At 68.9% G+C, this 112,344-nt stretch carries 119 protein-coding genes and 1 pseudogene (1 of these 120 only partly in view); 53 read left to right on the plus strand and 67 right to left on the minus strand.

Going from position 1 to position 112,344, the window contains the following annotated elements; all coding sequences use genetic code 11:
• Positions 1–32 precede the first annotated feature (32 nt).
• The 5 genes from K8O92_05860 to K8O92_05880 all read right to left on the minus strand — a co-directional run bounded on the left by K8O92_05860 (position 33) and on the right by K8O92_05880 (position 4,650).
• Positions 33–770, minus strand: a complete 738-nt coding sequence (locus K8O92_05860; protein ID UAK33483.1) for a phosphoglyceromutase — start codon at positions 768–770, stop codon at positions 33–35.
• 72 nt (positions 771–842) lie between these two features.
• Positions 843–1,733: an ROK family protein gene (locus K8O92_05865; protein ID UAK33484.1), complete on the minus strand. Its 891-nt coding sequence runs from the start codon at positions 1,731–1,733 to the stop codon at positions 843–845.
• A 72-nt stretch (positions 1,734–1,805) separates the two neighbouring features.
• Positions 1,806–2,300: a YbjN domain-containing protein gene (locus K8O92_05870; protein ID UAK35466.1), complete on the minus strand. Its 495-nt coding sequence runs from the start codon at positions 2,298–2,300 to the stop codon at positions 1,806–1,808.
• 5 nt (positions 2,301–2,305) lie between these two features.
• A complete protein-coding gene (gene mshA / locus K8O92_05875) occupies positions 2,306–3,751 on the minus strand; it encodes a D-inositol-3-phosphate glycosyltransferase (GenBank protein ID UAK33485.1) in 1,446 nt (481 codons plus the stop codon).
• A 77-nt stretch (positions 3,752–3,828) separates the two neighbouring features.
• The gene (locus tag K8O92_05880) at positions 3,829–4,650 is read right to left on the minus strand and encodes an alpha/beta hydrolase (GenBank protein UAK33486.1); all 822 of its coding nucleotides are present in this window, start codon (positions 4,648–4,650) and stop codon (positions 3,829–3,831) included.
• A gap of 72 nt (positions 4,651–4,722) precedes the next feature.
• On the opposite strand from K8O92_05880, the gene K8O92_05885 reads away from it, so the two are divergent.
• Together K8O92_05885 and mscL are read left to right on the plus strand one after the other, a co-directional pair.
• The gene (locus K8O92_05885) at positions 4,723–5,457 is read left to right on the plus strand and encodes an SDR family NAD(P)-dependent oxidoreductase (GenBank protein UAK33487.1); all 735 of its coding nucleotides are present in this window, start codon (positions 4,723–4,725) and stop codon (positions 5,455–5,457) included.
• Positions 5,458–5,589: 132 nt separating this feature from the next.
• Entirely contained in the window at positions 5,590–6,033 is a 444-nt protein-coding gene (gene mscL, locus K8O92_05890) for a large conductance mechanosensitive channel protein MscL (protein ID UAK33488.1), read from the plus strand.
• A 6-nt stretch (positions 6,034–6,039) separates the two neighbouring features.
• On the opposite strand, the gene K8O92_05895 is transcribed toward mscL, so the two are convergent.
• Both K8O92_05895 and K8O92_05900 read right to left on the minus strand, forming a co-directional pair.
• Positions 6,040–7,263 (minus strand): L,D-transpeptidase family protein, encoded by a 1,224-nt coding sequence (locus tag K8O92_05895; GenBank protein ID UAK35467.1) that lies wholly within the window; start codon positions 7,261–7,263, stop codon positions 6,040–6,042.
• Positions 7,264–7,346: 83 nt separating this feature from the next.
• Positions 7,347–8,426: a UDP-N-acetylmuramate dehydrogenase gene (locus K8O92_05900; protein UAK35468.1), complete on the minus strand. Its 1,080-nt coding sequence runs from the start codon at positions 8,424–8,426 to the stop codon at positions 7,347–7,349.
• Positions 8,427–8,552: 126 nt separating this feature from the next.
• Between K8O92_05900 and K8O92_05905 the strand changes: the two genes are divergently transcribed.
• The 3 genes from K8O92_05905 to K8O92_05915 all read left to right on the plus strand — a co-directional run bounded on the left by K8O92_05905 (position 8,553) and on the right by K8O92_05915 (position 10,457).
• Positions 8,553–9,038 carry a DUF2505 domain-containing protein gene (locus K8O92_05905; protein UAK33489.1) on the plus strand — a complete coding sequence of 162 codons (486 nt, stop codon included), beginning with the start codon at positions 8,553–8,555 and terminating at the stop codon, positions 9,036–9,038.
• Between the two features lie 121 nt (positions 9,039–9,159).
• Positions 9,160–9,681, plus strand: a complete 522-nt coding sequence (locus K8O92_05910) for a DUF2505 domain-containing protein (protein UAK33490.1) — start codon at positions 9,160–9,162, stop codon at positions 9,679–9,681.
• Positions 9,678–10,457, plus strand: coding sequence for a class I SAM-dependent methyltransferase (locus K8O92_05915; protein UAK35469.1), 780 nt, complete (start codon positions 9,678–9,680; stop codon positions 10,455–10,457). Before K8O92_05910 ends, K8O92_05915 begins: the two co-directional genes overlap by 4 nt.
• 30 nt (positions 10,458–10,487) lie before the next feature.
• Here the strand turns inward: K8O92_05915 and K8O92_05920 are convergent, their stop codons facing one another.
• The gene (locus K8O92_05920; GenBank protein ID UAK33491.1) at positions 10,488–11,096 is read right to left on the minus strand and encodes a hypothetical protein; all 609 of its coding nucleotides are present in this window, start codon (positions 11,094–11,096) and stop codon (positions 10,488–10,490) included.
• A 99-nt stretch (positions 11,097–11,195) separates the two neighbouring features.
• Here K8O92_05920 and K8O92_05925 point away from each other — a divergent pair, with 99 nt between their 5' ends.
• Positions 11,196–11,918, plus strand: coding sequence for a DUF2993 domain-containing protein (locus K8O92_05925; protein UAK33492.1), 723 nt, complete (start codon positions 11,196–11,198; stop codon positions 11,916–11,918).
• Positions 11,919–11,991: 73 nt separating this feature from the next.
• On the opposite strand, the gene deoC is transcribed toward K8O92_05925, so the two are convergent.
• A complete protein-coding gene (deoC, locus tag K8O92_05930) occupies positions 11,992–12,660 on the minus strand; it encodes a deoxyribose-phosphate aldolase (GenBank protein ID UAK33493.1) in 669 nt (222 codons plus the stop codon).
• A 156-nt stretch (positions 12,661–12,816) separates the two neighbouring features.
• On the opposite strand from deoC, the gene K8O92_05935 reads away from it, so the two are divergent.
• Positions 12,817–13,377, plus strand: coding sequence for an N-acetyltransferase (locus K8O92_05935; protein UAK33494.1), 561 nt, complete (start codon positions 12,817–12,819; stop codon positions 13,375–13,377).
• A gap of 426 nt (positions 13,378–13,803) precedes the next feature.
• Entirely contained in the window at positions 13,804–14,694 is an 891-nt protein-coding gene (purU, locus tag K8O92_05940) for a formyltetrahydrofolate deformylase (protein UAK33495.1), read from the plus strand.
• A 27-nt stretch (positions 14,695–14,721) separates the two neighbouring features.
• On the opposite strand, the gene K8O92_05945 is transcribed toward purU, so the two are convergent.
• From K8O92_05945 to K8O92_05965, 5 genes are all read right to left on the minus strand, one after another.
• Positions 14,722–15,765: an alpha/beta hydrolase gene (locus K8O92_05945; protein ID UAK33496.1), complete on the minus strand. Its 1,044-nt coding sequence runs from the start codon at positions 15,763–15,765 to the stop codon at positions 14,722–14,724.
• 92 nt (positions 15,766–15,857) lie between these two features.
• Positions 15,858–16,166, minus strand: coding sequence for a DUF2516 family protein (locus tag K8O92_05950; protein UAK33497.1), 309 nt, complete (start codon positions 16,164–16,166; stop codon positions 15,858–15,860).
• Positions 16,167–16,230: 64 nt separating this feature from the next.
• Entirely contained in the window at positions 16,231–16,917 is a 687-nt protein-coding gene (locus tag K8O92_05955; protein UAK33498.1) for a heparin-binding hemagglutinin, read from the minus strand.
• Positions 16,914–17,315 (minus strand): helix-turn-helix domain-containing protein, encoded by a 402-nt coding sequence (locus K8O92_05960; GenBank protein UAK35470.1) that lies wholly within the window; start codon positions 17,313–17,315, stop codon positions 16,914–16,916. The genes K8O92_05955 and K8O92_05960 overlap by 4 nt, the downstream gene beginning before the upstream one ends.
• Positions 17,316–17,525: 210 nt before the next feature.
• Positions 17,526–18,860, minus strand: a complete 1,335-nt coding sequence (locus K8O92_05965; protein ID UAK33499.1) for a DUF445 family protein — start codon at positions 18,858–18,860, stop codon at positions 17,526–17,528.
• 218 nt (positions 18,861–19,078) lie between these two features.
• Between K8O92_05965 and K8O92_05970 the strand changes: the two genes are divergently transcribed.
• From K8O92_05970 to K8O92_05985, 4 genes are all read left to right on the plus strand, one after another.
• Positions 19,079–19,762: a TetR/AcrR family transcriptional regulator gene (locus K8O92_05970; GenBank protein UAK33500.1), complete on the plus strand. Its 684-nt coding sequence runs from the start codon at positions 19,079–19,081 to the stop codon at positions 19,760–19,762.
• A 222-nt stretch (positions 19,763–19,984) separates the two neighbouring features.
• The gene (locus K8O92_05975) at positions 19,985–21,403 is read left to right on the plus strand and encodes an AarF/ABC1/UbiB kinase family protein (GenBank protein UAK33501.1); all 1,419 of its coding nucleotides are present in this window, start codon (positions 19,985–19,987) and stop codon (positions 21,401–21,403) included.
• 33 nt (positions 21,404–21,436) lie between these two features.
• The gene (locus K8O92_05980) at positions 21,437–22,687 is read left to right on the plus strand and encodes a saccharopine dehydrogenase NADP-binding domain-containing protein (GenBank protein UAK33502.1); all 1,251 of its coding nucleotides are present in this window, start codon (positions 21,437–21,439) and stop codon (positions 22,685–22,687) included.
• A 12-nt stretch (positions 22,688–22,699) separates the two neighbouring features.
• On the plus strand, positions 22,700–23,332 hold the full coding sequence (locus K8O92_05985; protein ID UAK33503.1) for a methyltransferase domain-containing protein: 633 nt from the start codon (positions 22,700–22,702) through the stop codon (positions 23,330–23,332).
• Here the strand turns inward: K8O92_05985 and K8O92_05990 are convergent.
• The gene (locus tag K8O92_05990; protein ID UAK35471.1) at positions 23,329–23,916 is read right to left on the minus strand and encodes a TetR/AcrR family transcriptional regulator; all 588 of its coding nucleotides are present in this window, start codon (positions 23,914–23,916) and stop codon (positions 23,329–23,331) included. The genes K8O92_05985 and K8O92_05990 overlap by 4 nt on opposite strands.
• 99 nt (positions 23,917–24,015) lie before the next feature.
• Here K8O92_05990 and K8O92_05995 point away from each other — a divergent pair, with 99 nt between their 5' ends.
• A complete protein-coding gene (locus K8O92_05995) occupies positions 24,016–24,447 on the plus strand; it encodes a tautomerase family protein (GenBank protein ID UAK33504.1) in 432 nt (143 codons plus the stop codon).
• 85 nt (positions 24,448–24,532) lie between these two features.
• Here the strand turns inward: K8O92_05995 and K8O92_06000 are convergent, their stop codons facing one another.
• On the minus strand, positions 24,533–24,724 hold the full coding sequence (locus K8O92_06000; GenBank protein UAK33505.1) for a hypothetical protein: 192 nt from the start codon (positions 24,722–24,724) through the stop codon (positions 24,533–24,535).
• A gap of 62 nt (positions 24,725–24,786) precedes the next feature.
• Positions 24,787–25,530 carry a GntR family transcriptional regulator gene (locus K8O92_06005; GenBank protein UAK33506.1) on the minus strand — a complete coding sequence of 248 codons (744 nt, stop codon included), beginning with the start codon at positions 25,528–25,530 and terminating at the stop codon, positions 24,787–24,789.
• 182 nt (positions 25,531–25,712) lie between these two features.
• Between K8O92_06005 and K8O92_06010 the strand changes: the two genes are divergently transcribed.
• From K8O92_06010 to K8O92_06025, 4 genes and pseudogenes are all read left to right on the plus strand, one after another.
• Complete coding sequence (locus K8O92_06010; GenBank protein UAK33507.1) at positions 25,713–26,105, plus strand: hypothetical protein; 393 nt, start codon at positions 25,713–25,715, stop codon at positions 26,103–26,105.
• 41 nt (positions 26,106–26,146) lie between these two features.
• Positions 26,147–26,731, plus strand: a pseudogene (locus tag K8O92_06015) (hypothetical protein).
• A 77-nt stretch (positions 26,732–26,808) separates the two neighbouring features.
• Complete coding sequence (locus K8O92_06020; protein ID UAK33508.1) at positions 26,809–27,534, plus strand: ESX secretion-associated protein EspG; 726 nt, start codon at positions 26,809–26,811, stop codon at positions 27,532–27,534.
• 32 nt (positions 27,535–27,566) lie between these two features.
• Positions 27,567–28,415 carry a polyphosphate kinase 2 family protein gene (locus tag K8O92_06025; GenBank protein ID UAK33509.1) on the plus strand — a complete coding sequence of 283 codons (849 nt, stop codon included), beginning with the start codon at positions 27,567–27,569 and terminating at the stop codon, positions 28,413–28,415.
• Between the two features lie 258 nt (positions 28,416–28,673).
• Here the strand turns inward: K8O92_06025 and K8O92_06030 are convergent, their stop codons facing one another.
• Both K8O92_06030 and K8O92_06035 read right to left on the minus strand, forming a co-directional pair.
• Positions 28,674–29,537, minus strand: coding sequence for an LLM class flavin-dependent oxidoreductase (locus K8O92_06030; GenBank protein ID UAK33510.1), 864 nt, complete (start codon positions 29,535–29,537; stop codon positions 28,674–28,676).
• Positions 29,538–29,608: 71 nt separating this feature from the next.
• The gene (locus K8O92_06035; GenBank protein ID UAK33511.1) at positions 29,609–30,946 is read right to left on the minus strand and encodes a carboxylesterase family protein; all 1,338 of its coding nucleotides are present in this window, start codon (positions 30,944–30,946) and stop codon (positions 29,609–29,611) included.
• 94 nt (positions 30,947–31,040) lie between these two features.
• Between K8O92_06035 and K8O92_06040 the strand changes: the two genes are divergently transcribed.
• The 3 genes from K8O92_06040 (at position 31,041) to K8O92_06050 (ending at position 33,141) form a co-directional block, all read left to right on the plus strand.
• Positions 31,041–31,616, plus strand: coding sequence for a TetR/AcrR family transcriptional regulator C-terminal ligand-binding domain-containing protein (locus tag K8O92_06040; GenBank protein ID UAK33512.1), 576 nt, complete (start codon positions 31,041–31,043; stop codon positions 31,614–31,616).
• A gap of 182 nt (positions 31,617–31,798) precedes the next feature.
• Complete coding sequence (locus K8O92_06045; GenBank protein ID UAK33513.1) at positions 31,799–32,578, plus strand: DsbA family protein; 780 nt, start codon at positions 31,799–31,801, stop codon at positions 32,576–32,578.
• Positions 32,575–33,141, plus strand: coding sequence for a vitamin K epoxide reductase family protein (locus tag K8O92_06050; protein UAK33514.1), 567 nt, complete (start codon positions 32,575–32,577; stop codon positions 33,139–33,141). Before K8O92_06045 ends, K8O92_06050 begins: the two co-directional genes overlap by 4 nt.
• Positions 33,142–33,150: 9 nt before the next feature.
• Here the strand turns inward: K8O92_06050 and K8O92_06055 are convergent, their stop codons facing one another.
• Positions 33,151–34,266, minus strand: a complete 1,116-nt coding sequence (locus K8O92_06055) for a S1C family serine protease (GenBank protein ID UAK33515.1) — start codon at positions 34,264–34,266, stop codon at positions 33,151–33,153.
• A gap of 161 nt (positions 34,267–34,427) precedes the next feature.
• On the opposite strand from K8O92_06055, the gene K8O92_06060 reads away from it, so the two are divergent.
• Positions 34,428–35,480 carry an NAD(P)-dependent alcohol dehydrogenase gene (locus tag K8O92_06060; protein ID UAK33516.1) on the plus strand — a complete coding sequence of 351 codons (1,053 nt, stop codon included), beginning with the start codon at positions 34,428–34,430 and terminating at the stop codon, positions 35,478–35,480.
• A gap of 129 nt (positions 35,481–35,609) precedes the next feature.
• Complete coding sequence (locus K8O92_06065) at positions 35,610–36,749, plus strand: AI-2E family transporter (protein UAK35472.1); 1,140 nt, start codon at positions 35,610–35,612, stop codon at positions 36,747–36,749.
• 13 nt (positions 36,750–36,762) lie between these two features.
• On the opposite strand, the gene K8O92_06070 is transcribed toward K8O92_06065, so the two are convergent.
• Complete coding sequence (locus tag K8O92_06070; GenBank protein ID UAK33517.1) at positions 36,763–38,055, minus strand: hypothetical protein; 1,293 nt, start codon at positions 38,053–38,055, stop codon at positions 36,763–36,765.
• Positions 38,056–38,174: 119 nt separating this feature from the next.
• On the opposite strand from K8O92_06070, the gene K8O92_06075 reads away from it, so the two are divergent.
• Complete coding sequence (locus tag K8O92_06075; GenBank protein UAK33518.1) at positions 38,175–38,741, plus strand: TetR/AcrR family transcriptional regulator; 567 nt, start codon at positions 38,175–38,177, stop codon at positions 38,739–38,741.
• Between the two features lie 139 nt (positions 38,742–38,880).
• Positions 38,881–40,215, plus strand: coding sequence for a tetratricopeptide repeat protein (locus K8O92_06080; GenBank protein ID UAK33519.1), 1,335 nt, complete (start codon positions 38,881–38,883; stop codon positions 40,213–40,215).
• Here K8O92_06080 and K8O92_06085 read toward each other — a convergent pair.
• From K8O92_06085 to uraD, 14 genes are all read right to left on the minus strand, one after another.
• Positions 40,187–40,771, minus strand: a complete 585-nt coding sequence (locus K8O92_06085; GenBank protein ID UAK33520.1) for a TetR/AcrR family transcriptional regulator — start codon at positions 40,769–40,771, stop codon at positions 40,187–40,189. The two genes, K8O92_06080 and K8O92_06085, sit on opposite strands and share 29 nt — an antisense overlap.
• Entirely contained in the window at positions 40,771–41,193 is a 423-nt protein-coding gene (locus K8O92_06090; protein UAK33521.1) for a VOC family protein, read from the minus strand. Before K8O92_06090 ends, K8O92_06085 begins: the two co-directional genes overlap by 1 nt.
• Before the next feature lie 106 nt (positions 41,194–41,299).
• The gene (gene metE / locus K8O92_06095; GenBank protein UAK33522.1) at positions 41,300–43,606 is read right to left on the minus strand and encodes a 5-methyltetrahydropteroyltriglutamate--homocysteine S-methyltransferase; all 2,307 of its coding nucleotides are present in this window, start codon (positions 43,604–43,606) and stop codon (positions 41,300–41,302) included.
• Between the two features lie 225 nt (positions 43,607–43,831).
• The gene (locus K8O92_06100; GenBank protein ID UAK33523.1) at positions 43,832–44,701 is read right to left on the minus strand and encodes a 3-hydroxybutyryl-CoA dehydrogenase; all 870 of its coding nucleotides are present in this window, start codon (positions 44,699–44,701) and stop codon (positions 43,832–43,834) included.
• A gap of 216 nt (positions 44,702–44,917) precedes the next feature.
• The gene (gene aceA, locus K8O92_06105) at positions 44,918–46,207 is read right to left on the minus strand and encodes an isocitrate lyase (GenBank protein ID UAK33524.1); all 1,290 of its coding nucleotides are present in this window, start codon (positions 46,205–46,207) and stop codon (positions 44,918–44,920) included.
• Between the two features lie 385 nt (positions 46,208–46,592).
• Complete coding sequence (gene puuE / locus K8O92_06110) at positions 46,593–47,510, minus strand: allantoinase PuuE (GenBank protein ID UAK33525.1); 918 nt, start codon at positions 47,508–47,510, stop codon at positions 46,593–46,595.
• A 154-nt stretch (positions 47,511–47,664) separates the two neighbouring features.
• Positions 47,665–48,642, minus strand: coding sequence for an allantoicase (gene alc / locus K8O92_06115; GenBank protein UAK35473.1), 978 nt, complete (start codon positions 48,640–48,642; stop codon positions 47,665–47,667).
• A 44-nt stretch (positions 48,643–48,686) separates the two neighbouring features.
• Positions 48,687–49,862 (minus strand): aldolase, encoded by a 1,176-nt coding sequence (locus K8O92_06120; protein UAK35475.1) that lies wholly within the window; start codon positions 49,860–49,862, stop codon positions 48,687–48,689.
• A gap of 35 nt (positions 49,863–49,897) precedes the next feature.
• Entirely contained in the window at positions 49,898–52,705 is a 2,808-nt protein-coding gene (locus K8O92_06125) for a molybdopterin-dependent oxidoreductase (protein UAK35474.1), read from the minus strand.
• A complete protein-coding gene (locus K8O92_06130; GenBank protein UAK33526.1) occupies positions 52,705–53,547 on the minus strand; it encodes an FAD binding domain-containing protein in 843 nt (280 codons plus the stop codon). Before K8O92_06130 ends, K8O92_06125 begins: the two co-directional genes overlap by 1 nt.
• Before the next feature lie 267 nt (positions 53,548–53,814).
• Positions 53,815–55,176: an 8-oxoguanine deaminase gene (locus K8O92_06135; GenBank protein UAK33527.1), complete on the minus strand. Its 1,362-nt coding sequence runs from the start codon at positions 55,174–55,176 to the stop codon at positions 53,815–53,817.
• Complete coding sequence (gene pucL, locus K8O92_06140; protein ID UAK33528.1) at positions 55,164–56,069, minus strand: urate oxidase; 906 nt, start codon at positions 56,067–56,069, stop codon at positions 55,164–55,166. Before pucL ends, K8O92_06135 begins: the two co-directional genes overlap by 13 nt.
• A gap of 7 nt (positions 56,070–56,076) precedes the next feature.
• Positions 56,077–56,394: a hydroxyisourate hydrolase gene (uraH, locus tag K8O92_06145; protein ID UAK33529.1), complete on the minus strand. Its 318-nt coding sequence runs from the start codon at positions 56,392–56,394 to the stop codon at positions 56,077–56,079.
• Positions 56,391–56,894, minus strand: a complete 504-nt coding sequence (gene uraD, locus K8O92_06150; protein UAK33530.1) for a 2-oxo-4-hydroxy-4-carboxy-5-ureidoimidazoline decarboxylase — start codon at positions 56,892–56,894, stop codon at positions 56,391–56,393. The genes uraH and uraD overlap by 4 nt, the downstream gene beginning before the upstream one ends.
• Positions 56,895–57,030: 136 nt before the next feature.
• Here uraD and K8O92_06155 point away from each other — a divergent pair, with 136 nt between their 5' ends.
• Positions 57,031–57,627 carry a nucleotidyltransferase family protein gene (locus K8O92_06155; protein UAK33531.1) on the plus strand — a complete coding sequence of 199 codons (597 nt, stop codon included), beginning with the start codon at positions 57,031–57,033 and terminating at the stop codon, positions 57,625–57,627.
• A gap of 13 nt (positions 57,628–57,640) precedes the next feature.
• Positions 57,641–58,678 carry an XdhC family protein gene (locus tag K8O92_06160; protein UAK33532.1) on the plus strand — a complete coding sequence of 346 codons (1,038 nt, stop codon included), beginning with the start codon at positions 57,641–57,643 and terminating at the stop codon, positions 58,676–58,678.
• Here the strand turns inward: K8O92_06160 and K8O92_06165 are convergent, their stop codons facing one another.
• The 4 genes from K8O92_06165 to K8O92_06180 all read right to left on the minus strand — a co-directional run bounded on the left by K8O92_06165 (position 58,679) and on the right by K8O92_06180 (position 62,251).
• Positions 58,679–59,767 carry an ABC transporter substrate-binding protein gene (locus K8O92_06165; protein ID UAK33533.1) on the minus strand — a complete coding sequence of 363 codons (1,089 nt, stop codon included), beginning with the start codon at positions 59,765–59,767 and terminating at the stop codon, positions 58,679–58,681. It lies immediately after the preceding gene.
• A 90-nt stretch (positions 59,768–59,857) separates the two neighbouring features.
• A complete protein-coding gene (locus tag K8O92_06170; GenBank protein UAK33534.1) occupies positions 59,858–60,655 on the minus strand; it encodes an ABC transporter permease subunit in 798 nt (265 codons plus the stop codon).
• A gap of 49 nt (positions 60,656–60,704) precedes the next feature.
• On the minus strand, positions 60,705–61,451 hold the full coding sequence (locus K8O92_06175) for an ABC transporter permease subunit (GenBank protein UAK33535.1): 747 nt from the start codon (positions 61,449–61,451) through the stop codon (positions 60,705–60,707).
• A complete protein-coding gene (locus tag K8O92_06180) occupies positions 61,448–62,251 on the minus strand; it encodes an ABC transporter ATP-binding protein (protein UAK33536.1) in 804 nt (267 codons plus the stop codon). The genes K8O92_06175 and K8O92_06180 overlap by 4 nt, the downstream gene beginning before the upstream one ends.
• A 155-nt stretch (positions 62,252–62,406) precedes the next feature.
• On the opposite strand from K8O92_06180, the gene pnuC reads away from it, so the two are divergent.
• Positions 62,407–63,096 (plus strand): nicotinamide riboside transporter PnuC, encoded by a 690-nt coding sequence (gene pnuC / locus K8O92_06185; GenBank protein UAK33537.1) that lies wholly within the window; start codon positions 62,407–62,409, stop codon positions 63,094–63,096.
• A gap of 35 nt (positions 63,097–63,131) precedes the next feature.
• Here pnuC and K8O92_06190 read toward each other — a convergent pair whose 3' ends face one another.
• From K8O92_06190 to K8O92_06210, 5 genes are all read right to left on the minus strand, one after another.
• A complete protein-coding gene (locus K8O92_06190) occupies positions 63,132–63,923 on the minus strand; it encodes a DeoR/GlpR family DNA-binding transcription regulator (GenBank protein ID UAK33538.1) in 792 nt (263 codons plus the stop codon).
• Between the two features lie 117 nt (positions 63,924–64,040).
• Entirely contained in the window at positions 64,041–64,784 is a 744-nt protein-coding gene (locus tag K8O92_06195; GenBank protein ID UAK33539.1) for a TetR/AcrR family transcriptional regulator, read from the minus strand.
• A 111-nt stretch (positions 64,785–64,895) separates the two neighbouring features.
• Positions 64,896–65,789, minus strand: coding sequence for a carbohydrate ABC transporter permease (locus K8O92_06200; GenBank protein ID UAK33540.1), 894 nt, complete (start codon positions 65,787–65,789; stop codon positions 64,896–64,898).
• The gene (locus K8O92_06205) at positions 65,786–66,667 is read right to left on the minus strand and encodes a sugar ABC transporter permease (protein ID UAK33541.1); all 882 of its coding nucleotides are present in this window, start codon (positions 66,665–66,667) and stop codon (positions 65,786–65,788) included. Before K8O92_06205 ends, K8O92_06200 begins: the two co-directional genes overlap by 4 nt.
• Position 66,668: 1 nt before the next feature.
• A complete protein-coding gene (locus K8O92_06210; GenBank protein ID UAK35476.1) occupies positions 66,669–67,898 on the minus strand; it encodes an extracellular solute-binding protein in 1,230 nt (409 codons plus the stop codon).
• A gap of 181 nt (positions 67,899–68,079) precedes the next feature.
• Here K8O92_06210 and K8O92_06215 point away from each other — a divergent pair, with 181 nt between their 5' ends.
• The 6 genes from K8O92_06215 (at position 68,080) to K8O92_06240 (ending at position 73,539) form a co-directional block, all read left to right on the plus strand.
• The gene (locus tag K8O92_06215) at positions 68,080–68,991 is read left to right on the plus strand and encodes a sugar isomerase (GenBank protein ID UAK33542.1); all 912 of its coding nucleotides are present in this window, start codon (positions 68,080–68,082) and stop codon (positions 68,989–68,991) included.
• A gap of 82 nt (positions 68,992–69,073) precedes the next feature.
• Complete coding sequence (locus K8O92_06220; protein UAK33543.1) at positions 69,074–70,147, plus strand: ROK family protein; 1,074 nt, start codon at positions 69,074–69,076, stop codon at positions 70,145–70,147.
• Entirely contained in the window at positions 70,144–71,301 is a 1,158-nt protein-coding gene (locus tag K8O92_06225; protein UAK33544.1) for an amidohydrolase family protein, read from the plus strand. The genes K8O92_06220 and K8O92_06225 overlap by 4 nt, the downstream gene beginning before the upstream one ends.
• A 14-nt stretch (positions 71,302–71,315) precedes the next feature.
• Positions 71,316–72,251 carry a hexose kinase gene (locus K8O92_06230; GenBank protein UAK35477.1) on the plus strand — a complete coding sequence of 312 codons (936 nt, stop codon included), beginning with the start codon at positions 71,316–71,318 and terminating at the stop codon, positions 72,249–72,251.
• 52 nt (positions 72,252–72,303) lie between these two features.
• Positions 72,304–73,128, plus strand: coding sequence for a class II fructose-bisphosphate aldolase (locus tag K8O92_06235; protein ID UAK33545.1), 825 nt, complete (start codon positions 72,304–72,306; stop codon positions 73,126–73,128).
• 48 nt (positions 73,129–73,176) lie between these two features.
• Positions 73,177–73,539 (plus strand): VOC family protein, encoded by a 363-nt coding sequence (locus K8O92_06240; protein UAK33546.1) that lies wholly within the window; start codon positions 73,177–73,179, stop codon positions 73,537–73,539.
• Positions 73,540–73,798: 259 nt separating this feature from the next.
• On the opposite strand, the gene K8O92_06245 is transcribed toward K8O92_06240, so the two are convergent.
• Entirely contained in the window at positions 73,799–73,990 is a 192-nt protein-coding gene (locus K8O92_06245; GenBank protein ID UAK35478.1) for a DUF397 domain-containing protein, read from the minus strand.
• A gap of 31 nt (positions 73,991–74,021) precedes the next feature.
• Entirely contained in the window at positions 74,022–74,882 is an 861-nt protein-coding gene (locus K8O92_06250) for a DUF5753 domain-containing protein (GenBank protein ID UAK33547.1), read from the minus strand.
• 188 nt (positions 74,883–75,070) lie between these two features.
• Between K8O92_06250 and K8O92_06255 the strand changes: the two genes are divergently transcribed.
• Positions 75,071–75,364, plus strand: coding sequence for a hypothetical protein (locus K8O92_06255; GenBank protein ID UAK33548.1), 294 nt, complete (start codon positions 75,071–75,073; stop codon positions 75,362–75,364).
• A 57-nt stretch (positions 75,365–75,421) separates the two neighbouring features.
• A complete protein-coding gene (locus K8O92_06260; GenBank protein ID UAK33549.1) occupies positions 75,422–75,862 on the plus strand; it encodes a DUF4254 domain-containing protein in 441 nt (146 codons plus the stop codon).
• 1 nt (position 75,863) lies between these two features.
• On the opposite strand, the gene K8O92_06265 is transcribed toward K8O92_06260, so the two are convergent.
• From K8O92_06265 to K8O92_06290, 6 genes are all read right to left on the minus strand, one after another.
• A complete protein-coding gene (locus K8O92_06265) occupies positions 75,864–76,154 on the minus strand; it encodes a DUF3349 domain-containing protein (GenBank protein UAK33550.1) in 291 nt (96 codons plus the stop codon).
• A 14-nt stretch (positions 76,155–76,168) separates the two neighbouring features.
• The gene (locus tag K8O92_06270) at positions 76,169–76,504 is read right to left on the minus strand and encodes a DUF3349 domain-containing protein (protein ID UAK33551.1); all 336 of its coding nucleotides are present in this window, start codon (positions 76,502–76,504) and stop codon (positions 76,169–76,171) included.
• 11 nt (positions 76,505–76,515) lie between these two features.
• Complete coding sequence (locus tag K8O92_06275; protein UAK33552.1) at positions 76,516–76,800, minus strand: hypothetical protein; 285 nt, start codon at positions 76,798–76,800, stop codon at positions 76,516–76,518.
• Between the two features lie 10 nt (positions 76,801–76,810).
• Positions 76,811–78,019: an inorganic phosphate transporter gene (locus K8O92_06280; protein ID UAK33553.1), complete on the minus strand. Its 1,209-nt coding sequence runs from the start codon at positions 78,017–78,019 to the stop codon at positions 76,811–76,813.
• Between the two features lie 89 nt (positions 78,020–78,108).
• On the minus strand, positions 78,109–79,356 hold the full coding sequence (locus K8O92_06285) for a lipase family protein (protein ID UAK33554.1): 1,248 nt from the start codon (positions 79,354–79,356) through the stop codon (positions 78,109–78,111).
• 164 nt (positions 79,357–79,520) lie between these two features.
• Positions 79,521–81,032 (minus strand): ATP-dependent DNA ligase, encoded by a 1,512-nt coding sequence (locus K8O92_06290; GenBank protein ID UAK33555.1) that lies wholly within the window; start codon positions 81,030–81,032, stop codon positions 79,521–79,523.
• Between the two features lie 94 nt (positions 81,033–81,126).
• Between K8O92_06290 and ramB the strand changes: the two genes are divergently transcribed.
• A complete protein-coding gene (gene ramB / locus K8O92_06295; protein ID UAK33556.1) occupies positions 81,127–82,533 on the plus strand; it encodes an acetate metabolism transcriptional regulator RamB in 1,407 nt (468 codons plus the stop codon).
• A 63-nt stretch (positions 82,534–82,596) separates the two neighbouring features.
• On the opposite strand, the gene K8O92_06300 is transcribed toward ramB, so the two are convergent.
• Positions 82,597–83,823, minus strand: coding sequence for an MFS transporter (locus K8O92_06300; protein UAK33557.1), 1,227 nt, complete (start codon positions 83,821–83,823; stop codon positions 82,597–82,599).
• 86 nt (positions 83,824–83,909) lie between these two features.
• On the opposite strand from K8O92_06300, the gene K8O92_06305 reads away from it, so the two are divergent.
• Positions 83,910–84,743 (plus strand): TetR family transcriptional regulator, encoded by an 834-nt coding sequence (locus K8O92_06305; protein ID UAK35479.1) that lies wholly within the window; start codon positions 83,910–83,912, stop codon positions 84,741–84,743.
• A gap of 3 nt (positions 84,744–84,746) precedes the next feature.
• Here K8O92_06305 and K8O92_06310 read toward each other — a convergent pair whose 3' ends face one another.
• On the minus strand, positions 84,747–86,576 hold the full coding sequence (locus K8O92_06310) for an acyl-CoA dehydrogenase (GenBank protein ID UAK33558.1): 1,830 nt from the start codon (positions 86,574–86,576) through the stop codon (positions 84,747–84,749).
• A 371-nt stretch (positions 86,577–86,947) separates the two neighbouring features.
• Here K8O92_06310 and urtA point away from each other — a divergent pair, with 371 nt between their 5' ends.
• From urtA to K8O92_06340, 6 genes are all read left to right on the plus strand, one after another.
• Positions 86,948–88,222, plus strand: coding sequence for an urea ABC transporter substrate-binding protein (gene urtA / locus K8O92_06315; protein ID UAK33559.1), 1,275 nt, complete (start codon positions 86,948–86,950; stop codon positions 88,220–88,222).
• A 308-nt stretch (positions 88,223–88,530) separates the two neighbouring features.
• Positions 88,531–89,415, plus strand: coding sequence for an urea ABC transporter permease subunit UrtB (urtB, locus tag K8O92_06320; GenBank protein ID UAK33560.1), 885 nt, complete (start codon positions 88,531–88,533; stop codon positions 89,413–89,415).
• The gene (gene urtC / locus K8O92_06325) at positions 89,412–90,554 is read left to right on the plus strand and encodes an urea ABC transporter permease subunit UrtC (GenBank protein UAK33561.1); all 1,143 of its coding nucleotides are present in this window, start codon (positions 89,412–89,414) and stop codon (positions 90,552–90,554) included. Before urtB ends, urtC begins: the two co-directional genes overlap by 4 nt.
• Complete coding sequence (gene urtD / locus K8O92_06330) at positions 90,551–91,405, plus strand: urea ABC transporter ATP-binding protein UrtD (GenBank protein ID UAK33562.1); 855 nt, start codon at positions 90,551–90,553, stop codon at positions 91,403–91,405. The genes urtC and urtD overlap by 4 nt, the downstream gene beginning before the upstream one ends.
• Positions 91,398–92,090 carry an urea ABC transporter ATP-binding subunit UrtE gene (gene urtE, locus K8O92_06335; GenBank protein UAK33563.1) on the plus strand — a complete coding sequence of 231 codons (693 nt, stop codon included), beginning with the start codon at positions 91,398–91,400 and terminating at the stop codon, positions 92,088–92,090. Before urtD ends, urtE begins: the two co-directional genes overlap by 8 nt.
• 8 nt (positions 92,091–92,098) lie before the next feature.
• Positions 92,099–92,800 carry a GntR family transcriptional regulator gene (locus K8O92_06340; GenBank protein ID UAK33564.1) on the plus strand — a complete coding sequence of 234 codons (702 nt, stop codon included), beginning with the start codon at positions 92,099–92,101 and terminating at the stop codon, positions 92,798–92,800.
• A gap of 4 nt (positions 92,801–92,804) precedes the next feature.
• On the opposite strand, the gene K8O92_06345 is transcribed toward K8O92_06340, so the two are convergent.
• The gene (locus K8O92_06345; GenBank protein ID UAK35480.1) at positions 92,805–93,677 is read right to left on the minus strand and encodes an NERD domain-containing protein; all 873 of its coding nucleotides are present in this window, start codon (positions 93,675–93,677) and stop codon (positions 92,805–92,807) included.
• Between the two features lie 227 nt (positions 93,678–93,904).
• Here K8O92_06345 and K8O92_06350 point away from each other — a divergent pair, with 227 nt between their 5' ends.
• A complete protein-coding gene (locus tag K8O92_06350) occupies positions 93,905–94,438 on the plus strand; it encodes a carboxymuconolactone decarboxylase family protein (GenBank protein ID UAK35481.1) in 534 nt (177 codons plus the stop codon).
• Here the strand turns inward: K8O92_06350 and K8O92_06355 are convergent.
• A complete protein-coding gene (locus tag K8O92_06355) occupies positions 94,435–95,178 on the minus strand; it encodes a TetR/AcrR family transcriptional regulator C-terminal domain-containing protein (protein UAK35482.1) in 744 nt (247 codons plus the stop codon). The genes K8O92_06350 and K8O92_06355 overlap by 4 nt on opposite strands.
• Positions 95,179–95,350: 172 nt before the next feature.
• Between K8O92_06355 and K8O92_06360 the strand changes: the two genes are divergently transcribed.
• The gene (locus K8O92_06360) at positions 95,351–95,728 is read left to right on the plus strand and encodes a VOC family protein (protein UAK33565.1); all 378 of its coding nucleotides are present in this window, start codon (positions 95,351–95,353) and stop codon (positions 95,726–95,728) included.
• Between the two features lie 51 nt (positions 95,729–95,779).
• Here the strand turns inward: K8O92_06360 and K8O92_06365 are convergent, their stop codons facing one another.
• The gene (locus K8O92_06365) at positions 95,780–96,631 is read right to left on the minus strand and encodes an SDR family oxidoreductase (GenBank protein ID UAK33566.1); all 852 of its coding nucleotides are present in this window, start codon (positions 96,629–96,631) and stop codon (positions 95,780–95,782) included.
• A gap of 96 nt (positions 96,632–96,727) precedes the next feature.
• Here K8O92_06365 and K8O92_06370 point away from each other — a divergent pair, with 96 nt between their 5' ends.
• The 3 genes from K8O92_06370 (at position 96,728) to K8O92_06380 (ending at position 98,366) form a co-directional block, all read left to right on the plus strand.
• The gene (locus tag K8O92_06370; protein UAK33567.1) at positions 96,728–97,126 is read left to right on the plus strand and encodes a helix-turn-helix transcriptional regulator; all 399 of its coding nucleotides are present in this window, start codon (positions 96,728–96,730) and stop codon (positions 97,124–97,126) included.
• Between the two features lie 46 nt (positions 97,127–97,172).
• On the plus strand, positions 97,173–97,589 hold the full coding sequence (locus K8O92_06375) for a PPOX class F420-dependent oxidoreductase (GenBank protein UAK33568.1): 417 nt from the start codon (positions 97,173–97,175) through the stop codon (positions 97,587–97,589).
• 492 nt (positions 97,590–98,081) lie between these two features.
• Positions 98,082–98,366 carry a hypothetical protein gene (locus K8O92_06380; GenBank protein ID UAK33569.1) on the plus strand — a complete coding sequence of 95 codons (285 nt, stop codon included), beginning with the start codon at positions 98,082–98,084 and terminating at the stop codon, positions 98,364–98,366.
• A 57-nt stretch (positions 98,367–98,423) separates the two neighbouring features.
• Here K8O92_06380 and K8O92_06385 read toward each other — a convergent pair whose 3' ends face one another.
• A complete protein-coding gene (locus K8O92_06385) occupies positions 98,424–99,125 on the minus strand; it encodes a polysaccharide deacetylase family protein (protein UAK33570.1) in 702 nt (233 codons plus the stop codon).
• Positions 99,126–99,250: 125 nt separating this feature from the next.
• Positions 99,251–100,654, minus strand: coding sequence for a dihydrolipoyl dehydrogenase (lpdA, locus tag K8O92_06390; GenBank protein UAK33571.1), 1,404 nt, complete (start codon positions 100,652–100,654; stop codon positions 99,251–99,253).
• A gap of 152 nt (positions 100,655–100,806) precedes the next feature.
• On the opposite strand from lpdA, the gene K8O92_06395 reads away from it, so the two are divergent.
• Together K8O92_06395 and K8O92_06400 are read left to right on the plus strand one after the other, a co-directional pair.
• Complete coding sequence (locus K8O92_06395; GenBank protein ID UAK35483.1) at positions 100,807–101,853, plus strand: AraC family transcriptional regulator; 1,047 nt, start codon at positions 100,807–100,809, stop codon at positions 101,851–101,853.
• A 162-nt stretch (positions 101,854–102,015) separates the two neighbouring features.
• A complete protein-coding gene (locus tag K8O92_06400) occupies positions 102,016–103,023 on the plus strand; it encodes an NADP-dependent oxidoreductase (protein ID UAK33572.1) in 1,008 nt (335 codons plus the stop codon).
• A gap of 82 nt (positions 103,024–103,105) precedes the next feature.
• Here the strand turns inward: K8O92_06400 and K8O92_06405 are convergent, their stop codons facing one another.
• The 4 genes from K8O92_06405 to K8O92_06420 form a co-directional block, all read right to left on the minus strand.
• Entirely contained in the window at positions 103,106–103,321 is a 216-nt protein-coding gene (locus K8O92_06405; GenBank protein UAK33573.1) for a hypothetical protein, read from the minus strand.
• Between the two features lie 327 nt (positions 103,322–103,648).
• Positions 103,649–104,023: a hypothetical protein gene (locus tag K8O92_06410; GenBank protein ID UAK33574.1), complete on the minus strand. Its 375-nt coding sequence runs from the start codon at positions 104,021–104,023 to the stop codon at positions 103,649–103,651.
• Positions 104,024–104,100: 77 nt separating this feature from the next.
• Positions 104,101–104,475: a hypothetical protein gene (locus K8O92_06415; GenBank protein ID UAK33575.1), complete on the minus strand. Its 375-nt coding sequence runs from the start codon at positions 104,473–104,475 to the stop codon at positions 104,101–104,103.
• 315 nt (positions 104,476–104,790) lie between these two features.
• On the minus strand, positions 104,791–105,765 hold the full coding sequence (locus K8O92_06420; GenBank protein ID UAK35484.1) for a dipeptidase: 975 nt from the start codon (positions 105,763–105,765) through the stop codon (positions 104,791–104,793).
• 237 nt (positions 105,766–106,002) lie between these two features.
• Here K8O92_06420 and K8O92_06425 point away from each other — a divergent pair, with 237 nt between their 5' ends.
• Together K8O92_06425 and K8O92_06430 are read left to right on the plus strand one after the other, a co-directional pair.
• Positions 106,003–106,545 carry a hypothetical protein gene (locus K8O92_06425; GenBank protein ID UAK35485.1) on the plus strand — a complete coding sequence of 181 codons (543 nt, stop codon included), beginning with the start codon at positions 106,003–106,005 and terminating at the stop codon, positions 106,543–106,545.
• A 34-nt stretch (positions 106,546–106,579) separates the two neighbouring features.
• Positions 106,580–108,637 carry a prolyl oligopeptidase family serine peptidase gene (locus K8O92_06430; GenBank protein UAK33576.1) on the plus strand — a complete coding sequence of 686 codons (2,058 nt, stop codon included), beginning with the start codon at positions 106,580–106,582 and terminating at the stop codon, positions 108,635–108,637.
• Between the two features lie 103 nt (positions 108,638–108,740).
• Here the strand turns inward: K8O92_06430 and K8O92_06435 are convergent, their stop codons facing one another.
• The 4 genes from K8O92_06435 to K8O92_06450 form a co-directional block, all read right to left on the minus strand.
• Positions 108,741–109,598, minus strand: coding sequence for an alpha/beta fold hydrolase (locus tag K8O92_06435; GenBank protein ID UAK33577.1), 858 nt, complete (start codon positions 109,596–109,598; stop codon positions 108,741–108,743).
• A gap of 48 nt (positions 109,599–109,646) precedes the next feature.
• On the minus strand, positions 109,647–110,252 hold the full coding sequence (locus K8O92_06440; GenBank protein UAK33578.1) for a TetR/AcrR family transcriptional regulator: 606 nt from the start codon (positions 110,250–110,252) through the stop codon (positions 109,647–109,649).
• A gap of 351 nt (positions 110,253–110,603) precedes the next feature.
• Positions 110,604–111,410 carry an HAD-IIA family hydrolase gene (locus tag K8O92_06445; GenBank protein ID UAK33579.1) on the minus strand — a complete coding sequence of 269 codons (807 nt, stop codon included), beginning with the start codon at positions 111,408–111,410 and terminating at the stop codon, positions 110,604–110,606.
• A 47-nt stretch (positions 111,411–111,457) separates the two neighbouring features.
• Entirely contained in the window at positions 111,458–111,901 is a 444-nt protein-coding gene (locus K8O92_06450; protein UAK35486.1) for a MarR family transcriptional regulator, read from the minus strand.
• Between the two features lie 132 nt (positions 111,902–112,033).
• Here K8O92_06450 and K8O92_06455 point away from each other — a divergent pair, with 132 nt between their 5' ends.
• Positions 112,034–112,344, plus strand: partial view of an SMP-30/gluconolactonase/LRE family protein gene (locus tag K8O92_06455; protein UAK33580.1) — the start only. The gene runs 688 nt beyond the window's last position; 311 of the gene's 999 nt are visible here — the first part of the coding sequence; the start codon lies at positions 112,034–112,036; its stop codon lies off the right edge, out of view.

Raw genomic sequence — 112,344 nt, forward strand, 5'->3', positions numbered from 1 at the left:
CAGCGCGTTCGCGTGGTCGCTGTGGTGCGCGGTTATTTGCCGCCCTGGCCTGCGACGGCGGCGGCGCCCGCGGCGGCCGCCTCCGGGTCGAGGTACTCGCGCGGACGCACCGGGCGCAGGTCCTCGTCGAGGTGGTAGACCAGCGGGATGCCGGTGGGGATGTTCAGGCCTGCGATCTCCTCGTCGGAGATCTGGTCGAGATGCTTCACCAGGGCGCGCAACGAGTTGCCGTGCGCGGCGATCAGCACCGTCTTGCCGGACAGCACGTCCTTGGAGATCACCGACTCCCAGTAGGGCACCATCCGGTTCACCACGTCGAGCAGGCACTCGGTCTTGGGGACCTCCACGCCCGCGTAGCGCGGATCACCCTCCTGGCTGTACTCGTTGGCCGGATCGATCGGCGGCGGCGGCGTGTCGTAGCTGCGGCGCCACAGCATGAACTGCTCGTCGCCGTACTTCTCCCGGATCTGCGCCTTGTTCTTACCCTGGAGTTCACCGTAGTGCCGCTCGTTGAGCCGCCAGTCCCGGATCACCGGAACCCAGTGGCGGTCGGCGGCGTCCAGCGCGATGTTCGCGGTGGAGATCGCCCGGCGCAGCAGCGAGGTGTAGACGACGTCCGGCAGGATGCCGTGCTCGGCCATCAGCTCTCCGGCACGCTTGCCCTCGGCGATGCCCTTGTCGGTCAGATGCACATCCACCCAGCCGGTGAACAGGTTCAGGGCGTTCCATTCGCTTTCGCCGTGGCGCAGCAGCACGAGGGAGTACGTCATGCCGTCATCCTCCCATGCGCGCTCGACCGGGTCGCATCGGTTCCCGCCACGGCCGTCGCGGAAAGCGCGGCGTCAGACCGGTTCGTTCGCGGCGAGCACGGCCGCGCCCGCCAGCGTGGCGCCTGCGGTGATCTGCGACAGCTCCACGCGCAGCTCACGCAGGAATCTCAGCCCGGCGTGCTCGTCCACCGCGGTGCGCAGCGGATCCCACAGCGGCGCACCGGATTGCGCGAAGCCGCCGCCGACCACCACGCGGTCGATGTCCAGCAGGGCGGCGGCCGAGGCAATCGCCGCGCCGAGCGCGGTGCCCGCCCGGTGCAGCGCGGCGACGGCGATCGCGTCGCCCGCGTGCGCGGCCTCGGCCAGTTGCGCTCCCGTGGCCCCGGGCCAACCCTGCTCCCGCGCCCAGCGCACCGAGGACATGCCGCTCGCCACCGCCTCGACGCAACCGCGACCGCCGCAGCCGCACGGCGTGTCCCAACCCGGCACGACGATGTGCCCGACGTGCCCGGCATTGCCGGTGCGCCCGAGCAGCACCTTGCCGTCCGAGACGATCCCGCCGCCGATCCCCGACGACACCGTCATGGCCAGCGCGTCGGCCACCCCGCGCAACGCACCGAGGCGGTGTTCGGCCAGCGCCAGACAGGCGCCGTCGATGGCGAAGCGAATCGCGGCGGCGGGAAACAGCTCCTGTACGGCGGCGACGACCGGGAAGCCCGCTTTCCACTCCGGGATGTTCAACGGGCCGGTGATACCGGCGCGCACGTCCACCGGCCCGGCGGCGCCGATGCCGACGGCGCTGATCCGTTGCGTCCCCGCCACCTCGAGCAGCAGTCCGCGACAGGTGTCCCACACGCCCGCGTCCGGCACGTCGACCCTGCGCACGTCACATACCTCGGCACCGCGGCGCACCACCCCGGCCGCGAACTTCGTCGCGCCGATGTCCAGAGCGAGAATCGCCAACGCCGTGTCCCTTCGCCGATCCGAGCCACCTGCGATTGTCACCCGGGGCGCCGGGCTGGATCCGGCGATCGGTCAGGGCTGGTCGGCGGAATCGACCAGATGCTCGAAGGCGCGCAGATTCTGCAACGACTCTCCGCGCGAAACGCGCCACTTCCATTCCCGCCGGATGGATTCGGCGAAGCCGAGTTCCAGCAGCACGTTGAAGTCGGCGTCGACCGCCTCGAGGATCTGCCCGAACACCCGGTCCAGCTCGTCGGACGTGACAGCGTGTGCCGAGAGGCGGCCCACCAGGTAGATGTCGCCGACCCGGTCGAGGGTGTAGGCGACGGCGTAGAGCCTGCGGTTGCGGCGCAGCAGGAATTTGTAGACGCCTTCGAAGTTCTCGTCCGGCTTGCGGCAGACGAACGATTCGACGCGGACCCCGTGCTTGCCCACCGTGAGCATCACCGTGGTCTTGAGCTTGCGCTCACCGGGCAGGACGACGACGAAGGTCTCCTCACCCGGCCTGGTGTACTCGATCTCCCTGTCGCGCAGCGTCTCCTCGATGAGCTGCGCGGTCGACTGGATCTCGTTCACCGGCGTACTCCCATCCGGCGCCGCCACAGCGCCCGCGATCTGGCCTGGCTGCTCTCGCCGAGGAGGGCCGCCGTCCGTTCTCCGGTCAGGTTGGTGCGGTCGGCGGCGACGCGGTCGTACGCGTCTTCGCGCACCGCGCTGTGCGCCAGGCCGCGCCCGCCGAGCACCACCCGGTCCTCGCGGAAACCCGCCAGGGCGGCGGCGTAGCTGGCCAGCAGCCCGTCGGCGGTGTGCGCCCAGGAGAAATTGGCGGCGTGCGTGACGGCTCGCTCGCTCATCCGGCGCAGCTCGCCGGGGTCGTTCAGCAGGTGACGCAGCGCATTCGCCCAGTCGGCGGTGCGGTGCCCCGGGACGAGCAGGCCCGACTCGGCGTGCCGTACCGCCGTGCCGAGGCCGCCGACGTCGGCGGCCAGCACCGGGGTGCCGCTGGCCTGCGCCTCGATCGCGACCAAGCCGAAGGACTCGTTGTAACTCGGCACCGCGACCAGGTCGGCGGCGCGATAGACCAGCACCAGCCGCTCGGGCGGCTGCGGCGGCAGGAAGCTGACCCGCTCGGCGATGCCCAATTCGGCTGCCAGCTCGATCAGCGCGTGGGGCCGCTCCAGTCCGGTGCCGGAGGGACCGCCGACGATCAGCACGCGCAGCGCGCGCTCCGGATCGGCGCGCAACACCTCCGCCGCCGCGCGCACCAGCACATCGGGCGCTTTCAGCGGCTGGATCCGGCCGACGAACGCGACGATCTGCTCGTCGGCGGCCAACCCCAGCGCGGCGCGGGCGGCGGCCTTGTCACCCGGGCGGTAGCGGGTCAGATCGGCGCCCGGCGGCACGACGTCGATGCGCTCGGGGTCGGCGCCGTAGAGCTCGACGAGCTGGCGCGCCTCCTCGGCCGTATTGGCGACGAGCCGATCGGATTCGGCGATCACCTGCTTCTCACCGATCTCGCGGGTCGCCGGTTCGGGGCAGTCGCCATCGGCGAGCGCGGCGTTCTTCACCGCCGCCAACGTGTGCGCGGTGTGTACCAGCGGCACCCGCCACCGATCCCTGGCCAGCCAGCCGACCTGGCCGGACAGCCAGTAGTGCGAGTGCACCAGGTCGTAATGGCCGGGCAGATGCCGGGCCTCCTGACGCAGCACTTCCGCGGTGAAAGGACACAGCTGGGTGGGCAGATCGTGTTTGTCCAGTCCCTCGAACGGACCCGCCACCACGTTGCGCACCAGCACGCCGGGCGCCGCCTCTTGGACGGGCGGGACGTTCGAGGAGGTGGCCCGAGTGAAGATCTCCACTTCGGTGCCGCGCCGGGCCAGCTCGACGGCCGTTTGCAGGACATAGACGTTCATGCCGCCCGCGTCACCGGTGCCCGGCTGAGCGAGTGGTGAGGTGTGCACCGATAACACGGCGATACGGTTCGGCCGTAGGTCCAGGCGCTGACTCACACTATCCATAGTGCACGTTGCGTTCCCCGGCCCAGACACGCTATCCGCGGCAAGTGAGAGCTATCACAGGGCGGACATGACACCGATCACAGGCTCTCGGCGAACGCGCTCACCTCGGTGACGAACCGGACACGATCCTCGATGAACAGGCCGTGCTGGGCGCCTTCCCAGAACGACACCCGCGCGTCCGGGGCGGTGTCCGCGATGTAGCGGCCGTTCTCGATCGGCACGACCTGGTCGGCCGTACCGTGCAGGACCAGCACCGGAACGTCCAGCCCGCGCAGGGTCCCGGTGTTGTCGACGGTCCGGTAGAACAGCGCTTTGCGCACCGCGGGCGGGGTGGCGAGGCTGGCTCCGAACAGGCGCTGCGCGTCCGGCCCCTTGTCCGCGCCTGGACCGGTGTTGGCGTTGCCGAACGCACCGAACGCGCGCACGGCCCGCCCCGCGCTCTCCTCGAAGACGCCCGGTATCGCCTCCCGCATCCGGTCGCCGGTCGCCGCGCCCGGCACGCCGGGACCGATGTTCGCCATCGAGCCGGTGTAGACCACACCCGCGACGGCGTCCGTGCCGTAGACGGTCAGGTAATCGGACAGCACGATTCCGCCGTAGGACCAGCCGAGCAGCACCGCACCGGAGTCGATGCCCTCGGCCGACAGCACCGCCGCGACGTCGGCCGCCCAGTTCTTCGGATCGTCGTATCCCGCCGCGGGCGCGTCGGAGTAACCGTGGCCGCGCAGGTCGACGGCGATCACCCGGAAGCGCGCGGCCAGATCGTCGGCGGCCGCGCCCCAGCAGCGCAGATTCGCCGACCAGCCGTGCAGCAGCACCAGCGGGCGGGCAGACGCCGGACCGCTCACCCGGTAGACGATGTTCGTTCCGTCCGCGCTCACCACGTCCCGAATAGGCATGCCCTTCAGGCTAGCCGCGCGCCCGGTGACCGCTCGGGCCCGGCAAACCTCGCGCACCTAGGATCTACCGGCATGAGCACTCGCACCGCCGTCGTCACCGGAGCCAGCTCGGGCATCGGAGAGGCCACCGCCCGGGAGCTGGCGAAGCAGGGCTGTCATGTCTACCTCGGCGCGCGAAGGCTCGATCGGCTGCGCCGCCTCGCCGACGAGATCGGCGGCACCGCGCTGGAACTCGACGTCACGTCCGACGAGTCGGTGCGATCGTTCACCGAGGCGGTCGAGCGCGTCGACGTGCTGGTCAACAACGCGGGCGGGGCCAAGGGCTTGGCGCCGGTGGCCGAGGCCGACCTGGACGACTGGCGGTGGATGTGGGAGACCAACGTGCTCGGCACGCTGCGCGTCACCAAAGCCCTGCTGCCCAAGCTGATCGCCTCCGGCGACGGTTTGATCGTCACCGTCACGTCGGTGGCCGCGTTCACCGCCTACGACAACGGCTCCGGCTACACCTCCGCCAAGCACGCGCAGGCCGTGCTGCACCGCACCCTGCGCGGCGAGTTGCTCGGGCAGCCGGTGCGGCTGACCGAAATCGCGCCCGGGGCAGTGGAAACCGAGTTCTCGCTGGTGCGCTTCGGCGGCGACGCCGAGCGGGCGGCCAAGGTGTACGAAGGCATCGACCCGCTGGTCGCCCAGGACATCGCGGAGGTCATCGGCTTCGTCGCGTCCCGGCCCGCGCACGTCAACCTGGATCAGATCGTCATCAAGCCGCGCGACCAGGCGGACGCGGGCCGGTTCGCCCGTCGCACCTGACGTTTTCATAGCCGAAGCGAATCACTCGATATACGTGGCTGGCCCGGCCGCGAATTGGCCAGACTTCGCCGATCGGCCCGAGCCGTTAGCATCCCAGACGCCACAAGACATCGGATGGGAGTGGTTCGGCTCATGTTCAAGGGCTTCAAAGAGTTCCTGATGCGGGGGAACGTCATCGACCTCGCGGTCGCCGTCGTGATGGGCACCGCGTTCACCGCCGTGGTGACCTCGGTGACGAAAGGCCTCATCAATCCGCTGCTCGCGGTCTTCGGTAGCACCCATGAATTGGGCCTCGGCGTGCAGTTGATCGGCTCCAAACCCGCCACTTTCATCGCGTTCGGCCCGATCATCACGGCGGTCATCGATTTCATCATGGTCGCCGGGGTGCTGTATTTCGCGCTGATGCTGCCGATGAAGACCATCAAGAACCGCTTCGGCACCACCAAGGCCGCCGAGCCAACCGAGACCGAGCTGCTGATCGAGATCCGCGACCTGCTCGCCGAGCGGCACGACGCGGTTCGCGCCCAACGCGCCGCCGATCGCGAAGTCGAAGAGCAGGACGCGAACGCCCGCTAGCTCTGGTCAGCGGGCGCCGGCGGGCTGCGGAGGCACGGGCGTCGCCGAGACCACGGCCGAGGGGGCGCCCCGCAACGCCGACATGGTCTTCCAGGTGTTCCAGTCGATGGTCCAGTCGTAGAGGTCGCCGTCCGCGGCCGAGAGCGGGATCGCGGTTCCGGTCACCTCGACCGGGTCGCCGTACAGGGCCGTGGGGAAATAGGCCTGGGCATCGGCGGGCGACAGATTGATGCACCCGTTGGTGACATTCGCCGAACCCTGCGCCGACAGCGATTCCGGGTTGGCGTGGATGAATTCGCCGTTGTTCGAGATGCGTACCGCCCAGCGTTCGCGGACATTGGTGTAGTACGGCGGATTCGACATCATGAAGTCCTCGTATTTCTCGGTGACCACGTGGATGCCGGAGCGGGTGACATTGCGCGGCTCGTTGCCCTCGCCATAGCTGACCGCGAAATCGAACAACGTTCGCCCGTCACGGATCACCTGCATGCGGTGACTCGGGGCGTTCGCCTTGACGATCTGGCTGCGGCCGATGCGAAAATCCGAGGTCAGATCGGAGTAGCCGTAATTGCCGCCGCCCAGGTCGAGTCCGTAGAGCCGAGCCGAGACATGCACGCTCGTGCCCGGCGTCCAGTACTTCTCGGGACGCCAGTGCAGCCGCGAGCCGCCGTCGTCCGGGAACCAGGCCCACGCGCCCTCGGTGGGCGGGTCGGTGGTGACCGTGAGCGCCCGCTCCACCGCCGCCTTGTTCACGACGGAGGACTTGAATTGCAGGATGATCGGCGCCGCGATGCCGACTTCCTGGTTGTCACCGATGTTCAGGGTCGCGGGGACGGTGTTCGCGGGCGCGAGCGTGCGGAAGGATCCGTCGATCGGGATCGGCTTGCCGTCGGTCCCGACTGCGGTGCCCGACCAGGTGTAGGTGGCGTCGTAGCCGAGCGGCTCGGTGATGGTGTAGCCGCGCCGGTCGGGTGAGAGTTCGCCGCGGACCTGCTTGCCCGCGGCATTGGTCAGCGCGACCTGATCGATCGTGCCGTCGCTGATCGTCACCGACACCGGAGCGGTCGGATTGACGTTCGTGGCGTCGTCGGCAGGGGTCAACGTCACCTCGGCGATCGGACCGGAGCCGGTGCCCGGCCCGCCCGAGTCGCGGTCTGCCGTGCAGCCTGCCGCGAAGGCGACGACCACCAGCAGGACGGCCGACACCACGGCAACCGATCGGCGGATCATCGGGCGGTGGTTCACCGCATCGAATCTACGCGCGGCGCGCGGTCGGATCCGTCGCCGCAGCGTGTGGTGTCCACCTCAGCCGATCACAACGTGACGCCGACGGTGACCGGTTCCGGTTCCAGACGGATTCCGAAGCGCTCGGCGACGCCGTCGCGCACCGTCCTGGCCAGCGCGACCAGATCGGCCGCACTGGCCGCGCCCCGATTCGTCAGTGCCAGGGTGTGTTTGGTCGACAGCCGGGCGGGCGCCCCGGCGCCGGGGAAGCCCTTGGCGAAACCCGCCCGCTCGATCAGCCAGCCCGCGGAGAATTTGACCCCCTCCGGCGCGGGGTAGGTCGGAATCGTGACCTCGCCCACGTGAGCGGCGATCGCGGCGCGTACCTGCGCCACCCGCTCCGGCGCGACCACCGGGTTGGTGAAGAACGAACCCGCGCTCCAGGTGTCGTGATCGGCCGGATCGAGCACCATGCCCTTGCCCGCGCGCAGCCGCAGTACCGCGTCCCTGACCTGTCCCGCGGGCCGGGACTCGCCGGGCTCGGCGCCCAGCGCCGAGGCCAGTTCGCCGTAGCGCAGCGGCACACTGGAACCGTCGGCGCGCAGCGCGAAGTCGACCGCGAGCACGACGGCGTCGTCGCGGTGCTTGAGCACGCTGGTGCGGTAGCCGAACCCGAGTTCGCCGGGCTCCACCCAGCGGATCTCCCCGGTGGCGCGGTCCAGCAGGCGCACCCTGCGCAGCAGATTCGCCACCTCCGCGCCGTAGGCGCCCACGTTCTGCACCGGCGTCGCACCCGCCGAGCCGGGGATGCCGGACAGGCACTCCAGTCCCCCGAGACCGGCGCCGACCGTCGCGCGCACCACGTCGTCCCAGTTCGCGCCCGCCTCGGCGACCACGCCGCCGTCGCCGAGTTCGACGCCCGTGGTGGCGACCCGGACCACCACACCGTCGAAGCCGTCGTCGCCGACGAGCAGATTGGAACCTCCCGCCAGCAGCAATACCGGGACACCGGCCGTGTCGAGGGCCCGCACCGTGGCGACCAAGGCTTCGGTAGTCGCACATTCCGCGACCAGTGCCGGCCCGCCCACCCGCAGCGTGGTCAGCTCTGCCAGCCGCACGTCGGGGCGCAGCCGCGCACCGGTACCCGCGAGGAGATGCGAGGGCACCATTCGTGAAGTTCGCACGCCACACGGTAGCGTGCGCGCTCACGGCTACACGCCGGCGTATTCGGCCCGCGAGCAGATCGGATGCCACCATTCGTCTCGCTCGCGCCCCACACGGTAGCGTGTGGTGCCATGGCTACACCGCTGGCGTACACGGCCCGCTACTCTTGCCCGCCCGCCGCCGTGCGCGCCGCGTTCGCGAACGACCAGTACTGGAAGGATCGCATCGCGGCGGTCGGTGGCCCCGACGCCCGGCTGGAGTCGGTCACCGTCAGCGGTGAGCAGGTGCGCATCGAGATGGTGCAAGCCATCGCCGCCGAGAAGCTGCCCGCCGCGGTCACCGCGGTGCGCCCCGGCGATCTGATCATTCCGCGCGTCGAGGACTGGACCGGCGAGCACGCCTCCTTCGAGGCACGCGTCGAGGGCGCGCCCGCCGAGGTCCGCGGCACCATCACGCTGGCCGCCGACGGCTCCGGCGCCGTCGCTACGGTCGAGGGCACCATCGAGGTCAAGATCCCGCTGTTCGGCGGCAAGATCGAGAAGGCGATCCAGGAGCACCTCACCGAGCTGCTGAAGAACGAGGCGGAGTTCACCGCCGACTGGCTCGCCGCGCACTGATCCGAGCCGGGAGCACGGGCACTGTTCGACGTCACATCGTGTGGCGCCCGCGTTCGTGTCACCTCCGCACTCCACCCGCCCGGCGAGGTCGGCCCCGCCGGACCCAGTAACGTGTGAGCCCATGGCACGCCGATTGGACTACTCCGCCCGATACCCGCTGCACACCACAAAAGAGCTGTACGCGGCGCTGTCGAACCGCGATTACTGGGAAGCGCGGATGGAAGAGATGCGGAAGTACTCGCCCGGCAACCAGGTGGTCCGGCTGGAAGCCGGCGACGGCGGGATCGACATCGAACTGCATCACATCCTGCCCCGGGAGATGCTGCCGGAGATCGCCCAGACGGTCATACGCAAAGACATGGTGATCACCCGCAAGGAGACCTACAGCCCCTACGGCGCGGAGGAGATCACCGGTAAGTACTCGGCGTCCATCCCGGCGGGGCCGGGCAGCCTCGGCGGCACCATTCGCCTCTTCCCCACCGAGACCGGCTGCACGATGCGCTTCTCCTCGGAGGCGAAGGTGTTCATCCCCATGGTCGGGCCGCGCCTGGAGCAGCTGATGCTGGTGAACCTGGTCGATCTGTTCCGCGGCGAGGCCGAGTTCACAGTCCAGTGGTTGGAAGAGCAGCACCCCACCCGCTGACCAAACCGGTCGGCACCATCACCCGTGGCACCACCGCCGTCAACCGTCTCCGCCGCAGCGATCGCTGGCTGATCAACGACGAGTTCGTCGCAGACCGGCTGGCAGGCGCTCCCGATCCGCTGGTGGTCGACCTGGGGTACGGCGCGAGCCCGTGGACCACGTTCGAGCTGGCCGCACGGCTGCGCACGGTCCGCGCCGACGTGCGGGTGGTCGGGCTGGAGATCGACCCGCAGCGCGTGGTGCCCGGCCGCGACGGCGTCACCTTCGCCCGCGGCGGGTTCGAACTGGCCGGGCTGCGCCCCGTCCTGGTACGCGCCTTCAACGTCCTGCGGCAGTATCCGGAAGCGGCGGTTCCCGAGGCGTGGTCCACCGTCCTGGCCGGGCTCGCGCCGGACGGCCTGCTCGTCGACGGCACTTGCGACGAACTGGGCAGACGCTGCGCATGGGTCCTGCTCGACCGGGACGGACCGCGCTCGCTCACGCTGGCCTGGGACCCATTCACCGTCGAACGCCCTTCGGACCTGGCCGAACGCTTGCCGAAGGCGTTGATCCACCGCAACGTTCCCGGTGAGCCCATCCACGCGCTGCTCGCTGCCGCGGACCGCGCGTGGGCACGTGCCGCGCCGATGGCGCCTTTCGGTCCGCGCGTCCGGTGGCGGGCGGCGGCGCAGGCGCTACGCGAGGAAGGCTTCCCGATCCGGCACTACCGCCGCCGTCTGCGCGACAACGTGCTATCGGTGCCGTGGTCGGCGGTCGGGCCGCTGGCTACCAGCTGATCGGGCACTTCCGAACCCGCACAAGTTTCGTCACGCTACGGCCAGCGCCCGGTACAGCCGTTTCGCGGCACGCGGTGACAAGCGCGCCCCCGCGTCGGTGATCTCCTCACCCGCACAGCGGTGAATGGCGACCGCGTCGGCGACCACTTCGTTCAAGGCGTCCTGCCCGATGTCGGCCTCGGCCAGGTCGAGCACCGTGCGCACCGGTGTCGTCACCAGGAACGGGCCCGCCGATTCGAAGTCGGCGCCGGTCAGCGAGCGGCGCAGGACCACGAGCCGCGGTATCGCCGGGGCACGGCCCGCGCGCACCGACAAGTGCAGGAACCGCGGGCCCAGGCTGCCGAGTCCATGCAGTTCCGCCGCGCTCTGATGGGAGACGACCGAAGCACCGTCGAACCAGGCCGCCCACATCGCGTATTCGTCCAGCGGACCGTCCGGCCACTCGGCCAGCCGCAGCACGCCCACCCCGGCCCTGGTCACCGAACCGTCGCCGAGTCCTGCCCGCACTCGCGCCCCGCAGCCGGTGCGCAGGACCTGCCGAGTTGTGAAGAAACCGGCGTGCCGACCGGCCCAGCGGCGCAGGACACGCCATCCTTGTTCCGCGGATCCGATCGCGCGGCTTGCCGCATCGCCAGCCATGGGCACCAGGCTACGCTGGGTTTTTGTGCCTCATGTCACATTCGGACCCCTCACTGCCTCCACAGAGACGGCACAGAAAGGTCGGGAAGAATTTTCGCCATGAGTACGGACGCAAGCTCCACCTCGACGGTCAACCGGCGGGCCCTGCTGATCGCTGTGACCGTGGTAGCGATTCTGCTCGCCACGGTCCTGGTCGGCGGTGAGGCGTACGCCAGGCACAGGGTCTCGAACTGCATCAGCTCGCAGTTCGAGAAAGAGATGGGATCGAAGATCGACGTGAGCTTCGGTCCGAAGCCGATGCTGATCACCTGGATCGACGGCAAAGTGCCCACGGTGCGGGTGAACAGCAACGACACCAAGTTCGGACCCGCCGTCGGCATGGTGGTGCACTCCGTCTTCCGGGACGTCGACGTCGACGATCCGAACGGGAGCGTGATCGGCAGCTCCTCCGCCGACGTCACCTGGAGCAACGAAGGCATCAAGGAGACGCTCGGCGGGATGGTCAGCAATGTGAGTTCCTCCTCGAGCTCGGGCATGCTCACCCTGTCGGTGCTCGGCGGTCTGGCCGAACTGCAACTCAAACCGCAGATCGTGAACGGGGCGGTACAGGTGGAGACGATGTCGGCGGAGCTGCTCGGCATCGGCATGCCCGCCGACCTGGTGCAGAGCATCGTCGACATCTTCACCGAGAGCTTGCAGAGCTACCCGCTCGGCATGACGGCGACGAAACTCGAGGTCACCGACTCCGGCGTCGATGTCCAACTGGCGGGTGGACGTACCCAGCTCGAGCCCGCGAGCGACAACTCCAGCACGCGCTGCTGAAACCCACCACGGCAACGCCTCCGGATCCGGCGGCGGGCGAACCGGGTGCCCGCGAGAGCTTTTCGGCCGCCGGTCAGGCCGCGAAGCCGTCCAGCACCTCGCGCGATCTCGACAGCCCGAGCCGAGTCGCGCCCGCCGCGATCATCTCCGCCGCTGCCTCGGCTGTCCGGATACCGCCACTGGCCTTGACGCCGAGGCGTCCGCCGACTGTCTCGGCCATCAACCGCACCGCGTGCGGGCTGGCGCCGCCCGCGGGATGAAAACCCGTGGAGGTCTTCACGAAATCGGCTCCTGCCCGCTCGGCGGCCCGGCACACCCGCACGATCGCTTCGTCCGGCAGCGCGGCGGATTCGATGATCACTTTCAGCAGCGCCCGATCGCCCACCGCCTCGCGCACCGTGACGATGTCTGCGAGCACCGCCTGGTAATCACCCGCGCGGGCCGCGCCGACGTCGACGACCATGTCGACCTCGGCCGCGCCCTGGTCCACCGCGAGCCGCGCCTCGGCGCCCTTCACCAGCGAGTGATGTTTCCCCGAGGGAAATCCGGCGACCGTCGCGACCACGAGCCCCGGCGCGCGTACCGGCAGCATGGAGGGCGACACACAGATCGCGAGCACGCCCAGCGCACGCGCGTCCTCGATCAGCGTGTCGACGTCGGCGCGGGTCGCCTCCGGGGCGAGCAGGGTGTGGTCGATCATGGCGGCCACTTCGGCCCTGGTCAGCGACGCGGAACTTGCCATGGGGTGAGAGTCTGGCATACCGGAGGCGAATTGCGTTGCGCGCGTGGCGGCACTTCCCGCACACTCGTAGCTGACGGCGCATCGGAGAACGTAACGCCTGGCCTCGACTGACTAACGTGTGCGGATGGGCCCTACTTCGTTCGGGAGGAGACGACCGTGCTGATCCGTCGCGAACGCGCCGACGACGCCGCTGCGATCGCAGCGGTGCACCGCAGCGCATTCGCACCGCACTATGCCCGTGCCGAGCATGTCGAGGAGGCCGTGGTGTCCGGCAATCCCGGCAGCGCGGATCCCCCGGAGGTTGGTCTCGTCGCCCAATTGCGCAGCGACGAGGGCTGGATCCCGACGCTGTCGCTGGTGGCGATCGAGCACGACAGCGTGGTCGGACACCTGTGCCTGACCAGAGCCGCGGTCGGCCCGTTCCCCGTGCTGGCACTCGGCCCGATCGGCGTCCTCGCCGATCATCAAGGCGCGGGCATCGGCTCGGCGCTCATGCACGCGGCGCTCGGCGCCGCCGACGCGCTCGACGAACCACTGATCGGCCTGCTCGGCAGCTTGGAGCTCTACCCACGCTTCGGTTTCGTCCCCGCCGCCCGTCTCGGCATCACACCGGACGACCCAGCCTGGATCAGCCACTTCCAGGTCCGATCCCTGTCGGCCTACGACTCCCGGATCGCCGGCGAATTCCATTACGCGGAACCGTTTTACACCCTCTGACCGACCGGACGACATGGATCGTCCGCCGAGGCGACCGGTGGCGCCCACGCGGTTCGATCCGCACCCTCGACCGTGCGGCGTGCGGTTCACGCCCAGGGGTCGATGACACGCACCCCGGCAGCCTGGAACGGCGCGCAATCGCGAGTCGCCACGGCCATGTTCGCGGCACTCGCCGTCGCGGCGACATAGCCGTCAGCGGTCCCGATCCCGGCACCGGCAGCCCGTGCCGTGGCCATGAGTTCCGCGGATGCGATGGAAGCAGTCGAGTCGAATGCGAGCACTCGTCCCGCGAACAGGGGCAGCACCCGAGTTTCGAGTCGTTCGCGCAAATAGGGCGGATAAGGATGCTTCGGACCTCCCTCGGCTCGCAGGCCGCAGCGCGAAGGCGCGGCAAATCTTGTACGGCGCACCTGGGAGGATGAACGCATGAGTTCCGCTCCACCCGTTCAGGACGACCGCCGCTACGTGCTGACCCTCGGCTGCCCGGACCGGCCCGGCATCATCGCCGGGATCACGTCGTTCATCGCCGAGTTCGGCGGCTCGATCGTGGAGGCCGGATACCACTCCGATCCGGATACCGGCTGGTTCTTCACTCGCCAGGCGATCAAGGCCGCGACGGTGCCGTTCGGGATCGCGGAACTGCGTGACCGGTTCGCCGCGGTGGCGGCCGCCCTGGGTCCGGAGACCGAATGGCAACTGCTGGACTCCGGCGCGCGCCGCCGGGCGGTCCTGCTGGTCAGCAAGGACGGCCATTGCCTGCACGACCTGCTCGGACGCGCCGCCAGCGGTGAGTTGCCCGCCACCATCGAGGCGGTGATCGGCAATCACCCGGATCTTGCCGCGATGACGGAGGCGCACGGCGTGAAGTTCCATCACGTGCCGTTCCCGAAGGACCCGGCCGAACGCGGTCCCGCGTTCGAAGAGGTCCGCGCCCTGGTGGACGCGCACGACCCGCACGCGGTGGTGCTGGCCCGGTTCATGCAGGTGCTGCCCGCGCGGCTGTGCGAGCACTGGGCGGGCAAGGCGATCAACATCCACCACAGCTTCTTGCCGTCTTTCGTCGGCGCTCGCCCGTATCACCAGGCGTTCGCCCGCGGCGTGAAGCTGATCGGAGCCACCTGCCACTACGTGACCGCGGAACTGGACGCGGGCCCGATCATCGAGCAAGACGTCATCCGCATCGATCACGCCGACGAAGTGCGCGACATGGTCCGCCAAGGCCGCGACATCGAGCGGGTGGTCCTGGCGCGCGGGTTGCGCTGGCACCTGGAGGGGCGGGTCCTGGTGCACGGTCGCCGGACGGTCGTCTTCTCCTGACCTGCGCGCGAACGGAAACCCGGTAGATCAGCCCGCGAGGTCCGCGCGGGCGGGTTTGCCCACCGCGGCGAGCAGGCGCGCGAGCTCCTCGTTGAACCGCTCGTAGGCCTCGACATTGCCGAGATGGCCGGCCGGCAGCATCTGGTAGCGCACCGGACTGCCGGTCTGCCGGAGCATGTCGACGATCCGCTCGGAGTGGACCGGCGGCGTCATGTCGTCGAATTGGCCAGAGAGCACCGTCGTGGGGACCACCAGGTTGCGCGCCGACTGCCCGACATCCATCGTGGCGAGCAGGAAACCGAACTTCGAACGCACCCAGGCCGGGCACGAGCGAACGATGGCCATGCTGAAATCCAGCAGGTCGCCTTTCGCCGCGGTGCTGAGAATCTGGCGCGCGAACAGCCAGCGCACCGGCGCGACAGGCGGGAAGACGATCGGAGCGCCGAGGCCGAACCTGCCGAACAGGAACGGCAGCGGCACCTTCAATTGCAGCAGCCGCAGCGGCCGGTTCAACAGCGGCACCACCGTGGTCTCCAGGATGAGCCGGTCGGCCGCGGTATTGGTCAGCAGCACCGCCAGCGCCTGCCGCGCGACCCGCTCGGGATAGCGTCCCGCCCACGCCTGCAGGGTCATGCCGCCCAGGCTGTGGCCGACCAGCACGGCTCGCTGTCCGGGGGCGAGCGCGGCGTCGAGCACCGCGGCCAGATCGTCGGCCAGCAGGTCCGTGGTCAACTCGCTCGACCCGTATTCGCTCTCGCCGTGGCCGCGCTGATCGTAGGCGATCACTCGATAGTCGCCGGCGAACGCGTTGATCTGCGGGTTCCAGTATTCGAGGCAGCAGGTCCAGCCGTGGACCAGCACGACGACGGGACGATCCGCCGGGCCGTAGGCGTGAACTCGCAGCCGTGCCCCGTCGCCTGCCCGGACCGGCATCACCTCATGGCGCACGGTCGGGGGATTGAACGCGGCGGTCCGGTAGGTACGGGAACGCAAGTCGGCGCTGTGCGCGGCGCGCAAGCTCCGGAGCAGCCCCGGGAAGCTGGTCAACGCGGTCGGCAGCATGGCACGCATCGGACACTCCTTTGTGTTACTGATAGATACAGTAACCCCGATTCGCACCGCTTGCTAGTGCAAGCACCCTTATCCGTCGGCGAACTCGCCTCTCACCAGCGCGGACCTCGCTGCACCTCGTCCACCTTGGGCCGGACGTCGGCCAGGTAGATGCCCGTCGCGATGATGGCCGCGAAGGAAAGCAGGCCCAGACCTGCCGGGAAGAGAACGAGCACGAGCACGGCCGCCCCGAGAATCGCCAGCCAGATCGGCTTGGTCAGCTTGTCCACCGCGGTGAACGCGTCCGGACGCTGACGCACGGCGTGGATCAGCGCGAAAATCGTCGCACCGAGCGCCGCCAGCCACAGCACCAGCAGGATCATCCCGGTCAAACCGTGCACCATATTCACCCCACCCATCATAGAAGCAACGCCCCCGCACACCAGGGGTGTACGAGGGCGTCGGGCAGCCTCAGCGGCGTATCGGTCAGGCCTTCTTGGGGGCGGCCTTCTTCGCCGGAGCCTTCTTGGCGGCGGTGGCGGTGGCGGGAGCGGCCTTCTTGGCCGGAGCCTTCTTCGGCGCGCCGTTCACGACGGGAGCCGCGGCGGGCTCGGTGGTCACCTCGACGACCTCGGCCTCTACGACCGGCGCCGGATCGGCCACCTGCTCGGCCTCGGTCTCGACCTTGGCCGGGCGGCCGAGCAGTCCGTTGACGCGCTCGAGCACGTCCTCGGCGCGGCTCACCGCGTCGCCGTAGATGGTCTCGACCTTGCCGATCCGCTCCTCGACGAGGTGGTTGGCGCGCAGCCGGTCGATGGCTTCCTCACCGCGGACGGCGAGGTCGGCGTAGATGTCGAGCGCCTGCCGGTAGTACCTCTCGGCCAGCGTGCGCAGCTCCTCGGCGGTGAACTTCTCGCGCAGCTCGGCGAGGTCCTCCGGGAGTTCCGACGGCAGCCCGGACAGCCGCTCGCGCAGCGACTCGAACTGCGCCTGCACGTCGGCGGGGACGTTGGCGAAGCGCTCGCGCGCCTCCTCCACCCGGGCCTGCACCTCGGTGGCGACCGCACGCTCGCGCACCTGCGCGACGACGTCGTTGACGGCGGTGTAGAGGGCGTCACCCGCGCCGACGGTGGCGAGTAAGGGCTTGGTGACGGTGGCGTTCTTCTCGGTCATTGTGTTTCGTTCTCCTGGCGTGGCGGAGTGTCGGTTGTCGTACGCGGAACGTCGCTGTCCCATACGTCCCCCCCTGCCTCGTTTCCTCCGTTTTCCCGGCGAAACGATTCATAGATGTCCAGCAGCACCTGCTTCTGCCGCTCACTGATGAACGTGTCGGCGAGCAGTGCGTCCCGGACCGGACTGTGCGGCCGCTGCTCGAGATAGCCAGCCCGTACGTACAAGACCTCCGAGGAGACCCGCAGCGCCTTCGCGATCTGCGTGAGCACTTCGGCGGACGGGTTACGCAGTCCGCGCTCGATCTGACTGAGGTACGGATTGCTCACCCCCGCCAGCTGGGCGAGCTGACGTAGCGAGACTTGCGCGGCCTCGCGCTGCGCCCTGATGAAGCCTCCGATGTCGTGCGCCGCACTGACGACGCGCCCTCCTCGTTCGCCGACGCCGGACGAGTGCTCGTCCGATCTGTCGGTGTACTCGGCGGAAACCTCGGGCTGGTCTGCCATCACTCACCTTCTGGCGGTTTGTACGGGTTCGATTCTAGGTCAGGGTGCTAGCTATTGCAAGCAGTCTGCTAGCAGCGACTGGGCAAACGTTCCGCGTGCCGTGGATCAACCGCCGAACATCAGATGCGAAATCGTGTAGATCGCCAGTCCGGCAAGCGAACCGACGACAGTTCCGTTGATGCGGATGAATTGCAGATCCCGGCCGACCTGCAATTCGATCTTCTTGCTCGCTTCGTCGGCATCCCACCGGGCAACCGTGTCGGTGACCAGGGTGCTGATCTCACCCGCATAGTTTTCCACCAAGTAGCGAGCGCCGCGGTCGATCCAGCCGTCGACGTTGGCGCGCAGGTCCGCGTCGTCGCGCAATCGCTCCCCGAGCTGCTGGACGTTCTCGGCGACCTTGCGCCGCAACGTGCTGCCCGGATCGTCGGCGGATTCCAGGATCAGCCGCTTCGCCGCGCGCCAAGTGGCCGAGGCCAAACCGGTGATCTCCTCGCGACCCATGATCTGCGCCTTGATGCGTTCGGCCTTCTTGATCATGGCGTCGTCATATTGCAGGTCCTCGGCGAATTCCTCCAGGAAGCGATTCGCGGCGAGGCGGACTTCGTGCTCCGGATTCGAGCGGACTTTCCAGGTGAACTCGACCAGTTCCCGGTAGATCCGCTCGGAAAGCAGGATGTTGACGAATTTCGGAGCCCACTGCGGCGCGTCCCGCAACACGATCCGGTCGATGGTCTCCTGCGAGCCGAGCGCCCACTGGTGCGCGCGCTCGGCGAGCAGGTCCAGCAGCGCCAGCTGCCGGTTGTCGGCGAGCAGTTCCGCCAGCACCCGCCCGATCGGCGGACCCCACAGCGGCTCGGCGATCCGCTTGACGATCGTGTTGTCGATGACCTGCTCGACATCCTCGTCGCGCAGCACGCCGACGACGGCCCGCAGGATCGTCGAACTCTCCTGCGCCACCCGCGCGGCATGACCGGGATCGGCCATCCAGCGCCCTACCCGCCAGGAGATCTGCGCTGAGTTCACCTTGGCCGACACCACTTCCGGCGCCAGGAAATTCGTGCCGACGAAACTACCGAGACTGGCGCCGAGCTGGTCTTTCTTTCGCCGGATGATCGCCGTGTGCGGAATCGGCAGGCCGAGCGGATGACGGAACAGAGCGGTCACCGCGAACCAGTCCGCCAGCGCGCCGACCATGCCCGCCTCCGAGGCAGCCCGCAGATAGCCGACCCAGTCGCCACCCGCCCCGCGCGATTCGGTCCAGCGGCAGAACAGATAGATCGCGGTGGCCGAGGCGAGCAGGCCGGTCGCGAGCGCCTTCATCCGCCAGAGGTCGCGACGCTTGGCGGCCTCGTCGAGCACGGCGTCGAAGCCGAAGGACGCGGCGGCAGGCGCGGCGGGGGCGTCCAGCACCGCGGTGTTGCCGGGGGCTTTCTCCATGCCTCCCATTCTGCTGTGCGCGGCGAAGTAGGCGAGCGGGCGAGCGGATCTCGACACGCCAGACGCGCCCGACGCTGTGGTTCGTACCGCATCCGGGCCCAAACGCGCATATCACGGGTAGCGGGGACCTAAGCTGGTAGCCACCGGAGAAGTTACGAACGAGGGAGCCCACGCTGTCCACCGAAGATCTTGTCGATATCGACGAGCGACCGTCGGCGGTGCGCGGCGGCCGGATGGACGGCCGCAAGCGCCGGTGGCGGCAACACAAGATCGATCGCCGCGAGGAACTCGTCGACGGCACCCTGGCCGCGGTGCGCGCCCGCGGCAGCAACGCGGGCATGGACGAGATCGCCGCGGAGATCGGCGTCTCCAAGACCGTGCTCTACCGCTATTTCTCCGACAAGAACGACCTGGTCCACGCGACCATGCAGCGGTTCATCGAGACCACGCTGATGCCCCGGGTCTACGGCGCGATCAGCCTGGACGCCGACGAGTATCAGCTGGTGCGCTCGGCGCTGGCCGAGTACGTCGGCACGGTCGACGAGGACCCGGAGGTCTACCGGTTCATCATGGGCAACGGCTCGGCCGACCAGTCCTCGCTCGCGGAGTTCGAGAAGCTCTTCGCCGAGGTGGTGTGCGCGGTCATCACCGAGCGCGCGCGGGAGCGGGGCGTGCGGACCGAGGGCGCCGCGCTGGCGTCGTACGTGCTGGTCGGCGGCATTCAGCTGGCGACGCACTGGTGGACGACCAACAAGTCGCTGTCGCGCGAGGACGTCATCGACTACCTCACCATGCTCGCCTGGAGCGCCATCGAAGGCATGGCCCGCGCGGGCGGTTCGCCCGCGGCGTTCAACGCCCAGACGCACGTGCTGTCCACCCCTGAGGCGCCCGCGGAGGACTGAACCGGCCCGATCCCCGGGGTGCTAGCTGGGCCGCTTGCTGAAGTTCACCGGCCCTCTCGACTTTGCCGGAACGTTGGCTAGTCTGAACCCGAGCGGTGCGCCGAGTGCGCTGCGTCACCGCCGGCGCCGTACGCGACGGCGGTCTGCGCGGGACACCACGGTCACGCAAGGGGCCGCCTGCGCGTCCGTCGCTCCGACCGCGGCACCAACGGAGGTACCTCGATGGCGAAGCAAGTACCGACCTCTCGGCTTGCTCGTGGCACCAAGCTGGGTGCGGTGGCAGCCAGTTCGGTGCTTCGCACACAGCGCGCACGGTTGACCATGCGGGGCAGATCCGAAGCCGTCCGGGCGAAGATGGCCGAGGAATCCATGATTCGCACCACCGAGCAGGTGGTCATGGTGCTGGGCACCATGAAGGGCGTCGCCATGAAGCTCGGCCAGATGATGTCGGTGCTCGACCTGGATCTGGTCCCCGAGGACCACCGGGAGCGATTCCAGAAACGCCTGGCCGTGCTGCGCAACGCGGCCCCGACGGTCTCCTTCGCGGCCATGCGCCAGGTGATCGAGGACGATTTCGGCAAGCCGCTCGACGCGGTCTTCGCCGAGTTCGACGCCGAGCCGGTCGCTGCCGCCTCGATCGGCCAGGTCTACCGGGCGCGACTACACGACGGCCGCCAGGTCGCGGTGAAGGTGCAATACCCGGGCATCGACGCCGCGGTGCGCGCGGACCTGAAGAATCTCGCGATGTTCCGGCGCGTGCTGCAATCCGCGATGCCGTGGGTGACGCCCGCGGTGCTGGACGAATTGCGGCTGAACATGGAAGCCGAACTGGACTACCGGGCCGAGGCGGCCACGCAATTGCAGATCGCCGAGCTCTACGCCGAGCATCCGTTCGTCATCGTGCCGCGCTCACTGCCGGAATTCTCCACCACCCGAGTGCTGGTCACCGAGTATGTGCAGGGCAAGGGCTTCGAGGAGATCCGGCAGTTGCCCCAGGCCGAACGCGACCGGATCGGCGAGATCATCTACCGGTTCTACGTGGGGTCGCTGTTCACCTTCAACGAGTTCTGCGGCGACCCGCATCCCGGCAACGTGCTGCTGGCCACGGACGGCCGGGTCGGGTTCCTGGATTTCGGGTTGTTCAACCGGATGGACGCCGAGCACGTGCAGTTCGAGCTGACCTGTCTGCGGGCCGCCGCGGAAGATCGCGCGGAAGATCTGCGCGAGTTGATGATCGAGCGCGGCGTCATCGATTCGCCGCAGGAGATCGGCGCCGAGGAGTGCCTGGAATACGTGCTGGCCGCCTCGGAATGGTGTCTGGTCGACGAGGAGCTGACCATCACCCCCGAACTGGCCAGCGGCGCCTTCCTGCTCGCGGTCGACCCGCGGGCCAGCGAGTTCACCGGCATGAAGCAACAGAATCTGCCGCCGGAGCACCTCTTCTCCCGCCGCGCGGACTTCCTGACCTTCGGCATGCTGGGTCACCTCGGGTGCACCGCCAACTGGCACCGCATCGCCCGGGAGTGGCTCTACGACGAACCACCGGTCACCGAGCTGGGCCGGACCCATCACGCCTGGCTCGCCGACCGTGCCCACACCGCGTCGCAACGGCCGCGGGCGCGCAAGAAGACCACGAAGTAGCCGATCGGCGACACGACCCCAGAACGGAAAACCATGGCAGACACTCGGGAATTCGACCTGGTCCTCTTCGGCGCGACGGGTTTCGTCGGCAAGCTGACCGCGGAGTATCTCCTCGCGGCCGCACCGGAATCCGCGCGGATCGCGCTGGCGGGCCGGTCGCTGGACAAACTGACCGCCGTGCGGGAGGGTCTGGGGCCGAAGGCCGCGAGCTGGGGGCTGGTAGTGGCCGACTCGAAGGACCAGACCGCGCTGGACGAGCTGGCCGCGCGGACCAAGGTCGTGGTCACCACCGTCGGTCCGTATCTGCGCTACGGGATGCCGCTGGTGGGGGCATGCGCCAAGGCCGGAACGCATTACGCCGACCTCACCGGTGAGCCGCTGTTCATCCGCGAGGCCATCGACGCCTATCACGAACAGGCCGTGGCCACCGGCGCGAGAATCGTGAATTCCTGCGGCTACGACTCGATTCCGTCCGATCTGAGCGTGTACCAGCTCTACCGCCGCACGGTCGAGGACAACGCCGGTGAGCTCGTCGACACCACGCTGGTCGCGTCGTTGAAGGGCGGTGTCAGCGGCGGCACCATCGATTCCGGCCGCGCCATGATGGAGGCGGTCGCCGCCGATCCGGCCAAAGGCGCGGTGCTGTCGCATCCGTATTCGCTGAGCCCGGACAAGTCGATGGATCCCGATGTCGGCCGCCAGTCCGATCAGGCGCTGGCCCGGGCGAGCGCGATCGACCCGAGTCTGGACGGATGGGTGAGCACGTTCGTCATGGCCGCGCACAACACCAAGATCGTGCGCCGCACCAATGGGCTGCTCGGCTGGGTGTACGGCAAGAACTTCCGCTACCGCGAAGTGATGAGCGCGGGGAAATCGCGGGTCGCGCCACTGGTCGCGGCGGGCGTGGCCGGCGGCATCGTGGCGGGTCTGACCGCGGGCGCGCTGCTGTCGCGGGCTGCCGCGGGCCGCAAACTGCTGGACCGCGTGCTGCCCAAGCCGGGGACCGGGCCCAGCGAGGAGGCCCGCAAGAGCGGTTGGTTCACCATGAAGACGTTCGCGCACACCACGTCGGGCGCGAAGTACGTGGCCACCTTCTCCGGCGCTGGCGACCCGGGATATCAGGCCACCGCGGTGCTGCTCGGCGAGAGCGGCCTGTGCCTGGCGTTCGACACCGGCAAGCAACCCGAACTCGCGGGCATCCTCACTCCCGCGGCGGCGATGGGCGACGCGCTCACCGACCGGCTGCGCGCGGCGGGCATGACCATCACGGTCGAGCGTGCCTGAGGTCGCACGCCGGTGAATCTCGCACGCAAGACGATGAATGCCCCGGCCCTCGCCGCGGTGTACGAACGAGCCTGGCGGCCGACGCTGTTCTATCTCGCCAGCGGGCGCACGACCGCGGCGGACCGGGGCGACGCGGTCGCCACGCTGCGGCTCGGCGGCGCGCAGAAGGTTCTCGACATCGCCTGCGGGCCGGGCAATTTCACCAGATACCTGAGCGAGGCGCTGTCGGGTGACGGCTACGCGATCGGTTTGGACTACTCCGAACCGATGCTGGCGCGCGCCGTCGCCGACAACGCCGGACCGCGCGTCGGGTATCTGCGCGGGGACGCGCGCAGGCTCCCGTTCGCGGACGGAACTTTCGACGCGGTCTGCTGTTTCGGCGCGCTCTACCTCATTCCCGACCCGCTCGTCGCCGCTCGGGAGATGATCCGCGTCCTCGCTCCCGGTGGCCGCATCGCCATCACCACCAGCCACCGAGCCCCCAACCCCGTCGGCGAGGTGAGCCGCGTGGTCGGCGGCTTGAGCGGTCTGCGGGTGTTCGGCACCCGGACGTTCCCCACCCTCTTCGCCGAACACGGCTTGGGGGAGATCGACCAGCGGGTCCATCGCCTGCTCCAGTACGTCAGCGCGACGAAACCGGCTTAGCCCCGGCGCTGCTCACCGGTGACGGCTCGGATCAGGAATTCGAGTTTGTCCACGGTGTGATCGAGCGGACGGATGCTGCGTTCGGCCCGGCACATCGCCACCGTGCCCTCCATCGCGGCAACGACCAGGGTGGCGGTCTGCTCGGCGTCGATCTCGCTCGCGCCGTGCTCGCGCAACGACCGTGCCAGCAGCCCGGTCCAGTTCTCGAACGCGGCGGCGGCGGCACGCTGCGGTTGGTCGTCGTCGCCCGGATCTTCGATCGCGACGGCGAGCACCGGGCATCCTGCCTGGAAGTCGCTGTCCAGCACCACCTTTCGCCACATGTCCACAAATGACCGCAGACCGGCGACCGGCCCGGCCGCAAGCCCCCCGGCGAGTTTGCGGGCGGCCAGCGCGTCGGTGAACCGAACCGCTTCGGCGGCCAGTTGCGATTTGCCGCCCGGGAAATAGTGGTAGGTGGAGCCCAGCGGCGCCTGGGCGTGCTTGGCGAGTTCCCGCACGCTGGTCGCGTTCAGGCCGCGGCGGCGGATCATGTCGGCCGCGCCGGCCACCATCCGCTCCCGCGCCTGCGGCGTCTCGGCCATCGCTTCTCCTCCCTTGCTCATGACGACTGTCATAGCGTACCGTGCAGGAGTTATAACGATCGTTATAAACGCCGGTATTCGTTTCGAATGGAGTTCGCCATGCCGATGATCCAGCTGACCCTGCCCACCGGAGTCCTGTCCGCCGATACTCGCGCCGCGCTGCGCGGCAGGCTCGCGTCCACCTTGCTGAAGTGGGAGGGAGCGCCCGACGCGGCGTTCTTCCGCGCGCTGGCCTGGAGCCGCATCGATGAGGCCCCGGCAGGCGCTTTCGGCAGCGACGAGGACGAGCTGCCGAGATTCCGGGTCGACGTCACCGTGCCCGCGGGGGCACTGTCCGATCGCCGCAAAGAGGGCCTGATCAAGGAGGTGACCGCGGACGTCTCGGCCGCGGCGGGACTCGGCGACGCCGACGGCTTACGAGTGTGGGTGCTCATTCATGAACAGCCCGAAGGCACCTGGGGCGCCGCCGGGAACGTGGTCCGCTTCGCTGAGCTGGCCGCTGTGGCCAAAGGTCAGCGCGCCGATGCGTGAGCCGCGCCTTGTCGAGCCATCCGCCACAGCTGTCTGTCGCTGCCTCGACCGCGGCTCACCATCTGAGAGTGCGGGCGCGAGGGGATCAGGGCGTGGGCGGGGCCGCGCCGAGATCGACCATGCGGTGGAGGATGGCAGGGGCCAAGGCCAATTCGAATTCGGTTCCGCTACTTTCGAAGACGAAGGCCAAGTAGTCGTCGCGAGTTAGTGGGGCCAAGCGGACCGAGCACTGCTCCCCCACGACCACCCAGCCGCCGACGGTCAACTGATCGGACATCGCCACTCCCCACCCTCCGACACTTCCGACAAGTGGACTATGCCAGTTGCGGGCTCGGGGTGTCAACGGCGGAAATCGGCCGCTGAGCTGGTGAAATACTCCTGTGCGCACCACTGGCCGGGCGGATGGGTGATCTCACGGTACTCGAGCGCGACGCGCCCGGCGTCGAGGCCGACGCGGCGCACCACCAACACCGCGGCCGGGTGTGGGAGCGCGAGGTGGCGGCGTTCGTCCTCCGTGGCCAGCCGGGCGCCGACGCTCTCGCGCACGACCGTGGTGACGCGACCGACCGCCGATTCCAGGTAACGCCGGACTTCACAGGGCAGCGGATCGGAGCCGAGCAGGAGGGTGGCGGGTTCGGCGAATCCACCCGGAAACCAGCAGGTGATCAGCCGCGTGCCTGCGGAACCCGACTCCCGCAGCGTTGTTCGCACGATCACCCGGCTTCGCGCGGGCACGCCGAGCGAGTCGGTCACCTCTCGTGGCCCTTCGACCACCTCCGCGCGCAGCACGGTCACCGACTCGCCCGCGAGCGCGGACGATCCGTATCGGGGCGCGCTTTCGCGCATCAGCACGCCGCGTTCGGCGACATAGGTACCCGATCCACGGCGGGTCTCCACGATTCCCTGTCGGCGCAGGACATTCAGCGCCTTGGCGGCGGTGGGTCGTGCCACCTTCCAGCGCGCCGCGAGCTCCCGTTCGGAGGGCACCTCGGCGCCGGGAGCCAGCTCGCCGCTCTCGATCAGCCCCAGCAGATACGCCGAGATCCTCAGGTATTTCGGATATACGTCATGGATTTCGGCCACCGGTCGCCCTCCCCTGCCGACACCGCCCCTCGGACCGCTGGCCAGTGTAACAACGGCGCGCGGGGTCGCCGGGGGCCTCGCACAAGCCGGTACCGAGTCGGTCCACGGTGTTGTACCGACCGGTAAAGTGCGGATCCAGTACAGCGCGGTACGAGCAGGACCGAGCGGAAGGGGGCTTCCACGTGGCGGTACCCGATACCGGACAGGGGACGGCGCGAGAGCTGTACGCGGCGGCCATCGGCGCGGGCGGGGGCGAACCGTTCGAGCTGGACACCGCGGTGGCGGAGAATCTCGCCGCGGCGTGCGACAAGCTGGTCGACGATCTAGGTCGCGCGATGACCGACCAGCACTTGGTCACCGACGTGACCGGCTTCCCGGATCTGCCCACCGGACATGGCCTCACCCGCGGATTCGCCGACAAAGGACGGCAATACCTGGACACCCTCGCGGCGTTCCAGGAAACCGCGCTGCTGTTCAAGGCCGCGTATCTCGCCGCGGCCAACCGGCTGGCCGAGGCCGAAGCGGCCAACCAGGCCGCGCTGCGGCTGATCGCCGAATACCTGGAGCCCCGATGAGCGGGCCTCCGCACGCCGGGATCGACTGAGGGGGACGAAGAATGGCAGACTCCGCAGCACGGGCCGCCGCCGACGACATCCGGCAGGAGCTGGCCGGATTCACCGCTGGTGCGACCGATCCCGCCTACGCGCCGGATCGAGAGCTGTTCGGCGCCTACACCCATCAGCAGATATGGGACCTGGTGCACGAAACGCTCGACCCGGCGGCGCTCGGCCGGGTCGCCGCGGCGTGGCACACCAACGCCGCCGCGATGGCCGAAGCGTTCCAAGCCTTCTCCGATGCCACCAACCGGGAGTTCGCGCGCTGGTCCGGCCGGGCAGCCGACGCCGCCGTGGGTGCGACCAGGCAGTTCGTCCGCGCGGGCGAGGAGGCTCACGACGTGTGCCGGGCGGTCGCGCGGCTGATGGAGTTGAATAGCGATGCCGCGCAAACGGTCCGGGGCGCGATCGCGCCACCGCAGCGGTATCGGCCACTGGCGGACCCGGCCGCCGAAGCGGTTTACGGTGGAAAACGTAGGATGGAACACGATAGTGCGGCGGCAGACATCGAGGCGGATGTCCGGGACACGATGACTTACGTCTACACCCCGACGATGCCCGCCACCGGCGACCGCGTTCCCCAGTTTCCCCAGCCACACGAAGGTTCGACCGCCGACAACGGCGCACCCGCTGATCCGGACTCCGTCCGCGGAGGCGGCGCACGGTGAAATGGGTGCTCACCCCGGACGAATTCACGCATGTCTGGACGAACGAAACGAGCCTGGACCGTAGGCCCTACCCGGTCAATATGGTCCCCTCGGCTACCGTGCGCACCGAATCGGAGTATCACGCCCTCGGTTTGCCGCAGCGCTTCTCCCGGCAGGCCGACCCCGATCTGGCCGCCGCGCTGATGCTCTGCGCGCGCCACGACGCGACCACCATCACCGTCTCCGGCGAGCGTTCCGCGGCGTCGCACAACGGCAGCGCGGCGGAACCCGTACGGATTCTCGCGTTCGCCGCGGTGGTGCACAACCACGCGAGCATCCTGGTCGCCACGCCGGACCGGGTGACCGTGCACATGTGCCATGTCCGGGCAGTCGGCGAACGCCTGGTGCAGATCATCGGTTCGGCGCGGCCGGGCAGACTCGCCCCGATGCGTGAGCCGCAGGACGCCGTGCTCAGTCCGGACCGCACCGAGCCGTTCGTCACCAACGGCCAGCGCGGCGCGGCGAAATTCCGCCAAACCCTGCGCAAGCCGGTGGACGGGCGCGGCTTCATCACCGTCACGGTGGAGCCGGAGAATCCCATGTCCCCACCCACCCGCCACCGCACCTGGCTGGACTTCACCGGTGACGGGCGCTACCTGCTCACCACAGCGCACGATCTCATCCTGACCCCCGTATCGGACGAGGAGTTCGCCGCCCAACTCCTGCGCCTCGCGCAGATCTGACCACTCGCGACTACCGCGGGTAGGTTCGGAACATGTCGAAGCTGTGGACGGTCACACCTGCCGAGGCCCTGAAAGCGGACGGGTTGCGAGTCGCCGAGCTGGACACCTCCGGGCGCCCTGGATTCACCGGCGACAAGAAGACAGGCCTCGAACTGCTCGCCGAACGCAGCGTGGTGCTGTCGGATCTGCAGGAGAAGCTGTACGCCAACGGCCGGTCCGGCGGCGACCGGCGCAGCGTGTTGCTGATCCTGCAGGGCATGGACACCGCGGGCAAGGGCGGCATCGTCCGGCACGTGATCGGATCGGTAGATCCGCAGGGCGTCGACCACGCCGCGTTCGGCGTGCCGACGCGGGAGGAGCGGCGTCATCACTACCTGTGGCGCATCCGCAAGGCGCTGCCGCGCGCCGGTCAGCTCGGCGTGTTCGATCGCTCGCACTACGAGGACGTGCTCGTGGTGCGAGTGCACAATCTGGTGCCGCCCACCGTGTGGGAGCCGCGCTACGAGGAGATCAACACCTTCGAGCGCGAACTGGTGGACGAGGGCATCTCGCTGGTGAAGGTCGCGATGTTCGTCTCGCTCGACGAACAGAAGAGGCGGCTGGCCGAGCGGCTGGAACGTCCGGACAAATTTTGGAAATTCAACCCCTCCGACATCGATGAGCGCGCGTTCTGGCCCGCCTACCAGGAGGCATACCAGGCGATGCTGGAACGCACGTCCACCGAGTACGCGCCCTGGTACGTCGTGCCCGCCGACCGCAAGTGGTTCGCCCGCCTCGCGGTGACCGAACTGCTGATCGCGGCGCTGGAGCGGCTGGAGTTGGATTGGCCCCCGGCGAAGTTCGACGTCGAGCGGCAGAAGCAGCGGCTGGCGCAAGCCTGAGTCGACGCGTCCTGTTGTCGGGCCCCAAGCGGCTCGCGCGAGACCACATCGCCGTGCTCCAGTCCGCCGGAGCCAGGCCGCCCCGCTCGACGTAGATCTCCGATGCCGTCCCTTCGAGCTGTCCGCCGGCGCGGCCGGGGCGGCCTGCGGCGCGGGGTTCCAGCTCCGAGTAGGCGAGTGCGCTGCCGACGACGTGGTCGCGGTGCCGCTGACCCGGCAGCGGATGCGCGTCGGGGGCCTGGACGAACTCCTAGCTGCTCACGGGACCAGAGGCCGGACCTCCTCGGCGACGAACCGGAGGAAGGCGGCGGGATCCGGATCGTCGGCCGTGGTCTGGAGCACGACGGTGTCGGCGCCCGCTTCGGCGAGCATGGTGACCGCCGCGGCGATCGCCTGCGCGTCACCGGCCACACCCGCGCCCGGCGCGTGCGCCGGAGTGCGTTCGGCGGCCAGGCGCGCGTCGGCCTCGGGGCCGGTGACAGCCAGCAGATTCGCCACCACGTGGTGGTGATCGGTGCGCCCCGCGGCGGCGCGGCCCTCGTCGATCAGCGTGCGGGCGGCCCGCACACCGTCGGCATCGGTGATCGAATCGAGCAGGGTGCCGTCGGCGTGCTCGCCGGACAACCGGATCGAGCGTGGGCCGCGCGCGCCCGCGTAGACCTTCGGCGCGGTCGCGGGTGGCCAGTCCAGCGCGACGTCGTCGAGATGCACATAGCGGCCGGAGACGGTGACCCGCTCGCCGCCCAGGAGAGCGCGCAGCGCGGCCAAGTGCTCGCTGAGCAATGTCACCGGCGATTCGACGCGGCCGCCGACCTGAGCCATCCAGCTCTGCACACCGTGTCCGACGCCGAGAGTCAGCCGGGCGGGGAACAGACGATGCAGCGTGGCGGCCTCCATGGCGGTGAGAGCGACGTTGCGCAACGGCACGGGTAGCAACCCGATACCGACGCGCAACCGCTCGGTCCACGCCAGTACCGCGGCAGCGCTGGCGATTCCGCTTTCCAGGAAGCAGTCCTCCCACAGCCACAGTTCCTCCAGGCCCGTGGCCTGGGCCACCTGAGCCGCCTCGCGCAGCAGTTCGGGTGGATTTTGCGGGCGGAACACAGCACCGAGAACAGTCATCCCACCATTCCTACCCGCCGAGCCCGGCGGACGCGGGTTTTCTCGCGTGGAGACGGCCGACGCGGCCGCGCTCAGGGTAGCTGCCGGGCGAAACGCGAGTTCGGTCGATGTGCCGTCCAGTCGGGGTCGCCGATTCGTCCGGTGTGGACGAATTCCCCCCAATACCGCCGGGTTCGGATGCCCAGCGCGTCGATCTCGGCGGGGGTGAGCGGCGCGAGCATCGGCGCCGCGCGCCATGTATCGGCGTCGCCGAACAACAGCGGCAGGTCGACGCAGTGGCAGGCGCCGTACGGGTTCGCCGGATGCAGCCGTCCCACGCGGTAACAGTAGACGGTGGCGCCGGCATCGACCAGCTCGTCGGCAAAGCGGAAAAGTCCTTCCTCGAACGCTTTTCGCCCGATCAGGCGCTGCCCCGCCGAGTCGAGCCTGCCCCCGATCCCGGGCAATCGCCGCAGCCTGCCGAAGACCGGGTGCGGGCCGCCGTAGAACGCGCGCGCTTCCTCGGCCGCGCAACCGAGCACCACCGGCAGTCCGCCCGCCGCGTCCCGCACCGCCTGTCGCCACTCGCGCTCGCCGGGCAGCGGGCGCGCATCGGCTACGGGCAAGAAGGGCGGTGCGGAGTTCAGTGCTGCCGGTCCCGCCGCGCGGCGCACCGTACGACCCTGCGCGGCGAGCAGGTCGGACACCGGCGCGGTGAACGGATCGGCGCCGAGTTCGGCGAGGAACATCGCCCCCGTCCGCTCGGCTTGCCGGTGGTTGTGGAATCCGACGCCGAAGGGAGCGCTCTGCACGATCGCCTGGGCGAACAGCGGCCTCGCTTCCGCGATGCCCAGCAGCGCGACGACCGATTGCGCGCCCGCCGACTGCCCCGCGACCGTGACCCGCCGCGGATCGCCGCCGAACTCGGCGATGTGCTCGCGCACCCACCGCAGCGCCGCGATCTGGTCGCACAGCCCGAGATTCCCCGCCGAGACGCCCGGCGCGCGAAGGTAGCCCAGCACGCCGAGCCGGTAGCTCACCGACACCACCACGACGCGCGTCTCACGCACGAGCCGGTCCGCGTCGTACAGGTTCCATTGCCCGCTGCCCGCGAGGTATGCGCCGCCGTGCAGCCACACCAGCACCGGACAGCTGCCCGGTTCAGCGCCCGCTGGGGTGGTGACGGTTAGCGCCAAGCAGTCCTCCGACTGCTCGAGCGGGTCCGCCCGCCCGATCACCCCCTCGAGCCGTCCGGGCAGTTGCGGTGCGACGGCGTAGCGGCGCGTCGCGTCGTACACCCCCGTGTGTGCCGCGACCGGCTCCGGCGCACCGAATCGCTCGGCCCGCGCGTAGGGAATCCCGCGGAACACCACGGCCGAGCCGCGGGTCTCGCTCCGCCAGCGCCCCGAGGGCGCGACCACGTCGTTCATGCCTCTCTCACCTTCTATCGCAAGTCTACTTGCGATAGCACCACGCTAAGGCTCGAAGGCGAAACAACGCAAGAGGAGTTGCGATAATCGGCGCATGAGTGACTCCCCCGCGCAGATCCGTGGTGCGCGCCTGCAGAAGGCGGTGCTCGACGCGACAGTGGCCCGCATCGAGTCGGCGGGCATCGGCAACGTGCGCGTCGCCGACGTGGCCGCGGACGCCGGCGTGCACGAGACCTCGATCTACCGACGGTGGAAAACGCTGCCTCGGCTGCTGCTGGACGCGCTGCTGTCCCGAGTGGCCGAGGAGATCCCGCTGCCGGACACCGGGTCGCTGCGCGGCGACCTGGAGCGGTTCATGACCGATCTCATCCGGTTCGCGCGGACACCGTCCGGCCAGGCCCTGATCCGGGGCACCGTGATCGCCGAGTCCGACCCCGAGGTCGACGCCGCACGGCGCGAATTCTGGGTACGGCGGCTGTCGGCGTCGGAGGAGATCGTCCGGCGCGGTATCACCCGTGGCGATGTGGCCGCGACGGTGGACCCTCGGCTGACCATGCTGACCCTCGGCGGACTGGTCCACCTGCACGTCACGCAACTCGGCGCGGAACTGCCGCCCGGCTTGGCCCGCGACGCCGTCGACCTCGTCCTCGGCGGCATCACGCCGCGTTGAGCGCGTCTTCTCGGCACGCTCCCGCCCGGTATCAGCGACCGTAGGCGGGATGTTTCGGAATCTCTCAGGTACGCCGACGATGATGACCGCGTGTGGCCCGATCACCCGGCAAGGTGGTCGGCGGATCTACCATCGTGGCGGTAGGAAACCGTCCGGCGAGCGAAAGGCGTGGTGAGCGCACGGTGAGCAAAAACCAGGGTGGGAAGTCGAACCCGCTGCTGGCGGCGGAACGCGCCGACCGCAACCGCAAGATCTTGATCCAGGTGGCCGTCGCCGCCGTGCTCGTCGGGTTGATCGCGGCCATCGGCATCGGCATCGCGGTGCAGAAGGCCCGCAAGGACGACCCGGGCCCCACCCCGTCCATCGCCGCGACCGGCGCGGCGAACGCGGGCCCGGTGGCCGCCTCGATCACCGACAGCGGCGCGGTCCGGATCGGCAAGCCGGACGCGAAGGTCAGCGTGCGCGTCGTCGCCGACCTCCAGTGCCCCGCCTGCAAGGCCTTCGAGTCGGCCAACGGTCAGGTGCTCACGGACGCGGTGAACAACGGCACCGCCGTCGTCGAGTACAACATCATCGCCTTCCTGGACAAGGCCTCCACCACGCGCTACTCCTCGCGCGCGGGCAGCGCCTCCTACTGCGTCGCCGAGGCCGACCCCACCAAGTACCAGGACTGGCTGAAGGCCATGTTCGCGCAGCAGCCGCCGGAGGGCGGCGCGGGGCTGTCCGACGACCAGCTCGTCCAGATCGCCAAGAGCGTCGGCTATACCGACGACGCGGTCGCGCAGTGCATCACCGAGCACAAGTACGACAAGTACATCCAGGCCCGCACCAAGGAAGTGCTGGAAAGCGGCATCCAGTCCACCCCGTCGGTGTTCGTCAACGGCAAGAAGGTCGAGTCCAGCCAGGAGATCTTCGGACCCGGCGGCCTCGCACCCGTGATCAGCGCCGCCGCTGCCCAGTGATCACCGCGGGGCCGCGCGCCGCGTGGGTGCTGCTGGTCGGCGGACTCGCCGGCTGGCTGGCCGCCGTCGCGCTGACGGTGGAGCGGTTCAAGCTGTTCACCGACCCCGGCTACACCCCGTCGTGCAGCATCAACCCGATCCTGTCCTGCGGGTCGGTGATGGTGACCGACCAGGCTTCGGTCTTCGGGTTCCCGAACCCGCTGATCGGCGTCGTCGGGTTCTCCGTCGTCGTCACGCTCGGCCTGCTGTCGGTGGCCGGGGTCGGCTTCCCACGCTGGGTCTGGGGCAGCCTGTGGCTCGGCGCCCTGCTCGGGGTCGGCTTCGTCTGCTGGCTGATCTTCGAAAGCCTCTACCGGATCAACGCGCTGTGCCCGTACTGCATGGTGGTCTGGGCGATCATCACGCCGCTGCTCGCGGTGTGCACCGATCAGCTGTGGGGAGGCTCGCGCGGTCCGCTCGGCGTGCTCGCCGAATGGCGCTGGACGATCGTCGCGCTGTTCTTCGCGGTCGCGCTGCTGCTGGTGTTCCTGCGTTTCCAGGACTACTGGTTGTCGCTGGTCTGATCCGCCGGTTCAGTTCGGCGGGCCCGCGACCAGGACCACGGCTACCGTGCGCGCCCCGTGTGCGCCGGTGACGCCCAACCGGACGGTGTCGTTCGGCTTGCGCGTGTTCAGCGCGGCGCGCAGGGACTGCGCACTGCTGACGGCGTGACCGTCGATCGAGGTGATCACGTCACCTGAGGCGAGACCGGCGGCGTAGGCGGGCATGCCGTAGATCGCCACGTCCACGCGCGCTCCCGTGCCGACGGGCAGCGCGTTGGAAACGAGCACACCGAGGGTTGCCGTCGGGCCGATGTGCACGGTGTCGGTCGGGGTGCCGGAGCGAATCTGCTGGACCACTCGCATCGCGGCGTCGATCGGCACCGCGTAGCCGTTCGCCGGCTCGTCCGCCGCGCGCGCCCCGTCACCGGATGCCGCGGCGATGACACCGACCACGTGCGCCTTCCGGTCGACCAGAGCTCCGCCGGATTGGCCGGGAGTGACCGCCGCCGCGACCTCCAGCATCCCGCTGAGCGCTTTGCGCGACAGATCGGCGGCGTTGACCGCCACGATCGCGCTGTCCAGGTCGGTGAGCGGGCCGTGCACCGCGGTCGGCGCGCCACCGGTCCCGCCCGCGTTGCCGATCGCGAGGACCTCCTCACGCAGGCGCAATCCGGCCGAACTGCCGATCGTTGCGATCGGTAGCTCGGCGGCGGCCAGGTCGAGCAGCGCGATGTCGGCCTCCGCGTCGTAGCCGAGCACGACCGCGTCGTAGACCTTCCCGTTGCCGACGTCGGTGACGGTCACGGTGTCCGCGCCTTTGACCACGTGGTGGCTGGTGAGCACCTCGCCGTCGGCGGTGAGGACGATGCCGGACCCCGCCGCGCCGGGCCCGGACCGCTCGGTGGAGGCGTTGACGTTGACCAGCGCCGGACGCACCGCCGCGGTGACCAGTCCCGGGTCCAGCGGATCGGGCGGGGCGAACGCGACCGAGGCCGGGGCCCCAACGGTGCGATTGTGATCGGGCAACTCGCCGCGATACCCGAGGAAAGCGACGACCGTGAGCACGAAGGTGACGACGAGCACGAACACCCGGCCACCGCCCGGCGTGCGCCGCGCCCCGGTCCACTGCTGCCGTTCTTCGTCCATGGCTCTCCCGCCTCGGCCGAACCGCTCACCGATTCCATTGTCCCCACCAGACGCCGCCGAAGATCATCGAACCGGGGACCGCGCCCGAAAAATACCCCGTGACCGCGCCGTTCTCGTGTCCCAGTTGGCAACCGCACCCATGCGACGGTAGGCATGTCCTCATGAGCACAGCCGCCGCCTACGCCCTGAACGCCCCCGAGGGCTCGTTCGAGAAGGTCACGATCCAACGCAGGGACCTGGGCCCGCACGATGTGCTGATCGACATCAAGTTCGCGGGTATCTGCCACTCCGACATCCACACCGCGCGAGGCGAGTGGGGCCGGACCCGCTACCCCTGCGTGCCGGGGCACGAGATCGCGGGCGTGGTCGCCGCGGTCGGGTCCGCGGTGTCCAGGCACCGGGTCGGTGATCGTGTCGGCGTCGGATGCATGGTCGGTTCCTGCGGGGTGTGCGCACCGTGCCTGGCCGACGAGGAGCAGTACTGCGCCGCGGGCGCGACCATGACCTACAACACCGTGGTCGACCCGGCGGTGCAGCCGGGCGGGCACACCCTCGGCGGGTACTCCACGCAGATCGTGGTGACCGAGAACTTCGTGGTCGCGATCCCCGAGGGCATCGGCCTGGATGTCGCCGCGCCGCTGCTGTGCGCGGGCGTCACGCTGTACTCGCCGCTGCGGCACTGGGGCGCCGGACCGGGCAAGAAGGTCGCGATCATCGGCATGGGCGGGCTCGGCCACGTCGGGGTGAAGCTCGCCGCCGCCATGGGCGCCGAGGTCACGGTGCTCAGCCACTCGCTGAGCAAGCAGGACGACGGCAAGCTCTTCGGCGCCGCCGCCTACTACGCGACCGGCGACGAGCGGACCTTCCGTGAGCTGCGCGGCCGGTTCGACCTGATCCTCAACACGGTGTCGGCGGACCTGCCGATGGACGCCTACTTACGCCTGCTCGCTTTGGACGGCACCCTGGTGCTGCTCGGTCTTCCCGAGAACCCGTTGACCGTCCGGCCCTTCCACCTCGCCGCGTACCGGCGCTCGCTGGCGGGCTCGTCGATCGGCGGCATCGCGCAGACCCAGGAGATGCTGAACTTCTGCGCCGAGCACGGCATCGGCGCGGAGATCGAGTTGATCGCCGCCGACGAGATCGATGGCGCCTACGACCGGGTCGTGGCCAGCGACGTGCGCTACCGTTTCGTCATCGACATATCGACCATGTGAGCCTGCTCGCCCACCGACGCGGCCACGCGGTGTCCGGCCGCTAACCGAACGCGGCGTGGGTACCTTGACCTTGTGTCTGTGGAGGACGAAGACGAGACGCCACCACCCGACAACGGTGGAGGCCGCGGCATGCCGCCGTGGGTGCCGCGAGCATTCCTGCTGGCGGCGGCGACGATCACCGGACTGCTGGCGGCCTTCTGGGTGCTGGAGCGCCTGCAGGGTCTGCTGACGGTTCTGCTCGTCTCGCTATTCCTCGCCTTCGCGATCGAGCCCGCGGTGAACTGGCTGGCGCGGCGCGGCATGCGGCGTGGACCGGCGACCGGATTGGTGTTCCTGGTGATGACGGCCCTCGTCGTCGCCTTCCTCTGGACCCTCGGCGCGCTGCTGGTCGAGCAGGTCACCACTCTGGTCGAGAACGCCCCCGAATACGCGGACCGGGGCGTGGAGTGGATCAACAACACCTTCAAGACGGATGTGTCCAGCACCGACATCCAGAAGTACGCCACCGACTGGAGTTCCACCCTGGAGGGTTACCTCACCGGACTGGCGGGTGACGTGTGGGGCATCGGCACCGCCGCGCTCGGCGCGCTCTTCCAGGGCCTCGGCATCCTGCTGTTCACCTACTATTTCGCCGCCGACGGTCCGCGCATCCGCACTGCCGTCTGCTCGCTGCTGCCGCCGCGGCGTCAGCGGCATGTGTTGCGCGCCTGGGATATCGCGGTGGAGAAGACCGGCGGCTACATCTATTCGCGAGCTCTGCTCGCACTCTTCTCCACGCTCGCGCACTACGTGGTGCTGCGCGTGCTGGACGTGCCATCCGCGTTCGCCCTCGCGCTGTGGGTCGGCGTGGTCTCCCAGTTCATCCCCACGGTCGGCACCTATCTCGCCGGTGCGCTGCCGGTCATCGTGGGGCTGGTGCACGGCCCGAGCACCGCGCTGTGGATTCTCGGCTTCATCGTGCTCTACCAGCAATTCGAGAACTATGTGCTGCAACCGCGCGTCACCGCGACCACCTTGGACATGCATCCGGCCGTCGCTTTCGGGGCGGTGCTGGCGGGCGCGGCGATGCTCGGCGCGACCGGCGCACTGCTCGCCATTCCGGTCACCGCGACGGTGCAGGCGTTCTCCGGCGCCTACATCCGCCGCTACGACGTCCCGGCCGACGTGGAAGCCGACCTCGACCGCACGGCCCCGCGCAAACGACGGCGAAAGTTGGCCAGGCAGTTGACCCTTCGTCTGGCGGGCCGCCACAACCCGCCTCCGCGCTGAACCCGGCGCGGGGTCAGCCGGCGCGAACGGAGGTCAACGCCCCGATCAGCGCCTGGCGTACCTCGCCGAGCTGGGCACCGCTGTGCCGCGCGGTGTCGTACTCCACCTGAATGGTCATCCTGCCGTCGACCGTGAAGACGGTCAGTTTGGGCGGCATGCCCGCCGCCATGGCGAAGACGTCGTCGCGGATGATCCGCACACCCGGCGGCGTGGAATGCGCGGGCAGCCGACCGATATTCGAGATGGTGAAGGTGTTCTGCGCCGCGAACATCGCGGCCGTGGCCGGATCGGTGACACGCTGTGCGGCGAGCATCATGCCCAGCGCTTCCCCGCGTTCGGCCGAAGCCCGCATTCCCGCCGCTACCACGTGCGCCAGTGCGACCGGGTCCGCTTCGGCTTCGACCAGCGCGAACGTGCCGACCCCGGACACGCAGTTGAGCACGGTGCTCGCAGGCAGCGGCGGCGCCAGATCCGCGCGGACGTCCGCCGCGTGGCCGCACACCATCGGCAGCGCTCCCGTCGATGGCGCCAACTGGGCCCGGAACGCGGCGAACGCCGCCCCGCCGATCAGGCTGTTCACCGTAAGACCGTGCGAGCGAGCGGCCGCGACCACGGCGGCGGTTTCGCTGTGATCCAGCTCGATACGGTCGAGGGTCAACCGGCCCGGCGCGCCGACGCCGAGTTCCGGCAGGTAGCGCGGCGCGAGATCCGGGCTCATCATCGCGGCGCCCGCGCGCATCAGGTCGAGCAGCTGGGCGACCTGCTCGTCGGAGACGATCCGGGCCAAGCGGATGTCCATCGCTTCGGGCAGGCGCTGATCGGATTCCGGTCGCGGCGCGAAGGCGCCCGTCACCTGCGCGGTGTAGCGCTCCCACAGTTCCGCCAGCAACGCGAAAGCCGATCTGCCATCGGCGATTCCGTGATGGAGGATCAAAACGATCCGATCGCGGTCACCCGCGCGGAACAGATGCGCGTGGAACAGCCCGTCGTTCCAGTCCTGCGGCGTGTTCACCAGGTCCAGGTACTCGGGTTCGCCGCCCTCGGTGATCGCCAAACGGGGCAGGTAGGAATCGTCGCGCCGGAAGTATTTCGCGCCGTGGTCGTCCACGAGCTGCTTGCTGCGCAGCAGGGGGTGTGCGGCCGCCAGTTCGGCGAGCACTTCGCGCAGTGTGGGCACGTCGAGCGCGCCCTGCACGGTCGAACCGATGAACAGCGGCATGCCGCCGACCGGGATGCTGCCGATTCTGGTGCCGGAGCCGAAGTAGCCGGCCTCGAAGGAGGACAGGACGCGCTGAGCAGTCATCATCTCGTTCTTTCTCGTGGGAGTGACCACCTGAACATACAAGCGTTTCAAACGTCTGTCACATACGTTTGTTTGAAACATGTGTGTTAAACGCCTGTATGGCGCGCTGCTAAGGTGCAGGAGTGGGAACCCGGGAAGACCTTCTCGCCGCGGCCAAGCGGTGCCTGGCCGAGCGCGGTTACGCGCGAACCACCGTGCGCGAGATCGTCGCCGCCTCCGGCAGCAACCTGGCGGCGATCAACTATCACTTCGGCACCCGCGACAAGCTGCTCAACCAGGCGATGATCGAATCGAGCGCCGAAGCGGTGCAGCGGATCGCCGCGGCGCTGCCGCGGGACGACTCGGATACTCCGGCGGCGCGCCTGGAAGCGTTCTGGCGGGAACTCATCGCGTCGTTCACCGCGGACCGGCCGCTCTGGTCGGCGAATATCGAAGGCATGGCACAAGCGCTGCACTCCCCCCAGGTGCGCGCGGAGTTGGCGGTCGCGCAGGAACGCGCACGCGAGTCGATCTGGCAACTCTTCGGCCCGACGCGCGGCGCCGAAGCCGACCGCGCCGTAGGCGCTGTGTTGCACGCGCTGATCGGCGGTCTCATGGCCCAATGGCTGGTCGATCCCGAACACGCGCCCTCGCCCGATGACCTGATCGCAGGGTTGCGCACACTCGCGGGCGAGATCGGCGCCGACTGAGCCCTCCAGCACCCGGGTGCGGGTATGAGCCTTCCGAGAACCGGGGCGCACGGCCTATCCCACGCTGTGGGTAGCCATGGATCGCGCGCCGATGTACAACTCTTCGGAAACGATTAGCACCACTCGGTGCCGAGGCTGGATGGGAACAATGCTGAAGCGGCCGCCGGACCTGGCCTTCGACCTCGGCAAGATGCACCGCAGGCGCAACGACGTGGCGGCCGCGCGCGAGGCGTTCCAGATCGCGATCGCCTCCGGTCATCCGAACTGGGCGCCACTGGCCGCCGCGGAGCTGGGTGGGCTGCTCAGCGCGGTGGGTGACAAGCCGGCCGCGGAAGGCGCCTACCACGTCGCGGTCGATTCCGGTCACGAGGACGCGGCGCCACGCGCCGCCTACAACCTCGGACTGCTGCTGGCCGAGCGCGGCGACACCGCGGCGGCCGAGGCGATGTACGAGCGTGCCGCCGAGTCAGGGCATCCCGACGCCGCGCCCCGGGCCTGGATCAATCTCGGCTACTCGCGAGCCAAGCGCGGGGACTCGGACGCGGCGCGCACCGCCTACCAGCACGCGATCGACGCGGGCCCCGGTGATATCGCCCGGCTCGCCCTGTCCAATCTCGCCTACCTCCTTCGCGCCGAAGACGATCTGGACGGCGTGAAAGCCGCCTATCGCGGCGTCATCGACGGCTGGCCCGAGGATCAGGCGCTCGTCGCCGCGGGCGATCTGGTCCAGCATCTCGGCGAGGCCGGAGATCTGGCCGGGGCCAGGGAGGTCAGCCGGTCCATGGCCGAATCGGACGATCCCGCGGTCGCCGCGCGGGCCAGCTTCGACGTCGGGGTGTTCAGCGAGCGGCTCGGCGAACCGGACGTGGCGCTGGCAGCCTTCCAGCGAGCGCTCGATTCGACGGATGCCGAAGCCCGGACCCGGACCGCCGCCGCGCTCGCCCCCATCTACCACGAGCGCGCCGCGACGGTGCTGCGCGAGACGGACTGGGCGGGGCTGTCACACGCCCACGGAGCAGCCCTCGACGCGCCCGCCATGCTCGCCGACCTGATCGGCGCCGCCGTAGAAGACCAGACCCGCGGCGTCGTATTCCTGTACTCCGCTGTCCTGCATCAGGGTTCGATCTACTCGGTCACCGCTCCCGCAGCCGAAGTCGTGCTCGGCGCCCTGCTGCACGAGCGCACGGACGTGACCTATGCCCGCGCCTGGGTGCACGAGCCGCAACCGCTGCGCTTGGAGCTGCTCAACTGGCTGCACGAGGTGATCGTCACCGCCGCATGGCAATCCGCCGTCGAGGACGACGCCGAGACGACCCCGGCCGACCGGGACGCCGCCGCTGCCTGCTTGGCGCTGTTGCCGCACGTCCGCGCCGCCACATCGGCCGCGCTGGCCATGGCCGGAGCCGGCTCGGTCGCCAACGCCGCCACCGAGGTGCTCGCGACGCTCAGCGCGCTGTCCGCCGTCGGCGAGTGATCGCGCTCACCACCGCCGCGACCGACTGTTCGGCGAGTTCGTCCGACAGCGGCAGGTGGCCGAACAGCGCCCGGTAGTAGATCGGCGCGGCGACCGAGTCCAGGACGAAATCCAGATCGATGCCGGGGTCCACGTCGCCGCGCGCGATCGCCGAGCGCAGCGCCGTCGCCGTGGTCCGCCTGCGGGGTTCGAAGACGGTGGCCAGGAAGTGGGCGCGCAACTGCTCGTCACCCGCCAGATCGGCGACCAGCGCGGGCAGCACACGGTGCAGCGAGGTGTCGCGCAAGGCCGCGACCAGATCGCGCATCGCGCCAACCAGGTCGGCGCGCAGGTCGCCGGTGTCCGGGGTCGGTCGCAGGCCGAGCAGGTCGGCGACGACATCCACCACCAAGTGCCGCTTGGACGGCCATCTGCGGTAGATGGCGGGACGGTGCAGGCCCGCCCTGGCGGCGACCCGGCCGATGGACAGGTCGGCGTATCCGACCTCGTCGAGCAGCTCACGCGCGGCCTCGAGCACCGCTGCGTCGATGCGGTCGTCGCGAGTTCGTCCCGCCATCAGAAGACCGGCCGCGGCATCAGGATGACCCGCCAGCCGTCCGGATCGGGAAAGGTCAAGCCGCCGTTGGCGGCCCAGAACGGATTCTCCGCCCGCACCGGTTCCACGCCGAACTCGCCGAGCCGCTGCGCCGCGTCGTACATCTGCGACTCGCCCTCGAAGTAGAGCACCAGCAGGTTCTCCGCGCTCGGCGCATCGCCGGGGCTGCCGTCCGCGTGCGTGGTGAATTCCAGATGGTATGCGGCCCCGGGCAATCCGAGCATCACCCCGTCATATCCCGCGTGGTTCCGGAAGCGGTAGAGCTCGCGCAGGCCGAGCCCTTCGACATAGAACCGCACCACCTCGTCGAGCCGGTCGGTGGGGCGAGCGATCCGGACCTGCGCGACGCGCAGCGAGTCCGGCCAGTCGTTGTCGGTCTCCATACTCGAATATTACAGTACGTACTGTACCGAAATAGATCCCGGACAGACCGAGGGCCGCCCCGTTCGGTCGAACGAAGGCGGCCCTCGATGCGCTGTCGCGCCTATCTCACTCGGCGGCCGCCGCGCGCCTGCGGACGCGCCGAGCCGCGGCGACCATGTTGCGCAGCGACGGTTCGAGCTGCCAGTAGTGCCGGGTCTTCAGGCCACCGTCCGGATTGGCCCACAACCGTTGCGGTGTCACGGCTTCGGCCGCCGCGGTGAGCAATTCGTCCAGCTCGTCGATGTCCGGGATGCGCGCGGAACGGCTCTCGTACACGCCGGGCCCGACGCCGTGGCTCAGGCCGTGCCCGGAGGCGCAGTCCTCCTTCAGCGCCCGCAGCACCCACTCGATGGAGCGCGTGGCCACGATGGCGGTGACGTCGGCGTCGAGTTCATCGATCGCCTCGACCACCTCGGCACGGCCGGAATAGCCGATGTGCGTGTGGATCTGAGTCTCGGCCCGCACCCCGGAGGTGGCCAGCCGAAACGCGCCGATCGCCCAGCGCAGGTACTCCGCGCGGCCCTCCGGCCGCAACGGCAGCATCTCGCGGATCGCGGGCTCGTCGACCTGGATGATCGATATGCCCGCCTTCTCCAGGTCCACCACCTCGTCGCGAATGGCCAGCGCCACTTGATCGGCGGTCTCGTGCAGCGGCTGGTCCTGCCGGACGAAAGAGCGGGCGATCATGGTGACCGGCCCGGTGACCATGCCCTTGACCGGCTTGTCGGTGAGCGACTGCGCGTAGCTGATCCACTCCACCGACATCGGCGCCGGGCGCGACACGTCGCCGTAGATGATCGGCGGCCGCACGCAGCGGGATCCGTACACCTGCACCCAGCCGAAGTGCGTGGTCGCGAAGCCGTCGAGCAACTCGGCGAAGTACTGGATCATGTCGTTGCGCTCATGCTCGCCGTGCACCAGCACGTCCAGGCCGATGTCCTCTTGCAGCCGGATCGTCGACTCGATCTCGGCCTCGATCCGCTTGCGGTACTCCTCGTAGGACAACCGGCCCTCACCGAGTTCGTAGCGCGCCTGACGGATCCGGGCGGTCTGCGGGAAGGACCCGAGCGTGGTCGTCGGCACCGGAGGCAGATTCAGCTTGCGCTGCTGGGCTTCCCTGCGGACCTCGTAGGGTTCACGCGAGCGCATGTCCGGGGTGACCGCGTACACCCGCTGCCGCACCGCGTGCTTCTGCTTGAAGTGCACCTCGGTCGGGCGCTTGCGCCACTTGTCCGATGGGCCCTCGGTGAGCGCCTTGGCCAGCGAGACCACCTCGCCCACCTTCTGTTTGGCGAAGGCGAGCCGGTCGGCGACGTGCCCCTCGATGTCGTACTCGATCAGCAGGTCGTAGGGCACGTGCAGCAGCGTGGTGCCGGTGGAGACGACCAGGTCCGGGCACACCTTGGCCAATTCGTTGAGGTATTCCAGCGTGACGTAGCGGTCGGCGCGCCACACGTTGCGGCCGCTGATCACACCCGCGTACAGGCGCTTGCGCCGGATGCCGGGAATCTCGGCCAGATCCTCCGGCCGCATCCGGTAGCTGGCGAGGTCGAGGCCGATCGCCTCGACGTTGGTGCTCGCGAGAATGGTCAGCGCCTCACCGAAATCGCCGTACTGGCCGGTGACCAGCATGCGCGGGCGCAGCGGCGCCTTCGCCAGCCGCTGATAGACGGCCTCGAACGCGGCCAGTTCGGCGGGCGTGCGCTCACTGGTGAACGCGGGCTCGTCCAGCTGCACGCAGGTGGCGCCGCGCTTGGCGAGGATCTCGAACAGTTCCTCGTAGACCGGCAGCAGCTTGTCCAGCAGGCTGATGGTGTCGAATCCGCCCGACTCGCCGGGGATGTGCCCGGCCTTGGACAGCAGCAGCAACGACACGGGGCCGAGGACGACCGGCCGCAGCTCGATGTCGACGGCCTTCGCGCGGTCGAACTCGTCGAGCAAAGCCTCGGGATGCAGCGAGAACTCGGTCTCGGCGTCCACTTCCGGCTGGCGGTAGTGGTAGTTCGTGCCGAAGAAACGGACCAGCTCGAGCGGCGGCAGGTCCGGACGGCCGCGGGCCATCAGGAAGTAGAAGTCCAGCGGGTGCATGCCCTCGCGGTAGGGCTCGAACCGCCTGGGCACCGCGCCGAACAGCAGCGCGTTGTCCAGCACGTGGTCGTAGAACGAGAAGGTGTTGCCGGGCACCTGGGTCAGGCCGGTGGCCGCCAGCTCGTTGAACTGGGTCTCCTGGATCTCCCGACCGACCGCCAGCAGTTCCTCGCGATCGAGCGAACCGTGCCAGTAGGCCTCCAGCGCCCGCTTGAGCTCGCGGTGCGGTCCGATCCTGGGATAGCCGAGAATGCTCGACCCGTAGCCGTCGGTCACGTTCACCATGAGCGGATTACCTTCTTTCGATCACCTGCGCGGCCCGCCGAGATCGACGGGTCGATCCGGCTGCGCTCTGGATACCCAGCCGCACCGTCGACATGGCCCGGCTGTTGTGCAGCTTATGCCGACCGTCCGAGTGTCCGTCGCGCATGCGCCGCGGGCGCGAGCGGCGGGCACTCGGACGCGAGACTCCCAGGGGCCGCGAACACGCGGCGCCGCAGGCGCCGCGAATCAAGCCCGGTACTGGTAGAAGCCCGCTCCGGTCTTCTTGCCGAGCAGGCCCGCCTCGACCATGCGCATGAGCAGCGGCGGCGCGGAGTACAGGGGCTCCTTGAACTCGGCGTACATCGAATCGGCGATGGACTTCACCGTGTCCAGGCCGACCAGGTCGGTCAGCGCCAGCGGGCCCATCGGGTGGGCACAGCCGAGCACCATCGCCTTGTCGACGTCCTCTTTGGTGGCGAAGCCGGACTCGACCATGCGGATCGCCGACAGCAGGTACGGCACCAGCAGCGCGTTGACCACGAAGCCGGAGCGGTCCGCCGACCGGACGACCTGCTTGCCGAGCACGTCTCCGGCGAAGGCCTCGGCCCGCACGGAGACCGACTCGCTGGTCTTGAGCGTGGTGACCAGCTCGACCAGCGGCAGCACCGGGACGGGGTTGAAGAAGTGCATGCCGACCACGCGCTCAGGGTTCGCCGTGGCGACCGCGATCTTCATGATCGGGATGGAGGAGGTGTTGGAGGCCAGCACGGCCGAGGGGTCGGTGACGACCTTGTCGAGCTCGGCGAAGATGCTCGTCTTCACCTTCTCGTCCTCTAGCACCGCCTCGACCACCAGCTGGCGGTCGGCGAAGTCGCCGAGATCGGAGGTGAATCGCAGACGCCACGCGGCCTGTTCGCGTTCGCGCTCGGTGATCTTCCCGCTGCTCACACCGCGATCGAGGGACCGCAGGATGCGGGCGCGGCCCGCAGCGGCCAGTTCCCGGGTCTGCTCGAACACCAGCACGTCGATATGCGCCCTGGCACACACCTCCGCGATTCCGGCGCCCATCTGGCCGGCGCCGATAACACCGACGCGTTGGATCTTTTCGCTGCTCACGTCCCGCTCCTGCTGGGTTGTCTGGCTCTGGGGTGGCTGGTCTGCGAAGGTGTCGCTCCGGTGTGAGCGCGCCCTTCGATGGTCCAAGGTATAGGGATGCCCTCCCCGCCGGGGCTGTTCAGCGGGGAGGGCAGTACACCCCTACCGGAGTAGAGGAATGTCGGTTTTCACGTCGGGAACCTCACTTCCCTTTGCGAGCACCTGATGTGATTCAGCTCAGTGGAACTGGCCTTCTTCGGTGGAGCCCTTCAACGCCGCCGTGGAGGTGTTCGGGTCCACGGTGGTGGCGATGGTGTCGAAGTAGCCGGCGCCGACCTCACGCTGGTGCTTGATGGCGGTGAAGCCACGCTCGGCGGCGGCCTTGAACTCGCGCTCCTGCAGGTCGACGAAGGCGGTCATGCCCTCGCGGGCGTAGCCGTAGGCCAGGTCGAACATGCCGTAGTTGAGCGAGTGGAAGCCGGCCAGGGTGATGAACTGGAACTTGAAGCCCATCGCGCCGAGTTCACGCTGGAACTTCGCGATGGTCGCGTCGTCCAGGTGGGCCTTCCAGTTGAAGGACGGCGAGCAGTTGTAGGCCAGCAGCTGGTCCGGGAACTCGCCACGGACGGCCTCGGCGAACTTGCGCGCGACCTCGAGGTCCGGCACGCCGGTCTCCATCCAGATGAGGTCGGCGTAGGGGGCATAGGCCTTGGCACGCGCGATGCAGGGCTCGATGCCGTTCTTCACACCGAAGAAGCCCTCGGGGGTGCGGGTGCCGTCCAGGAACTCCCGGTCGCGCTCGTCCACGTCCGAGGTGATCAGAGTGGCGGCCTCGGCGTCGGTGCGGGCGATGATCACCGACGGCACGTCGGCGACGTCGGCGGCCAGACGCGCGGAGGTCAGGGTGCGGATGTGCTGCTGGGTCGGGATCAGCACCTTGCCGCCCAGGTGGCCGCACTTCTTCTCGGAAGCGAGCTGGTCCTCCCAGTGCACGCCGGCGGCGCCGGCGGCGATCATGGCCTTCTGCAGCTCGTAGGCGTTCAGCGCGCCACCGAAGCCGGCCTCGGCGTCGGCGACGATCGGGGCCAGCCAGTTGGAGACGGCGGTGTCGCCCTCGACCTTGGCGATCTCGTCGGCGCGCAGCAGCGCGTTGTTGATGCGGCGGACCACGGACGGAACCGAGTTGGCCGGGTACAGCGACTGGTCGGGGTAGGTGTGGCCGGACAGGTTCGCGTCACCGGCGACCTGCCAACCCGACAGGTAGATGGCCTTCAGGCCGGCGCGGACCTGCTGGACCGCCTGGTTGCCGGTGAGGGCGCCGAGGGAGTTGATGTAGTCCTCGTTGTTGACGAGATCCCACAGGATCTCCGAGCCGCGGCGGGCGAGGGTGTGCTCCTCGACGACGGTGCCCTGGAGCTTCGACACCTGCTCCGCGGTGTAGTTACGGGTGACGCCCTTCCAGCGGGGGTTGGTGTCCCAATCCTTCTGGATTTCCGCGGCGGTCCTCGGGGTGCCGGTGGTCGACATCTGTGACTCCACTTCTTCGTTCGGTCCATGCCGCCCGGTCGAGCTACGAGGCAGCTCGTACTGCTGAAGCGGCAATTTGCAGGCTTGCTAGGCCCGTGGGGTGTACTTCCACACGATGGCACACGAAGAAATGGCCGTCTACCTGTTGTTCATGTGAATCTAAGCTAGCTTTCCAAGCCGCTTTGCTAACCCTGCAAAATTTGCCCCCGAATTGCAAAGGTGCGATCTACTGGCGGGTAGCTCTGACGTGGGGTTTTAGCGTAACGCTTGTACTGTTAGCGACCGGCGAGCGGCCCCCGCCCGGAGAGCCGTGCGCGGCCCGACTGTGAGCACCTTCACAAGCCCGCTGTGGCCGGCGCCACGTCCAGGATCCGACCGTTCCAGCTCACGACGAGGCATTCACCGGATGCACCGCGCGCCAGTGTTCGGCTATGTCGAGGCGTCGGGTGATCCATACCTGGTCGTAGGACTGCACGTGGTCGAGCAGGCGTTCCAGGGCGGCGGTGCGGGCGGGGCGGCCGATGAGGCGGCAATGCAGGCCGATCGAGAGCATTTTCGGGCTGCCCTCCGCCCCTTCGCGGTAGAGCACGTCGAAGGCATCGCGGACGTGTGCGAAGAACTGGTCGCCGGTCGGGAAACCGGCGGGTGAGGCGAAACGCATGTCGTTGGTGTCCAGGGTGTAGGGCACCACCAAGTGGTCGCGGCCGTGCACGCGCACCCAATAGGGCAGGTCGTCGGCGTAGGAATCCGAGTCGTAGACGAAACCTCCGTGCTCGACGACCAACTCCCTGGTGTGCGGGGAATCGCGACCGGTGTACCAGCCCAGCGGCGCGGCGCCGGTCAACTCGGTGAGGATGCGCACCGCCTCGGCCATGTGCGCCCGTTCGGTGTCGCGGTCGGTGAGCTGGTAGGACTTCCAGCGCAGACCGTGGCAGGCGATCTCGTGGCCGAGTTGCCGGAAGGCCGCCACCGCCTCCGGGTTGCGTTGCATGGCGCGAGCGACCGCGAAGATCGTCAACGGCAGGCCGCGTCGCTCGAAGACGCGCAGTACCCGCCACAGCCCGGCGCGTGAACCGTACTCGTAGAGCGACTCCATGCTCATATGACGGTTCGGAAACGCCTCCGCGGGCGTCATTTCCGACAGGAACGTTTCGGAGTGGTCATCACCGTCGAGGACGTTGTTCTCGCCGCCCTCTTCGTAGTTGAGTACGAACTGAACGGCGATCCGCGCCTTCCCCGGCCATTTCGGGTCCGGCGGATTCGGGCCGTAGCCGACGAAATCCCGTGCATCGCCCGCCGTCACGCTGCACTGCCCCCTCCGGCCCGACCGCTCACGACCACGCCCCGTCGCCGCTCGGCTGCCCGCCCTGGAGCTTGGCTCCTCACGACCGCACCTGGTCGACGCTCCGCTCCCGCAGGAGCGGTGCGCGGTATCGACTTCCGCTCGCCGCGCATCCTCACGCGCCGAGTTCGCCGTACAGCCGCAGCCGCGCCAGCCCGCCGTCCGGGTAGATATCCAGACGGACCTGCTCCACCGACGCGGCCATCGGTGCGATCGGGAACCGGTGCCTGGTATCGGGTTGCAGCGCGGTGCGCGGCAACAACTCCAGCTCGGTGCCGTCGTTGGTGCGACCGGTGAGCCGGGCCGCGCCCGGGCTGTTGCCCAGGAAGTAGGAGGTGTCGAGTTCGGCGAGCCGGATCAGTCCCGGACCGGCCAGGCGGATGCGCACCCAGTCGTTGCCGTCGTCTCTGCGCCGCGCTGTCTCCCAGCCCTCCCCCATGGTCCGGGCCCGGCCGGGATACAGCAACTGGTTCGGCGAGCTGTAGAAGCGGTTGGAGCAGTCCAGCACCAGCGCGCCGTTCTCCAGCGCGGCCAGATCCAGTGGGCCCAGTCCGAGTAGTCGCGGATCGGGCCTCCCCTCGCCGTGCACCCGCAGCCTGGCCACGCCGCCGTCGGGATGCATGGTGAGTTTCACGTGCGTCCAGCGCTTCTCGTTCTCGACGGAGAACAGGTTGCGGCTGTCGCCCGCCACCGGGGAGCGATCGACCAGCATCACCCAATCGTCACGCGCCGCGATGGATTCCGCGGATGGGTAGTCCTCGATCTCCAACGCCGAAACCGAGACGGCGGGCGGGTAGTTGCCCGTGAACCACGCGGTGTCCACGACGATCCCGCGGATCACGCCGGGCACGCCGAGTCGCACGATCGCGGAGTCGTCGCCGGGGCGCCCTCGGTGTCTGCGGGTCTCCCAACCGTCGTAGATCTGCCCCTTGTGCCCGAAGGTGGACGGTTGGAACCGAGGCGGGCCAGGGTTTATCAGATTCTCCTTCTCCGCGAAGAATTCGTCGCTCGCCCAGATCACCGAGCCGCCGATCGGCCGGGCGGCCAGATCCGGCAGTAGCGTGAACTCCTCGTCGTCGCCCCGGTCGCCCATCGCTTCTCCCGTGTCGGTAGGGACCGTCCCGTTCGGATGGCCGGTCACGGCGTCTCCGTCGGCAGCGGCGCGCGTGCCGCCAAGGCGCGCAACACCGCCTCGGTCAGTTCCGGAGCCCCCGCGTCCGGACGGGCGCCGCATTGGATGCCGCGCAGTACGGTGGCGGCCAGCGCTTCCGCGGTGGCGGGCTCGTCGACGACGTCGCCTCCGCGCCGCGCCAGGTAGTCCCGCAGGCGCGGAACCGCCACGTCGATGGCCCCGCGGAAGAAGTCGTAGGTGGCCAGCCAGCGCGTGACCAGGTGACCCGGGTGCATGTCCCAGCCCTGGTAGTACCCGCGTCGCAACGCTCGCGCGACCAGGCGGTGATGGTTGCGCAACGCGGCTTCCGGGTCGCCGTCGGGCACGACCTGAGTGGAGCCGTCGCACACCCACACCCCGGTCTGCGCGGCGGCCACCTGCATGACCGCCTTCGCGTAATCGGCGGCCGGGTGGTCGAGCGCTTGGTCCGGCGCGGCGACGCCACAGGCGGCGGTGTAGTCGTAGGTGCCGAAATGCAACGCGCTGCAACGTCCCTCGGAAACACTGAGCATCGAGGCCACCGGCGCGGTGCCGTCCGCGGCGATGATCGCCTGCGGACTCTCGATCTGCAGCTCGAAGCGCAGGCTGCCTTCGGTGATGCCGTACGCACGCTCCAGCCCGACGCACAACTGCACCAGAGCCGTGACTTGCTGCACAGCGCGAATTTTCGGCACCGTGAAGACAAAACCCTCTGGTACCGCGCCCGCGCCCTCCAACACGAGGTCGAGTGTGCGCAGCGCGCGACGACGCTCACCGCCGGCCAAACCCTTCATCCGGATGCCACTGCGGCCCGGTGCGTCCGAACGCCGCGCCCAGGCCGCGAGCGCGGCGCCCGCCGCCGCGGCCGCGCGATCCTCCTCGGCGTCGGGGCGCAGGCCGTAGCCGTCCTCGAAGTCGATGCGCAGATCCTGGACCGGGTCCACTTCCAGCCGTTTGCGCACGTCGGGCAGCGAACCCGTCTCATCGAGCGTGGCCAGCAGGTCGTGGTGGCGGTCGAGCAGTTCTACCGCGGTCGCGCCCCATTCCCTCGGCGTCTCCTCGGCGATCCGGTCGGCGGGGACGTACACCGTGTGGATCGGTTGCTGCCGCCCGTTCGATCCGGGATATCGGCGGCGCAGCTCGGCGTCGGCCCCGTCGAGCATCGACTCTATCCGCGCGCGAACATTTTCCGGCACCTTCATCGTGACCCCTTCTCGCGCAGCGCGGCCCAGATCCGGTCCGCGGTCATCGGCAACCGGTCCAGCCGCACGCCGACCGCGTCGCGAATCGCGTTGGCCAGCGCGGGCGCCACCGGGTTGTACGGCGACTCGCTCATCGACTTGGCGCCCAACGGGCCGAGCGCGTCGGCCGTGTCGGCGAAGTACACCTCCGTGCGCGGCACGTCGGCGAACTGTGGCACATGGTAGTGCCGCAGGGTTCGCGCACCCACCACCCCGCGCGCACTGCGCATGTCCTCGTACAGCGCCGTGCCGATGGCCTGCGCCGCACCTCCCTCCACCTGCCCGCGGCACTGCACCGGATTGAGCACCGTGCCCGCGTCGGCGGCCTGGATCGACTGGAGGATGCGCACCGAGCCGGTGGCGGGGTGCACGGCCACGCGGAAGGCGTGCACGTTGAAGCTCACCGACCTCGGGCTGCCCCCGTGCTCGGCGTGGGCGGTGAGGTCGCCGCCGGTCAGCAGCTCCCGCGCGTCGAGCAGCCGGTCACCGCAGTGCACGCCGCCGGAGGTCAGCACGCAGTCGCCCTCCGGAACACCCGACAGTTCGGCCGCTCTGGCCAGGAGCAGTCCCCGCAGTGCGCACGCCGCCGCGTACACGGCTTTGCCGGCGACCACGATGCCGGTGGACCCGAACGCGCCGGTGTCGAAGCCGACCAGATCGGTGTCGGCGTGCCGGACCACGATGCGAGCGACCTCGGTGTCCAGCGCGGTGGCCGCGAGCTGGGCGTGCACGGTGGTGGTGCCGTTGCCGAACTCTGCGGTGCCGACTCGGATCTCGTAGCGTCCGTCGGGTAGCAGCGACGCCGTAGCCGCCGACCGGTGCCCGCGCGGCGGGATGGTCGCGATCATCGCGGCGGCCATGCCGGTGCCCACTCGCCACTGCGGGCCAGGCGCGTGCACGTCGTTGCCGCGCAGCAGCGCCCGTTCGGCGAGGTCGAGACACTGGTCGAGGCCGTAGCTGCCGAACTCGAGGTCGCTTTCGTTCACCGCCGCGCCGACGAACCGGTCGCCGGGCGCCACGACGTTGCGGCGGCGCAATTCGAACGGGTCCATGCCCAGCGCGTGCGCGAGTTCGTCCAAGGCCGACTCCACCGCGAAGATCACCTGCCCGAGCCCGTACCCGCGGAACGCTCCGGAAGGAACGTTGTTGGTGTACACCGCCTGTGCGTCCACCCGCTTGTTGGCGCAGCGGTACAGCTCCACCGACTCGCCGACGCCGTGATACATCACCCCGCCGCTGTGGTTGCCGTAGGCGCCGGTGTCGGCGAGCACGTCGACGGCCAAGGCGGTCAGCACGCCCTGCGCGTCGGCCCCCGCCGTCACCGCGACCCGCATCGGGTGCCGGCACGTCGCGGAGGTGAACTCGTCCGAACGCGTGAACTCGTACTGCACCGGCCTGCCGGTGCGCAGCACGGCCAGCGCGATCAGGTCCTCGGCCAGCATTTCCTGTTTCGCGCCGAACCCGCCGCCGACCCTGGCCGCGAACACCCGCACCCGCGTCGGCGGCAGACCGAACAGGCGGCACAGTTCGTCGCGGACGAGGAACGGAACCTGGGTGCTGCACCGGATGACCAGCCGCCCGGCGTCATCCAGCCATCCGACCCCGCCGTGCGTCTCCAAGTGCACGTGCTGCCCGCGCGGCGAATGCCATACGCCCCGCACGACGTGAGCCGCGGCGGCCAAGCCTGCCTCGACGTCGCCCACCTCACCGTGCAGTTCGGCGACCAGGTTGCGGCCCGGATCGGCGATGCGGGCCGAATCCGGCTTGTCGACGTGCAGTTTCGGAGCGTCCGCGCCCAGCGCCTCCCGGGGGTCGAACACCGCGGGCAGGACCTCGTAGTCGACGACCAGCAGCCGGCACCCCGCACGGGCGAGCGCGACGCTGTCGGCCACTACCGCGGCCACCCGCTGCCCCACGAATCGGACGGTCCGGTCGAGCACATAGGTGTCGTCGGGGTCGTCGGTGCGCAGCTCGTGCCGCGCGGTGGAGAACGGCAGGTCCGGCGCGTCGGCATGGGTGAGCACCGCGTGCACGCCCGGCAGGGCCTCGGCCGCGGCGGTGTCGATCGAGCGGATTCGCGCATGGGGATGCGGACTCGTCAGCACCGCGATATGCAGCGGGGCGGTCGGCGGTGTGGTGGCGGCATCGCCCGATCGGGGGTGGTCGGCAGCGAGAACGGCGGCCGATGGGAGGTCCAGGGTGAACGGCTCGCCGCCGCAGACGATGCGGGGTCCGGCCGGGGCGCCGACTCCCGCACCCGCGCCCACGGTGGTCGTCGCGGTGGGATCGGGGGCGACGGCGGCGGGGTCGTCCGGGGTGAGCGGCTCACCCAGGGCGGCGCGGATAGCACGGTAACCCGTGCAGCGGCAGAGGTTTCCCTTCATCAGTTCGGCGAGTTCGTCCCCTGACCGCTCGGCGCGCTCATCGGCCCCACACCCCAGTCCCGCGGCCGTGACCACCATGCCCGCGGTGCAGAACCCGCATTGGAATGCGGCGTTGTCGATGAATCGCCGCTGCACGGGGTGCGGGCGCTCGGGGGTCCCGAGCCCGGCGGCGGTGGTGACGGAACGTCCGGCGGCCCGGTAGGCGGGAAAGACGCAGGAGTGCACCGTCGATCCGTCGACCAGCACCGAGCAGGCCCCGCAATCGCCCGAGTCACATCCCTTCTTCACCGCCAGGTTGCCGCTGTCCCGCAGCACCGTACGCAGGCACTGCCCCGGTAGCGCCTCGATCTCGACTGGCCTGCCGTCCACCTCCAACCGCATCACGGCCCCCGCAGTTCCTCGGCGACCTCGCGGGCGAGCAGCCCCGCGACGTGCCTGCGCCACTCCGGCGACCCGTGCGGGTCGTCGAACCAGAGTTCGGGGCCGATCGTGCCGAGGGCGTCGTGGATCTCGCGCTCGCTCGGCGGTGCGGCGAAGTCCAGGACGACCGGCTTGGTCGTGGCGGCCGTGATGGTGACCGCGCTGCGGCCGTCCCGTTCCCGGCGTCCCATCACGACGGCACCGGACCGGCCGAGCGGAGCGAGCGCGATCTTCCGGAAACTGGTGTGTGCCAGCAGACTCGCGCGCGGCAGGAGAATCGAGCGCAGCACCTCACCGCGCCGCAGCGCCGTGCGTCCCGGACCGATCACGAACTCCCGCAACGGAATACGCCTGTCGACCCGATCCGCCCCCCACACCGTCGCCATCCCGTCGAGCGCGACGAGCGCCCCGAGCACCGCGCCCGCGGGCAGCGCGAGGCAGACGTTGCCCCCGACGGTGGCGGTGCGCCAGATCTTGTGCGAGGCCAGCAGCGCCCGGCAGGACGGAGCGAACAGCGCGGTCCCCGGCCAGGCATTGTGCAACACCGGCATCCCCAGCTCACGCCCCGGCGCGGCTGCGGCGAACTCGGCCAGGGTGCAGGTCGCGGCGATCTCCAGTCCGTCGTCCACGGCCTGGAGCGCGGGCCACCCCAGGCCGGTGATGTCGACCAGGCGCACCAGCTGATCCTGGGGTTCGGAGAACAGGAAGGTCCCTCCGGCGAGCACTGCGGTCGACGCGCCGAGCAGCGCCAGGTCTTCCCGTTCCCGGGCGATCACCACCTCGCGGATCGTGTCCAGGTCCACGTCTCACCTCGTTCCGGCCTCTCCGTCACCGTAGAGCCAGTCGGTTGCCGCCATATTGCGCGCGACGCACGTCAGGTTGCGCGGCAGTTACCTCGCCGCACGACGACCGCCCGCCGCCGCGGCCGAGCGCTCCCTCCGCGACACCACAGCTCCCGCCCACCGCACGCAGGCCGTGCGAGCCGACACTGCTTCAGTATCGCGCGTCCGGGCTGACCAGGCACGACGCCCCGCCCGCAGATTCGATGGAGATCTCCCGCGGAGGCCGGTTCACCCGGCCTTCGCGATCAACGCCGCCTGCGCTCGCGCCACCTGCGTGGCGACCACATCCATATCGACCGTCCGGACCTCGCCGTCGCGCACCACCTCGCGTCCGTCGACCAGCAGCGCCGCCAGCGGCGGGGCCGAGCCGAGCACCAGGGCGGTGACCGGGTCCGCGATCCCGGCGTGCGCGGCCGTGTCCACCCGCCACAGCGCCAGATCCGCCAGCTTGCCCACCTCGATCGACCCGATCTCGGCGTCCCGGCCCAGTACTCGCGACCCGCCGATGGTGGCCAGTTCCAGCGCGGTGCGCGCGCTCATCGCGCGCGGTCCGCCCCGGTTGCGCGCCCACAGCAACGCGTGCCGTGGCTCCTCGATCATCGAACCGGACTCGTTGCTCGCCGCGCCGTCGACGCCGAGCCCCACCGAGACGCCCGCGCGCACCAGGTCGGCGATGCGGGCGACGCCCGCGCCGAGCCGCGCGTTCGAGGTCGGGCAATGCGCCACGCCGGTCCCGGATTCGGCCATGGCGCCGATCGCGTCGTCGTCCAGGTGGACGGCGTGCGCGTACCAGACATCCGGGCCGAACCAGCCGAGCCGCTCCATGTACCGCGCGGGCGTGCAACCGAAGGTCGCCACGCAGTAGTCGTGTTCGTCGACGGTCTCGGCGAGGTGGGTGTGCAGCCGGACCCCGGTGGCGCGGGCCAGCGCCGCCGACTCGCGCAGCAGGTCCGGGGTGACCGAGAACGGCGAGCACGGCGCCAGCGCGATCCGCAGCATGGAGTCGAACGACGGGTCGTGCCACCGGGCGATGGCCTCCGCGCTCGCGGCGAGGATGTCGTCCAAGCGCTCCACCAGATGATCGGGCGGCAACCCGCCCGCGCTGACCCCGAGGTCCATCGAGCCGCGGCAGGGGTGGAACCGCAACCCGACCTCGGCCGCCGCGGTGATCTCGGCCGCGAGCGGATCACCGCCGTCGCGCGGGAACACGTAGTGGTGATCGGTGGTGGTGGTGCATCCGGTGCGCGCGAGCGCGGCGAGCGCACCCGTCGCCGCCACTCGCACCCCGTCCTCATCGATACCCGCCCACACCGGGTAGAGCGTGCTGAGCCATTCGAACAGCGTGTGATCGGTGGCCAGGCCGCGGGTGATCCATTGGTAGAGGTGATGGTGGGTGTTCACCAGCCCGGGAGTGAGCAGGCAGCCGCGCCCGTCCACAAGCCGCGCACCCTCGCCGAGTGCCGGTGCGTCGCCTTCGCCGACCGCGTCGATCCGATTTCCGCGCACGACGACGTAGCCGCGCCGATACTCGGTCCCGTGCGCGTCGACGGTCGCGACGGCGCAGTCCGCGACGACGGTCACCTGGTCCACGCGGGACCGGCTTCCGGCGCGTCGGCACGCGCCACGGTGGCGTGGATCAGCCCGTAGGGACGGTCGTCGGCGTGGTAGACCTCGCCGCGATTCTCCATGCCGAAGCGGGCCAGGTCGTAGTCGAAGTGATGTTTGTTCGGCGCCGCGAGCCGGATCTCGGCCAGCACCGGGTACGCCGACAGCGCGGACTTGCCCATCTCGAACAGTGTCTGTTGCAGCGCCTTCGAGTGCAACGTCGCGAAGGTCTCCACCAGCCGCGCCCGCACACCGGTGTAGACCTCGTCCCAGTCGATGCCCGCACTGTGCGCGAACCGCCACTCGGCGACCAGCGTGGTGGCCAGCATCCGATCGTCCGTCGGCGCGAGCACGGTGAAGTCGTCGGTCAGGAAGTCCGTGAACTGCGAGCCGGTCGACTTCAAAATGGTCAGATCCTTCACCCCGCCGACGACCCACGCCTGCCGGTCGGCGCCGCTGCCCACCACGGTGACCGCCGCGGTGCGCACTTCGGGACCGCCGCGCACCCAGGTGTGGTCGTGCTCCACGCCGCCCACCGGCACGCGCCGCCAGGCATATTCGTCGACCTCGACGCGCGCGCTGCGCACCGGTTCGATGTCGGCGACGAAATGATCGGCCAGCGCCAGCGCGTAGTCCTCGATTCTCCGCAGGCCCGGCTGTTTGGCGAAGGCGTAGGCGGTCTGCTTCTGCGAGTCGGTGGGCAGGACCTTCGCCTGGTCGCCGGTGACGTACGCGTCGGCGAAGTCGCCGCGCAGCACTGTGGAGACGTTCACATCGCGGATCTCGTGCCGTGCGCCGTCCCGGCGGATACGGACGATCCGGTTCTCCGCCTTGCCGTAGCGGTGGTCGGTCAGCACGATCGGCCCGGTCAGTTCCATGCTCGGCTCAGCTTCCTCGATAGGTGGAAAAGGCGAAGGGCGACAACAGCAACGGAACGTGATAGTGCCGCTCCTCGGTGACGGCGAACGCCACTGTCACCTCGGGATAGAAGGTCTCGACCTCCCGGCCCGCGAAGTATGCGCCGGTGTCGAACACCAGCCGATAGGTTCCCGGCTCGATCGTTTCGCCGAACGCTCCGATCCGCCCGTCGATGTCCGTTTCGCCCGAATCGATCTGCCGTTCACCTCGATACAACGTCACTGTGACGCCCATGGCGGGCGCGCCGCGCACCGCGTCCAGCACGTGGGTACTCAGCGTGCTCACGGCCGATCCGCCAGCATCGCGTGCAGCCGGATACGGTTGATCTTTCCCAGTTCTGTTCGCACGAAGCGCCTTTCGGTTTCGGGGTCATTGCGTAGCCGGGCGTTGAGCAGCGCGAGCAACTCCTCGGCCGACTTTCCGCTCGCGCACACCAGGTAGATGTGCCCGAACCGTTCCTCGTAGGCGCGGTTGCCTTCGGCGAGCGCCGCGCGTACGTCCTCGGCGGCTCCCGCCACACCGGCCTGTTCCCGCGCCGAAACCGCGCTGTGCGGCCGATCGCCGATGCGCGGGTGCCCCGCGAGCGCCAGGTCGAGTTCGGACTCCGGCAGTCGCGTCAACGCCGCGTCCGCCGCGTCGAGCAGCGCCTCGACGCTCCGGTACGGACGGCCTGCGACCAGCGACCGCGCCAGACCCGGGGACGAGCAGCAGCCGAAGATCGCCTGATAGGCCGCGTCGTCGGACAGCGCGTCGAAGGCCGCGATCCCGGGTCGCTGATCCGTCATCGGACCAGCATCGAATACGACCCGGCGAGCCGCCACCGGAACGGGACGGAACCCTTTCGGCGTGTCGCCCCGGGAAGCCGCCTGAGCACCGTTTTCACATCGTGCGGGGCAAACCGCGCGGTATTACCGTTTATCCATGGCCGACTCCGATCGTCCCGCCGTGGCACCCTGCGCGGGCGTTGTGCTCGCCGCGGGCGCCGGAACCCGCTACGGAAAACCCAAGGTGCTCGCCGAGGACGGCGCGTGGCTGCGAGCGACGGTCGCCGCGTTACGCGACGGGGGCTGCGATCCGGTGATCGTGGTGCTCGGTGCGACCGGACCGACGCCGCGGATCGTCGATCTTCCGCCGGGCGTGCGGCACGTGTGGGCCGCCGATTGGGCTACCGGCCTCAGCGCGTCACTGCGTGCGGGGCTGATCGCCGCGGCGGCCACCCCCGCGCGCTATGCCGCGATCATGCCGGTGGACACCCCCGACGTCGGGGCCGACGTGATCGCGCGGGTGCTCGCCGCCGCGCTCACCGCCCCGAGCGGCTTGGCACGCGCTGTGTTCCACAACACACCCGGCCACCCTGTTGTTATCGCCCACAAGCACTGGAATGCGATTTCTGGGTCCGCCGCCGGAGATTCCGGAGCCCGCACCTATTTGACCGGGAGAAACGATATGGTGTGCGTCACGTGCGACGATTTGGCGACGGGCGTCGATCGTGACTTCCCGGCCACGACCGCACGGTGATCGGAGCTAGCTGATGCGGGACATCGTCGACGACCTGTTGCGGGTGTGGCACTCGGGCCGGACCGGCGGACTCGGCACCGTCGTGCGCACCGTGGGCGCCGCCCCGTTGCCGGTGGGCTCGGCAATGCTGGTCGACCCGGAGGGGGGTGTCTACGGTTCGGTCGCCGCGGGCGGGCTGGAGGAGATCGCCTACGAGGCGGTGCTCCAGGCAGCGCGGACCGGCCGTCGCGCGATGCACCGCTTCGGCGTTGCCACCGGCCTCGAGGCGGGCGCGAACGGCGAGGGGATGCTGGACGTCTTCACCGAACCGTTCTCCCGAAGACACTTCCCGGAGTTCCCGGATGTCGCCGCGGAGATCGCGGCACACCGCAGGGTCACCGTGTTCACGGTGGTGTGGAACTCCGATGCCGACCTGATCGGCCAGCACCTGATCACCGACAAGAAGCACGCCACCGAACTGGTCGCGCTACCGGATTCGGACGTGTTCGTCGCCTCGTTCGCCCCGCCGCCGCGGCTGATCGTCTTCGGCGCGAATTCCTTCGCCGCCGCGCTGACCGTGCAGGCCGAATTGCTCGGCTACCGGGTGACGATCTGCGATTCGCGCCCCAATTTCGCTACCCCGGAGTCGTTCCCCGGCGCCGAGGTCGTGGTCGACTGGCCGCACCGCTACCTCAACACCCTCTCCGCCGCGGGTGAGATCGACAGCAGCACAGCCATAGTCGTGCTCTCGCACGATCCCACCTTCGAGATTCCGCTGCTCACCGTGGCGCTGCGACTACCCGAGCTCGGTTATCTCGGGGCGATGGGATCACGACAGGTCCACATCCGGCGCATGGAGGACCTCCAGGCCTGCGGTTTCAGTGCCGAGACGCTCGCGCGTCTGCACTCGCCCGCGGGCATGGACATCGGCGCGCGCACCGCGCCGGAGGTGGCGGTCGCGATCGCGGCCGAGCTGCTGGCCGCCCGCGCCGCGCAACCGGTGCGCGCGGTCGATCCCTACAGCGGCGAAATCCCGGTCACGCCGAAAACCGCGGTCGGGCTCGGTATCTGATCACTTCAGCCCGGGATTCTCGGCATACACCTCGCGCAGCACCGACAGGTCGAACAGCTGCTCGGCCTTGATATCTATCTTCGCGGTGCGCAGCGCGGCGATATTCTGTTCGATCAACGCGTCGGTCATGGTGAGCAGGCCGTTGGCGACCGTGTCCGGTGAGACCACCAGATCGTTCTGCGCGATGGCCTGTTTCGTCTGCTCGGCCAGATCCAGCTTTTGATCCTTGCCATAGACCTCGACGGCGAGCCGGGCCGATTCGGCCGGGTCGGCCACCGCGTCCTTCCAGCCCTTGATCTCGGCGACCAGGAACGCCTTCAGCTTGTCGCGCTCGTTGTCGATGGTGGACTGCGCGACCGTGAGGGTCTCGGCGACCAGCGGCAGATCGAAGTCGGCGAACAGGAAATGCGTGTTCTGGAAGCCCTTCGCCGCCAATGTGATCGGCTCGTTCGTCACATAGCTGACCCAGCCGTCGACCTCGCCGTTGGCCAGTGGGGTGGGATCGAATTGCGCGGGCACCACGGTGACGTCACCGGGCTTCAACCCGTTGGCGGTCAGCAACGCGTTGAAGATCAGCTGGTTGGTGTCCTGCACACCGATCTTGCGGCCCTTCATGTCCTCGGGCGACTTGATCGGCTTCGCCGCGGAGGAGACGATCGCGAACGGATTCTTCTGATAGGTGGTGGCGACGATCTTCGCGGGCAGTCCCTCCAGGATCGCCGGTGCGGTGGTCTGCGGCGCGGACAGGCCCAGCCACACTTTCCCGGTGTCCAACCCGGCCTCCACCGAAGTGCTGGCCGCGCCACCCGCGATCAGCTCGACCGAGCCGAAACCGGCTTCGGTGAAATAGCCTCTGGCGTCGGCGAAGTATTCACCCGCGAATTCGATGTTCTTCAGCCAGGACAGCTGCACCGCGACGCGGCCGTGTTTCGATCCGTCCGGAGTGGAGCCGCCCGGCGCGTCGCCGGCATTCCCGCCGCAGGCGGCCAGCGCCCCCGCACCGCCGAGCGCGGCCCCGGCGAGCGCGGAGTAACGGAGAAACGAGCGTCGGTTCAGGTGCCCGAACGTGGAGCGTTGCACGGGTGTCATGGGCCGAATCTAAGGGGAAGGCGTTTCGTTTTCTTTACTTTGGCGTTCCGAGCGCGAATTCGCGCGAATATCATCGGTCGGACATATCGGTCAGCTTCGCCCGGCTTCGGGTCCGAACCGCGCGAGCACCAGATTCTCGACCACCCCGACGATCGCGTAGAGCGCCACCGAGACCAGGGTGACGATGACGATCGAGGCCCACAGCTTGCTGTATTGGAACGTCGGGATGGCGCGGATCAGGCTGGCGCCCAACCCGGTGCCGCTGCCCAGCCACTCCCCGAGCAACGCCCCGATCAGCGCGCCCGGCACCGAGATCCGCGCCGCGGCGAACACCGAGGGCAGCGCGGCGGGCACGGCCACCATGCGCAGCCCGGTCCACCGCGACCCGCCAAAGGCGGTCACCAGCTCCAGCGCTTGCCGCGGCGCGCTGCGCAGGCCCGCCATGATCATGACCAGAGCGGGGAAGAACACCACGATCGCGGCGAGCACCGCCACCCCGGCCAGGCCACGGCCGAACACCAGCACGATGATCGGCGTGAGCGCAACCAGCGGCACCGAGCGCAACAGCATCGCCACCGGAAGGAAGGTCTGCTCGACCGCGGCGAACGACACGAACAGCGCGGCGACCACCAGTGCGGCGAGCATGCCCGCGCCGAATCCGATGGCCGCGTCGCGCAGCGTGATCCGCAAGTCGTCGATGATCGCTTCCCGCGCGGCGTCGGCGCCCTGCGCCGTCACCAAGTAGGTCCAGATATCGCCGGGCGTCTTGCCGACCCGCGGGCCGACCTGCGGGAACGCCTTCAGGAAGACGTACCAGATCCCCAGCATCAACAGCAGCGAGGTGCACAGCGGGAACAGGAAGACCCCGATTCGGCGCAGGAGGTTCATCCGGCGTCCTCCACATTCGCGGCCGAGACAAGGCCCGTCGCATGGCTTTTCATCGCGCCTCCTGCGCGGTCCACGGAGCGGCCATCCGGGCGGCCAAGGCTACCAACGCGTACCCGAGTCCGGCCAGCGCCGCGGCGGCCAGCGCCATACCCCAGGTGCGCGGCACGTTGTAGGACGTCTGCGCAGCGGTCAGCGCCACCCCGATACCGCTGTCCACGCCGCCGAGATACTCGCCGATGATCGCGCCGAGCACGGCCGAGGGCGCGGCGATCTTCAACGCCGCGAAGGTACTGGGCAACGCCGAAACCGCCCGCACCCGGTACAACTGCTGCCAGCGGCCGCCGCCGTAGGCGCGCACCAGGTCCAGACTGGTCCGGTCGGCCGAGCGCAGACCGGTGACGGTGCCGACCATGGTGGTGAAGAAGCAGTACATCGCGGCGAGGAACACCGTCGGGGTGCGTCCGCCGAAGACGACCAGGATGATCGGGCCCAGCGCGAGCAATGGAGTGCAGTAGCTCAGGATCGCCAGCTGGGTGGCCAGCGACTCGATCGGCGGGATCAGCACGATCAGGATTGCCAGCGCGATGGCCAGGCCGTTGCCCCAGACGAATCCTTGCAGCGCGCCGAGGGCGGTGATCCGGAAATTCGGGCCGTACAGATCCCATCCGTCGGTGTACATGGTGTGCAGCACTCGCCAGGGGCTGGGTATGGTGCCGCCCGCGACCTCGAACGCCGCCAGAGCCCACCACACGGCGACCAGTCCGAGCACGCCGAGCGCACCACCGAAGCGCTTCATGCCACCCCTCCTTTCCCCGAGGTCCCGAACAGCAGCTCCGACAAGTAGTCGTGCAACTTGTGGAACTCCGGCGTGCGCATCATCTCCGGCAGTCGTGGGCGCGGCAGATCGATCTCGACCAGTTCCAGCACCCGTCCCGGCCGCGGGCTCATCACGGCCACCACGTCGGACAGGAACACCGCCTCCGCGATGCCGTGCGTGACCATCAGCGTGGTCGCGGGCTTCTCGGTCCAGATCCGCAGCAGCTCCAGATTGAGCCGCTGCCTGGTCATGTCGTCGAGTGCGCCGAACGGTTCGTCCAGCAGCAGCACCGCCGGCTGCACCACCAGCGCCCGCGCGATCGAGACACGCTGGCGCATACCGCCGGACAACTGCGCGGGTTTGGCCTTCTCGAACCCTTCCAGCCCCACCAGCCGGATCAGGTCATCGATCCGATTCGCCTCCGGCGTGATGCCCGCGACTTGCAGCGGCAGCTTGATATTCGATTCCACCGAACGCCACGGCAACAGCGCCGAATCCTGGAAGGCGATGCCCAGCGCGTGGCGTCCGCGCAGCTCGGCGGGGGTCGCGCCGTCGATCAGCGCCTTGCCCGCGGTCGGCGTCTCCAGCCCGGCGAGAATGCGCAGCACGGTCGACTTGCCGCAGCCGGAAGGACCGAGCAGCGACAGGAAGGCACCCTGCTCGGTGTGCAGATCGACGCTCGCCAATGCCTGCACGGTTTTCCGCCCGACCCGGAAGGTCTTGGTCAATCCGCTGAGATGAATCCCGGTCCCCCCGGCGGCGGCGCTGTCCGTGCTCATGACGGCCACCCTAGGAGCACGCCATTGCACCGATATTGCGAATCGCGCCGCCAGATTGCGCAATCGTTAAGGTCCGCACCGCGGCCGCGAGATGGATTTCGAATCGCGGCGATCCGATCCGGATGAGAAACGGCCCGCCGCGGGTTGCACGACAGGTGAACCCGATCCTCACGCTGCTCGACGCCAAGTTGCACATCGCGGGCTCGGAGATCCTCTGGCGCGAAGTGATCGGCAACGGCTTCGGCTTGGCCTCCGCGATCGGCGGCATGCGGCGGCGCGTCTGGGCCTGGCCGGTCGGCATCGCCGGGAACGCCCTGCTGTTCACCGTGTTCGTCGGCGGCGTCTTCCACACCCCTCAGCAGCTGAACATGGCCGGGCAGGCCGGACGCCAGCTGATGTTCGTCGCGGTCAGCGTGTACGGCTGGTGGAGCTGGTACCGCCACGCGGCGCGGCAGACCGGGCTCGAGCATCGCGGCGTCGACCCGCGCTGGGCCAGGACGCGCGAACGCGTCGTGCTCGTGGCGGCGATGCTCGTGGGCACGGTGGTGTTCGCCCAGCTCTTCGAGTGGCTCGGTTCCTACGGTCCGTGGGCCGAGGCGTGGATCTTCACCGGCTCGGTTCTGGCCACCTACGGCATGGCCCGCGGGCTGGCCGAGTTCTGGCTGATCTGGATCGCGGTCGACCTGGTCGGCATCCCGCTGCTGGTGCGCGCGGGCTACTACCCCTCGGCCGCGCTGTATTTCGTCTACGCGGGCTTCGTGGCCTGGGGATTCCTCGTCTGGACACGCGGCATGCGGCCGGACGCCGAGACCCCGCGGCCGCTGACGCCCGCCACCGCGGAGTAGGCCGGAAAACGGGCAGCGTCCCGTATCCGGCTCCGCTACACCACGTCGACCCGTACGCCCGCCGCTCGGATCTTCTCCACCGCGACCGGATCGGCGTCGGTGTCGGTGACCAGCACGTGCACCTGCTCGATGCCGCAGATGCGGGCCAGGGCGGTGCGTTCGAGCTTGTCCCCGGTGGCCACCACCAGCACCCGCCCGGAACGCCGCACCATCTCGGTGGTCACCCCGGCCTCATCGATGTGCCTGCACTGGGCGCCGCCCTCGGCGGAGATCGCGTTCACCCCGAGCACGAGCTCGTCGAGCCGCAATTCGGCCAGCGCCCGTTCGGCGAGCGGCCCGTGCAGCTCGTAGGACTCCCGCCGCGCCACTCCGCCGAGGACGATGGTGCGCATGTGCGGCCGCAGCACCATCTCTCCCGCGATGTTCAGCGCGTTGGTGACGATGGTCAGCTGCTCGTCCCCCGACGAATCCGGATCGGTGCGCCCGGCCAGCGCCCTGGCCACCGCCGTTGTGGTGGTGCCGCCGTTCATCCCCACCACCGCGTGCGGATCGACCAGGGATGCGGCGTGCTCGGCGATGCGCTGCTTGGCCTCGCCCGCGCTCTGCCGGTAGCGGGCGGGCAGGTCGTAGGCCACCGAGGTGGCCACAACACCGCCGTGCGTCCGGGTCGCCAGCTGTTGCTCGGCGAGCGCGGTGAAATCGCGGCGCACCGTCGCGGCGGACACGCCGAGCCGCTCGGCGGCCTCCTCCACCGAGAGCCGACCGGACTCGGCGAGCAGCTCGAGCAACCGGTTCCACCGTTGCGGTCGATCCGTCGACCCGGTCATCTCACACCGCCCCGCTCGCACGGGGGACCTGCTGTTTCGGCGAGCACGCGAACAATATGACCACACGCACGCGCCGACCGCGAAGATTGCCTGCGGCCGGTGCCGAGCCGGGTCGGCTCAAGGCACATCGACCTCGACCGCGGGCCTCGACCGGAGCGTCGGTGGGTGGGAAAAGCGTCCGGCCCCGTCTCCCCTGGGCACATCGGCCCCTGTGAGAGACAGACCGGAGTTCACGAAATAGGCGATTTCTTCGCAGATTTCGTCCAGACTCACTGTCGCGTCCGGGGCGGTGCTGTGCACCAATTCCTGGGCCAGGGACGTGACCGCGCCGATCACCGCCAGTGCGAAGAGATCGAAACGCCGCGGGCCGGTCTCGCCGCGGCCGACGGCGCGTTCGGCCTCGCTGATCAGCAACGCCGAGAGCAAGCGGCGCTGCTGCCTGCGCCACTCCTCCACCGCGGCGCTGACGCCGACGATCTCCACATAGCAAACTCGCGCGCACCGGGCGTCGGCACACGTGACGCCCAGATACGCGCGGAAACTCGCCACCACGCGCGCGGGCAGGGGCTCGTTCTCGGTGGCCGCCAGCGCCGCGATCGCGCATTCCAGCGCACGGGAGGTGATGCGATTGGCCAGGGCGATGAGCAGTGCCTCGCGGCTGCCCATGTCCTCGTAGAAACTGCGCGTGGAGACATTCGCCACGGCGCAGAGGCGTTCGATCGACGTGGCCGCGTAACCCTGGGTGCCGAATAGTTCGAGAGCGGCGTCGATCAGCCGGGTCTGCCGCTGGGCAACCCGCTGTTGCTTGGACAGTCCGCCGTAGCTACGACCGTCTCTGGGTCGGTGATCCCGCCGTGTCACCGTTCGATGCTACCGCGCGGCTACCTTTCGTCAGCGCGCTGAACGGTAGACACGCAACCATGTCGCCGGACGTTTCCGCCATGGGCGGCAACGGAATCGATCGTGCCCGAACTATTTCACGCTGCCCGCCGTCAAGCCGGCGACCAGACGCTTCTCGATGACAGCGAACAGCAGCACCACCGGGATGATGCCGACGGTGGAGATCGCGAACACGTACTGCCAGGCGGTGTCGTACTGGCCGACGAACTTGGTCAGCGCCACCGACAGCGGCTGATTCTCCGGCGTGGTCAGCACGACCAGGCTGGCAGCGAATTCGTTCCAGCACGCCACCGCGACGAAGATCGTCGCCGTGACGATGCCGGGCCAGACCAGCGGCAGGCTCACCCGCACCAGCGTCTGCCAGCGGCCGAGTCCGTCGAGCATCGCGGCTTCCTCGATCTCCACCGGGATCGCGGCGAAGAAACTGTGCAGGATCCACACCGCGAAGGACAAGTTGAACGCGGCGTTGACCAGGATCATGGCCAGCCAGGTGTCATTGATGCCGAGCGCGAAGAACTCGCGGATCAACCCGGTGACCAGCACCGTGGGCTGCAACATCTGGGTCACCAGCACCACACCGAGGAACACTCCGCGACCCGGGAAGCGGTGCCGGGCGGTGTAGTACCCCGCCGGTATCGCCACGGCCAGCACCAGCGCGGTGGCGCAGACGGTGATGATGATCGTGCTGGCCAGATTGAACGGCAGCGGCGTCTCGGGGGTGTCCCACATCGTCGTGTAGTTGTCCGGATGCCAGGACTGCGGCAGATACGTCGGCGGGATGCGCAGGATCTCGGCTCCGCTCTTCAACGACCCGAGCACCATCACGACGAAAGGCAGCAGGAACCCCGCGGCGAGCACCACGCCGACCGCGGTGAGCTCCCAGCGCCGTCGCTCCCGCCGCGCGGGTTCGGCCGCGGCGACCGGCGCCATCGGCACCTGCTCGCGGACCCGCACCCGCGTCGTCATCGGTCGACCTCCCGGGTCGGGCGGACCAGCCGGACGTAGATCGCGATGACGACGACGATCAGCGCGAAGTTCAGCACGCTCATCGCGGCGGCGGTGTCGACCTGCTGGTTCTGCCGGATCAGCTTGAACGTGAGCGTCGTGGTGGTGTCCGCCGAGAACCCGGCGATGCTGCCGGTGATCACTTGCAGGATCGGCAGCGAATTGAACACGTTGATGATGTTGATGATGGTCGCCACCGCGATCGCCGGACGCAGCTGCGGCAACGTGAGATGGCGGTAGCGCTGCCACGCGCTCGCGCCGTCGACCCGCCCCGCCTCCTCGATCTCCGCCGGGATCGACTGCAACCCGGCCAGAATCGTGTAGGTCGTGAACGGCACCGAGACGAATACCGCGACGGCCATCGCCACGAGGAACGCCTGTGCCGGCTGCTTGGTGAAGCCGTAACCGCGGTCGAGCAGGCCGATGTCGACCAGGAACCGGTTCGCGATGCCGACGTCCGGGTCGAGCATGTAGTAGAAGATCGTCGTCGTCATCACCACCGACGCCGCCCACGGCACCAGGATCGCCATCCGCACGGCGGTGCGGCCGGGGAAGTCCTTGTGCAGGAACTGGGCCAGCGCCGCGGACAGCACCAGGGTGAGCAGCACGACGCCGACCACCCAGACCACCGTGTGGGCAAACACCGAGCCGAGTTCCGAGATCGCGAACAGGCTCCGGTAGTTGGCCAGTCCGGCGTTGCCGCGGTCCTGGCCGTAGGCGGTGAGGTCCCTGGTGCTGGTCCACACCATGTAGCAGGCCGGGAAGGCGACGATGCCCGCGATCAGGACCAGCGAAGGCGCGATCCACGGCAACGCCGCCGGCAATCCCCTGCGCCGCACGTCAGTTCGCGGCTTCCTGGATGCGACGCAATACCTGAGCCGGGTCCGCGCCCTGTCCGATCGTGCCCATCTGCTGGCGGATGGCGCCCTGAGCCGCGGCCCATTTCGGGTTGTTGCTCGGGTAGAACCGTGCCACCGAGAGCGTGGCGGCGAACGCTTTCGTCACGGGGTCATCGGCGAGCGCGGCGGCGGCACTGTGCGTGATCGGGATGAAGCCCTCGTGCTTGACGAAGTTCGCGTACACCGCGGCCGAATAGAAGTAGTCGAGGAACTTCTTGATCGACTCGGCTTTCGCGCCGTCCTTCTTGAACGCCATCAGGTGGTCGGCCACACCCAGCGTCACCGGGTTGCCGGTCTTGGTCGGCGACGGCGCGGTCGCGTAGCGCAGGCCGGGGTTCTTCGCGGTGATCTGGCCGATGGTGGGCGGCAGCGCTTCGATCATGCCGATCTTGCCCTGGATGAAGGCGTTGATCACGTCCTTGCGGTCGGTCGCGCCCGGATTCGGTTGAGTGGCGCCGGCATCGATGAGTTCACGCATGGCCCGCACACCCTCCAGGTTCTCCGGGGTGTCCACGGTGATCCGGTCGCCGTCGGCCCAGGAGCCGCCCGCGCCGAAGGTCCAGATGGAGGCCTCGCCCTGCGCCTCCTCGCTACCCAGTGGGAGCCCGTACCCGGAGACGCCGCCGCCGAGCGCCTGGATCTTCTTCGCCACGTCGGTCAGCTCGGCCCAGGTCTTCGGCGGCCGGACGATGCCCGCCTTGTCGAACAATTCGGTGTTGTAGAACAGGGTGCGAGTGGAGGCGAACAACGGCAGTGCGTACTGGGTGCCGTTCAGCGACGCGTTCTGCGCGAAGGCCGGCTGGATGTCCGCCAGCACCGGCGCGGAGACGATGTCGGTGGCCGGGTAGAGCAAGCCGTCTGCGGCGAAGCTGGCGTAGGCGTCGATGTTGAGGATGTCCGGGGTGGTCGCCTGCGACTGGAGCTTCGTGCGCACCACGTCGTTGATCGAGTTCCACGATTCCATCTGCAAATTCACCGTGATGCCCGGGTTCTGCTTCTGGAATTCGGCGATGACGCCGTCCCACAGCGCCTTGGTGCCCGTGGCGCCGTCGCTGTAGGCGGGGGCCAGGAGATTGATCGTAGTGTCGGAGTCCGCGGCATTCTTCGGACCGAACCCGCAGGACGAGAGGGTCAGCGCGAGGCCGGTGACCATCGCGACTCCGGCAAGCACGCGGTGGAATGGTCTTTTCACGAGCAGAACCTTTCAGATTTACCCACCCGGCGCCAGCGGAGCCGCCGATGATGGGAGGACACACCGTCCGTGCGCCTCAATCTAGCCCGGATGGTGATCATATGTGACCGATTTGATCGTAAATTTGACATGAACGATCACGTCGAGCGAAGCTGTTCAGGTGCCTACGCCTGCCGACCACACGCCGGAACCACATCTGGCCACCGAGGTGGCGACCCAGCCGGACGACTGGACGCACGCCGCCACCATCGCCGCGGATCATCACGCCGCACTGCCGAAGCCGGGCGAGCGCGTCGCCGTGATCGGGTGCGGCACGTCGTATTTCATGTCCCGGGCGATCGCGGCGCTGCGGGAGGGCGCGGGCCGGGGGCTCACGGATGCCTGGCCAGCCAGCGCGGTCCCGGCCCGGGAGTACGACCGCTACCTCGTGATCTGCCGCTCCGGCACCACCACCGAGGTCATCCGCGCCATGCGGGCGATCCCGGCGCGCGTCCCTCGCGCGGTGATCTGCTCCAGTCCCGGCACACCTGTCCTCGAACTGGGTGATCCGATCCTCATCGAGCAGGTCGACGAGCGGTCGGTGGTGCAGACCCGTTTCGCGACCACCACCCTCGCCATCCTGCGCAGCCACCTCGGCGAGGACCTCACGCCGGTGATCGCCCAAGCTCGCGCCGTGCTCGCCGAGCAGCCCGCCGAGTCGCTGGTGGCGGTACGCGGCGCCGAGCAGATCAGCTTCGTCGGCATGGGATTCGCGGCGGCCATCGCCGACGAGGCGGCGCTCAAGCTGCGCGAATCCTGCCAGTCCTGGACGGAGGCCTATCCGGCGACCGAGTACCGCCACGGCCCCATCGCCATCTCGGCGCCGGGCCGGGCGGTTTGGGCCTTCGGGCCGCTGGAGCCGGGATTCGCCGACGATGTCGCCGCCACCGGCGCCCACCTGGAACACCGCGAGATCGACCCGATGGCGGATCTGCTGCGGGTGCACCGGCTCTGCGTCCTGCGTGCCGCCGACCTGGGGCTGGACCCGGACCATCCGCGCGGCCTGAATCGCTCCGTGGTCTTGAAGTCGTGATCGAGCACGTGCGGTGAGAACCGGTCGTGGCCAGGCCGCGCGCACCCTGGCCCAGGGTTCGCCACGAACTACTGTGCCGAGCATGGGAAACGAACAGCCGAGGACACCGGCGGGTTCTGGTGCGTCCGTGGCCGGGCCGCGCACCCCTGAGACCAACTCGCGCCGCGACGAGCCGACCGGGCGTTCGGGCTCGGGGCGGGCCACGACCGTGCTCGGCACGACGACGCTCACCGCGCCGCTACCGGGCGAGGCGCTCGTGCTCGGACTGGATGTCGGCGGAACCACCATCAAAGGCGAGGTCACCGATGCCGAAGGCGCGGCTCTGGCGATGGGCTCGGTCGCCACGCCCCACGGTCCGGTCGCCTTCGACGCGATGGGCGAGCTCGGCGAGCGGTTGCTGGCCGAACTGCCGGAATCCGACCGCGGCCGGGTGCGCCGCGCGGCGGTGGTGCTGCCGGGGATCGTCGATACCACGCGCTCGATCGCGGTGTTCAGCAGCAACGTCGGTTGGCGCGACGTGCATGTGGGCGATCGCTTCACCGAGCGCTGGGGCGTGCCGACGCTGATCGAACACGATGTCGCCGTGGCCGGTTGGGCGGAATGGAAGTACGGCGCCGGGCAGGGCCACGAGAACGTGTGCGTCGTCATTCTCGGCACCGGTATCTCCGGGACGCTGTCGGTCGGCGGGCGGTTGGTGCGCAGCAGCTACGGGCAGGTCGGCGAGTACGGGCACGTGCCGGTGCGGCGCGCGGGCGGCTTGCCCTGCCCGTGCGGCAATACCGGCTGCGTCGAGACGGTCGCGTCGGGCGCGGCCATCGCGCGCGCCTACACCCGCCGCACCGGACGGGAGACGACCGGCGCCGCCGAGGTCTTCGCCCTCATGTCCACCGACCCCGACGCCGCCGCCGTGGTCGAGGACGCGGTCGAGGCGCTCGCCGACGGGCTGGTCGGCATCGTGCACGCCGCCTGTCCCGAACTGGTCGTCCTCGGCGGCGGCCTCGCCGGAGCGGGCACGGCGCTGACCGCCCCACTGCACCGGGCGCTGACGGACCGGCTCCGCCTGGTCCCCGCACCGCGAGTGGTGCTCGGCGAGTTCGGCGCCCGCGCCGGGCTGGCGGGCGCCGCCCTCTTCGCCCGCCGAGGGGCACTGACATGACGCCGTACACCGAACTGATTCGCGGACGCATCGTCTCGGCGAGCGTCACGCTGAACGACGGCGTCGTCCTGGTCTCCGGAGACCGGATCGAGGCGGTCCGGTCGTTCAGGCAATGGCGCGCGACGCATCCCGATTTACCTGAGCCGCCATTTTCCGGCACCGTGCTGCCGGGGCTTGTGGACATTCACAATCACGGCGGATTCGGGTACCGGTTCGACACCGTGAACAGCACGTACGCGCGGATGGCGGCCGAATCGCACCATGCGCGCGGCTCGACCACGGTGGTGGCGAGCGTGGTCACCGGCCCCGGCACGGAGATGGTGGCGCAGACCGCCACCCTGCGCGAACTCGCCGAGGAAGGCGTGCTCGGCGGAATCCATGTCGAGGGGCCTTTCCTCTCCGAGGCGCGATGCGGAGCACAGGATCCGCGTTTCCTGCGCGACCCCGATCTCGGGTTGACCGAGCAACTGCTGGCCGCCGGAGGCCCACACCTGCGGGCGATGACGCTCGCGCCGGAGCGCCCCGGCTACGCGGCCGTCGCGCAGCGGCTGACCGACAACGGGGTGGTGGTCGCGCTCGGCCACAGCGACACCGACTACCGGGCTTTTCGTAATGCCCTGCGCCCGCACGGATCGGGCAGCATCGTGACGCACCTGGCGAACGGCATGCCACCGCTGCATCACCGGCACCCGGGTCCGGTGGCGGCGGCTTTGGTGGCCGCGGCCGCCGGGGACGCGATCGTGGAGCTGATCGGCGACGGCGTGCACGTGGATCCGGGCTTCGCCGCGCTGGTGTTCGCGACCGCGCCGGGGCGGGTCGCGCTGGTCACCGACGCCATGCAGGCGGCCGGACTCGGCGACGGCGAGTACCAGCTCGGTCCGCAGCCGGTGACCGTGCGGCACGGGGTGGCGCGCATCGCCGACGGGTCGATCGCGGGCGGAGTCAGCACCCTGCTGGAGTGCCTCGCGCGCGCGGTGCGCGAATCCGGCGTCGGGCTGCGGGAGGCGGTGTGCGCGGCCACCTCGGTTCCGGCCGCCGCGCTCGGGCTCGCCGACGTCGGTGACCTGCGGCCCGGCCACTTCGCCGACATTCTGACAGCCAGTGACAATCTCCACTTGCGCAGGGTGCTCAGACGTGGACAGTGGTTGAGGTGATCCTCACCGTGACAATGAATCCCGCGTACGACATGACCTATCGCGTCGAACGCTTCGAACGCGGGCAGGCCCATCGGGTCCGGTCGGTGGAGCAGCGCATCGGCGGCAAGGGCATCAACGTGACCCGGGTGCTGAACCAGCTCGGCAGGTACGCCAGGGCTACCGGATTCTCCGACCACGCCTTCGCGGCCGCCGCCGAACTGGAGTTGCCGGTCGACTTCGTGCACGCGCTGCCCTGGGTGCGCCGCACCGTGGTGATCAGCGAATCCGACGACGGGACCGCCACCGCGCTGTGGGAGCCGGGCGCGCGGGTCTCCAATCCGCATGCCGCCGAGCAGTTGGCCGTCCGGGTGGCCGGCATGCTCCCCGATATCGCCGGGCTGGTCATCTCCGGGTCGCTGCCGGGCGGCATCGAACCCGCGCTGCCCGCCGAGATCGCGCGCAACGCCATCGCGGCCGATGTGCCCACCATCTGTGACGTCGACGGCGAGGCACTGCGCTTGGCCGCCCAGGTACCTGGCATCGTGCTCACGCCGAACGCGGCTGAGCTGCAACGCCTCACCGGCGCGGAACCCGCGTCCGCGGACGAGATCGTCACCGCCGTGCACCCGCTCATCGAGAACGGAGTCCGGGCCGTGATCGCCACGCGCGGGACGGAGGGAATCACCGCGGTGACCGCTGACGGCGCGTGGTCGGCGGCGTTGCCCGAACCGCTCGCCGGGAATCCCACCGGTGCGGGCGATGCGGCGGTGGCGGCGATGATCGCCGCCCTGGCATCCGCATCGAGCACGGACTGGCCCGCGCTGCTCGCCGATGCGGTGGCGACCTCCGCGGCGGCCGTGGTGGTCCCGGTGGCCGGTGAGATCGACCGTTGTCTGCGGACCCGACTGGCCCCGACCGTTCAGGTCGAACAACTGGATCTACCCGAACCACAGAAAGCGCTCCCATGACCACCGCCGACCACACCGAGCCTCCAGCGGAGGCCGAAGGGCAGCGCGAACTATGCCACTGACCTCGATCCCGGATCTGATCTCCGCGGCCCGTCCGGGTGGGCTCGGCGCGTTCAATGTGATCACCCTCGAGCATGCCGAGGCGATCGCCGCAGCAGCGGAGTCGGCGAAAAGGCCAGTGGTCTTGCAACTTTCGGAGAACACGGCGATCTATCACGGCGGCATCGCGCCCCTCGCACTCGCATGCCTGCGCATCGCCGCCGACAGCGACGCCTCCGTCGCGGTTCATCTCGACCATGCCACCAGCGCCGAATTGGTGCGCACCGCGGTCGATCTCGGTATCCACTCTGTCATGTACGACGGCTCGGCCCTGGACTACGCCGACAACCTCGCGACCACCGCCGAGGTCGCGGCCTGGTGCCATGAGCGCGGGGTGCACGTCGAAGCCGAACTCGGCGCGGTGGGCGGCAAGGATGGCGCGCACGCACCCGGGGTGCGCACCGATCCCGACGAAGCCGTCGAGTTCGTGAGCGCCACCGGTGTCGACGCACTGGCGGTGGCCGTCGGCTCTTCGCACGCCATGCACACCCGCACGGCGGCACTCGACAACGACCTGATCGCCCACCTGGCGGCGAAGGTTCCCGTCCCCTTGGTGCTGCACGGCTCCTCCGGCGTCCCGGATCGAGGTCTCCGCGACGCCGTGGACCACGGCATGACGAAGATCAACATCGCCACCCGCCTGAACATTCGGATGACAGCCGCCGTCCGCGCCTGCCTCGCATACGATTCCCACCTCTCCGACCCACGCAAGTACCTCACCCCCGCCCGCGCCGCCGTGCAGGCGGAAGTCGAGCACTTCCTCCGCCTCCTCGCCTGATCGCGCGTGCCGCTTCATCACCGGCCCACCGCGTGATCAGATGAGGGAATGATCATTCGACATGTGACGGTCGACTGTTCCGACCCCTTCGCCCTCGCGTCGTTCTGGAGCGCCGTCACCGGATGGCCGGTGGCGCAGGCCAATGGACCCGACGACGACTACGCCGTCGTGGAGGCACCGGAAGGAACCCCGGGCCTGCTGTTCATCCGAGTCCCCGAACCAAAGGCGGTGAAAAACCGAGTCCACCTCGACTGGATGCCCGCCGAACGCACCCGCGACGAGGAAGTCGACCGCGTCCTCGCCCTCGGCGCAACCCTGCACGAAGACCACCGAACCCCCGATGGCCTCGGCTGGGTCACCCTCCGCGATCCCGAGAACAACGAATTCTGCATCGAACGCCCCCACCACTGATCCTCCACTAGTGGCGCATCACCGAGACGTCTACTCGGGTTTCGCCGCAGCCAGGTGCCCCTGGCGAAAGCGAACGGCCGGCGGCGCACGCGAGGGTGCGCGCCGCCGGCCGGTTCTCATGGTGGGCAGGGCAGTTGTCCACCGGCAGGGCTGTCGATGGATCGCTTCGCATCGACGGGGTCACTCTTCCCGGTGGAGCTGAGTTTTCGGTGTAGTGAAGCTGAGAGTCGGCTGGGAGAGGCGCGCTGTGGTGGGGCCGCTAGGTGATTTCCGCGGCGCGGATGGCCGTTGTGAATGCCGCCCACTGCGTCGGCGTGAACGCCAGCACGGGGGATGCCCCCGGTACTCCCGCGAACTTGCTGTCTCGAACCAGGATTCGGTCGCCGTCGAAGCGAACCTCTACGCACGCCTGGCTGTCACTGGAATAGGACGACTTGAACCAGCCCCGCACAGGGAAATTCGAGCTATCCACAATCTCGAGCTTACAAGCCGTCGACTCTGGCCTCGATCAGCGCGAGCGAATCGGTTCGGGACATGGCGTGCTCGGCGAGCGCGCTGTCGAACATCGTGTTCAGATGCCGTACCGGCTCGGCATCCTCGATCAATCCCAACTGAACGAGGGTCTCGCTCCAACCGATGTCCGGCAGCAGTGCGCTCTCGAAGCCGAGCACGTGAAAGGTCGCCCCGCCGAGCAGCACTCCGCCAGGCGCGTCGAACGGAATGATCCTCAGGTCCACGGTTTCGGGGTAGCGCTCGATCAGCGCCGCCAGATGGCGGAGTTGCCCACGAAGCACGTCGCCACCACCCGTGCGCTGGGTGAGCGTCGCTTCGCCGATCACAGCAACCAGGCGCAGCGGATCGGACCCGGTCACTCTTTCCTGGCGGCGCATACGCACCTCGACCCACTGGTCGATCTCCACCCTTCGAACACGAGCGAGGTCGTTGGTGAACAGTGCGCGTGCGTACTCGCGCGTTTGCAACAACCCAGGGATCAGGACACTTTCGTAGGTACGAACGCGCTCGGCCCCGTGCTCCAACCCGTACAGGCGCAACACCTCGTCCGACAGCAACCCGGCGTACTCAGACCACCACCCTCGGCGCTTGGCGATATCGCGCAGCCGCAACATCTCCTCGCGCTCGTCCGGGTCGAATTCCAGCAGGCTCATCAGCTTTCGCAGTTTGTCCTCGGCCAGGACGCGTTCCTTCTCGACCTTCGACCAGTACGACAGGGTGAAGCCCAGTTCCTTGGCGATGAGGGACGCGGAGACGTCGAACTCGGTGCGGCGGCGCTTGATCCGGAGCATGAGCTCCCAGCGGGCGACCGTGGGCGAGAGTGGTGCCATCGTCCGATGAGTCCTTCCGGCTCCGGCTGTTCGTGCAGATGACCGTACCCGCATCCACAGCCCGCGAAGTTTGTCAAATGGACTGGTCAACTTGACCTATCACGGACCGACTTCTAAGCTGCTTGTGTTGTGCATCACAGGCGGGGGCTGTCATCGGAACCCGCCCTGCGGGGATGGAGGGGGTTCTGATGTCCGTGCACGTCGTCGACCGGATCTGGATCGTCAGTGACCGGACGCCGCATCAGGCGCGCCGGGTCAGCGACGACGCGTGGGTGGTGTCCTACCTGCGTGGCCGGATGGTGACCACGGAGCAGGCGACGGCGGCTATCCAAGCGGCGGAGATGGTTTCACTGACGGAGGAGCTGACGTGCCGGTTCGGGCTCACGGCACTGGAGGCCGTCGGGCTCGTCGTCATCGAATCGCCATGGGACGGCGGGCCGTTGTCCCATCGCCACCGTCCGGGCGGGCGTCGTCGCCGCTGATATTCGCGTCTCGCGTAATGCCCGGCGCGACCATTTCGACCGAGGGGGTTATCCGCAGTGGAACCACTGCCGACCAAAGAGCTCGTCCTTCAGGCCTGCCGTAGCGCGCCGCACCGCGCCCACCCCATCCTGGAGTCCGCCCACCTACTCACGGGATTGCACAAGCGCCGCCTCGGCCGTGAACCGGGCGGTGCGAACGACATCGACCGGGATCGCGCCCGGCTCGTCCTCGCCGTCGATCGCTGGGTCGCCACCGAGGCGCCGCCGCCACACGGCGGTGCGCACATGCACACCGAGACCGTCGGCATGGTGGTCGATCGTCTCGCTCAGTTCTCCGCCTGCGCGTACGCGATCCTCGCTGGGGCGCCGGAATGGGCGGTGCACAATGCTTGGGAGCGCCTGGCCGAACTGGCGCTCGGCTACGAGGATCTCGCCTATGAGGTCGCGGCGGGCGTGCGCCGCTTGCCCTACCTCAGCGGCCCGCGCGAGCAGCCGTGACTCATTCCCCGTCCGGGTGCGGCCAGGCATTGGCCTCCACACGGGCGCGCACCCGGGCCACGTCGGCTTCCGACGGCATCGCGTTGGTGATCTTGGTGATCATCACCTGGATATCGGTCTCATCGATGTCCGCCCCGCCCGCACCGGCCAGCTCGGCGGCGATCCGTGCGACCTCCTCGTCGGACAGGCGACGGCGCAGCAGCGCGAGCAGCGGGATGTAGTCGGATTCCGGCACGCCATCCGGGTATCCGACCCGCAGCCAGCCGATGATCGCGTTCAGGAAAGGTGGCATCGGCGGCGGCTCGGTCAGTCGGAATCAGCGGGTGGATCGGCCAGCGGCCAGCCGCCTGCCGCCAAGTGGGAGGCAACGCGGGCGACGTCGCCTTCGTCCGGCTGTTCCATGGCGATCCGGGCGATGGCCTGCTCGATCTCGACGCGGGTGATCCCGCTGTCCGGGTTCGAAGCCACCAACTCCTCGGCGATGACGACCACCTCGTAGTCGGTGAGGTGCCGGTGCAGCACGGCGAACAGCGCCACGTAATCCGATCGCGGAACGCCCTGCGGATACCCGGCACGGAGCCAGCCCACTACCTTGCCGAGCAGCTTCGGCCGGGTCGGTGCGGGTTTCACTGGTTCGGTCACGGTGCCACTCCTCACGCCTGGCCGAACAGATGGATGCCGAATCTGGCGGCGAGGAACGCCTTCGCCGTGTACAGGATTCCGCCCACGATCGCGACGACGACCACCGCGAAGCACGTCAGCGCTGCCGTGAGCGCGGGATAGTTGCGCCGCACGGTGCTGGTATCCGCGTCGGCCGTCTCCGACATCGACCAGAAGCGCACCCCGATCGCGAAGATCATCGGCAAGCCCGCTCCGAGCACCAGCCCGGCCGCGACGACTTTCCACAGCCCGCTCAGATTCGTGACGAGAGTGTGCACGCTGGTCCTCCTACACCTGGGCCGATCGGTTCGAGTCCGCCGACGTGGTCCGGTCGTCGCCGGCGGGTGCCGCCGGGTCGGTCCCGTCGCCCGGCCACTCGTTGACATTGCCGGTGTGCACCGGATTGCGCCGCGACCGCAGCCACATCAGCGTCGACAGCCCGATCAGCAGACCGAAGACCACGAGCACCCCGGCCAGCCCGCCGACGAAGTGGGCGATGGCCCAGCAGATCGCCCCGGCCACTCCGGCCAGCGGCAGCGTGAGCAACCATGCGACCACCATCCGCCCCATCACGCTCCAGCGCACCTCGGCGCCCTTGCCGAGGCCGGTACCGAGGATGGAGCCGGTGGCGGTCTGCGTGGTGGACAGCGGCAGACCGAAATGGGCGGAAGTCAAGATGATCGCGGCCGACGCGGATTCTGCCGCGAGCCCCTGTGGCGAGTCGATCTCGACCAGGCCCTTGCCCAGTGTGCGGATGATCCGCCAGCCGCCGAGATAGGTGCCCGCCGCGATGGCCACGGCACAGGCGGCCATCACCCACAGCGGCAGCTCGGCGTCCTTGGTGAGTGTCCCGTGCGCGACGAGCGCGAGGAAGATCACGCCCATCGTCTTCTGGGCGTCGTTCGTGCCGTGCGCCAGCGAGACCAGCGAGGCCGAGCCGATCTGGCCCCACCGGAACCCCTCGGTGACCTTGTCCTCGTCGGCGCCGCGGGTGATCCGGTACACCAGCCACGTGCCGATCGCCGAGACCAGCGCGGCGACGATGGGCGCGAGCACGGCCGGAAGAACGATCTTGGTGAGCACGCCTTCGGAGCCGGACGCCCAGATCACGCCGCTCCACCCGAGCGCGGCCAGCGTCGACCCGATCAGGCCACCGAACAGCGCGTGCGACGAACTCGACGGCAGACCGAACAGCCAGGTGAGCAGGTTCCACAGGATTCCGCCGACCAGACCGGCGAACACGATGACGAGCAGATCGTGGCCGCTGACGGCGTCGAGCCGGACGATGCCTTTCGCCACGGTGGCGGCCACGGCGACCGACAGGAACGCGCCGACCAGGTTCAGCACCGCCGACAGCGCGACCGCCACGCGCGGCCGGAGGGCTCCGGTGGCGATCGAGGTCGCCATCGCGTTCGCCGTGTCGTGGAAGCCGTTCGTGAAATCGAATGCGAGTGCCGTGACGATGACGATCAGGAGAACCAGGAATTCGACGGTCACGCCTCCAGTGTGCTGCACCGCCGAACGTCATAGCCATGTGGTTACCGAAAGTCCTCCGGCCGCCATGGACTAGCCTGGTTCGTCCGGTATCAGCCGGATCGGGTGCAGTGCGGGATGGTCGCACGCCCGGCGAACCGGTCATCGATCCACGAGTTCGCGCCGGGTATGCCGCTGAGGCCGACCAGGAAGTGTTCGCCGAGATAGACCTGGAAATCCACCGGCGTCCCCGCGCCGCACCAGTCCGTGTAGAGCTTCTCCGCACCGGCCAGCGGCACCCATGGGTCGTGCGTGGCGTGATAGAGGAACACCGGCACCGTCGGCGCGCTCGCTCCCAGCCGGTTGGCGGCCAATATCTCCTGGATCATCGGCAGCTCGGTGGGCGCGGCGGCGTGGGTGAGCGCCTGCACCGGGATCGGAGCGACGACCCCGGCGAATTCCTCCGCCGACATGCACACGTCCTTGCCGATCTGCGCCAGCCGCCAGCCGTTGTCGTTCATCAGGTCGAGCATCTCGGGATACTCCCGGGCCAGTCCGAGCGTCGCGGCCAGGAAGACCCCGGAAGCCAAGTTACGGCCGTTCATGGTGGACAGCAGCATGCCGAAGTCGGCGGGAACACCGCCGAACGCCGCACCCACCAGATTCAGCTCCGGCGCGTATTCGGGGGCCAGCTGCGCGGCCCACCCGCTCGCGATCGCCCCGCCGGAGTATCCGGTGACCACCGTCGGAGCGTCCGGACGCAGCCCGAGCTCCGGCGTTCCCACCACGGCCCGGATCGAGTCGAGCACCGCGTGCCCGGCCATCAGGCCCGCCCCGTATGCCTGTCGCGGGCCCTGGTGGTCCGGCACGAGCACCGCGTACCCCCTGGCCAGCGGGATCTGGGCGGCCCACAACTTGGCCGACAACACGGTCCTGAGTTCGTAGGACGGTGCGCACCGATGCCCGAGCGAGTCGATGGCGGCATTGAACGACAGCACCGGGCGCGGCCCCGGCCCGGGCCACGGTGTCCGCGGCACGAGCAACGTCGCGACCACCGGCACCGGACGCCCCTTGGAATCGGTGGACCGGATCAGCAGTTCGGTCGACTCCAGCGGGAACACGGTCAGGCCGGTGCCTCCCGGGCGGGACGCGAGAACCGTTCCCGGCGGCAGGCTCTCGAAGTCCGGCGGCGGCGTGTAGAACGGATCACCCAGCGGCGTGGGGAGGATCCCGGGATATTCGCGGGAAGGCGTGAGGAACTGCTCGATCGGATTCGCCTGCGCCTGCGGACCTACCGCACTCACCGCCAACGCGCCCAGCAGCGACATTACGAGCCGGACACACCGCCCGGACAGCACCATTCGCATCATCCCACCCGCCCGCCGATTCCTTGTCCGGAAGCACGAACCGGCCGGACCAGAGCATTGTGGCGGCCATCCGGAACCTTGCGCTGCCCATACTTACAGCGGCTCGACGCGCCTCGCGCGACCGACACGCTCCTGCTCGGGAGCGTGCGCGCTTCACATCACGGCAGCAGCGCGCGAACGGTGTCGATGGTGTCGGCTTCGGCGGGTTCTTTGTCGGGGCGATAGCGCACCACCCGAGCGAAACGCAACGCGACACCACCGGGATAGCGTGGGCTGACCTGCACGCCGTCCAGGGCTATTTCGACGATCAGTTTCGGCCACAGATACACGGTGTGCTGATCGCGGGAGCGTTCGTGCCGTGGGAATTCGGCGGTCTGCCATTGCAGCAGCGCGTCGGTGAGTCCTTTGAACGTCTTGCCCACCATGACCGGCTCGCCGGTGTCCGGGTCGAGAGCACCCAGATGCAGGTTCGACAGGTAGCCCGTGCGGCGGCCGTATCCCCATTCCGCGCCGAGCACGATCAGATCGAGGGTGTGCGTGGGCTTGATCTTCTGCCAGGCCCGGCCGCGCCTGCCCGCCGCGTACGGCGCGGTCAACGACTTGATCATGACGCCTTCGTGACCCGCTGCCAGCGCGCCGTCGAAGTATTCCGCGGCCGCCTCGGCATCCGGCCGCAGCAGCGCGGGAATGGTGTGCGCGCCGGCCACCTTCGTCAGCGCCGCGCGCCGCTCGGACAGCGGAGCGTCCAGCAGGTCCCGGCCGTCCAGGTGCAGGCAGTCGAAGAAATACGGATGCAGCAGCAGTTCCCTGGTAGTACTCACCTCGGCGAACCGGCTCATGGTCTCCTGGAACGGGCGCGGCCGCCCGGAGTCGGTGAGCGCCAGCGTCTCGCCGTCCAGCACGACGCTCGTGCAGTTCAGACCCCCCACCAGCTCGACGAGTTCCGGCACGCTCGCGGTGATCTCGCGCAGCGTCCTGGTGAACACCCGAATCCGGTCGCCGTCCCGATGCACCTGGATGCGGGCGCCGTCCAGCTTGTGCTCGAGGCTCACCTCGCCCTCGAACTCGATCAGCGCCTCGTCCAGCGTCGCACCGGGTGCGGCGAGCATGGGCTGGATCGGGCGGCCGACTTCGAGCCGGAACTCCGCGAGCGCGGCAGCGCCACCGGTCAGCGCCGCGACGGCGGTGACCGGCAACCGGCCCGACAGCATGTACGCCCGGCGCACCAGATCGGGCGGCACGCCGGCGGCGACGGCCACGGCTTCGGCGACCACGGCGGTGAGCGCGCCCTGGCGCAGCTCTCCGGTGAGCAGGCGTACCAGGAAGCCCTGCTCCTCCGCGGTGGCCGCGGACCACAGCGCCGCGAGCAGTTCCTTGCGCCGAGCCGCGGAACCGGCGCCGGAGGTGCCTGCCAGATCGCTCAGCGCGGCGTGCACCGCCGACACCGTCAGCGTCGCCACCGGGGCCGACGGGATGTCGAGGGTGGTGAGCGTGCGCCAACCCGTGCCGATCCGCCCCTGCGGTAGCTCGCCGGACGCCCAGGCGACCACCGGCGTCAGCTCCTCGGGAGCGGCCGCCGTCAGCAACCCTGCCAACGTGGCGATTTTCGTCTTGCGTGACCTGGTCGCGCGCACGGTCTCCGAGCCGAGGACGACATCCGAGAACAACACCCTGCCGACGGTAGCCGCCGGGTACGACACCGCGCTGGAACCTGCTGCTAATCAGAAATTGGCACGAATGCGAAAGCGTCCATAAGCTGGACGCATGGCCAAGACCTACGTCGGCGCTCGGCTGCGTCAGCTGCGGACCGAACGCGGGCTGAGCCAAGTCGCGCTGGCCCAGCAGCTGGAGATCTCGGCGAGTTATCTCAACCAGATCGAGCACGACGTGCGGCCGCTCACCGTCCCGGTGCTGCTGAAAATCAGCGACCTGTTCGGCGTCGACGCCACCTTCTTCTCCGCGCAGGACGACACCCGGCTCATCGCCGAACTCCAAGAGGTCGTGATGGACCAGGAGCTGGGCATCGAGGCCGACGCCCAGGAGATCGCCGACATGGTCTCGGCGCACCCGAGCATGGCCCGCGCGCTGGTCAACATGCACAACCGCTACCGCAACACCTCCGCCCAACTGGCCGCGGCCACCGAGGACCGGTTCGCCGACAGCGCGGGCAGCGGGGCGATCAGCAAGCCGCACGAGGAAGTGCGCGACTACTTCTATCAGCGTCAGAACTACATTCACGAGCTCGATACGGCCGCCGAAGACCTCACCGCGCGCATCCGTTTCCACGGCGGCGACGTCAACAGCGAGATCGCCAGGATTCTGCGCGCGCACGACGTGCGGATCACCGAGCGCATCGACCTCGGCGAAGGTGTGCTGCACCGCTTCGACCCGCAGACCCGCAACCTGGAGATCGCACCGCATCTGTCCGGCGGGCAGCGCACCTTCAAGCTGGCCGCCGAACTGGCCTACTTCGAGTGCGGCGAGCTGCTGGAGAAGCTGGTCGAGGAGGGCAATTTCGCGTCCGAGGACGCCCGCAAGCTGGCCATGCTCGGGCTGGCCAACTACTTCGCCGCGGCGACGGTGCTGCCGTACACGCATTTCCACGAGGTCGCCGAGGACTTCCGTTACGACATCGAACGGCTGTCGGCGTTCTTCACCCAGAGTTACGAGACCATCTGTCACCGGCTCTCCACGCTGCAACGCCCGTCGCTGCGCGGCGTGCCGTTCTCGTTCGTGCGAGTGGACCGGGCGGGCAACATGTCCAAGCGCCAGTCGGCCACCGGATTCCACTTCTCCGCCAGCGGCGGAACATGCCCGCTGTGGAACGTCTACGAGACCTTCGCCTATCCCGGCAAGATCATGACGCAGATCGCGCAGATGCCCGACGGCCGCAAGTACCTGTGGGTGGCCCGGACGGTGGAACGCCGCGCCACCCGCTACGGCCAGCCGAGCAAGACCTTCGCCATCGGACTCGGCTGCGAACTGCGGCACGCGGCCCGCGTGATCTACGCCGACGGCATCGATCTCGACGAAGTGCAGCCGACGCCGATCGGTGCCGGATGCCGAGTCTGCGAACGCGCCAATTGCCCGCAACGCGCCTTCCCGCCGCTGGGCAAGGTGCTCGACATCAGCGAACACCGCAGCTCGGTGTCGCCGTACGTGCTGAAGTAGTCGTAACCGATCGTCCTGGACGACGTCCGGCCGGTGTCGCAGCCCGACCGGCCGGACGTCGTGTCAGGCGGCCTGTGTCCTGCGCGCGATACGCAGACCGGCCACCGTCATGCCCAGCGCGGCCACGAGCAATCCCGCCAGAATCCAGGCCAGCGCCGCGAAACCGTGCGGTGCGGCGGACGCGGCGACCAGCGGGCCGATGGTCGCGCCCACGTAGAAGCTGAACATCGCGACCGACATGGCGGCGGCCCGTGATTCGCCGCCCAGCTCGCCCGCGCTCTGCAGCACGGCGGGAGCGATGATGCCGAGACCGCCGACCAGAACCGCGAGCAGGACGGCCAGCACGGCCGGATGGGTTCCCTCGAAGGTCGCCAGCACCATCGCCGTCGCGGCGATCAGTACGCCGAGCACGATCTGACCGTGCTTGGACAGCCGGGCCAGCGGCACCGCGAGCAGGGGAAGCGCGACCATCACCGGCAGCGCGCCCGCACGCAACGCGAGCAGTTCGCCCGAGCCCCGCACCACTCCGGTCAGTTCCAGGCCGGTGTACACCCCGACCATCACGGCCATGCTCATCGCGCCCGCGATCAGCATCGGCAGCAGCGCCCGGATGCGCAGCACCGCCGGAATGGCGGCGTAGCTGTACCGCAGCGGCAGCTCGCGGCCGGTGGGAGCGTCGGCCAGCAGCACCGAACGCAGGACCAGCGCCAGTAAGGCGAAACCGACGGCGGACGCGAGGAAGACGGTGCGCCAGGGGAAGACGTCCACCATCGCCTGCGACACGATCTGCGCGATCACCGTGGCCGCGAGAAACGACGTGGCCACCGACATGGTGGCCACGGCACGGTGCGCTGGATCGATGCGGGTGGCCACATAGGCCATGATCGCGGGCGGAATCGAGCCGACCACCAGGCCCTGCACGACCCGCAGGCCGACGGCCAGCGGTGCACCGAACGCCAAACCGGTCAATAGGGTGACCACTGCGGCGACCAGCATTCCGGCCACGAGCACCCGGCGGTGTCCGTAGCGATCCGCCAACGGCCCGAACAATACGAAGCCCCCGGCGTACCCGAAGGCGAACGCGCTGATGATCCAGGTCATCACCGCGGAGCCGACGCCCCAGTCGGCCCGCATGGCGGCGAAAAGCGGGATCGGGACGTACATCTGGCCGGTGGCCAAGAGGGCGGCCAGAACGAAGAAGGGCAGGGTGCGCCCCGTGTGGGCCCGTGCGGACGTATCCCGGACGGGCGTCGCGACCGGAGCCGCGGACTGGAAGGTGGGCATTGCCATGGACTCGAAGGTAGGCCCGGCGGGACCCGCTGTCAACCAAATAGTTGGTTTAATGAACTGGTAAAGTGTTCGTCATGACGGCCACGATGAAACGCAGTGACGCGACCAGGCAGGCCCTGTTGCGCGCCGCCCGCGACGAATTCGCGCAGTACGGGCTGGCCGGGGCGCGAGTCGATCGGATCGCCGAGACGGCCGGCGTCAACAAGGAGCGCATCTACGGACTGTTCGGCAGCAAGGACAAGCTGTTCGACGTCATCCTGATCGAGACGCTGCGCGAGTTCATCGACGTGGTGAAGCCCCTGGCCGATACCGAACCCGGCGCGTACGTCGGCAAGCTGTTCGACTACCACCGCGACAATCCGCAGCTGTTGCGGCTGATGCTCTGGGAGGCGCTGCATCGCGGCGCCGACGCCCACGACATCGACGGCTGGCGCGCCCGGCACTACGTCCGCAAATCCGACCGCGCCCGAGAGCAGTTCGACATCGACGCCACGAACGCGGGGCGCCTGCTGCTGGCGCTGTGTGGCCTGGCCAACTGGTCGCTCGCCGTCCCGCAGACCACCAAGCTGCTGCTGGGTGAGGCCGGTGCGCAGGACAAGGACGCCACCCGCGCGTTCCTGATGGACTTCGCCAGGGCGGCGATGCGGCGCGACGCGGCCCCGGACGAGCGGGGAGCACGCCTGCCGGAGGTCGAACTGGTCAATGATTTGACCACCGGCGACGGACAGTCCGAGGTGGACCGCGCCGCACGCAGGCTGCGCGACGCCCAGGCCACCGCCGAGGCCGCCCGCGCGGACCTCGCCACCGCCCTGCGGGCGGCCCATGCCGCGGGCGCGAGCGCCAATAAGCTCGCCAAGCAGATCTCCGGCACGCTGTCGCGGCCCGTCGTACTCAAACTGCTGTCCGATTCAGAGGGCTGACCGCTAGAACGCCGCCTCGTCCAGGTTCATGATGTCGTTGTCGAGTGACTCGATGATCTCGCGCACCGCGGTCAGGTTCGGCAGCGCGTTCTTGGCGAAGAAGCTCGCGACAGCGACCTTTCCGGCGTAGAAAGCGCGATCTTTCTCGGGCGCGCCGGCGCCGAGTGCCGAGGCCGCGATCTCCGCTTGCACCAGCAACCGCCAGCCGATGAGGAGGTCGCCGACTGCGAGCAGGAAGCGCACCGAGCCCGAGCCGACCTTGTACAGCTCGCTCGGCTCCTCCCGGGCGCCCATGAGGAAGCCGGTGAGGGCGGCCGCCATCGCCTGCACATCCGCCGCGGCGGTGCGCAGCAGTTCGCGTTCGGTCTCGAACCGCCCGGTCTTCGCGTCCAGGAACGCCGCGATTCGCGCGCTGACGTGGGCGAGCGCGACGCCGCGGTCGCGGGCGATCTTGCGGAAGAAGAAGTCCTGCGCCTGGATGGCGGTGGTGCCCTCGTAGAGCGAGTCGATCTTCGCGTCGCGGATGTACTGCTCGATCGGGTAGTCCTGGAGATAGCCGGAGCCGCCCAGGGTTTGCAGCGACTCGGTGAGGTACTGGTAGGCGCGCTCGGAGCCGACACCCTTGACGATCGGCAGCAGCAGATCGTCCACGCGGTGCGCCAGATCGGGGTCCGCGCCCGAGACCAGTTGCGCCACGTCGTCGTTCTGGTGAGCGGCGGTGTACAGGTACACCGCGCGCAGCCCCTCCGCGTACGCCTTCTGCATGGCCAGCGACCGCCGCACGTCCGGGTGGCGGATGATGCTCACGCGCGGCGCGGCCTTGTCGGTCATCTGCGTCAGGTCGGCGCCCTGGACCCGCTCCTTGGCGAAGGCCAGCGCGTTGAGGTAACCGGTCGACAGGGTGCCCGACGATTTGACGCCGACCATCATGCGCGCGTTCTCGATGACCTGGAACATCTGGGCGATGCCATTGTGCACCTCGCCGACCAGCCAGCCCTTGGCGGGGATGCCGTGGCCGCCGAAGGTCAGCTCGCAGGTGGGCGAGGATTTCAGGCCCATCTTGTGCTCCACCCCGGTGACGTACACACCGTTGCGCTCGCCGATTTCCAAGGTCTCGGGGTCGAAGAGGAACTTCGGCACATAGAACAGCGACAGGCCCTTCGTGCCCGGTCCGGCGCCCTCGGGGCGGGCCAGCACCAGGTGGAAGACGTTCTCGGCGGTGTCGCCGACCTCGGCGCCGGAGATGAAGCGCTTCACGCCCTCGATGTGCCAGGAGCCGTCCTCCTGACGGATCGCCTTGGCGCGGCCGGCCCCGACGTCGGACCCGGCATCGGGTTCGGTGAGCACCATGGTGCCCTGCCAGCCCTTCTCGAAGCCGAGTGTGGCCCAGTGCCGCTGCTGCTCGGTGCCGACGTTGTAGAGCACCGACGCCATGACCGGGCCCATGTTGAAGAACGACGCCGACGGATTGGCGCAGGTGATCATCTCGGCGACCGCCCACACCAGCACCGCGGGCGCGGGCGTGCCGCCCATGCCCTCCGGCATGCCGAGCCTGCTCCAGTCCGCGTCGCGCACGGCGGTGACGGTCCTACGTAGCGGCTCCGGAACAGCGATCGAGAAGGTGGCCGGATCGTAGACGACCGGATCACGATCGGCCGCCGCGAAGGAGTCCGCCACCGGTCCCTCGGCCAGTCGCCGGACCTCGGACAGGATCTCCCGGACGGTGCCGGAGTCCAGGTCGCCGTAGGCGCCCGTATCCAGGAGCTTGTCCAGCTCGAGCACCTCGAACAGGTTGAACTCGATATCCCTCGGATTCGCCTTGTAGTGGCCCACCGGGTCCTCCTCGACTCGAGTCCGCGGGCCGCCGCGGATTGGGACGGTTCAGGCGTCGTACGAATCGAAGCGTGCCGCATCGCGGCGACGCTACGCAACCGTAGCCACCTCCGCCCCGGCCAGCGGGTTTGCCGGAACCTCACAGCGGGGCACCGAACATTGACCGGGAATGTTCACCTCCGCGAAACAGACGAAACGGACTTGTCATCGAGAGATATTCCGGCGCAACAACTTCTGTCTACCGTTCGCATCACGAATACAGCCGTTGTATACAGCCCCGTCTACAGCCGTGAGCGGGGCGAAGACGGGTGTGTTCGATGCGGCGCCCTGCCGACGCCGCCGCAACACCTGATGAGGAGAGGGTTCGCCCCATGCCAGATTCCCGTGCCATCCATCGCTCCGGGCGTGTGGCGAGAGTGATGGCGGTGCCCACCGCGGTCGCGCTCGCTGCCCTGTTGCTGACCGCCTGCGGCGCCAAGGACGACGCCTCCACCACCGGCTCCGGCGCCGCGTCCTGCGTCGACACGTCGAAGGACACGATCAAGATCGGTTCGCTGCACTCCCTGTCCGGCACGATGGCCATTTCCGAGGTCACGGTCGCCAACTCGACCAAGCTGGCCGTCGACCAGATCAACGCCGCGGGCGGCGTGCTCGGCAAGAAGATCGACCTGGTGCTCGAGGACGGCGCCTCGGACCCGAAGACCTTCGCGGAGAAGGCGGAGAAGCTGATCAGTTCCGACTGTGTCGCCGCCGTGTTCGGCGGCTGGACCTCGTCGAGCCGAAAGGCGATGAAGCCGAAGTTCGAGAGCCTGAACTCGCTGCTCTACTACCCGGTGCAGTACGAGGGCCTCGAGGACAGCAAGAACATCTTCTACACCGGCGCGACCACCAACCAGCAGATCATCCCGGCGCTGGACTACCTGAAGCAGAAGGGCATCACCTCCCTCTACCTGGTCGGGAGCGACTATGTCTTCCCGCAGACCGCCAATCGCGAGATCAAGGCGTACGCCGCGGCCAACGGCATCGAGATCAAGGGCGAGGATTACACCCCGCTCGGCTCCACCGACTTCTCCACCATCGTGAACAAGGTCCGCAGCGCCAAGGCGGGGGCGGTGTTCAACACCCTCAACGGGGACTCCAACGTCGCGTTCTTCCGCGAGTACAGCAACGCGGGCCTGAAGGCCGCGGAGATGCCGGTGGTCTCGGTGTCGATCGCCGAGGAGGAGGTCGCGGGCATCGGCGCGCAGCACATCGCCGGGCAGCTGACCGCGTGGAACTACTACCAGACCGTCGACAGCCCGGTGAACCGGAAGTTCGTCGCCGACTACAAGGCCGCCTTCGGCGCCGACAAGCCGACCTCGGACCCGATGGAAGCCGCCTACGCGTCGGTCTACCTGTGGAAGAACACCGTCGAGAAGGCCAAGTCGTTCAAGGTGGAGGACATCCAGGCCGCCGCCGACGGCGTCAGCTTCGACGCCCCCGAGGGACTGGTCACCATCGACGGTTCCAACCACCACATCACCAAGACCGCCCGCATCGGCGAGATCCGCCCCGACGGACTCATCTACACCGTGTGGGATTCCGGCAAGGCCGTGACACCGGACCCCTACCTGAAGTCCTACGACTGGGCCGAGGGCCTGAAGTAGTCCGCCGCTGTCCGCGGCCCAGCTACCGGTGCCCGCCCAGCGACACAGTCGCGACGGCGATCACGCGGAGCGCGCAATGAGGGGGGCCGCGGACAGCAACGGACCACCACAGCCAGGCCGACATCCGGTCAGCATCGACCTCCGGTCCGCATGTCGAACACCCAACGCGCCCAGCGCACCTCACCTCCCGGTTTCGAGCGAAGCGAGACCGAGCATCCGCCGTTCGCGGCCCTGCTCGCGTCCGAGTGGCCGCCGCGTAGGCGACGAAGGAGCACGCGGAGGCGCGGCAATCAGATACAGGAGCTCCCATGGAAGTCGTGATCAGACAGCTGTTCACCGGGCTGAGTCTGGGATCGATTCTCTTGCTCGCCGCGCTCGGTCTCTCGCTGACCTTCGGTCAGATGGGCGTGATCAACATGGCGCACGGCGAGTTCATCATGGCCGGTTGTTACACGACCTACGTCGTGCAGAAGGTCGTCTCGTCGGCGGGCGTCTCGCTCGTCGTCTCCCTGCTGGTCGGTTTTCTCGTCGGCGGTCTGCTGGGCGCCGCGCTGGAGATGGGCTTGATCCGGTGGATGTACGACCGGCCGCTGGACACCCTGCTGGTCACCTTCGGTGTCGGGCTGGTGCTGCAACAGCTGGCCCGTGACATCTTCGGCGCGCCGGCCAAGAACGTCATCGCGCCGGAGTGGCTCAGCGGCGGCGTCACGATCCTGGGCGCGGTGGTGCCCAAGACGCGCATCTTCATCCTCGTCCTGGCGGTCGTCGCGGTGACCGCGCTGGCCGCGGTGCTCAAGGCGACGCCGTTGGGCCGCCGCATCCGCGCGGTGGTGCAGAACCGCGGCTTGGCCGAGACATCGGGCGTGTCCAGCCGTTTCACCGATATCAGCACCTTCTTCATCGGTTCGGGACTGGCGGGCGTGGCCGGTGTCGCGCTGACGCTGATCGGCTCCACCAGCCCGACCATCGGCCAGAGCTACCTGATCGACGCGTTCCTCGTGGTGGTCATCGGCGGGCTCGGCCAGATCAAGGGCACGGTGATCGCGGCGTTCGCGCTCGGCCTGCTCAATTCCTACATCGAGTACTCGACCACCGCGTCCATCGCGAAGGTCATCGTCTTCGTCGTCATCGTGATCGTCCTGCAGGTCCGCCCGCAGGGCCTGTTCACCGTCCGGACAAGGAGCCTGGCATGACCTCGCTCGTACAACGGTGGCGCGCGCACTCCTCGCTCGGCGCGCCGACCGGATTCGCCGTCGCCGCCATCCTGTTGTTCGCGGTCGCGCCCGCCGTGCTCAGCGATTTCCGGCTCAACCTGCTGGCGAAGTTCCTGTGCTTCGCGATCGTCGCGGTCGGCATCGGCTTGGCTTGGGGGCGAGGCGGAATGCTCACCCTGGGTCAGGGCGTGTTCTTCGGTATCGGCGCCTACATCATGGCCATGCATCTGCAGATGGCCGACGCCGCCCGGCTCGGCAACGACGTGCCGGAATTCATGGAGATCGCGGGCATTCGCGAGTTGCCGTCGTTCTGGAAGCCTTTCGCGTCGGCTCCGGTGGCGCTGCTCGGCATCCTGGTGCTGCCCGCGCTGATCGCCGCGGCCTTGGGATACGGCGTGTTCAAGCGCCGCGTGAAGGGCGCGTACTTCGCCATCCTCAGTCAGGCGCTGGCCGCCGCGCTGGCCATCCTGCTGACCGGCCAGCAAGCCATCGGCGGGTTCACCGGCCTGTCGGATTTCCGCGCGTTCTTCGGGTTCAAGCTGTCGGACCCGGTCAACCGGCAGATGCTGTTCTTCATCGCCGCCGGCACGCTGCTGGTGGTGGTGGCGCTGGTGCGGCAGCTGATGCACAGCCGGTACGGCGAGCTGCTCGTGGCGGTGCGCGACCAGGAGGAGCGCGTGCGTTTCCTGGGGTACGACCCGGCGAACGTGAAGATCGTCGCCTACGTGGTCGCCGCCTTCTTCGCGGGCATCGCCGGTGCGTTGTTCACCCCGATCGTCGGCATCATCTCCCCCGCCGACATCGGTGTCGTTCCCTCGATCGCCTTCCTCATCGGCGTGGCGATCGGCGGCCGGACCACCCTGCTCGGTCCGGTGCTCGGCGCGATCGGCGTGGCGTGGGCGCAGACGGCGCTGTCCGAGGAGTTCCCGTCGGGGTGGACGTATCTGCAAGGCGTGCTGTTCATCGTGGTGGTCGGGTTCGTCCCGGCCGGGCTCGCCGGACTGTGGCCCCTGGTGAAGGGCGTTCGGGACAACCGATTCCGGCGTCCCGCTCCGGCTCCGGCCGTGGTGGCCGCGGCGGCGCAGGCACCTGTGACGGAGAAGGTGGAATCGCGATGACCGAGACCGCGCACGAACCGAAGCTCGGCGGCAACGCCGGGATGTCCAGTGAGTACCTCGAGATCCGTGGCCTTTCGGTGAGTTTCGACGGATTCAAAGCCGTCACCGACGTCGATTTGACAGTGTTGCAGGGCGATCTGCGCTTCTTGATCGGTCCCAACGGCGCGGGCAAGACGACGCTCATCGACGCGATCACCGGGCTGGTCCCGGCGACCGGGTCGGCGCAGAAGACCGGTGTGGAACTGCTCGGCAAGAAGGTGCACCAGATCGCCCGGCTCGGAGTCGGACGCACGTTCCAGACCGCGAGCGTGTTCGAACAGCTCAGCGTGCTCCAGAACCTCGACATCGCGGCGGGCGCGGGACGTTCGGCGCTCACCATGCTGCGCCGCCGCAAATCGGTGCTGCCCGCCATTGAGGAGGCTTTGGAGACCACGGGTCTGGCCGACCTTCGCGACAAGCCCGCCGGGGTGCTCGCGCACGGACAGAAACAGTGGCTCGAGATCGGCATGCTCCTGGTGCAGAACGCCTCGGTGCTGCTGCTGGACGAGCCGGTGGCCGGGATGAGCGCCGAGGAGCGGGAGGAGACCGGCAACCTGTTGCGCCGCATCGGCGGCGACCGGGTCGTCGTGGTGGTCGAGCACGACATGGATTTCATGCGCGCCTTCGCCAGCTCGGTCACCGTCCTCGCCGGCGGCACAGTGCTCAGCGAAGGGACCGTCGAACAGGTCCAGGCGGATCCGAAGGTCCAAGAGGTCTATCTCGGCACCGCCGCGGCGGTCGGGACCGAACTGGAGGACGCGTCGACCGCACCTGCCCCGCAGTTACCCCAGGAAGGCGACAGCGATGCTTGAACTCACCGATATCCACTCCGGCTACGGCCGCACCGAGGTGATCCACGGCGTCTCGGTGACCGTGCCGGACGACAGCGTGGTCGCCATCATGGGGCACAACGGCGCCGGGAAGACCACGCTGCTGCGCACCGCCGTCGGCTTGATCGGCGCGAAGTCGGGCCGCATCGAGTTCGATGGGGAAACGATCACCAAGCTCGCGCCGTCGCGGCGAGTGCGCCGCGGGATCGCGTACGTGCCGCAGGGACAGCAGAGTTTCCCCCAACTGACCACCGCCGAGAATTTGCAGGTGGTCGCGGACGGCCGTAAACGCGGCAAGGCGCTGATCGATGAAGCGCTCGAGCTGTTCCCCGCGCTGCGCGAGTTGCTCACCCGCAAGGCGGGCCTGCTGTCCGGCGGCCAGCGTCAGCAACTCGCCATCGCGCGGGCGCTGATCACCGAGCCGAAACTGCTCATCCTCGATGAGCCGACCGAAGGGATCCAGCCGTCGGTGGTCGCCGAGATCGAGCGCACCATCATCGATCTCACCCGGCGCGGCGGGCTGAGCGTGCTGCTGGTCGAACAGCACATCGGCTTCGCGTTGCAGGCGGCGCAGCGCTACTACGTGCTGCAATCCGGCCGGGTGACCTCCACGGGCGCGGGTGGCGCGGGCGCCGAGAGCGCGGTCCGCTCGGCGATGGCGATCTGAGCACCGCCGTGACGCGCGACAGGGGGCGGATTCCCTTGCGTGAGCAGGTGTACGACTCGTTGCGCCACGACCTGGCCACCGGAGCCATCGTGCCGACCGAACGGCTCGGCGAAGAACGTCTCGCCGAAACTTACGGGGTCTCACGCACCCCGGTGCGCGAGGCGCTGGCCCGATTGCAGGCGGACGGCCTGGTGGAGCGGCTCGCCGACGGCTTGTACCCGTACCGTCCCCGACTGGACGAACTCGATCACCTCTACGAGTTACGGCTCGTGCTGGAGGCCAGGGGCATGCAACGAGTGGGGCCGTCCGGCGAGGCTCCCGTGCACGATCTGGAACTCGTGCGCGCGGAACTCGACGTCTGGCGCGCGCTCCTCGACGACCCACCCGAACCCGGCCCGGCGCTGGTGGCAGCCGACGAACGATTCCACACCACCCTGCTCGCGGCCGCGGGCAACGCCGCTCTCGCCGACGCCCTCACCGCCGTGCACGTCCGTGTGCGCCCGGTGCGCACACTGGACATGCCGACCCCGGAACGAATCGCCACGATGACCGCCGAGCACATCGCGGTGGCCGAACATCTGGTCTCCGGTGCGGTGGACGCGGCGGCGGCCACGCTCACCGCCCACATCGACACCTCGCGAACGCACGTGCTGGCCCGCGCGCAGCACGCGCTGCGCCTGACCAAACTCGGCCGCGCCGTGCGCGATTGACGTGTCAGCAGCTCTGCTGGAAGGGGAAGCACTCGGTGGGCCGGTACGCGGGCGGCGACGGGGTGGGAGTCGTCGTATCGGTCGCCGGGAGCGGCTGCGCCGAGTCGTGGGCCAAGGCGGTGGCGATCACCCCGAGCACGAACAGGACTCCGACCACCGCGATCACGACGACCGACCAACCGGCGTAGGCCTGTCCCTTCGTCGCGACGCCCGGCGTCGGCTGCACGCGCGGCTTGGGTGAGCGGGCGATGGTCGTGACCGGCTCCGGCGCCTGGTCTTCGAAGCCCGCCTCGAGCAGTTCCGCGCGGGACGGCGCGATCTCCGCCAGACCGAGCGCGCCGCACGCGCCGATGACCCGGTCCACGGTCCAGTTGCGCGGTCCCGCGGAGAATCCCTCCAGGTAGATACGCAGCTCGGTCGCGTCGGTGACGTTTCCGACGACGACGTCCAAACCCGGCCGCAGGCTGGTGCGCGCCGGTCGCACCACGGCGCCCCGGAACGGGACGAGCACCACGGCGCCGCTGATGTGGCCGGGGTCCTGTAACGCCCGCTGGAGCATGTGCTTGACCGCGTAGATGCCGTGTTCCACGCGCTCGGCGGGGCTCCCGGATTCCGGGTCGTCCAATTCCACCGGTGCGTCGCTGATCTTCCACGGTTCTTCGGCCGGTGTGCTCAGAATGCCGCTCTGCCTGCGCCGGAACCCGTGTACCTCCAGCACGGTCAGCCCACGCGGGGTCCACACCACGGCGTCGACGCGCCGGTTGTCCGCTTCCAGATCGATCACGGCGAGGCCGGTCGTCGGATACGACCGCAGGCACGCGACGAATTCCCGCTCGGCACCGGAAAGCTCCGCTCCGGGCCTGATCCTCACCAGCATCTGTTCCCCTGCCGACCTGTTGTCCACACCTGACGCCGCGAAACGCACTGCGGCCGCGGTGACCCGCACCGGTACTGATGATGACGGGGTACCCGGCCGAAAACCACTCCGAAAGCAAAAGAATGCTGACCTCCGCACGGGATACTGCCAAGTAGGCTCGAATCTCGGTCGGCACCGACGCCGGCCGAACAGACCACGCGGAGGTGGCAACCAGCATGGTTTCAGCGCTGCAACCACGCATCTCACCCGGACGGTTCCGAGAACTCGGCCCGCTCAACTGGGTTGTCTGGCAGGTGCTTTCCCGCGCCGCAGGCACCGGTGACGCCCACTTGTTCAGCACGCTCGGCCGCACCCGCGGTCTGTTCCGGGGCTGGCTGCACTACTCGGGCAAACTCATGCCGGGCGGACGCCTGCCCCGTCACGAGTCCGAGCTGGTCATCATCCGGGTCGCGCACCTGCGCGGCTGCGACTACGAGATGGACCATCACATCCGGCTCGGCAGGCGCGCCGGGGTGACGGGCGAAATCCTCGAGCGGCTGCGCGAAGGCCCCGCGGCAGCGGGCTGGTCGGACAAGCACCGGGCGCTGCTGGCCGCCGTGGACCAACTCGTGCGGACGCGCGACCTCGACGACGACACCTGGGCGGAACTGGCGAAGCACTACGACGAGCGCAGTCTGATCGAAATCGTCCTGCTGATCAACCAATACGACGGGCTGGCCTCCACCATCACCGCGCTGCGCATCCAGCGCGACGGCGTCTAGGAGCCGACGGGCGGCCCCTCGATCCGGCGCGCCAGACCGTCCAGCACCAGCGCCAAACCGAATTCCCAGGCGTGATCGGCGCTGTAGGCGGCGTCGTGCGCTCGGCCCGCGGACGCGCCGATACGTGCGGCCAGCGGGTAGCGCTGGGCATCGAAAACCTGCGCCAGGATCGGTGCGGCCCGTTCCCACCACTGCCCGTCGGACATGGCGCTGTCGGCCGCGGCACGCGCACTGTCGATGGCGATGCGGGCGACGGAGGTGACCCAGCCGAGCACGAACGTCAGTGCGGCGTCCATGGCGACGTCGTCGAGCCCGAGGCCCGCGAAGGCCTCCAGCTCGTGGTCGTATTTGGCGGCGAGGCCGGGGCCGAGCGGTGGCCGGGTGGTGGGCAGATACGCCACCCAGGGATGGCGGGCCAGCATGACGCGGTTCTCGGCCGCGATCCGGGCGACCCGCTCGCGCCAGGACAGGCCGGTGAGGTCGGCGCGCTCCATCCGCGCGTAGACCGTGTCCAGCATCAGGTCGAGCAGTTCGGCCTTTCCCGGCACGTAGGTGTAGGTGGCCATCGGGGTCAGGCCGAGCCTGGTGGCGACGGCGCGCATCGTCAGCGCGCCGAGCCCGTCGGTGTCGGCGATCTCGATCGCCGCGGCGACGACCGCCTCGATGCTGCTGCGCTGCTTCGGCCCCCGGCCCGTGCCGGAAGCGGGCGGAATCCGCCACAGCAACTCCAGCGTGCGCACCGGGTCGCCCGCACCGCTGCGTTCCTTCGGCTGTTCCACCGCCGCCTCCTCAACCCATTCGGATCACCGATCGTATCGATGTGACCCAGCTCATAGTGCACCACTCCAAGAGAATCTATACAAAGTATAGAGTACTTAGTACAGAGTTGATTGCCGTCGCCGAGGAGGACTCATGAACATCACCGCTTCCGCCATCTCGCTCAACGTCCCCGACCCGGCCGCCTCGGCGAAGTTCCTCATCGACCACCTCGGTTTCGAGGAGAAGATGTCGGCCGACGGGTTCGTCTCCCTGGACCGCGCCGACGCCGGATCGAACGTCATCTACTTGCGCACCGGGCTGGCGAGCTTCAAGCCGAAGAGCGCCGCGGGCAGCGCGGGCGAGGGCCTGCTCGTCGTCTTCGTCGTCGATGACATCGACGCCGAGTACGCCCGGCTGCAAGGCGAGGGAGTGCCGATCGTGACACCCATCGAGACCGAAGAGTGGGGCGAGCGGTACTTCCAGATGAGTGATCCGAACGGAATCATCATCCAATTGGTGCAGTGGGTATGAGCGAACGGCGCGGATCTCGCGAGGATCCGCGCCGTTCGGCTTCGGCGGCCCTCAGCCGAGCGCGGCCCGGAATACTTCGACGGCCGCGGTAGCCGGTCGGCCGAGCAGTTTCTCCAGGTCTCCTGAGCGCACGTCGAGAATGCCCTCGGCGATGCCCGCGTCGGCGTCGGCAAGCGCCTTCGCGTAGGCCTCCGGCAATCCGGCCTGGATCAACGCGGCGGCGTAGTCCGCCTCCGGCAGGTTCTCGTAGCGCACCGGCTTGCCCGCCGCCTCCGAAATCGCTTGGGCCAATTCGGCATAGGTGAGGCTGTCCCCGCCGCCGAGTTCGTACACCCGGCCCGCGTGACCCTCGGTGGTGAGCACCCGTGCGGCAGCTTCGGCATAGTCGGCGCGCGCCGCACCGGCCACCCGCCCGTCGCCCGCGGCTCCGCGCAGCACGCCCGACTCCACCGCGCCCGCGAGGCCGCCCAGGTAGTTCTCCCAGTACCAGCCATTGCGCAGAAGGACATGCGGCACGGCGGATTCGGCGAGCACCGCTTCGGTGGCCTTGTGCTCCTGCGCGAGAATCAACGGGTTGTCGATCGCGTTCGGAATGCTGGTGTAGGCGAGTAGTTCCACGCCCGCGCGTTCCGCCGCGCGGATGACGTTGGTGTGCTGAGCTACTCGTGCGCCGAACTCGTTGCCCGAGACCAGCAGCACCCGGTCGACGCCCTCGAGAGCGCGTTCGAAGGCCGCCGGGTCGCCATAGCCGGCCTGCCGGACATCCACTCCACGTTCGGACAGGTCGGCCACCTTCCGTGGATCACGCACGATCGCGACGACGGGCGTCGCCCCCGCGCGCAACAACTCCTCCACCACCAGTCGGCCCAACTGTCCACTGGCTCCGGTCACGGCGACGGTCATGAATACCTCCCAGGCATACGAATTTTATAGTGCTAACTATTCGTAAGTACTATGCATTCCGTGGCCACTGTGGTCAAGTTCGCTACCATTACGGTCATGACCGCCCAGCGAACCGTCTCGGCCGAGGCCGACGACCCCACGCTGGAAGCCGACGTCTTCGCCCGGAACTGCACGTCACGACCGGTCTTGCAGAACGTCGCCAGTCGCTGGGGCACCTTGGCGCTGGTCGCGCTGCGCGAAGGCGCCTTCCGGTTCAGCGCCCTGCGCCGACGCGTGGACGGCGTGAGCGAGCGCATGCTGTCGCAGACCCTCCAGGCACTCGAACGCGACGGCATGGTGCATCGGGAGGTCCTGGAGACCATTCCGCCGCGGGTGGAATACACCCTCACCGAACTCGGCGCCGAGGTCGCCGCCCACTTGGAGGCGCTCATCCAGGTGCTGGAGACCAACATGCCGCGGGTGCGCGAGGCCCAAGCGGCCTATCACCGCGACTGAACCGCGACGGCGGGAAGAGACCGGCGTCACCGCGGGTTACACGGGCATGGAACTCGCCGCCGCAGTCGCTTTCGCGCGCGACCACCGCAGGTCCGTGCTCACCACGATCCGCCGCAACGGACGGCCGCAACTGTCCAACGTGCTGCACGTCGTCGGCGATGACGGCCGCATCCGCATCTCCATCACCGCCGACCGTGCGAAGTATCACAACCTCGTTCGCGACCCGTGGGCGGCGCTGCACGTGACCCGCGACGACTTCTTCGCCTACACCGTGCTCGAGGGCACGGCCGAGCTGACCCCCGTCGCCGCCGCGCCCGGCGACCCCACCGTCGACGCGCTCGTCGACTACTACCGCACCGCCACCGGAGAACACCCCGACTGGGACGAGTACCGCAACGCGATGGTCACCGATCGCCGCGCCTTGGTCCTGTTCACACCGACCCACGCCTACGGCATGCTCTGATACAGGGTCGTCGAAGCACCGTTCGCCGGTCCACGATCACGCGGGCTGGTCTTTGTCCGAGGCCAGCCAGACTTGCAGGTTCTCCGGGTTGATCGGAATCGAGACATGCTCGTGCCCGATCAGCCGTGTGCCGTTCGACTGTCGAAGGCACACGGTCTCTCGCACCCATATCGCGCTCTGAAACCCTCCCTTGCGCGTTCCCGAGTCCGGCCGCATCTGCCTCGACCTGCTCGGCTCGGCGAGCGCCAGAGGGGAACGCTATGTGGGCGAGTGGATTCCCGCACCCCTGCCCGACCACGGAGAGTGGACCGGCAACCGGTCCGGCGGCGCCGCCGACCCCGCCGACCGGATCACCCTCGACGAGTCGGTCGACATGGCGTTCCTCGTCGTGCTCGAATCCATGACCCCGGCCGAGCGCGTGGCCTTCATCCTGCACGACATCTTCCGCTTCCCCTTCGGACATCAACGCCCTCATCGGCCTGCTCGACCCCGATGCCATCGGAATCGCCGACGGCGGCGGCCAGGCCAACGGCCCTCCCGCACCCGATCGAAGGCGGCGAGCGGATTGCTCGCTACATCATCGGTCTCACCGCCAGGACATCCGGCCAAACGATGCTGGAACGCACGGTCAACGGCCGTCCCGGTCTGGTACTCCAGCTGGGCGAGACCACAGCGACGGTGGTGGCGTTCGAGATCGCGGGCGACCGGATCAAACGCCTCTGGGCCGTCCGCAATCCCGACAAGCTCCGCCAGTGGACAACCGGAGGCAACGACTGAGCGAAGGGCCGCGGGATGGCCGACCACGGCCGCATCGGCGGTGGGCCGACGAGAGACTCAGCGGGACATCAAGTCCGATACGGTGACGAACTGGTAGCCCGCCGCACGCAACTCGGTCACGATGCGCGGGATGGCGTCCAAAGCGGCGGTCGTACCGAACATGACGTGCAGCAGGATGATCGAGCCGGGACGGACCTCGGCGAGGGTCTCGGCGACGATGTCGTCCGCGGTGGCGCTCTTCCCGGAATCGGGTTCGACGTCCCACATCACGGTGGTCCGGTCGTGCTCGGCCAGGTAACGCGGCAGCGTGAACAGCTTCTTGCCGTAGGGCGGGCGGAAGGTGATCGGACCGACGTAACCGGTCTTCATGATCTCGGCGTCGGTGCTCTCGACCTCCTCGCGGACCGTGCCGGGGGTGACGAAGACCATCCGCCGATGCGAATAGGTGTGGTTGCCGATCTCGTGGCCCGCCGCGGCGATCGCCCTGCCGTGCTCCGGGCGCGCCACAAGATCGCGGCCGTTCAGATAGAAGGTGGCCGGAACCTGAGCGGCGGCGAGCACTTTCAGCACTTCGGGCGCGCGATCTGACGGCCCGTCGTCCAAGGTCAGTGCGACCACCCGCGCGTCGGTGTCCACCCGGCTGACCACGTGACCGGCCAATTGGAAGGTGCGCGCTTTCGTCAGATAGTAGGTGCCCGTCACCAGCAGCACCACCACGACGAGCACCGGCACACTTCCGATCAGCCACCTGCGAAACATGCACGCTGTATAACAGAATTCGCGTATCGGCGCCGTGTCCCGCCGTCGCTACCGACGCGGAAACCATTGCCCGGGAGACGAAAAGGGCGTGCGATCGATGACCGCACGCCCTCGTCGGGGACAGCTCAGAAGTTGATCATGTGGCCTGCCAAGCCGTGGAAGGCTTCCTGCAGGGCCTCGCTGAGCGTCGGGTGGGTGTGCACGTTCCTGGTCAGCTCGTTGACGGTCAGATCCCACTTCTGCGCCAGCGTGAGCTCGGGCAGCAGTTCGGAGACGTCCGGGCCGATGAGGTGCCCGCCGATCAGCTCGCCGTACTCGGCGTCGGCGATGAGCTTCACGAAACCGGTCGGGTCGCCGAGGCCGTGCGCCTTGCCGTTGGCGGTGAACGGGAAGGTCGCGACCTTCACGTCGTAGCCCTCGTCGCGGGCCTGCTGCTCGGTCAGGCCGAAGCTGGCGACCTGCGGCTGGCAGAAGGTGGCCCGCGGCATCATCCGGTAGTCGCCGAGGGTGACGGTCTCCGCACCCGCGATGGTCTCGGCCGCGACCACGCCCTGCGCCTCCGCGACGTGCGCGAGCTGGAGCTTGCCGGTGACGTCGCCGATCGCGTAGATGTGCGGCACGTTGGTGCGCATGTAGTCATCGATCCCGATCGCCCCGCGGTCGGTGACCTGCACGCCGGTGGTCTCCAAGCCGTAGCCGTCGACGCGCGGGGCGAAGCCGACGGCCTGCAGCACCTTGTCGACGGTGACGGTCTCGACCGAGCCGGTCTTGTTGTCCTTGATCGCGACGGTGACCTTGGCGCCGTCGTCCTCGATGGACTGCACGGCCGCACCGGTGGTGATGGTGATGCCGAGCTTCTTGTACTGCTTGGTGATCTCCTTGGAGACGTCCGCGTCCTCGTTCGGCAGCGCGCGGTCGAGGAACTCGACGATGCGCACGTCGACGCCGTAGTTCTTCAGAACGTAGCCGAACTCCATGCCGATCGCGCCCGCGCCCACGATGAGGATCGAACCGGGCAGGTCCCGGGTGAGGATCTGTTCCTCGTAGGTGACCACATTGGCACTGAGCTGGGTGCCCGGCAGCAGTTTGGTGACGGTGCCCGCCGCGATGATCGCGTTGTCGAAGGTGATGTTCTCGGTGCCGCCCTTACCGAGTTCGACCGAGAGCGAGTTCGGGCCGGTGAAGGTGCCCTTGCCGTCGAACTCGTCGATCTTGTTCTTCTTCATCAGGAAGTGGACGCCCTTGACCCGGCCGTCGGCGACCTTGCGGCTGCGGTCGAAGGCGACCCCGAAGTCGAAGTTCACTTCGCCGGAGATGCCGAAGGTCTTCGCCTCCTTGGTGAAGATGTGGGCGAGCTCCGCGTTGCGCAGGAGCGCCTTGGACGGGATGCAGCCGACGTTCAGGCACACACCGCCCCAGTATTTCTGCTCGACGATCGCTGTTCGCAGGCCGAGTTGAGCGGCGCGGATCGCGGCGACGTATCCGCCGGGACCAGCACCGAGAACGACGACATCGTAGTGGGAAGTCACGACCCGAGCCTAACTCCGCGGCGGGAAGTTCACCCACCCGTCCCCCACTACTGTGAGGCGTGGACCACACCGGCGGGCGAACTTCCCCTGATCGGGAAGAACGCGGTGGCTGTGCGGGGTTAGCATGCCGCGTGAGCAGCCGTGTCGACCCGATCGCGGCACCCGTTCGCGGCGCGGCCGAGACCCCCTCCGACCCGCTCGACGGGACCGCTTCCACCCATCTGACCCGGCTGGTGCGCGACACCGCCGCGGCCGCGGGAGTCGGGCCCGACCTGCTGGCCGCCATTCCCGGCACCGATGACGCGACGCTGACCGGCGAGTTGAACCGGATTCCGCTGAGCTCGGTGATCCGGCTGTGGGACCTGCTCGCCCGCACCGCACCCGAACCGGGCGCCGGGCTCGCCGTGGCCGCCGCCGCACCGCTCGGCACCCTCACCACCTGGGACTACCTGGTCACCAACGGGCCGACGCTGGCGGATTCGCTGCGCACCGCCCAGCCCTACCACCGCCTGGTCACCGCGGCCCCCGAACGCTTCGATCTCGGCGAGGACGGCGCGCTGACCGTCGCCTTCCACACCACCGCCCCGGACCCCGCGACGGTCTCCGTGGTCACCGAATACGTGCTCGCCTACTACCTGCGCCGCGCCCGCGAAGCCACCGGCCGTCTCGTGGTCCCCGAACGGGTCGTCCTCAGTCGCTCCGCGCCGCCCGGCCACCGGATCCTCACCGAGGCGTTCGGCACCGCACGTATCGACTTCGACGCTCCCTTCGACGCGATCACCTTCGCCGAAGCCGATGCCCGAGCGCCGCTGGTACGCGCCGATCCCCGACTGGCGGAACTGCTGCGCAGCCACGCCGACCTGGTGCTGGCCGCCGCCCGGCCGATCCCGGGACCACTGGAGTCCTTGCGGCTGGCGATCGCGGCGGCGATCGATGACGGCGATGCCTCACTCGGCGCCCTTGCCCGCAGACTGACGGTGAGCACCCGCACTCTGCAACGCCAACTGGCCGAGCAGGGCACCACGTGGAGCAAGGAATACGACCGCGTCCGCTACGAGCGGGCGCGCACCCTGCTGACGGAGGGACGGCTGACCACGGCCGCGATCGCGGGGCGGCTCGGGTTCGCCGACGACCGCGCGCTGCGCAAGGCCTATCAGCGGTGGAGCGGCTCACCGCCGTCGCGGGCCAGAGGGCGGTAGCGCTTCCTGCCAGGTCTCTGATCGCCCGGCGCGTCCGGACCGGTTGATGGCGGCGGAGGACCTGGGCGCGGGACCTCGGCGCTCATAGCGTCGTCGGTGCCGGATCGCATCCGGCGAATCCTGAACAACCGGCCGCCCCGCGGCCGTACGAAAGGCACCGCCATGACCCTCCCGCTCACCGCGCGTGAGTTCCACCTCGCCGCACGCCCGACCGGCGCGCCGACGGCGGCGAACTTCGCTCTGGTCGAACGCCCGATCCCCGAACTCGCCGAAGGACAGATCCTGGTGCGCAACACCTGGATGTCGGTCGACCCGTACATGCGCGGCCGGATGGACGACCGTCCGTCCTACATCCCGCCGTTCCAGGTGGGCGCGGCGCTGGAAGGCTCGGCGGTGGGCGAAGTGATCGCCTCGGCATCCGGCATCCCGGTCGGCGCGACCGTCACCCATTTCGCGGGCTGGCGCGACTACTCGGTGGTCGACGCCGCCACCGCCACGCCGGTCGACACTTCGCTCGCCGCACCGCAGCACTATCTCGGCGCACTCGGCACCACCGGCTTGACCGCCTATGCGGCGCTGACCGATGTCGCCCGGGTCGATTCCGGCGACACCGTGTTCATCTCCGCGGCGGCAGGCGCGGTCGGCAGCGTCGCGGGGCAGATCGCCAAGAAGCTCGGCGCGGCGCGGGTCATCGGGTCAGCGGGCGGCGCGGCCAAGACCACCCTGCTGCTCGACGAGTTCGGTTTCGACGCCGCCATCGACTACCGAAAAGGTGACCTCGCCGGACAGTTGACGTCGGCTGCCCCCGAAGGCATAAACGTGTATCTCGACAGCGTCGGGGGGGAACACCTGCGCGTCGCGGTAGAGGCCATGCGGCCCACCGGCCGCATCGCGCTGGTCGGCGCGGTCAGCGGGTACAACGGCCCCACCGCCGAAGCGGGCCCCGACCTGTATCTCGCCGCGACCAGGGAGCTCTCGCTACGCGGCATGCTGGTCAGCAGCTATTTCCCGATCTTCGGCGAGTACATCACCAAGGCCGCCGGCTGGCTGACGGACGGCACCCTACGCACCAGGCACACCGTGTACAACGGCCTGGAACAGGCCCCCGCCGCATTCCTCGGCGTCCTCTCCGGCGCCAACACCGGCAAAATGCTGGTCCGGCTGGCGTAATCCCCCGACTTGTCTCGCGAGCGGCACAGGGCGGCTGCGGCAAGCTGGGTCGAGGACTATTGCGAGGGCGACTACAGGTGCGTCACACGCTGGGGACGCTACCCCAGCAGGTCGGTCGTGAGCCGGTCAGGGCGCAGAGGGCGTTGAGTGCCGCTTCCAGCAGATAGCCCGAGCCGGATGAGGATCCGGAATCGACCGGCGACGCTACCGAACCAGCGGTAGCGGGTTGGCCGGGGAAGGCCGACGCGGCAGGGGCTCCGGCCACGGCCAGCGTCAACCCGATGATGACAGTTGTCACAGCCCTGTGGAGACGGGTGCGGGTGGTTTCGGTTCGCATGGTGTTCGACCATGCGCCGCCGAATCGAGAATCACAAGCCCCTATTAGATACGGCTGGCTTCGCGCCGGACGACGGACTAATAGTTCCGGTAAGACCGGCACGGGCACGACACAATCCCCGACATGTCTCGCGAGTGCTACATGGCTGTGGCAAAACACGAGTAGGTCCTACGGCGATGTGCCTCCATGGCAGGGTTCGGTGGGACCACCTGGCTGGGTGGGGGCGAGGCGTCGGCGCGGCCGACGGGTGTCGATGCGAGATTCGGCCCCACCCGCAGGTGATCGGGCTCAGTTCAGCAAGCGGTCACAGACACTCGCGTCCGCCCCACGACCGTAGGCCCGTTCGATATCGGAGTAATCCGGATCGACTTTGTCCAGATAGTATGGAATCAAGGCCGCCTCGACGGTGCCGCATACCCACTTTTCACCGGTCGCACTGTTTTCCATTTGGAAAGTGATCATGTGCCAACCGCCCAGTGGGGCACCCCCCGAGGAAGTGCATTCGCGGCCTTTCACGGATCCGAAATGCGGTTCGTCGAGCGTGTATTTGCAGGTGTAAGTCGGCAGGGCTTGCGCGGCAGCGGTGGCGTCGGTCATCAGACAGGCGGTGGCGGCCAGCACGAGTGCGGGCAGCCCGAGGCGGAACAGGGGAGTCGTGATCATCGTGTTTCTCGTTCCGAATAGAAATCGGCAATTATCAGAAGAGGCGGCTCGCATGCTGCATCGTTTGCGTCGCGCGGTCAGATCGGGCGGCAGTTGCTCGCGTCGACCCCGGCGTTGAGCACCTGCTCCGCGTCGTACTGAGACATTCCCGGGTGGATCGGATTGTCGAGGTACACGAATGCGGCGCCGCAGTCCCATTTCTCACCGGTGAGGCCGTTTTCCATCCTGACGGGGTGGAAATAAATATCGTCCAGCGGGGCGCCCGGTGACGCCGTGCATTTGCGCCCCCTCATGGAGTTCAATACTACGAAGTAGTGCTCGATGTGCGTGTATCGGCACGTGTAAGTCGGCAGCGGGTTTTGCGCCGCTGCGACCGGAGTCGTCGCCGGACCGGCAACAGCGGCCAGCACGAGCGCGGGAAGCCCCAGGAGGGCGAGGCGGGTGGTGATCATCAAGGCTCCGTTCGACATCGAAATCACTGCCGCAATGGAAATCCGGCCGCACAGTCCGAGTCTTGTCAAGTTCTCGTACCGACCGGCGGATTCGCGATCACACTCGCCGATCAGCCTTGCGAAATCCTTAACGACAGGTGAAGAGGCCGACCGGTATCGCTGCCGTACAGACCATTTCCTACCGCAGCGCATTCGACATCCTCCCGATACGATTGCGCCGCTCAGAGCAACGGGTCCAGCCTTGCTGAAATCGCCTCGGCTACATTGCCGTCGGTACCCGGATCCGCCCATGCGGTTCCGCATCACCTGTGGCCTTCAATTCCTCCACACCAGCGCGGCGGCGCGCCGGAAGTTCTCACCGAATACCGCCGCCAGATCCGCAGCGGTGAACCCGCGCCGGGCCAGCGCCTCGGCGAGGGCGGGCACGTCGGCGGCGCCGAGCAGATCCTCCGGCGGAACCCACTGCAACGGACCCCATTTCGTGTATGCCTCGGAGAAGGCGTGCGGATTCTGCCGCATTTCGGCGTTGAAGTCCTCGGCGTCGAAGGAGTAGTCCGAACCGATCCCGATGTGCTCGATTCCGACGAGTTCGGCGCCGTACTCGATGTGCCGCGCCATCGCCTCGATCCGTTCGGCACGCTCGCCAGGAGCGTTGCGGCCGAGAAAGATTCCCACGCCGTTGATCCCGATCACGCCGCCGGTCGCCGCGCAGGCTCGCGCCTGCTCGTCGGTGATATTGCGCGGATGCTCCCACAGCGCGGCGAAGTTCGAGTGGCTGTAGATCATCGGGACGACACTCAGCTCGGCGATCTCCAGCCCGGTGCGCCGGGAACAGTGCGACCCGTCCGCGAACATCCCGGCTTCGTTGAGCGTGTGTACGAGGTCGCGCCCGTACCCGGTGAGTCCGGTGTCCTCGGTGTCCAGACACCCACAGCCCGCGGCGTTGGCGTGGTTGTAGGTGGGCAGCAGCGAGCGCACGCCGAACTCGTAGAACCGCGCGACGTTGTCCAGGTCGCCGCCGAGCGGCCCGGCGTCCTCCAGATCGAACGCCAGCCCGATGGTGCCGGGATCGCCGATGTCGTCCACGGTGCGGACCAGGCGGAACCGGTCGTCCGCCTGCGCCTCCCGGCGGAAACGGCGCAGCAGGGCCAGAGAGTCGTCGGTCGACTGCCGGGAGTACCCGACGTTCACCGACAGGTAGGACCCGGCCGGGTAGCGCGCGAGGTCGCCGATGCGCGCGGCGGGCGACAGCGGTAGACAGCAGTGCTGCTCCCATAGCAGTGGTGGCAACCTCAGCAGTGGTGGCAACCTCGAACCTCCTGGTCGGATCGGCCTCGGAGCAGCGATCCTACTGTCCGGTCGCAGCGGGCGTCCGCAGACAGCAAACGATGAGCCCCGATGCGCCACACAGTGGCCGAGTTGCCGCGTTCGACAACGCTTTTGGGTCGCTGCAGCTGTAACAGGGCGCCCGCGATGACCGATGCATATTACGCATCAATACTCCTGTGCCCCGAAGGCGGTGCGGCCATGCGTCGCTTGCTTCTCCTGTTCTTCTCCTTCGTGACATTCGCCGGTCTCTGGATCGCGCCCGTCCCCGCCTCCGCCGCCCCGGAGTGCGCCTCCGGCTGGGGCTCGATCCCCAAGGTGAGCCAGGCACGAACGCCCGCGCCGCTGACCGGCGTGCGCGCCGGGCGGCACGACTGCTTCGACCGCTTGGTCTTCGACATCGCCGGGCCCGCGACGGGCTACCACGTCGGCTACGTCGAGCGGGTGGTCATGGACGGCTCCGGCGCACCTGTCCCGTTGCGCGGCGCGGCGTTCCTGAGCATCACCGTCAACGCCCCCGCCCACGACGACGCGTTCACCCCCACCTACAACCCCGCGAACCGGGCCGAACTCGCCGACGTGCGGGACTACCGGACCTTCCGCCAGGTGTCGTGGGCCGGTTCCTTCGAAGGCCAGACCACGGTCGGTCTGGGTACGCGCGCCCGGTTGCCGGTCAAGGTGCACACCCTCGGCGGGCCGGGCAACGGATCGCGCGTCGTGGTGGACGTAGCGCACTCCTGGTGACCCCGCCGCGGCAGGGCTCGGCAACAATGTGGGGATGAGCGGCGTTGAGCAGAACGTGACCGACCCCTACCTCTGGCTCGAAGAAGTGACCGACGAGCGTGCCCTGGACTGGGCCCGCGCGCACAATGCCGTCGTACATGCCCGGTTCGCCGAATCCGATCGCTTCCGCGAACTGGAGCGCCGCATCCTCGACATGCTCGACACGGACGCCAAGATCGCCTACCCCGGCCGCCGCGGCCGCTGGCTCTACAACTTCTGGCGGGACGCCGAGCACCCGCGCGGCCTCTGGCGGCGCACCACGTTCGCCGAGTACGCCAAGGACGCGCCGGACTGGGAGGTGCTGATCGACGTGGACGCGTTGGCCACCGCCGAGGACGAGAACTGGGTGTGGGGCGGGGCCGGGGTGCTGCGGCCCGAACAGTCCCGCGCGCTGATCAGCCTGTCGCGCGGCGGCGCGGACGCCAAGGTGGTGCGCGAGTTCGACATCGAGCGCAAGGTATTCATCGATCCGGCCGACGGCGGCTATTTCCTGCCCGAGGCCAAGTCGGAGATCCGCTGGATCGATATCGATTCGGTGTACGTGGGCACCGACTTCGGCCCGGGCTCGCTGACCGATTCGGGGTATCCACGGATCGCGAAGCTGTGGCGCCGCGGCACCGCTCTGGCGGAGGCGAAGACCGTCTTCGAGGGCGAGCCCGGTGACGTCGCGGTCTCGGCGGGTTACGACCGCACTCCGGGTTACGAACGGCACTACGTCGGCCGCGCCACCGACTTCTTCAACGAAGAGGTCTACCTGCTCGAGGAAGACGGCACGCTGCGGCATCTCGACATCCCGAGCGACGCCAGCGAATCCTGGTACAAGGATTGGCTGCTGGTGCGGCTGAAGTCGCCCTGGGAGGTCGGCGGCGCGAGCTATCCCGCGGGTGCGCTGCTGGCCACCGACTTCGAGAAGTTCCTGGCCGGCGCGCGGGAATTCGAGGTTCTCTTCACCCCCGACGCGCACACCGCGCTGCACGGCTACGGCTGGACCGAGAATCACCTGTTGCTGGTCACGCTCGAGGACGTGCAGACCGAGCTCTACGTGCTGACCCCCGGTACGGAGGGCTGGCGCCGCGAACCGCTGGCCGACAGCCCGTCGATGGCGACCACCAGCGTGCTGAACCTCGACCCGCTGGAGGGCGGCGACGAGTTCATGTTGAGCACCAGTGGATTCACCACTCCGGCGACGCTGCTGACGAGTTCGGTCGGCGGGCGTACCGAGCGGCTCAAGCAGGAGCCCGGGTTCTTCGATGCCGACGGAGTCGAGACCGAGCAGTTCTTCGCCCGCTCCGACGACGGCACCATGGTGCCGTACTTCGTGATCCGGCGCGGTGACCGCAAAGACGTTCCGGGACCGACGGTGATGTCCGGCTACGGCGGCTTCGAAGTGTCGCGCACCCCCGCCTACAGCGGCGCGTCGGGCATGGGCTGGCTGGAGCGCGGCGGAACGTGGGTGATGACGAATATCCGCGGCGGCGGCGAGTACGGGCCGCAGTGGCACACCTCGGTGCAGAAAGCCAACCGGCACAAGGTCTACGAGGACTTCTCCTCGATCGCCGAGGATCTCGTCAGGCGCGGGGTCACCACCGCCGATCAGCTCGGCGCGGTGGGGGGCAGCAACGGCGGACTGCTCATGGGCGTGATGCTGACCCGCTACCCGGAATTGTTCGGCGCGATCGTCTGCCAGGTGCCGCTGCTGGACATGAAGCGCTACCACCTGCTGCTCGCGGGGGCCTCGTGGATGGCCGAGTACGGCGACCCCGACAAGCCGGAGGAATGGGAGTACATCAGCAAGTACTCGCCCTACCAGAACGCTCGCGCCGACCGCGCCTACCCGCCGATCCTGCTCACCACCTCCACCAGGGACGACCGGGTGCACCCCGGCCACGCCCGGAAAATGGCCGCGCTGCTGGAGGAGCAGGGCCACGAGTTCTGGTATCACGAGAACATCGAGGGCGGTCACGGCGGCGCCGCCGACAACAAGCAGTCGGCTTTCCAGGCGGCGCTGATCTACGAGTTCTTCACGCAGATGTTGATCGAACGCCGCGCCTGATCAATCGACGCGCCTGATCAATCGACGCAGCCGTGCGCAGTCCGTTCCGTTCCCGCGCACGGCGCGGCGGCCTGCGCACGGTCCAGCGAAGGCGCAGGTTGGGCTATCGGTCGCGCAGCCACTTCTCGATCTGGTCGACGGTGCTGGTGTACTGGCGGATCCAGCCGTTGTGGCCCAGCGGTTCCGGCTGACGCCAGCGCGTCACCTCGGCGTTGGGCAGCTTCTCCAGCAGGTGCTCGGCGGAGCTGGGCGGGGTGAGGTCGTCGCCGGTCATCGTGATCGACAGCACCGGCAGTTTCAGCCTGGCGATGCGTTCCTCGTAATCGATGTCCGCGCCGACGGGTACGAACCGGCCGGTGCGCGCCAGCCGGGCCCAGTCCGAGATCAGGACCTTGGACTGGCGACCGAAACCCATCGACACGCGGTCGCCGGGCCAGAAGCCCGCCAGGTTCGCCGTCAGCGACATCGCCGCGGTGCCGACCAGCATGCCCGGACCCGAAAGTCCCCGGTAGCCACGGTAATACGGGGTGCCCGACGCCACCAGGATCAGCCCGCCCAGCCTGCCCCGGATGCGCGCGGCGTACATGACGCCGAGCTGGCCGCCCATGCTGTGACCGAGCAGGTAGGGCGTGCTGTCCGGGAACTGCTCGCGGACCACCTCGAAGATCGCGGGGAAGTCCACCGAGACCAGTTCGTGGTAGCCGAAGGTGCTGGCGGAACTCGGCCTCGGCCTGCTGTCGCCGTTGCCGCGCATCTCGCCGATCGCCACGTCGAATCCACGCGCCGCCAGACCCGAGGCGAACAGTTCGTAGTAACCCCCCGGAACGCCGAGCCCGGGCACAATCACCAGGACCGGGCGCGGTGCGTCGGGGGTGACCGGGTGCCGGTGCGCGCCCTCGGCGGGTATCAACCGCACCGGAACCGTGGTGCCGTCCGGCATCTGGATCGGAACTGTCTGCATGTTCGCACGCTACCGCGCCCGTCGCCCCTGGTCGCGCAGGCCGGGACGCTAGGCGCGGACCGCGCCGATGATCACTCTGCTCAGCACCCGGATGACGTCGTCGAGCGGCGGGCGCGGCTCCGCGCCGCTCCACGAGTCGACCACGTAGTTGACGGCGCCGATGGTGGCGAGCATGCGCATCTCGTAGTCGCCGGTGGGTATCTCACCGTGCAGCGCGGCGTCTTCGGCGGCGCCCGCCAGCAACGAACCCCACTCCCGGCGCACCGCGAGGCGGAACTTCTCCACCTTCGGGCCCGCCCCGACCACTTCGACCAGGGCGACGCGCGCCTTACGCGGATCGGATCCGAGGGATTCGACGTAGGCGCGCACGGCGGCGTCGATGACGTCCAGCGCCTTGGCGCCGGACTTCGCGTCCAGCGCCTTCTTCACGGCGTCCCGCGACTCCCGGTCGATCTGCTCGTAGAGTTCTAGGAGTAGCGACTCGCGACCGGTGAACTCCTCGTAGAACTGTCGCGAGGAGAGTCCGGCGTCCTTGCAGATGGCGCCGACCGAACTGTTGGCGTAGCCGTCTCGTGCGAAGACCGTCAGGCCTGACTCCAGAAAACGCGCACGCCGCTGACGCTGCCGGTCCTCGACGGGTTGCCCGGCATACATTCGACCTGTATTCGCATCCTGTGACATTGGGGCAGACAATACAGAAGGGCCCGAACTCATCGTCATCGATCGGGCCCTTCGTTACAACCCTCGGCGGACCAACAATTAGCCGAAAGTTGGCTGAGCAGTTGCTACCTCATTGATCGGTCGCCGAGCCTGAGCCCGGCGACCATAGTAGCCTGCGCACTAGCACGCTCATCAGCGGATCGAACATCCGGCAACTCCGATCTGACCGTTGAACTTTCCTTGTCACTGGCTATTTGCCGAAACAGACCATACCGAGACACCTTGTGATTGCGGGCAATTTTAGAGGGAAACTGTAGAATTTTTTGTTCCATTCCGATTCGTCGGTTACGGCCGGTTCGCCCACTTTGTCGGAACACCCAATAATTCCGGCAGCGCGGCCACGGAATCGAGAACGTGATCGGGCGCGCGGTCGGCCGAAGCGAGCACACCGGACCGGAACTTTCCGGTGCGTACCAGGACGCCGGTCAAACCCGCGTCTTGCGCCGCAAGCACATCCGAGTGCAGGTCGTCACCGATCATCAGGACTTGCGCCGGGTCCAGGCGCATCAGCGCCGCGGCGGTCCGGAATCCTGTCGCGGCCGGCTTGCCGACCACCTCGATACGGGCGTTGCCCGCCGCTTCCAAGCCGGGTAGGTAGGCGCCCGCGTCGATGCGCAGACCCTCCGCCGTCGCCCAGGTCAGCCCGCTGTGCATGGCGACGACGGGCACGCCGTCCAGCATCAGTTCCGCCACCCGGCTCAGCGCCGCATGGGTGAATTCCGGTCCGGCTCCGCCGACCACGACGACGTCGGGATGATCGTCGTCGAGCGGCAGACCGGTGAGGTCCGCCGCGATGTCGCCGTGATTGAGCACCCAGACGGTGGCGTCAGGGTAGCGGCCGCGCACGAACTCGGCGGTCAGGCGTGCGGCGGTGACGATTTCGGCGCCGTCGACCTCGATACCGGTGTCGCACAGGCGTTCCGCGATCTCGGCGCAGGTGCGCGAGGTGGTGTTCGTCAGGAAGGCGCGGCGCAGCCCGCTGTCCCGGATCCGGCGCACCGCGGCGGCGGCGCCCTCGATCTCCTGCCAGGAGGTCACCAGGACGCCGTCGATGTCGTAGAGCACGCCCTGAATCCGATCGCGGTCCGGCATGGCTTCAGCGTACGACCGCCACCCCCGCCAGACGCCGGGAGCCGCGGCTACGAGGCCGGGTCGGGACGGATCGAGTCCAGTCGGTCGGCGCATCGAGTGAGCAGGTCTTGCAACGTCGCTCGTTCGGCGGCGGTGAATTCCTCGGCCAAGGCGCGTTCGACGCGGATCGCGCGGGCGTCCGCCTCGCGCATGAGCGCCGTGCCTTGCTCGGTCAACGTGGTCTCCAGGACGTTCTTGTGCCACGGGTGCGGTGTGCGCTCGATGAGGCCACGGTCTTGCAGATTGCTCAACACGGTGTTCATCGACGGTGGGGTGACGCCGCACAGCCGCGCCAGGGCGGCGGCCGAGATGCCGGGATTCTCGGCGAGGTACAGCAGCGCGGCGTACTGGGGGACGGTGACGCCCGCCGGCTTCAACGCGGCGTTCTTGGCCGCGTTGAGGGATTGCTCGGCACGTTTGAGATACGAGCCGATCCGTTCGGCGGCGGGCATGGACGTCATGAACGCATGCTATCCGCCTGATCTGTTATTCGACCCTTGACTGATATTAGAGTTCTAACTTATGTTCTATGACATAGAATGATGTAAGTCGATTCGATCGCCCTGACCCGAAGAGGTAGACCGATGTCCCACGCCCTGTCCCGCCGCCTGCTGTCGAGCCTGGCGTCCGCGAGCGCCTGCGTCACGCTTGTGGCCTGCGGCGCGAGCGACGCGCCCGCCACCGCCGTCCACACCGCCTACGCACTGCCGGGCGAGCATGTCTACCCGGAGGGCATCGCGGTGGACGAGCGCACCGGCGACAGCTACGTCGGCTCCTACACCACCGGGGCGGTCTACCGCGCGACTCCGAACACCCGTCGAGCCGAGGTCTTCCTGCCCGAAGGCGCCAACGATCACAAAACCGCCAACGGCTTGGAAGTCGACGCGGCGGGCCG

The organism is Nocardia asteroides, assembly GCA_019930625.1.
GTDB lineage: Bacteria > Actinomycetota > Actinomycetes > Mycobacteriales > Mycobacteriaceae > Nocardia > Nocardia sputi.

What these genes read in the sequence shown, in the direction of transcription:
- K8O92_05860 (UAK33483.1), bottom strand. Translation starts at nt 770, where the DNA reads ATGACGTACTCCCTCGTGCTGCTGCGCCACGGCGAAAGCGAATGGAAC.
- mshA (UAK33485.1), bottom strand. Translation starts at nt 3,751, where the DNA reads ATGGATAGTGTGAGTCAGCGCCTGGACCTACGGCCGAACCGTATCGCC.
- K8O92_05880 (UAK33486.1), bottom strand. Translation starts at nt 4,650, where the DNA reads ATGCCTATTCGGGACGTGGTGAGCGCGGACGGAACGAACATCGTCTAC.
- K8O92_05885 (UAK33487.1), top strand. Translation starts at nt 4,723, where the DNA reads ATGAGCACTCGCACCGCCGTCGTCACCGGAGCCAGCTCGGGCATCGGA.
- mscL (UAK33488.1), top strand. Translation starts at nt 5,590, where the DNA reads ATGTTCAAGGGCTTCAAAGAGTTCCTGATGCGGGGGAACGTCATCGAC.
- K8O92_05895 (UAK35467.1), bottom strand. Translation starts at nt 7,263, where the DNA reads ATGATCCGCCGATCGGTTGCCGTGGTGTCGGCCGTCCTGCTGGTGGTC.
- K8O92_05900 (UAK35468.1), bottom strand. Translation starts at nt 8,426, where the DNA reads ATGGTGCCCTCGCATCTCCTCGCGGGTACCGGTGCGCGGCTGCGCCCC.
- K8O92_05905 (UAK33489.1), top strand. Translation starts at nt 8,553, where the DNA reads ATGGCTACACCGCTGGCGTACACGGCCCGCTACTCTTGCCCGCCCGCC.
- K8O92_05910 (UAK33490.1), top strand. Translation starts at nt 9,160, where the DNA reads ATGGCACGCCGATTGGACTACTCCGCCCGATACCCGCTGCACACCACA.
- K8O92_05920 (UAK33491.1), bottom strand. Translation starts at nt 11,096, where the DNA reads ATGGCTGGCGATGCGGCAAGCCGCGCGATCGGATCCGCGGAACAAGGA.
- K8O92_05925 (UAK33492.1), top strand. Translation starts at nt 11,196, where the DNA reads ATGAGTACGGACGCAAGCTCCACCTCGACGGTCAACCGGCGGGCCCTG.
- deoC (UAK33493.1), bottom strand. Translation starts at nt 12,660, where the DNA reads ATGGCAAGTTCCGCGTCGCTGACCAGGGCCGAAGTGGCCGCCATGATC.
- purU (UAK33495.1), top strand. Translation starts at nt 13,804, where the DNA reads ATGAGTTCCGCTCCACCCGTTCAGGACGACCGCCGCTACGTGCTGACC.
- K8O92_05945 (UAK33496.1), bottom strand. Translation starts at nt 15,765, where the DNA reads ATGCGTGCCATGCTGCCGACCGCGTTGACCAGCTTCCCGGGGCTGCTC.
- K8O92_05950 (UAK33497.1), bottom strand. Translation starts at nt 16,166, where the DNA reads ATGATGGGTGGGGTGAATATGGTGCACGGTTTGACCGGGATGATCCTG.
- K8O92_05955 (UAK33498.1), bottom strand. Translation starts at nt 16,917, where the DNA reads ATGACCGAGAAGAACGCCACCGTCACCAAGCCCTTACTCGCCACCGTC.
- K8O92_05965 (UAK33499.1), bottom strand. Translation starts at nt 18,860, where the DNA reads ATGGAGAAAGCCCCCGGCAACACCGCGGTGCTGGACGCCCCCGCCGCG.
- K8O92_05975 (UAK33501.1), top strand. Translation starts at nt 19,985, where the DNA reads ATGGCGAAGCAAGTACCGACCTCTCGGCTTGCTCGTGGCACCAAGCTG.
- K8O92_05980 (UAK33502.1), top strand. Translation starts at nt 21,437, where the DNA reads ATGGCAGACACTCGGGAATTCGACCTGGTCCTCTTCGGCGCGACGGGT.
- K8O92_05990 (UAK35471.1), bottom strand. Translation starts at nt 23,916, where the DNA reads ATGGCCGAGACGCCGCAGGCGCGGGAGCGGATGGTGGCCGGCGCGGCC.
- K8O92_05995 (UAK33504.1), top strand. Translation starts at nt 24,016, where the DNA reads ATGCCGATGATCCAGCTGACCCTGCCCACCGGAGTCCTGTCCGCCGAT.
- K8O92_06000 (UAK33505.1), bottom strand. Translation starts at nt 24,724, where the DNA reads ATGTCCGATCAGTTGACCGTCGGCGGCTGGGTGGTCGTGGGGGAGCAG.
- K8O92_06025 (UAK33509.1), top strand. Translation starts at nt 27,567, where the DNA reads ATGTCGAAGCTGTGGACGGTCACACCTGCCGAGGCCCTGAAAGCGGAC.
- K8O92_06030 (UAK33510.1), bottom strand. Translation starts at nt 29,537, where the DNA reads ATGACTGTTCTCGGTGCTGTGTTCCGCCCGCAAAATCCACCCGAACTG.
- K8O92_06035 (UAK33511.1), bottom strand. Translation starts at nt 30,946, where the DNA reads ATGAACGACGTGGTCGCGCCCTCGGGGCGCTGGCGGAGCGAGACCCGC.
- K8O92_06040 (UAK33512.1), top strand. Translation starts at nt 31,041, where the DNA reads ATGAGTGACTCCCCCGCGCAGATCCGTGGTGCGCGCCTGCAGAAGGCG.
- K8O92_06055 (UAK33515.1), bottom strand. Translation starts at nt 34,266, where the DNA reads ATGGACGAAGAACGGCAGCAGTGGACCGGGGCGCGGCGCACGCCGGGC.
- K8O92_06060 (UAK33516.1), top strand. Translation starts at nt 34,428, where the DNA reads ATGAGCACAGCCGCCGCCTACGCCCTGAACGCCCCCGAGGGCTCGTTC.
- K8O92_06065 (UAK35472.1), top strand. Translation starts at nt 35,610, where the DNA reads ATGCCGCCGTGGGTGCCGCGAGCATTCCTGCTGGCGGCGGCGACGATC.
- K8O92_06070 (UAK33517.1), bottom strand. Translation starts at nt 38,055, where the DNA reads ATGATGACTGCTCAGCGCGTCCTGTCCTCCTTCGAGGCCGGCTACTTC.
- K8O92_06080 (UAK33519.1), top strand. Translation starts at nt 38,881, where the DNA reads ATGGGAACAATGCTGAAGCGGCCGCCGGACCTGGCCTTCGACCTCGGC.
- K8O92_06085 (UAK33520.1), bottom strand. Translation starts at nt 40,771, where the DNA reads ATGGCGGGACGAACTCGCGACGACCGCATCGACGCAGCGGTGCTCGAG.
- K8O92_06090 (UAK33521.1), bottom strand. Translation starts at nt 41,193, where the DNA reads ATGGAGACCGACAACGACTGGCCGGACTCGCTGCGCGTCGCGCAGGTC.
- metE (UAK33522.1), bottom strand. Translation starts at nt 43,606, where the DNA reads ATGGTGAACGTGACCGACGGCTACGGGTCGAGCATTCTCGGCTATCCC.
- aceA (UAK33524.1), bottom strand. Translation starts at nt 46,207, where the DNA reads ATGTCGACCACCGGCACCCCGAGGACCGCCGCGGAAATCCAGAAGGAT.
- alc (UAK35473.1), bottom strand. Translation starts at nt 48,642, where the DNA reads ATGGGCGACCGGGGCGACGACGAGGAGTTCACGCTACTGCCGGATCTG.
- K8O92_06120 (UAK35475.1), bottom strand. Translation starts at nt 49,862, where the DNA reads ATGCTCGACGGGGCCGACGCCGAGCTGCGCCGCCGATATCCCGGATCG.
- K8O92_06125 (UAK35474.1), bottom strand. Translation starts at nt 52,705, where the DNA reads ATGCGGTTGGAGGTGGACGGCAGGCCAGTCGAGATCGAGGCGCTACCG.
- pucL (UAK33528.1), bottom strand. Translation starts at nt 56,069, where the DNA reads ATGGAACTGACCGGGCCGATCGTGCTGACCGACCACCGCTACGGCAAG.
- uraD (UAK33530.1), bottom strand. Translation starts at nt 56,894, where the DNA reads ATGACGGATCAGCGACCCGGGATCGCGGCCTTCGACGCGCTGTCCGAC.
- K8O92_06155 (UAK33531.1), top strand. Translation starts at nt 57,031, where the DNA reads ATGGCCGACTCCGATCGTCCCGCCGTGGCACCCTGCGCGGGCGTTGTG.
- K8O92_06160 (UAK33532.1), top strand. Translation starts at nt 57,641, where the DNA reads ATGCGGGACATCGTCGACGACCTGTTGCGGGTGTGGCACTCGGGCCGG.
- K8O92_06165 (UAK33533.1), bottom strand. Translation starts at nt 59,767, where the DNA reads ATGACACCCGTGCAACGCTCCACGTTCGGGCACCTGAACCGACGCTCG.
- K8O92_06170 (UAK33534.1), bottom strand. Translation starts at nt 60,655, where the DNA reads ATGAACCTCCTGCGCCGAATCGGGGTCTTCCTGTTCCCGCTGTGCACC.
- K8O92_06175 (UAK33535.1), bottom strand. Translation starts at nt 61,451, where the DNA reads ATGAAGCGCTTCGGTGGTGCGCTCGGCGTGCTCGGACTGGTCGCCGTG.
- K8O92_06180 (UAK33536.1), bottom strand. Translation starts at nt 62,251, where the DNA reads ATGAGCACGGACAGCGCCGCCGCCGGGGGGACCGGGATTCATCTCAGC.
- K8O92_06190 (UAK33538.1), bottom strand. Translation starts at nt 63,923, where the DNA reads ATGACCGGGTCGACGGATCGACCGCAACGGTGGAACCGGTTGCTCGAG.
- K8O92_06200 (UAK33540.1), bottom strand. Translation starts at nt 65,789, where the DNA reads ATGACGACGCGGGTGCGGGTCCGCGAGCAGGTGCCGATGGCGCCGGTC.
- K8O92_06220 (UAK33543.1), top strand. Translation starts at nt 69,074, where the DNA reads ATGGGAAACGAACAGCCGAGGACACCGGCGGGTTCTGGTGCGTCCGTG.
- K8O92_06225 (UAK33544.1), top strand. Translation starts at nt 70,144, where the DNA reads ATGACGCCGTACACCGAACTGATTCGCGGACGCATCGTCTCGGCGAGC.
- K8O92_06230 (UAK35477.1), top strand. Translation starts at nt 71,316, where the DNA reads ATGAATCCCGCGTACGACATGACCTATCGCGTCGAACGCTTCGAACGC.
- K8O92_06235 (UAK33545.1), top strand. Translation starts at nt 72,304, where the DNA reads ATGCCACTGACCTCGATCCCGGATCTGATCTCCGCGGCCCGTCCGGGT.
- K8O92_06240 (UAK33546.1), top strand. Translation starts at nt 73,177, where the DNA reads ATGATCATTCGACATGTGACGGTCGACTGTTCCGACCCCTTCGCCCTC.
- K8O92_06250 (UAK33547.1), bottom strand. Translation starts at nt 74,882, where the DNA reads ATGGCACCACTCTCGCCCACGGTCGCCCGCTGGGAGCTCATGCTCCGG.
- K8O92_06255 (UAK33548.1), top strand. Translation starts at nt 75,071, where the DNA reads ATGTCCGTGCACGTCGTCGACCGGATCTGGATCGTCAGTGACCGGACG.
- K8O92_06265 (UAK33550.1), bottom strand. Translation starts at nt 76,154, where the DNA reads ATGCCACCTTTCCTGAACGCGATCATCGGCTGGCTGCGGGTCGGATAC.
- K8O92_06285 (UAK33554.1), bottom strand. Translation starts at nt 79,356, where the DNA reads ATGGTGCTGTCCGGGCGGTGTGTCCGGCTCGTAATGTCGCTGCTGGGC.
- ramB (UAK33556.1), top strand. Translation starts at nt 81,127, where the DNA reads ATGGCCAAGACCTACGTCGGCGCTCGGCTGCGTCAGCTGCGGACCGAA.
- K8O92_06300 (UAK33557.1), bottom strand. Translation starts at nt 83,823, where the DNA reads ATGGCAATGCCCACCTTCCAGTCCGCGGCTCCGGTCGCGACGCCCGTC.
- K8O92_06305 (UAK35479.1), top strand. Translation starts at nt 83,910, where the DNA reads ATGAAACGCAGTGACGCGACCAGGCAGGCCCTGTTGCGCGCCGCCCGC.
- urtA (UAK33559.1), top strand. Translation starts at nt 86,948, where the DNA reads ATGCCAGATTCCCGTGCCATCCATCGCTCCGGGCGTGTGGCGAGAGTG.
- urtB (UAK33560.1), top strand. Translation starts at nt 88,531, where the DNA reads ATGGAAGTCGTGATCAGACAGCTGTTCACCGGGCTGAGTCTGGGATCG.
- urtC (UAK33561.1), top strand. Translation starts at nt 89,412, where the DNA reads ATGACCTCGCTCGTACAACGGTGGCGCGCGCACTCCTCGCTCGGCGCG.
- urtD (UAK33562.1), top strand. Translation starts at nt 90,551, where the DNA reads ATGACCGAGACCGCGCACGAACCGAAGCTCGGCGGCAACGCCGGGATG.
- urtE (UAK33563.1), top strand. Translation starts at nt 91,398, where the DNA reads ATGCTTGAACTCACCGATATCCACTCCGGCTACGGCCGCACCGAGGTG.
- K8O92_06345 (UAK35480.1), bottom strand. Translation starts at nt 93,677, where the DNA reads ATGCTGGTGAGGATCAGGCCCGGAGCGGAGCTTTCCGGTGCCGAGCGG.
- K8O92_06360 (UAK33565.1), top strand. Translation starts at nt 95,351, where the DNA reads ATGAACATCACCGCTTCCGCCATCTCGCTCAACGTCCCCGACCCGGCC.
- K8O92_06365 (UAK33566.1), bottom strand. Translation starts at nt 96,631, where the DNA reads ATGACCGTCGCCGTGACCGGAGCCAGTGGACAGTTGGGCCGACTGGTG.
- K8O92_06370 (UAK33567.1), top strand. Translation starts at nt 96,728, where the DNA reads ATGACCGCCCAGCGAACCGTCTCGGCCGAGGCCGACGACCCCACGCTG.
- K8O92_06375 (UAK33568.1), top strand. Translation starts at nt 97,173, where the DNA reads ATGGAACTCGCCGCCGCAGTCGCTTTCGCGCGCGACCACCGCAGGTCC.
- K8O92_06380 (UAK33569.1), top strand. Translation starts at nt 98,082, where the DNA reads ATGCCATCGGAATCGCCGACGGCGGCGGCCAGGCCAACGGCCCTCCCG.
- K8O92_06385 (UAK33570.1), bottom strand. Translation starts at nt 99,125, where the DNA reads ATGTTTCGCAGGTGGCTGATCGGAAGTGTGCCGGTGCTCGTCGTGGTG.
- K8O92_06400 (UAK33572.1), top strand. Translation starts at nt 102,016, where the DNA reads ATGACCCTCCCGCTCACCGCGCGTGAGTTCCACCTCGCCGCACGCCCG.
- K8O92_06410 (UAK33574.1), bottom strand. Translation starts at nt 104,023, where the DNA reads ATGATCACGACTCCCCTGTTCCGCCTCGGGCTGCCCGCACTCGTGCTG.
- K8O92_06415 (UAK33575.1), bottom strand. Translation starts at nt 104,475, where the DNA reads ATGATCACCACCCGCCTCGCCCTCCTGGGGCTTCCCGCGCTCGTGCTG.
- K8O92_06425 (UAK35485.1), top strand. Translation starts at nt 106,003, where the DNA reads ATGCGTCGCTTGCTTCTCCTGTTCTTCTCCTTCGTGACATTCGCCGGT.
- K8O92_06430 (UAK33576.1), top strand. Translation starts at nt 106,580, where the DNA reads ATGAGCGGCGTTGAGCAGAACGTGACCGACCCCTACCTCTGGCTCGAA.
- K8O92_06435 (UAK33577.1), bottom strand. Translation starts at nt 109,598, where the DNA reads ATGCAGACAGTTCCGATCCAGATGCCGGACGGCACCACGGTTCCGGTG.
- K8O92_06440 (UAK33578.1), bottom strand. Translation starts at nt 110,252, where the DNA reads ATGTATGCCGGGCAACCCGTCGAGGACCGGCAGCGTCAGCGGCGTGCG.
- K8O92_06445 (UAK33579.1), bottom strand. Translation starts at nt 111,410, where the DNA reads ATGCCGGACCGCGATCGGATTCAGGGCGTGCTCTACGACATCGACGGC.
- K8O92_06450 (UAK35486.1), bottom strand. Translation starts at nt 111,901, where the DNA reads ATGCCCGCCGCCGAACGGATCGGCTCGTATCTCAAACGTGCCGAGCAA.